The sequence below is a fragment of the Streptomyces sp. A1136 genome, from assembly GCF_004795055.1.
Taxonomy (GTDB): Bacteria; Actinomycetota; Actinomycetes; order Streptomycetales; family Streptomycetaceae; genus Streptomyces.
This window is the reverse complement of the sequence record NZ_SSBJ01000017.1, coordinates 1-115,343: the sequence shown is the minus strand read 5'-3', so window position 1 is coordinate 115,343 and position 115,343 is coordinate 1. Positions and strand designations below refer to the sequence as shown.

At 71.7% G+C, this 115,343-nt stretch carries 93 protein-coding genes and 2 riboswitches (1 of these 95 running past the window's edge); of the genes, 41 read left to right on the top strand and 52 right to left on the bottom strand.

Annotated elements, in window-relative coordinates; translation table 11 throughout:
- From E6R62_RS18445 to E6R62_RS18435, 3 genes are all read right to left on the bottom strand, one after another.
- A protein-coding gene (locus tag E6R62_RS18445; protein WP_136214555.1) for an acetolactate synthase large subunit crosses the window boundary here: on the bottom strand, positions 1–161 show its 5' end (the start). 1,726 nt of this gene lie to the left of the window's left edge; the window shows 161 of its 1,887 coding nt (coding positions 1–161); its start codon is at positions 159–161; its stop codon lies beyond the left edge, outside the window.
- Between the two features lie 230 nt (positions 162–391).
- Positions 392–3,322, bottom strand: coding sequence for a bifunctional diguanylate cyclase/phosphodiesterase (locus E6R62_RS18440; protein ID WP_136214554.1), 2,931 nt, complete (start codon positions 3,320–3,322; stop codon positions 392–394).
- A 274-nt stretch (positions 3,323–3,596) separates the two neighbouring features.
- Positions 3,597–4,544 carry a 2-hydroxyacid dehydrogenase gene (locus E6R62_RS18435; RefSeq protein WP_136214553.1) on the bottom strand — a complete coding sequence of 316 codons (948 nt, stop codon included), beginning with the start codon at positions 4,542–4,544 and terminating at the stop codon, positions 3,597–3,599.
- A 73-nt stretch (positions 4,545–4,617) separates the two neighbouring features.
- Here E6R62_RS18435 and E6R62_RS18430 point away from each other — a divergent pair, with 73 nt between their 5' ends.
- The gene (locus E6R62_RS18430) at positions 4,618–5,625 is read left to right on the top strand and encodes an aldo/keto reductase (protein ID WP_136214552.1); all 1,008 of its coding nucleotides are present in this window, start codon (positions 4,618–4,620) and stop codon (positions 5,623–5,625) included.
- A 269-nt stretch (positions 5,626–5,894) separates the two neighbouring features.
- The gene (locus E6R62_RS18425; protein ID WP_240801750.1) at positions 5,895–7,064 is read left to right on the top strand and encodes a sorbosone dehydrogenase family protein; all 1,170 of its coding nucleotides are present in this window, start codon (positions 5,895–5,897) and stop codon (positions 7,062–7,064) included.
- Between the two features lie 45 nt (positions 7,065–7,109).
- On the opposite strand, the gene E6R62_RS18420 is transcribed toward E6R62_RS18425, so the two are convergent.
- The 5 genes from E6R62_RS18420 to E6R62_RS18405 form a co-directional block, all read right to left on the bottom strand.
- Positions 7,110–10,172, bottom strand: a complete 3,063-nt coding sequence (locus tag E6R62_RS18420) for a helix-turn-helix transcriptional regulator (protein WP_136214550.1) — start codon at positions 10,170–10,172, stop codon at positions 7,110–7,112.
- A gap of 80 nt (positions 10,173–10,252) precedes the next feature.
- A complete protein-coding gene (locus tag E6R62_RS39585) occupies positions 10,253–10,426 on the bottom strand; it encodes a hypothetical protein (protein ID WP_168714094.1) in 174 nt (57 codons plus the stop codon).
- A gap of 206 nt (positions 10,427–10,632) precedes the next feature.
- Positions 10,633–11,340: a hypothetical protein gene (locus E6R62_RS39580; protein ID WP_168714093.1), complete on the bottom strand. Its 708-nt coding sequence runs from the start codon at positions 11,338–11,340 to the stop codon at positions 10,633–10,635.
- Between the two features lie 215 nt (positions 11,341–11,555).
- Positions 11,556–13,847 carry an MMPL family transporter gene (locus tag E6R62_RS18410; RefSeq protein ID WP_136214549.1) on the bottom strand — a complete coding sequence of 764 codons (2,292 nt, stop codon included), beginning with the start codon at positions 13,845–13,847 and terminating at the stop codon, positions 11,556–11,558.
- Positions 13,848–14,022: 175 nt separating this feature from the next.
- Positions 14,023–14,379, bottom strand: coding sequence for a signal peptidase I (locus tag E6R62_RS18405; RefSeq protein ID WP_136214602.1), 357 nt, complete (start codon positions 14,377–14,379; stop codon positions 14,023–14,025).
- A 195-nt stretch (positions 14,380–14,574) separates the two neighbouring features.
- Here E6R62_RS18405 and E6R62_RS18400 point away from each other — a divergent pair, with 195 nt between their 5' ends.
- From E6R62_RS18400 to E6R62_RS18370, 7 genes are all read left to right on the top strand, one after another.
- Positions 14,575–15,396 carry a GNAT family N-acetyltransferase gene (locus E6R62_RS18400; RefSeq protein ID WP_240801742.1) on the top strand — a complete coding sequence of 274 codons (822 nt, stop codon included), beginning with the start codon at positions 14,575–14,577 and terminating at the stop codon, positions 15,394–15,396.
- Between the two features lie 57 nt (positions 15,397–15,453).
- Positions 15,454–15,954 carry a DinB family protein gene (locus tag E6R62_RS18395; RefSeq protein WP_136214548.1) on the top strand — a complete coding sequence of 167 codons (501 nt, stop codon included), beginning with the start codon at positions 15,454–15,456 and terminating at the stop codon, positions 15,952–15,954.
- A gap of 104 nt (positions 15,955–16,058) precedes the next feature.
- A complete protein-coding gene (locus E6R62_RS18390) occupies positions 16,059–18,236 on the top strand; it encodes a penicillin acylase family protein (protein ID WP_136214547.1) in 2,178 nt (725 codons plus the stop codon).
- Positions 18,233–18,850 (top strand): GNAT family N-acetyltransferase, encoded by a 618-nt coding sequence (locus E6R62_RS18385; RefSeq protein WP_136214546.1) that lies wholly within the window; start codon positions 18,233–18,235, stop codon positions 18,848–18,850. Before E6R62_RS18390 ends, E6R62_RS18385 begins: the two co-directional genes overlap by 4 nt.
- A gap of 775 nt (positions 18,851–19,625) precedes the next feature.
- A complete protein-coding gene (locus tag E6R62_RS18380) occupies positions 19,626–20,450 on the top strand; it encodes a helix-turn-helix transcriptional regulator (RefSeq protein WP_136214545.1) in 825 nt (274 codons plus the stop codon).
- Positions 20,447–20,683, top strand: coding sequence for a DUF397 domain-containing protein (locus E6R62_RS18375; RefSeq protein WP_136214544.1), 237 nt, complete (start codon positions 20,447–20,449; stop codon positions 20,681–20,683). The genes E6R62_RS18380 and E6R62_RS18375 overlap by 4 nt, the downstream gene beginning before the upstream one ends.
- A gap of 127 nt (positions 20,684–20,810) precedes the next feature.
- Complete coding sequence (locus E6R62_RS18370; RefSeq protein WP_136214543.1) at positions 20,811–22,550, top strand: protein kinase; 1,740 nt, start codon at positions 20,811–20,813, stop codon at positions 22,548–22,550.
- A gap of 102 nt (positions 22,551–22,652) precedes the next feature.
- Here the strand turns inward: E6R62_RS18370 and gatB are convergent, their stop codons facing one another.
- The 10 genes from gatB to E6R62_RS18320 form a co-directional block, all read right to left on the bottom strand.
- Complete coding sequence (gatB, locus tag E6R62_RS18365; RefSeq protein WP_136214542.1) at positions 22,653–24,161, bottom strand: Asp-tRNA(Asn)/Glu-tRNA(Gln) amidotransferase subunit GatB; 1,509 nt, start codon at positions 24,159–24,161, stop codon at positions 22,653–22,655.
- Between the two features lie 15 nt (positions 24,162–24,176).
- Positions 24,177–24,422 carry a hypothetical protein gene (locus E6R62_RS18360; protein ID WP_136214541.1) on the bottom strand — a complete coding sequence of 82 codons (246 nt, stop codon included), beginning with the start codon at positions 24,420–24,422 and terminating at the stop codon, positions 24,177–24,179.
- Positions 24,419–25,918 (bottom strand): Asp-tRNA(Asn)/Glu-tRNA(Gln) amidotransferase subunit GatA, encoded by a 1,500-nt coding sequence (gene gatA, locus E6R62_RS18355; RefSeq protein WP_136214540.1) that lies wholly within the window; start codon positions 25,916–25,918, stop codon positions 24,419–24,421. Before gatA ends, E6R62_RS18360 begins: the two co-directional genes overlap by 4 nt.
- A 5-nt stretch (positions 25,919–25,923) precedes the next feature.
- Positions 25,924–26,220 carry an Asp-tRNA(Asn)/Glu-tRNA(Gln) amidotransferase subunit GatC gene (gatC, locus tag E6R62_RS18350; protein ID WP_010984178.1) on the bottom strand — a complete coding sequence of 99 codons (297 nt, stop codon included), beginning with the start codon at positions 26,218–26,220 and terminating at the stop codon, positions 25,924–25,926.
- A 439-nt stretch (positions 26,221–26,659) separates the two neighbouring features.
- Positions 26,660–28,858, bottom strand: coding sequence for a bifunctional diguanylate cyclase/phosphodiesterase (locus E6R62_RS18345; protein ID WP_306432440.1), 2,199 nt, complete (start codon positions 28,856–28,858; stop codon positions 26,660–26,662).
- Positions 28,859–29,244: 386 nt separating this feature from the next.
- Positions 29,245–31,455 carry an NAD-dependent DNA ligase LigA gene (gene ligA / locus E6R62_RS18340; protein ID WP_136214538.1) on the bottom strand — a complete coding sequence of 737 codons (2,211 nt, stop codon included), beginning with the start codon at positions 31,453–31,455 and terminating at the stop codon, positions 29,245–29,247.
- Between the two features lie 30 nt (positions 31,456–31,485).
- Complete coding sequence (locus tag E6R62_RS18335; protein ID WP_136214537.1) at positions 31,486–32,478, bottom strand: methionine synthase; 993 nt, start codon at positions 32,476–32,478, stop codon at positions 31,486–31,488.
- Complete coding sequence (locus E6R62_RS18330; protein ID WP_136214536.1) at positions 32,475–33,164, bottom strand: SDR family oxidoreductase; 690 nt, start codon at positions 33,162–33,164, stop codon at positions 32,475–32,477. Before E6R62_RS18330 ends, E6R62_RS18335 begins: the two co-directional genes overlap by 4 nt.
- 115 nt (positions 33,165–33,279) lie before the next feature.
- Positions 33,280–33,624, bottom strand: coding sequence for a DUF1330 domain-containing protein (locus E6R62_RS18325; RefSeq protein ID WP_136214535.1), 345 nt, complete (start codon positions 33,622–33,624; stop codon positions 33,280–33,282).
- An 88-nt stretch (positions 33,625–33,712) separates the two neighbouring features.
- On the bottom strand, positions 33,713–34,693 hold the full coding sequence (locus E6R62_RS18320) for a GlxA family transcriptional regulator (RefSeq protein ID WP_136214534.1): 981 nt from the start codon (positions 34,691–34,693) through the stop codon (positions 33,713–33,715).
- 134 nt (positions 34,694–34,827) lie between these two features.
- Between E6R62_RS18320 and E6R62_RS18315 the strand changes: the two genes are divergently transcribed.
- Positions 34,828–35,751 carry an NADP-dependent oxidoreductase gene (locus tag E6R62_RS18315; RefSeq protein WP_136214533.1) on the top strand — a complete coding sequence of 308 codons (924 nt, stop codon included), beginning with the start codon at positions 34,828–34,830 and terminating at the stop codon, positions 35,749–35,751.
- Positions 35,752–35,793: 42 nt separating this feature from the next.
- Here E6R62_RS18315 and mnmA read toward each other — a convergent pair whose 3' ends face one another.
- A complete protein-coding gene (gene mnmA, locus E6R62_RS18310; protein ID WP_136214532.1) occupies positions 35,794–36,930 on the bottom strand; it encodes a tRNA 2-thiouridine(34) synthase MnmA in 1,137 nt (378 codons plus the stop codon).
- 69 nt (positions 36,931–36,999) lie between these two features.
- On the opposite strand from mnmA, the gene E6R62_RS18305 reads away from it, so the two are divergent.
- Positions 37,000–37,656 carry an N-acetylmuramoyl-L-alanine amidase gene (locus E6R62_RS18305; protein WP_136214531.1) on the top strand — a complete coding sequence of 219 codons (657 nt, stop codon included), beginning with the start codon at positions 37,000–37,002 and terminating at the stop codon, positions 37,654–37,656.
- 86 nt (positions 37,657–37,742) lie between these two features.
- Here the strand turns inward: E6R62_RS18305 and E6R62_RS18300 are convergent, their stop codons facing one another.
- The 11 genes from E6R62_RS18300 to E6R62_RS18250 all read right to left on the bottom strand — a co-directional run bounded on the left by E6R62_RS18300 (position 37,743) and on the right by E6R62_RS18250 (position 50,102).
- Complete coding sequence (locus E6R62_RS18300) at positions 37,743–38,906, bottom strand: cysteine desulfurase family protein (protein WP_136214530.1); 1,164 nt, start codon at positions 38,904–38,906, stop codon at positions 37,743–37,745.
- Positions 38,907–39,112: 206 nt separating this feature from the next.
- Entirely contained in the window at positions 39,113–39,970 is an 858-nt protein-coding gene (locus E6R62_RS18295; protein ID WP_136214529.1) for a thioesterase family protein, read from the bottom strand.
- A 58-nt stretch (positions 39,971–40,028) separates the two neighbouring features.
- Positions 40,029–40,685 carry a trimeric intracellular cation channel family protein gene (locus tag E6R62_RS18290; RefSeq protein ID WP_136214528.1) on the bottom strand — a complete coding sequence of 219 codons (657 nt, stop codon included), beginning with the start codon at positions 40,683–40,685 and terminating at the stop codon, positions 40,029–40,031.
- 349 nt (positions 40,686–41,034) lie between these two features.
- Complete coding sequence (locus tag E6R62_RS18285; RefSeq protein WP_240801741.1) at positions 41,035–42,129, bottom strand: dipeptide ABC transporter ATP-binding protein; 1,095 nt, start codon at positions 42,127–42,129, stop codon at positions 41,035–41,037.
- 5 nt (positions 42,130–42,134) lie between these two features.
- Positions 42,135–43,211 (bottom strand): ABC transporter ATP-binding protein, encoded by a 1,077-nt coding sequence (locus tag E6R62_RS18280; RefSeq protein WP_240801748.1) that lies wholly within the window; start codon positions 43,209–43,211, stop codon positions 42,135–42,137.
- A gap of 29 nt (positions 43,212–43,240) precedes the next feature.
- Positions 43,241–44,242 (bottom strand): ABC transporter permease, encoded by a 1,002-nt coding sequence (locus E6R62_RS18275; protein WP_136214526.1) that lies wholly within the window; start codon positions 44,240–44,242, stop codon positions 43,241–43,243.
- 210 nt (positions 44,243–44,452) lie between these two features.
- Positions 44,453–46,210: an ABC transporter substrate-binding protein gene (locus E6R62_RS18270; protein ID WP_136214525.1), complete on the bottom strand. Its 1,758-nt coding sequence runs from the start codon at positions 46,208–46,210 to the stop codon at positions 44,453–44,455.
- A 41-nt stretch (positions 46,211–46,251) separates the two neighbouring features.
- On the bottom strand, positions 46,252–47,244 hold the full coding sequence (locus E6R62_RS18265; protein ID WP_136214524.1) for an ABC transporter permease: 993 nt from the start codon (positions 47,242–47,244) through the stop codon (positions 46,252–46,254).
- A 553-nt stretch (positions 47,245–47,797) separates the two neighbouring features.
- Entirely contained in the window at positions 47,798–48,538 is a 741-nt protein-coding gene (locus E6R62_RS18260) for an enhanced serine sensitivity protein SseB C-terminal domain-containing protein (RefSeq protein WP_136214523.1), read from the bottom strand.
- Positions 48,539–48,597: 59 nt separating this feature from the next.
- On the bottom strand, positions 48,598–49,332 hold the full coding sequence (locus E6R62_RS18255; RefSeq protein WP_136214522.1) for an enhanced serine sensitivity protein SseB: 735 nt from the start codon (positions 49,330–49,332) through the stop codon (positions 48,598–48,600).
- A 146-nt stretch (positions 49,333–49,478) separates the two neighbouring features.
- A complete protein-coding gene (locus tag E6R62_RS18250; protein WP_240801747.1) occupies positions 49,479–50,102 on the bottom strand; it encodes an ATP-binding protein in 624 nt (207 codons plus the stop codon).
- 213 nt (positions 50,103–50,315) lie between these two features.
- Positions 50,316–50,419, top strand: a riboswitch (glycine riboswitch).
- Between the two features lie 161 nt (positions 50,420–50,580).
- On the opposite strand from E6R62_RS18250, the gene gcvT reads away from it, so the two are divergent.
- The 4 genes from gcvT (at position 50,581) to E6R62_RS18230 (ending at position 55,125) form a co-directional block, all read left to right on the top strand.
- A complete protein-coding gene (gene gcvT, locus E6R62_RS18245) occupies positions 50,581–51,696 on the top strand; it encodes a glycine cleavage system aminomethyltransferase GcvT (protein WP_136214521.1) in 1,116 nt (371 codons plus the stop codon).
- A 112-nt stretch (positions 51,697–51,808) separates the two neighbouring features.
- On the top strand, positions 51,809–52,189 hold the full coding sequence (gene gcvH / locus E6R62_RS18240; RefSeq protein ID WP_136214520.1) for a glycine cleavage system protein GcvH: 381 nt from the start codon (positions 51,809–51,811) through the stop codon (positions 52,187–52,189).
- A gap of 15 nt (positions 52,190–52,204) precedes the next feature.
- Complete coding sequence (gene glyA / locus E6R62_RS18235; RefSeq protein ID WP_136214519.1) at positions 52,205–53,461, top strand: serine hydroxymethyltransferase; 1,257 nt, start codon at positions 52,205–52,207, stop codon at positions 53,459–53,461.
- 281 nt (positions 53,462–53,742) lie between these two features.
- Positions 53,743–55,125: an L-serine ammonia-lyase gene (locus E6R62_RS18230; protein ID WP_136214518.1), complete on the top strand. Its 1,383-nt coding sequence runs from the start codon at positions 53,743–53,745 to the stop codon at positions 55,123–55,125.
- 87 nt (positions 55,126–55,212) lie between these two features.
- Here E6R62_RS18230 and E6R62_RS18225 read toward each other — a convergent pair whose 3' ends face one another.
- Positions 55,213–55,800: a hypothetical protein gene (locus tag E6R62_RS18225; RefSeq protein ID WP_136214517.1), complete on the bottom strand. Its 588-nt coding sequence runs from the start codon at positions 55,798–55,800 to the stop codon at positions 55,213–55,215.
- A gap of 194 nt (positions 55,801–55,994) precedes the next feature.
- Here E6R62_RS18225 and E6R62_RS18220 point away from each other — a divergent pair, with 194 nt between their 5' ends.
- Positions 55,995–56,486, top strand: coding sequence for a hypothetical protein (locus E6R62_RS18220; protein ID WP_136214516.1), 492 nt, complete (start codon positions 55,995–55,997; stop codon positions 56,484–56,486).
- Positions 56,487–56,504: 18 nt separating this feature from the next.
- Here E6R62_RS18220 and E6R62_RS18215 read toward each other — a convergent pair whose 3' ends face one another.
- The gene (locus tag E6R62_RS18215; RefSeq protein WP_136214515.1) at positions 56,505–57,236 is read right to left on the bottom strand and encodes a flavodoxin family protein; all 732 of its coding nucleotides are present in this window, start codon (positions 57,234–57,236) and stop codon (positions 56,505–56,507) included.
- 82 nt (positions 57,237–57,318) lie between these two features.
- A riboswitch (cobalamin riboswitch) is annotated at positions 57,319–57,545 on the top strand.
- A gap of 28 nt (positions 57,546–57,573) precedes the next feature.
- Between E6R62_RS18215 and E6R62_RS18210 the strand changes: the two genes are divergently transcribed.
- Genes E6R62_RS18210 through E6R62_RS18190 form a run of 5 tightly spaced genes read left to right on the top strand, consistent with a single transcriptional unit; the run spans position 57,574 to position 60,827 of the window.
- Positions 57,574–58,272, top strand: coding sequence for an energy-coupling factor ABC transporter permease (locus E6R62_RS18210; protein WP_136214514.1), 699 nt, complete (start codon positions 57,574–57,576; stop codon positions 58,270–58,272).
- Entirely contained in the window at positions 58,272–58,655 is a 384-nt protein-coding gene (locus E6R62_RS18205; protein WP_136214513.1) for an energy-coupling factor ABC transporter substrate-binding protein, read from the top strand. Before E6R62_RS18210 ends, E6R62_RS18205 begins: the two co-directional genes overlap by 1 nt.
- Before the next feature lie 3 nt (positions 58,656–58,658).
- Complete coding sequence (gene cbiQ / locus E6R62_RS18200; protein ID WP_136214512.1) at positions 58,659–59,408, top strand: cobalt ECF transporter T component CbiQ; 750 nt, start codon at positions 58,659–58,661, stop codon at positions 59,406–59,408.
- Positions 59,405–60,235 carry an ATP-binding cassette domain-containing protein gene (locus tag E6R62_RS18195; RefSeq protein WP_136214511.1) on the top strand — a complete coding sequence of 277 codons (831 nt, stop codon included), beginning with the start codon at positions 59,405–59,407 and terminating at the stop codon, positions 60,233–60,235. The genes cbiQ and E6R62_RS18195 overlap by 4 nt, the downstream gene beginning before the upstream one ends.
- A 43-nt stretch (positions 60,236–60,278) precedes the next feature.
- On the top strand, positions 60,279–60,827 hold the full coding sequence (locus E6R62_RS18190) for a PadR family transcriptional regulator (protein ID WP_136214510.1): 549 nt from the start codon (positions 60,279–60,281) through the stop codon (positions 60,825–60,827).
- Positions 60,828–60,848: 21 nt separating this feature from the next.
- Here the strand turns inward: E6R62_RS18190 and E6R62_RS18185 are convergent, their stop codons facing one another.
- Positions 60,849–61,061: an EF-hand domain-containing protein gene (locus tag E6R62_RS18185; RefSeq protein WP_136214509.1), complete on the bottom strand. Its 213-nt coding sequence runs from the start codon at positions 61,059–61,061 to the stop codon at positions 60,849–60,851.
- Between the two features lie 251 nt (positions 61,062–61,312).
- Between E6R62_RS18185 and E6R62_RS18180 the strand changes: the two genes are divergently transcribed.
- Together E6R62_RS18180 and E6R62_RS18175 are read left to right on the top strand one after the other, a co-directional pair.
- Positions 61,313–62,116, top strand: coding sequence for a tRNA-dependent cyclodipeptide synthase (locus E6R62_RS18180; protein WP_136214508.1), 804 nt, complete (start codon positions 61,313–61,315; stop codon positions 62,114–62,116).
- Complete coding sequence (locus E6R62_RS18175) at positions 62,097–63,350, top strand: cytochrome P450 (protein ID WP_136214507.1); 1,254 nt, start codon at positions 62,097–62,099, stop codon at positions 63,348–63,350. The genes E6R62_RS18180 and E6R62_RS18175 overlap by 20 nt, the downstream gene beginning before the upstream one ends.
- Positions 63,351–63,433: 83 nt before the next feature.
- On the opposite strand, the gene E6R62_RS18170 is transcribed toward E6R62_RS18175, so the two are convergent.
- The 6 genes from E6R62_RS18170 to E6R62_RS18145 form a co-directional block, all read right to left on the bottom strand.
- Positions 63,434–64,621, bottom strand: a complete 1,188-nt coding sequence (locus tag E6R62_RS18170; protein WP_136214506.1) for a YncE family protein — start codon at positions 64,619–64,621, stop codon at positions 63,434–63,436.
- Positions 64,618–65,439 (bottom strand): polysaccharide deacetylase family protein, encoded by an 822-nt coding sequence (locus tag E6R62_RS18165; protein WP_206308762.1) that lies wholly within the window; start codon positions 65,437–65,439, stop codon positions 64,618–64,620. The genes E6R62_RS18170 and E6R62_RS18165 overlap by 4 nt, the downstream gene beginning before the upstream one ends.
- 340 nt (positions 65,440–65,779) lie before the next feature.
- On the bottom strand, positions 65,780–66,283 hold the full coding sequence (locus tag E6R62_RS18160) for an ATP-binding protein (RefSeq protein ID WP_136214505.1): 504 nt from the start codon (positions 66,281–66,283) through the stop codon (positions 65,780–65,782).
- A gap of 271 nt (positions 66,284–66,554) precedes the next feature.
- Positions 66,555–67,322 carry an enoyl-CoA hydratase/isomerase family protein gene (locus tag E6R62_RS18155; RefSeq protein ID WP_136214504.1) on the bottom strand — a complete coding sequence of 256 codons (768 nt, stop codon included), beginning with the start codon at positions 67,320–67,322 and terminating at the stop codon, positions 66,555–66,557.
- Between the two features lie 85 nt (positions 67,323–67,407).
- Positions 67,408–68,568 carry an Ig-like domain-containing protein gene (locus E6R62_RS18150; RefSeq protein ID WP_240801746.1) on the bottom strand — a complete coding sequence of 387 codons (1,161 nt, stop codon included), beginning with the start codon at positions 68,566–68,568 and terminating at the stop codon, positions 67,408–67,410.
- A gap of 221 nt (positions 68,569–68,789) precedes the next feature.
- Positions 68,790–69,986, bottom strand: a complete 1,197-nt coding sequence (locus E6R62_RS18145) for an Ig-like domain-containing protein (RefSeq protein ID WP_306432439.1) — start codon at positions 69,984–69,986, stop codon at positions 68,790–68,792.
- 204 nt (positions 69,987–70,190) lie between these two features.
- Here E6R62_RS18145 and glgX point away from each other — a divergent pair, with 204 nt between their 5' ends.
- Both glgX and E6R62_RS18135 read left to right on the top strand, forming a co-directional pair.
- Positions 70,191–72,542 carry a glycogen debranching protein GlgX gene (glgX, locus tag E6R62_RS18140; protein ID WP_136214502.1) on the top strand — a complete coding sequence of 784 codons (2,352 nt, stop codon included), beginning with the start codon at positions 70,191–70,193 and terminating at the stop codon, positions 72,540–72,542.
- A 119-nt stretch (positions 72,543–72,661) separates the two neighbouring features.
- Positions 72,662–73,384: a CDP-alcohol phosphatidyltransferase family protein gene (locus E6R62_RS18135; RefSeq protein ID WP_136214501.1), complete on the top strand. Its 723-nt coding sequence runs from the start codon at positions 72,662–72,664 to the stop codon at positions 73,382–73,384.
- Here the strand turns inward: E6R62_RS18135 and E6R62_RS18130 are convergent.
- On the bottom strand, positions 73,365–73,850 hold the full coding sequence (locus tag E6R62_RS18130; protein ID WP_136214500.1) for an adenylyltransferase/cytidyltransferase family protein: 486 nt from the start codon (positions 73,848–73,850) through the stop codon (positions 73,365–73,367). The two genes, E6R62_RS18135 and E6R62_RS18130, sit on opposite strands and share 20 nt — an antisense overlap.
- Positions 73,851–74,022: 172 nt before the next feature.
- On the opposite strand from E6R62_RS18130, the gene E6R62_RS18125 reads away from it, so the two are divergent.
- Genes E6R62_RS18125 through E6R62_RS18115 form a run of 3 tightly spaced genes read left to right on the top strand, consistent with a single transcriptional unit; the run spans position 74,023 to position 78,205 of the window.
- The gene (locus E6R62_RS18125) at positions 74,023–75,228 is read left to right on the top strand and encodes a glycosyltransferase (RefSeq protein ID WP_136214596.1); all 1,206 of its coding nucleotides are present in this window, start codon (positions 74,023–74,025) and stop codon (positions 75,226–75,228) included.
- Entirely contained in the window at positions 75,225–76,991 is a 1,767-nt protein-coding gene (locus E6R62_RS18120; RefSeq protein ID WP_136214499.1) for a lipopolysaccharide biosynthesis protein, read from the top strand. The genes E6R62_RS18125 and E6R62_RS18120 overlap by 4 nt, the downstream gene beginning before the upstream one ends.
- Positions 76,988–78,205 carry a hypothetical protein gene (locus E6R62_RS18115; protein WP_136214498.1) on the top strand — a complete coding sequence of 406 codons (1,218 nt, stop codon included), beginning with the start codon at positions 76,988–76,990 and terminating at the stop codon, positions 78,203–78,205. The genes E6R62_RS18120 and E6R62_RS18115 overlap by 4 nt, the downstream gene beginning before the upstream one ends.
- A gap of 78 nt (positions 78,206–78,283) precedes the next feature.
- Here the strand turns inward: E6R62_RS18115 and E6R62_RS18110 are convergent, their stop codons facing one another.
- Positions 78,284–79,762 (bottom strand): hypothetical protein, encoded by a 1,479-nt coding sequence (locus E6R62_RS18110; RefSeq protein ID WP_206308771.1) that lies wholly within the window; start codon positions 79,760–79,762, stop codon positions 78,284–78,286.
- Positions 79,763–79,906: 144 nt separating this feature from the next.
- On the opposite strand from E6R62_RS18110, the gene E6R62_RS18105 reads away from it, so the two are divergent.
- Positions 79,907–80,446: a WcaF family extracellular polysaccharide biosynthesis acetyltransferase gene (locus tag E6R62_RS18105; RefSeq protein ID WP_136214497.1), complete on the top strand. Its 540-nt coding sequence runs from the start codon at positions 79,907–79,909 to the stop codon at positions 80,444–80,446.
- Positions 80,447–80,454: 8 nt separating this feature from the next.
- The gene (locus tag E6R62_RS18100) at positions 80,455–81,582 is read left to right on the top strand and encodes a glycosyltransferase (RefSeq protein ID WP_136214594.1); all 1,128 of its coding nucleotides are present in this window, start codon (positions 80,455–80,457) and stop codon (positions 81,580–81,582) included.
- Between the two features lie 37 nt (positions 81,583–81,619).
- Here E6R62_RS18100 and E6R62_RS18095 read toward each other — a convergent pair whose 3' ends face one another.
- From E6R62_RS18095 to gmd, 4 genes are all read right to left on the bottom strand, one after another.
- Positions 81,620–81,838, bottom strand: a complete 219-nt coding sequence (locus E6R62_RS18095; RefSeq protein WP_136214496.1) for a hypothetical protein — start codon at positions 81,836–81,838, stop codon at positions 81,620–81,622.
- A gap of 129 nt (positions 81,839–81,967) precedes the next feature.
- Positions 81,968–82,645 carry a hypothetical protein gene (locus E6R62_RS18090; RefSeq protein WP_136214495.1) on the bottom strand — a complete coding sequence of 226 codons (678 nt, stop codon included), beginning with the start codon at positions 82,643–82,645 and terminating at the stop codon, positions 81,968–81,970.
- Positions 82,646–82,742: 97 nt separating this feature from the next.
- Positions 82,743–85,526, bottom strand: a complete 2,784-nt coding sequence (locus tag E6R62_RS18085; protein ID WP_136214494.1) for a LamG-like jellyroll fold domain-containing protein — start codon at positions 85,524–85,526, stop codon at positions 82,743–82,745.
- Between the two features lie 248 nt (positions 85,527–85,774).
- Entirely contained in the window at positions 85,775–86,788 is a 1,014-nt protein-coding gene (gmd, locus tag E6R62_RS18080) for a GDP-mannose 4,6-dehydratase (protein ID WP_136214493.1), read from the bottom strand.
- A gap of 404 nt (positions 86,789–87,192) precedes the next feature.
- Here gmd and E6R62_RS18075 point away from each other — a divergent pair, with 404 nt between their 5' ends.
- The gene (locus E6R62_RS18075; RefSeq protein ID WP_136214492.1) at positions 87,193–88,146 is read left to right on the top strand and encodes a GDP-L-fucose synthase; all 954 of its coding nucleotides are present in this window, start codon (positions 87,193–87,195) and stop codon (positions 88,144–88,146) included.
- Positions 88,147–88,162: 16 nt separating this feature from the next.
- Here E6R62_RS18075 and E6R62_RS18070 read toward each other — a convergent pair whose 3' ends face one another.
- The gene (locus E6R62_RS18070; protein ID WP_136214491.1) at positions 88,163–89,647 is read right to left on the bottom strand and encodes a sugar transferase; all 1,485 of its coding nucleotides are present in this window, start codon (positions 89,645–89,647) and stop codon (positions 88,163–88,165) included.
- A 380-nt stretch (positions 89,648–90,027) separates the two neighbouring features.
- Here E6R62_RS18070 and E6R62_RS18065 point away from each other — a divergent pair, with 380 nt between their 5' ends.
- Positions 90,028–92,295 (top strand): M4 family metallopeptidase, encoded by a 2,268-nt coding sequence (locus E6R62_RS18065; protein ID WP_136214490.1) that lies wholly within the window; start codon positions 90,028–90,030, stop codon positions 92,293–92,295.
- A gap of 156 nt (positions 92,296–92,451) precedes the next feature.
- On the opposite strand, the gene E6R62_RS18060 is transcribed toward E6R62_RS18065, so the two are convergent.
- Positions 92,452–93,411, bottom strand: coding sequence for a hypothetical protein (locus E6R62_RS18060; protein ID WP_136214489.1), 960 nt, complete (start codon positions 93,409–93,411; stop codon positions 92,452–92,454).
- A 223-nt stretch (positions 93,412–93,634) separates the two neighbouring features.
- Positions 93,635–95,155, bottom strand: coding sequence for an MFS transporter (locus E6R62_RS18055; RefSeq protein ID WP_136214488.1), 1,521 nt, complete (start codon positions 95,153–95,155; stop codon positions 93,635–93,637).
- A 125-nt stretch (positions 95,156–95,280) separates the two neighbouring features.
- Between E6R62_RS18055 and E6R62_RS18050 the strand changes: the two genes are divergently transcribed.
- On the top strand, positions 95,281–96,282 hold the full coding sequence (locus E6R62_RS18050; RefSeq protein WP_240801739.1) for an Lrp/AsnC family transcriptional regulator: 1,002 nt from the start codon (positions 95,281–95,283) through the stop codon (positions 96,280–96,282).
- Between the two features lie 69 nt (positions 96,283–96,351).
- On the opposite strand, the gene glgP is transcribed toward E6R62_RS18050, so the two are convergent.
- The gene (glgP, locus tag E6R62_RS18045; protein ID WP_136214486.1) at positions 96,352–99,000 is read right to left on the bottom strand and encodes an alpha-glucan family phosphorylase; all 2,649 of its coding nucleotides are present in this window, start codon (positions 98,998–99,000) and stop codon (positions 96,352–96,354) included.
- Positions 99,001–99,496: 496 nt separating this feature from the next.
- On the opposite strand from glgP, the gene E6R62_RS18040 reads away from it, so the two are divergent.
- The 4 genes from E6R62_RS18040 (at position 99,497) to glgB (ending at position 107,088) form a co-directional block, all read left to right on the top strand.
- Entirely contained in the window at positions 99,497–101,491 is a 1,995-nt protein-coding gene (locus E6R62_RS18040; RefSeq protein WP_136214485.1) for an alpha-1,4-glucan--maltose-1-phosphate maltosyltransferase, read from the top strand.
- Positions 101,488–103,182, top strand: coding sequence for a maltose alpha-D-glucosyltransferase (gene treS / locus E6R62_RS18035; RefSeq protein WP_136214484.1), 1,695 nt, complete (start codon positions 101,488–101,490; stop codon positions 103,180–103,182). Before E6R62_RS18040 ends, treS begins: the two co-directional genes overlap by 4 nt.
- Positions 103,183–103,354: 172 nt before the next feature.
- Complete coding sequence (locus E6R62_RS18030) at positions 103,355–104,806, top strand: phosphotransferase (RefSeq protein ID WP_136214483.1); 1,452 nt, start codon at positions 103,355–103,357, stop codon at positions 104,804–104,806.
- A complete protein-coding gene (glgB, locus tag E6R62_RS18025) occupies positions 104,803–107,088 on the top strand; it encodes a 1,4-alpha-glucan branching enzyme (protein WP_136214482.1) in 2,286 nt (761 codons plus the stop codon). The genes E6R62_RS18030 and glgB overlap by 4 nt, the downstream gene beginning before the upstream one ends.
- Here glgB and E6R62_RS18020 read toward each other — a convergent pair.
- Complete coding sequence (locus tag E6R62_RS18020) at positions 107,078–107,422, bottom strand: co-chaperone YbbN (RefSeq protein WP_136214481.1); 345 nt, start codon at positions 107,420–107,422, stop codon at positions 107,078–107,080. The genes glgB and E6R62_RS18020 overlap by 11 nt on opposite strands.
- Before the next feature lie 30 nt (positions 107,423–107,452).
- The gene (locus E6R62_RS18015; RefSeq protein WP_136214480.1) at positions 107,453–107,845 is read right to left on the bottom strand and encodes a MerR family transcriptional regulator; all 393 of its coding nucleotides are present in this window, start codon (positions 107,843–107,845) and stop codon (positions 107,453–107,455) included.
- 314 nt (positions 107,846–108,159) lie between these two features.
- On the opposite strand from E6R62_RS18015, the gene E6R62_RS18010 reads away from it, so the two are divergent.
- Positions 108,160–108,888: an XRE family transcriptional regulator gene (locus E6R62_RS18010; RefSeq protein ID WP_136214479.1), complete on the top strand. Its 729-nt coding sequence runs from the start codon at positions 108,160–108,162 to the stop codon at positions 108,886–108,888.
- A gap of 55 nt (positions 108,889–108,943) precedes the next feature.
- On the opposite strand, the gene E6R62_RS18005 is transcribed toward E6R62_RS18010, so the two are convergent.
- Positions 108,944–109,969, bottom strand: a complete 1,026-nt coding sequence (locus tag E6R62_RS18005) for an ATP-dependent 6-phosphofructokinase (protein ID WP_136214478.1) — start codon at positions 109,967–109,969, stop codon at positions 108,944–108,946.
- Positions 109,970–110,274: 305 nt separating this feature from the next.
- On the opposite strand from E6R62_RS18005, the gene pta reads away from it, so the two are divergent.
- The 3 genes from pta (at position 110,275) to pyk (ending at position 115,152) form a co-directional block, all read left to right on the top strand.
- Positions 110,275–112,365, top strand: a complete 2,091-nt coding sequence (pta, locus tag E6R62_RS18000) for a phosphate acetyltransferase (protein WP_136214477.1) — start codon at positions 110,275–110,277, stop codon at positions 112,363–112,365.
- A gap of 76 nt (positions 112,366–112,441) precedes the next feature.
- Positions 112,442–113,656 carry an acetate kinase gene (locus E6R62_RS17995; RefSeq protein WP_136214476.1) on the top strand — a complete coding sequence of 405 codons (1,215 nt, stop codon included), beginning with the start codon at positions 112,442–112,444 and terminating at the stop codon, positions 113,654–113,656.
- A 62-nt stretch (positions 113,657–113,718) separates the two neighbouring features.
- On the top strand, positions 113,719–115,152 hold the full coding sequence (gene pyk / locus E6R62_RS17990; RefSeq protein ID WP_136214475.1) for a pyruvate kinase: 1,434 nt from the start codon (positions 113,719–113,721) through the stop codon (positions 115,150–115,152).
- Positions 115,153–115,343: the final 191 nt, after the last annotated feature.

Here is a 115,343-nt window from a genome sequence, read left to right as displayed (position 1 = left end):
CCGCCCGGGATGCCGAACACGGTGTCGCACCCCACCTCTTCGAGAGAGCGGATGAGGGACTGCGCACCCGTGACGTGCTCAACTGCGGCGGACTGCTGTCCGCCCGTACGGGGCCGCGGCTGCGGATGGTGGGCCCCGGTGGCCTGGTCGGTCATCGGCATTCTCTTCTCGAAGCTGAGGGTTTTACGAGGAGCGGGGGTCTCCCCCGGACCGTGTCCGGGGGCATGTGCCAGTGCAACAAAAAACCCCTCGTGCCGGGAGGCAAGCGAGGGGAGCGCGTCGGGCGTTGTGGAGCGGGGACATACCGACCCCGGCTTCAGCCGACGCGCTTTCCAAGTACGAGAATTCGGGTGCGCATGGCATTGACCCTCCCTCCGCCGGGAGGTCGATGTCAAGTAGGTGGGACGGGCGTCTCATTATGTGAGCCCCTATGGGTGACCATCGAGCCACCGGGCGAGCCGCCGGCCAAGGCGGGCTGGGGTGATACGCCCGGTACCGGGAACGTACCCCGCACGAGCGAGCGCCGCAGCCTGTATTCGTCGAGTGGCCCGGAGAAGGCCATGCCCTGTCCGTGGGTGCACCCCATCGAGCGCAGCGCCGTGACCTGCTCGGGCAGGTCCACCCCGTCGGCCACGGACTGCATGCCGAGATCGTTCGCGATCCGCAAGAGCCCTGCCGTGATCTTGCGCAGGCGGGTGGACTCGACCAGGCCCTCGACCAGGCCCCGGTCCAGCTTGAGCATGTCCACCGGGAGGCGACGCAGGGCGCTGATGGCCGCGTAGCCGCTGCCGAAGCCGTCCAGCGCGATCAGGACGCCGAGCCTGCGCAGGGCCGCCAGGCGCCGCTCCAGCTCGTCGAAGGGGACCCTGGGGTCGTTGTCCGCGAGCTCGATCACCAGCGCCCCGGACGGCAGCCCGTGCCGGGTCAGCAGGGCCTCCACCGAGGGCTCCGGCGCGGCTCCCCCGGTTCCGGCCGGGGGTGCTCCCCACTCCAGCAGGCGCTCGGCGGTCATCCGGACCGCCACCGGGACGTCGTGCCCGACCCGGTGCCGCTCCGCGGCCTGCTCCACGGCCTGCTCCAGCAGCCGCCGCGCCAGCTCGGCGGCGCGCAGGGCCGCGACCCCGGTCCGGGCGCCGGGGGCCCCCGGGGAGGCGGCGTGCGCCCCCTCACCGGACTCGGCGACGCGCAGGAACTCGGCGGGGGTGAACAAGATCCCCTGGGCGGATCGCCAGCGGGCCTGCGCGGCCACCGCCGTCACCTCCCCCGTGGCCAGCGACACCACGGGCTGGTGCAGCAGGGCGAACTCGCCCTCCTGGAGCGCGGCGCGCGGCCGGCCGACCGGCTCCGCCTTCCGGGCGGCGGCGGTCTGCATCTGTGGCGCGTACAACTCGACGCGGTCCTTGCCGGCCGCCTTGGCCCGGTACATCGCCAGGTCGGCGTTGCGCATCAGGTCCGAGGGCGTGATCCCGGGGTCCGCGAAGGCCACCCCGATGCTGGCGGCGACGCGGACCTCGTTCCCGGAGATCCGGTAGGGCTGGGAGAGCGTGGCCCGCAGCCGGTCGGCGATCTCACGCACCAGGTACTCGCGGGCACTGCGGTCGCGGCTGCCGTCACCCACGATCAGCGCGGCGAACTCGTCGCCTCCGAGGCGGGCGGCCGTGTCCCCCGCCCGGACGGAGTCCTGGAGCCGGCGCGCGGCCTCCACGAGCAGTTCGTCACCGGCCTGGTGCCCGATGGTGTCGTTGACCGCCTTGAAGCCGTCGAGGTCGATGAAGAGCACCGCGGTGCTCCGGTCGCCGGCCCGACGGCCGGTGAGTGCCTGGCGGACCCGGCGGGTGAACAGGGCCCGGTTGGGCAGGTCCGTCAGGGCGTCGTGCTCGGCGCTGTGCTGGAGCTGGGCCTGGAGGCGGACCCGCTCGGTGACGTCCCGGCTGTTGAGGATCAGACCGCCCTGGTGGCGGTTGACGGTGGACTCCACATTGAGCCATTCGCCGCCGCCCGACTTGAACCGGCACTCGATACGGGTGGTGGGCTCCTCGGTGGGCGGAGCGGCGAGGAAGCGGCGCACCTCGTGCACCACCCGGCCCAGGTCGTCGGGGTGGATCAACGTGGCCAGTTCGCTCCCGACGAGCTCCTCCGCCTCCCGGCCGTACACCCCGGCGGCGGCGGGGCTGACGTAGCGCAGGGTCCCCGTGGGCGCGGCGATCATGATGACGTCGCTCGAACCCTGGACCAGGGACCGGAAGTGGTTCTCCTTCTGGGCCAGTTCCTGGGTGAGGGCGATGTTGTCGAGGAGCATGATGCCCTGCCGGATGACGAGGGCGAGGACGACCGTGCAGCCGGTGAAGACGACCACGCGGTCGACCTTTCGGCCGTCCACGACGTTGTACAGGATGCCCAGCGTGCAGACGGCGGCCGCGAGGTACGGGGTGAGGGCGGTCAGCGACCCGGTGATGGGACGGCTGACCGGGCGGTCGCCGCGGGGATGCCGGGGGACGGGGCCCGGCTGGCTGCGCCGGGCGCCCCAGGGCGCGTAGGCGAGGAGCAGCGAGCCGGCGAACCAGCCGGCGTCCAGCAACTGACCCGACTTGTAGGCGGCGCTGAGCAGCGGCGAGGTGAACAGGGCGTCGCTGAGCACGGTCAGGGCCAACGCCGCGATGGCGGTGTTGACGGCGGACCGGTTGGTCTCGGAGCGCCGGAAGTGCAGGACCAGGACTATCGAGACGAGCGCGATGTCCAGGATCGGGTAGGCGAGGGTGAGCGCCGCGCTCAGCACGCTGCTGGGCGTCCCGGACTGGGCGGTCCGCGCGGCGTTCGCGAGGGCCAGGCTCCAGGACAGCGTCAGCAGGGAGCCGCCGATGAGCCAGGAGTCCAGCCCCAGGCAGACCCAACCGGCGCGGGTGACGGGGCGTTTGGCGAGGACGAGCAGGCCCACGATCGCGGGCGGCGCGAAGCAGAGGAAGGCGAAGTCGGCGAGCGAGTGCTTGGGCACCTCCGCGCCGAGGACGACCTCGTACCAGCCCCAGACGGCGTTCCCGCAGGCGCCCATGAGGGAGGAGAACGCGAACAGCAACCAGGCGGGGCGTTCGCGCGGGTCGATGCTGCGCGCGTAGCCGTAGCAGGAGACGGCGGCCAGCAACGCGGCCCCGCTCAGTCCGAAGTCGCCCATGAAGTCGGCGACGAACTTGGAACCCCATCCGAGGGCCGATCCGACGGCGTACCCGGCGCACGCGGCGGCGAGAAGCAGCTGCATCATCAGGCCCCTGCCCCCGGCCCGGCTCGGCGGCCGGGTCAGGAGGGCCCCCGCCCCCGGGGCGCTCACCGGTCCACCTCGCCGGCCGGTTCGGGGGCACCCCATCGTCGCTTCCGGCGGCTGTGCCGCACCCGGTCCTTCGTCCATTGGCCGTACATCGCCCGTCGCCCCCCAAATGGTCCGATCACTCCCCAGCGCCAGACGTTCGTGGCGCAGCCCCTTCTTCCGGACGATACACCACTTTCGTCACTCAGGGACATAGCACGTCTACGCTGCGTGACCGTGGAGGCAGGCTCCGACACCGATCGCACTCGGCCGAATGCGCATGGTCACCATCCTGCCCTCACTCCGTGATCAACACGGTGTTCTCCATCGGTTCCCCGGCGGCGAACCGGGTGAGTTGGCGGGCGACCAGGCGCTTCGCCCGTGGCTCAAACGCGCTGCTGCTGCCGCCCACATGAGGCGTGATCAAGGTGTTCGGCGCGTGCCACAGCGGATGCCCGGCGGGCAGCGGTTCCGGGTCGGTGACGTCCAGCGCGGCCCGCAACCGCCCCGTCCGCAGCTCCGCCAGCAGGGCGTCGGTGTCGACGACGGGTCCGCGGGCGACGTTCACCAGGAGGGAGCCGTCCTTCATGCGGCCCAGGAAGCCGGCGCCCGCCAGGCCCCGGCTCTCGTCGGTCAACGGCGTGGTGAGGACCACCACGTCCGCGTCCGGCAGCAGCCGGGGCAGCTCTGCCAGGGAGTGCACCGGGCCGCGCGGCGCGGAGCGGGCCGACCGGGCGACGCGAGTGATCAGCCGGCATTCGAACGGCGCCAGCCGGTCCTCGACGGCCGAGCCGATCGACCCGTAGCCGACGATCAGGACGGACTTGTCGGCGAGCGCCCCGTAGAAGCCCGAGCGCCACTCCTCGCGGTCCTGACCGCGCACCATGCCGGGGATGCCGCGCAGGGAGGCGAGGATCAGGGTCAGGGCCAGTTCGGCGGTGCTCGCCTCGTGGACACCGCGCGCGTTGCACAGCCGTACGCCCGGCGGCAGGTCGTCGAGGCCGGGCAGGACGTGGTCGATGCCGGCCGTCAGGGTCTGGACGACCCGGATCGCCGGCATGGCGGCCAAGGGGCGCAGGGTCACCGCCGAGGACTTCATGTAGGGCGTCACGTAGAAGACGCAGGCCTCCGGGTCCGCGGGGAACCGCTCCTCACCGTCCCACAGACGGTAGCGGAAGGCGTCGGGGAGGCCGTCGACCTCTTCGGCGGGGAAGGGGAGCCACACGTCCCCGGTCGTTGCAGTCATGATCGCGAGGCTATGCGAAGGCATCGCGATCAAGCCGTTAGTTTGAGGGCCGGACCGGGAGGGGGACTCAGGGGTGGAGCGCAGGTCGATCGGGGCGGGCTCGCTGACGGTGGGCGCCATCGGGCTCGGCTGCATGCCGATGAGCTGGGGGTACGCGCCCTCGCGCCGCCGGGGCGAGGAGTCGCTGCGGACCCTGCACACGGCGCTGGACCTGGGGGCGAACCTGCTGGACACGGCCGATGTCTACGGGCCCTACACCAATGAGCTCGTCCTGGGGCGCGTGCTGCGGGAGCGGCGCTCGGACGCCTTCGTCTCCGCCAAGGTGGGGCTGCGGGCGGGCGAGCAGCACGTGGTGGCCGACGGGCGGCCGGGATACGTGCGGCGGGCCTGCGACGCGTCGCTGCGACGGCTGCGGACCGACGTCATAGACCTGTACCAACTGCACCGGGTCGATCCGGACGTCCCGGTGGAGGAGACGTGGGGCGCCATGGCGGAGCTGGTGGCGGCGGGGAAGGTACGGGCGCTGGGCTTCTGCGCGTTGGGGGCCGCGGCCGGTCCGGGGGCGGGGCGGATCGGGGACCGCGGGTACCGGTCGACGGTGCGGCACCTGGAGCGGGCGCAGCAGGTGTTCCCGGTGAGCGCGGTCCAGGCGGAGCTGTCGGTGTGGTCGCCGGAGGCGGCCTGGCAGCTGCTGCCGTGGTGCGCCGCGAGGGGGGTGGGGCTGTTGGCGGCGATGCCGTTGGGCAGCGGCTTCCTGACGGGGACGCTGCGGCCGGGGGCGGGGTTCGAGCCGGAGGACGCGCGGGCCCGACACCCCAGGTTCACGGCGGAGGCGATGGCCGCGAACCAGGTGCTGGTGGCGGGGCTGCGGCGGGTCGCCTCGCGGCACGGGCCACAGGTGACCGCGGCGCAGGTGGCGCTGGCGTGGGTGCTGGCGCAGGGGCCGCACGTGGTGCCGGTGCCGGGCGCGGACCGGGCGCACTGGGCGGCGGAGAACGCGCGGGCGGCGGAGGTCCGGCTGACGGCCGCCGATCTGGCGGAGATAGCGGGACTGCCGGCGGCGGTGGGGGCCTGGGACTGAGCGAGCCCGTGCGCGGGCCGCTCGCACATGCACTCGATCGGGTGTACGCGGGGTGGAACTTCGGGTAGGGCCGTGGCGGTTGAGTCAGGTGGAAGGGCACAGTCGCAGGACCGGAGGGGAGCAGGGCGATGCGATACGGACAGGGGTCGGCGGGCGCGGCGCGGGGTCGGACGCGGGGGCAGGGGCAGGGACGGGACCGCGTGCGGGAATTCAGGGCCCCTGCGCAGGCACGCGTGTCGTACGAGGATCCGCGCGCCCGGCCCCGCGGAGTGCTGGCGGCTCTCGCCCTGGCGGGATGTGGGGCCTTGCTGGCGGCGGGATGTTCACCACCTGGCGGGGCGCCCCCCGGGCCGGGCGGCTCACCACCGGACCCGGCGTCCGCCGCGACGGCGAAGGCCGGCTCGGGCGGCCCGTCCCGGTCCCCAAACGCTTCGGCCCCGCCCGCCAAGGGGTCGGTGACCGTGACGGGTGAGATCGCCAAGGACCTGGAGTCGCCGTGGGGTGTGGCACCGCTGCCGGAGGGCGACCTGCTGGTGGGCTCGCGCGACAAGGGCACCATCAGCCGGGTGGACGTGGGCAAGGGCACGGTGACGCAGATCGGGAAGGTTTCGGGGGTGGCCCCGGGAGGCGAGGGGGGGCTGCTGGGCCTTGCCCTGTCCCCCGCCTTCGCTTCGGACCACCTGGTGTACGCCTACTTCACCACCGAGTCGGACAACCGCATCGCCCGGATGCGTTACGACCCCGAGCGGGCGGCGGGGCAGCAGCTCGGGGCTCCCGACACCATCTTGCGGGGCATCCCCAAGGGCTTGATACACAACGGCGGCCGGATCGCCTTCGGCCCGGACAAGATGCTCTATGCCGGGACCGGGGAGACGGGTGACACGGGGCTGGCGCAGGACAAGAAGTCGCTCGGCGGCAAGATCCTGCGGATGACCCCGGACGGGCAGCCGGTACACGGCAATCCGGAGCCCGATTCCGTCGTCTACTCCTACGGCCACCGCAATGTGCAGGGCCTGGCCTGGGACCAGGACAAACGGCTGTGGGCGTCCGAGTTCGGGCAGCACACCTGGGACGAACTCAATCTCATCGAGCCGGGCGGGAACTACGGCTGGCCCGAGGCCGAGGGAAAGGCGGGCAAGCCCGGTCTGCGGGACCCGGTGGCGGTGTGGAAGACGGACGAGGCCTCGCCGAGCGGGATCGCGTGGGCGCAGGGCTCCATCTGGATGGCGGGCTTGAAGGGCGAGCGGCTCTGGCGGATTCCGCTGGCGGGGGCGACCCCGGTGGCGCAGCCGGAAGCGTTCCTCCAGGGCGCCTACGGCCGGCTGCGGACGGTGGTGGCACTGGGCGGGGACAGATTGCTGCTCGTCACGAGCGAGACGGACGGCCGCGGGTCGCCGAGCGCCGGTGACGACAGGATCCTGACCCTGACGGTGCGGTGACCGGCGGGTCCCCGGGCGGGGCAAGCGGGGCAGCGCCCTGGGGGCCTACCGGTGGTGGGCCGCCCTGGCGGGCGAGGGGACGTGGACGACCGGGCCGAACAGCCGCAGCCGGTGGGCGAGGGCCGCGGCTTCGCCGCGACCCGAGACGCCCAGCTTGGCGAGGATGTTCGAGACGTGCACGCTCGCCGTCTTCGGGGAGATGAACAGCTCCTCGGCGATCTGCCGGTTGGTGCTGCCCGTCGCGACCAGGCGGAGCACGTCCCGCTCGCGGCTGGTCAGGCCGAGCGCCTCGGCCGGGTCCTCCTCCGGCGGGGCCGCCCGTCGCGCCGGCTCGTCGTCGGTGAGGGGGAGCCGGGCCCGCTGCGCCAGCAGGGCCAGGTCCTCGCGGAGTCGGCGCGCGCCCAGCCGGTCGGCGGTGGTGTAGGCGTCGCGGAGCAGGGCCGCGGCCCGATCGCGGTCGCGGCCGGAGGCCAGCAGGGTCTCGGCGAGCCGGTGCCGGGCGCGGGCCAGCAGGTAGGGGCGTTCCAGGGGGGTGACGGCCTCCACCACCGAGTCCCAGTCGCGGACGGTGTCCCCGCCCTCGGCCCGGCGCAGCTCGGCCCGCAGGTACTCCGCGTGCGCCGCCCACACCGGCACGGGGGTGGCCAGGTTTCGCGCGGCGTCGCGCAGGACGTCCACCGCGGCGTCGCGGCCGGCGTCGGCGGCCGGGAGGCCCCGGGCGTCGGCCTCCGCGGTGGCCGCGGCGAGGAGCAACGGCCAGGCGTAGCGGTGGTGGCCCAGCGGGAAGCCGGCGGCGATCGCGTCGGCGACCTCCGTGCGGACGTCGGCGATCCGCCCCTCCCCCGCGGCCAGCCCGACGGCGAGGCGGTACAGCGGTATCCGGTGCTGGGGCTGGGTGTCGTGGGTCCCGAAGTGGGCGTGGGCGGCGGCAAGCTGCGCGGCCGTCTCGCTCAGCTCCCCTCGGGCCAGCGCGAGGTAGGCGAGGCGGGCGGCGCCGGAGCCGCGCGGGGCCGCGCTCTGACCGACCCGCAGCGTGCGCCGGGCCGCGTCGGCGGCCTCGTCCCAGCGGCCCAGGCTGTACAGGCTCTCGGCCATGTTCCCCCAGATCCAGGCCTGGATGTCCAGGAGCCGGGCCTTCCCGACGCGTTCGACTCCCTGCCGGGCCACCTCCACGGCCTCCCGGGACCTGCCGAGGCTCTCCAACTGCGAGCTGAGGTTGATGTCGGCCCGACCCGCCAGCATGACGTGGCCGAGGGCGGTGGCCCGGTCCTTGACCTCGGTCATCACCGCCAGACCCCGCTCCCGCTCCCCGGAGTCGGCGAGCAGGGAGCCCATGGTGATGCGGGCGTTGAGTTCGATCTCCTCGGCGTCGACCATGTGCGCGTACTCGACGGCCCGTTCGGCGGCCTCCAGGTTGCCCGGGCCGGGGTTGTGCAACATGCCCCACCCGGCGGCCCGGACCAGGACCTGGGCGTGCACGTGCGACGGGGGGAGCCCCTGGACGAGTTCCTGTGCCTTGGCGAGTTCCTCCCAGCCGTCACCCCGTCCGAGCCCGGCGATCAGGAAGGAGCGCTCGGTCCAGAACCAGGCGGCGCGCAAGGGGTCCTGGTCCTCTTCGAGGAACCTCAGGGCCAACTTGGTGTGCTTGAGGGCGCGTTCGCGTTCGCCGCCGAAACGCGCCGCGACGGTCGCCTCGGCCAGCAGGTCGAGGCGGGCGAGCGGGGTGGTGGCCGGGTCACAGCCGCACGGCGGGTACACGTCGGTGTAGTCCACGGGGCGCAGCGCCTCGCGGACCTCGGCGGGGGCGCTGTCCCACAGGTCCAGTGCCCTTTCCAGCAGCCTCAGTTGCTCGGAGTAGGCGTGCCGGCGGCGGGCGGCCACCGAGGCGGCGAGCACCGCCGGAAGCGCCTTCGCCGGGTCGTTGGCGTGGTACCAGTAGGTGGCCATCCGGATGACCCGCTCCTCCGCGCGGACCAGCGAGTCGTCGCCTTCCATGGCCTCGGCGTAGCGGCGGTTCACGCGGGCCCGCTCCCCGGGCAGCAGGTCGTCGCTGACGGCCTCGCGCACCAGCGAGTGGCGGAAGCGGTAGCCGTCGCCGTCGGCCGTGGCGAGGAGGATGTTGGCTCCGACCGCGGCCCGCAGGGCCTCGATCAGCTCGTCCTCGGTGAGTCCGGCGACCGCCCTCAGCAGCGGGTACTCGACGGTGGAGCCGCCCTCGGCCACGATGCGCACCACGCGCTGGGCCGCCTCGGGCAGGACCTCGACCCGTACCAGCAGCAGGTCGCGCAGCGATTCCGTGAGCCCGGTGCGACAGCCGCTGGCCCGGGAGGCGACGAGTTCCTCGACGAAGAAGGCGTTGCCGTCCGAGCGCTCGAATACGGAGTCGACGAAGTCCTCGTCGGGCCGGGCCGCGAGGATGCCGGCGAGCTGGCGGCGTACTTCCGCCCGGTTGAAGCGGGGCAGTTCGATCCGTCGGACGGTGCGCAGGCGGTCGAGTTCGGCGAGGAGGGGCCGCAGCGGGTGGCGGCGGTGGACGTCGTCCGCCCGGTAGGTGGCGACGACGACGAGCCGGCCGCTGCCCAGGGTCCGGAAGAGGTAGGCGAGGAGATGACGGGTGGAGGTGTCGGCCCAGTGCAGGTCCTCCAGGACGAGCACGATCGTGCGGTCCGCGGCGAGCCGCTCCAGCATCCGGGCGGTCAGTTCGAACAGCCGGGCGGTGCTCTCCTCGTCGTGCGGCCCCCGGGGGGTCTCGCCGAGTTCGGGGAGGATGCGCGCCAGCTCGTCCTCCTGGCCGGCGGCCGCGGCGGCCAGCTCGCCGGGAAGCCGGCGGTGCAGACTGCGCAGGGCGGTCGAGAAGGGGGCGAAGGGCAAACCCTCCGCCCCGATCTCGACGCAGCCTCCGACGGCCACCACGGCGCCCCGGCGGTCGGCGACCTCCAGGAACTCCTCGGTGAGCCGGGTCTTGCCGACACCCGCCTCTCCCCCGATGAGGAGGGCTTGCGGCTCCTGTTCGGCGGCGCGCGTCAAGGCGTCCACGAGTACGGCCAGTTCGTCGGCTCGGCCGACGAACACCGGGCTGACAGATCTGGTCTCCACGGCGTCGAGCATCGCACAGGGGCCCTGCCCGGCGGCACTCGTTATCGGTGCGCTCCTCATCACGGGTCAGTGGGGCCGGGACGCGGGGCGGTTCACGCAGCCGGGCTGAAGCGGCTGCGTTGGACCCTCACCGGTGCCCCTTCGGGTTCCTGGCTCCGTGCCGAGGCGGCGCGGCGCGCGTTCTTGGCCTCCCGGACCAGCCGGTACCGGTCGGCCTGGCGGACGAGTTCGGCGTGGCGGGCGGTGGCGATCTCGTAGGCGAACATCTCGTACTCCCTGGTCGTGTTTCTCGGGCACCTCGTTCGGTGTGATCCAAGATTCGCGTCCCAGGGGGTACCGCCACATCGGGAGCATGCCGCATCTGTGCGGACCGGGATGCCTTAGGCGAGGCTCGCGGACGCCTGAGGCGGGCGGCGGGGAGGTAAGCGGGTGCCTAGGCCGCCCCCCACGGCCCGGGCAACGTGCCTAATGACTAGGCGGGCTGGGCGGGAGCCGTCGGGACGGGGAGGAGGACGTCGAAGTACATGAGCCCGAAGATCAGGATGCCCAGGACGCCGAGGGCGACGGCCGCCCAGGCGACGGACCGGATCCAGGTGGGGAGGGTACGGCCGGGCGTGCCGAAGGCCGGACGGGCCAGGACGAAGACGGCGAGCAGGAGCGCGAGGGTGGCGAGGACGCCGTTGACGAGGGCGGTCGCGTGCCAGGGCGCGCTGTAGAGCGCCGCGATCTTCGCGTTGTTGTCGGCCGTGGCGCTCAGGTCGAGCTGGTTGACCAGGTTCTCGCGCTCGGCGGCGACGCGGGAGACCCAGCTTCCGCTGAGGGCCACGGTCCCCAGCGCGGCGGCGACGATGGCGCAGGCGGCGGCTCCGACGCCACCGGAGCGCTCGTCGGTGTCGTCCCCTTCGCCGGTCAGGCCGGTCTCGTCCGCGTCCGCGTCGTCGGTCTCGACCTCGGTCTCGGTCTCGTCCGCCTCTTCCGTCTCGGCGGCGGGGACTTCGATGGCCGCGGCTTCCGCCGCGGAGGCCTCGGCGGCGTGGTCCGCGTCGGCTTCGGGGCGCCGGTCCGCGGGCTGCCCGGCCGTCTCGCCCTTCGCCGCACCGGTCGCGGTGTCGGCCGCCGTCACGTCCTCGGGGTTCTCGACGTCGGCGGGGGTGGGGGCGGTGGTCTTGGTGGTCTCCATGCGGGGCACCGTAGGCGGCGTTTCTGAGAGGTTCCTGAGAGGTCCCTGAGAAGCCCCCGGGGCATCGCCCCAGGTGGGCCCCGGGTCGAGGCGGCCACCGACCCCGGGTCGACTGTCGGGCGACGGGATTCGGCCACCGACCGGCCGGCGTCGCCCGGGCCCCCGGCCGGACGGGCGTAGCCGGGGGGAAGGCGCTCGGTGCGGCGGGCGTCGGATCAGCGCGACGCCGTGGTGGGCTCGGCGCCGTCCTCGCACGCCGCGGTGTCGGTACCGGCCCTCCGCGCGGGCAGTGTGACACGGTCGCGGCGCTCGGGCGGCTCGATGCTGATCCGCGGCAGCCGGCGGTCCAGCCAGGCGGGGAGCCACCAGTTGGCGCCGCCCAGCATGTGCATCAGCGCCGGGACCAGCAGCGTGCGCAGGACGAAGGCGTCGAGCGCGACGGCGGAGGCGAGGGCGATGCCGAACATCGCGATGAGCCGGTCACCGCTGAGGACGAACGCGAGGAAGACGGAGATCATGATGACGGCGGCCGAGTTGATCACCCGGCTGGTCTCGGCGAGTCCCACGCGTACGGCCCGGCGGTTGTCGCCGGTCTCCAACCACTCCTCGTACATCCGGCTCACCAGGAAGACCTGGTAGTCCATGGAGAGCCCGAAGAGCACCGACACCATGATCACGGGGAGGAACGGCTCGATCGGGCCGGCGCGTCCCAGGCCCAGCAGTTCGCTGCCCCAGCCCCACTGGAACATGCCGACGACGACGCCGAAGGACGAGGCGACGGCCGCCACGTTCATGGCGGCGGCCTTGACCGGGATGCCGACGGACCGGAAGGCCAGCAGCAGGAGGACACAGCCGAGCGCGATGACCACCCCGACGAAGAGCGGCAGTTTTCCGATGATCACATCGGCGAAGTCGTCGAAGGAGGCGGTCACCCCGCCGACGTGGGCCTCCATCGAGGTCCCGCGCGCGGAGCGCGGGATGACGTCCCGGCGCAGCGTGTCGACCAGCTCGCTCGTGGCGCGGGACTGGGGGGCGTAGTCCGGTACGACGGTCAGGACGGCGGTGTCAGCGCTGCGGTTGAAGACGGGCGGGGCGGTGGAGGCCACTCCCTTGGTCCTGCGCAGGGCGTCGGCCAGCCGGTCCACGGCGATCCGGTCTCCGGCGCCGTCGAGCCGGACGACGACGGTGAGCGGACCGTTGGTCCCTGGGCCGAAGCCATCCGCCGGGGCCGCCCCGCGTTCCCGGGCCGGGGAGGGGCTCCCGGCCAGCAGGTCGTAGGCCTTGCGGGTGGTGGAGCCGGCCGGGTCGTTGCCCTGGTCGGAGGTGCCGAGGTGCATGGAGAGGGTGGGGAGCGCCAGCACCACCATCACGGCGGCGGCGAGCAGTCCGAGCGCTTTGGGGTGCCGTTCGACGAAGGCGGACCACCGGGCGGCGAAACCGGCGGCGGCCTCGGGCCGGGGCCCCTGCTCCGCCAGCCTGCGGCGCTCGCGGCGCGAGAGGGCGCGCGGGCCGATGACCGAGAGGAGGGCGGGGAGCAGGGTGATCGACGCGGCCACGGTGAGGACCACGGTGAGGGAGGCCGCGATGGCGACGCCGTCGAGGAAGTCGAGCCGCAATATGAGCATGCCGAGCAGCGCGATGCAGACGGTGGCCCCGGCGAAGACCACGGCCCTGCCCGTGGTGGCCACCGCGTCCGCGGCCGCCTCGTCGACGGGGAGACCCCGGCCGAGGCCCTTGCGGTGCCGGGTGACGATGAACAGCGCGTAGTCGATGCCGACTCCGAGCCCCACGAGCGTGCCGAGCATCGGGGCGAAGTCGGCGACGGGCATGGCGTGCCCGAGGAGGGTGGTCCCGAAGTAGGCGGTGCCCACGCCGACCAGGGCGGTGGCGATGGGCAGCAGGCAAGCGGCGAGGGAGCCGAAGGCGAGGAAGAGGACCACCGCCGCGATGGCCACGCCGACGACCTCGGCGTAGTGGGCACTGGGCGCCTCGGTCAGACCGATCGCCCGGCCGCCGAGTTCCACTTGGAGACCGTCCGTCTCGGTGGCCGGGTTCTCGGCCGTCTTGACGACCGCCTCGGCCTGGGCCTTGGGGACGGAGTCGGCCTGCCGGTCGAAGGTGACGACGGCGTAGGCGGTGCGCCCGTCGGGGCTGATCTGCTCGGCCTGCCCGGGTTGGGGACCATAGGGGCCGGCGACCGACGCGACGCCGGGGAGACGGGACACCGCCTCCAACGCCGCCGTCATCCGCCGCTCGACGGAGGGGGTGCGGGCCGTCTGGTGGTCGGGGGTCCGCCACACGATGGTGTCGGTGTCGCCGCCCTGGCCGTGGAAGCCCGCGCGGAGGAGGGCGGTGGCCCGGCCGGACTCGGTCCCGGGTACCTCGTAGTCGTCGGAGAACGCCGATCCGGCGGCGCCGGCGGCGCCCGCCGTCCCCGCGAGGGCGAGCAGCCAGATCAGGACGGTGGCCAGGCGGTGCCGCAGGCACCACCGTGCGATTGCTGCCAACGGACGTGCTCCCTGTTGTTCGGATCTTCACGGGAGACGGCCCGTCGCAAAGAACGCCTGAACGTGTGAAGGCCCGGCGGAACCAGGGCCTCTACTGCCCACCCTTGAGGATCGCAGCGTTTCGTGATCGTCGGTCCCTTTCGTGCGCACCGTCACAGGGAACCGGGCCCTCGGCTCAGCAGGCCGCCACAGGGGGCTCGAACGGCGCCGGGGACGACGCCCCGCCGGGTGCTTCCGCGCGGTAGCCGGGGACCGAGGGCCAACGGACCGTGAGGACCACCGTGTCCTCTTCCGCGTACCAGGAGTGGTCCACCCCGCGGCCCCAGACCACGTAGTCGCCTTGTTCGGCGAGGACGACGGTGCGGCCGGGGAACTCCAGTCGGAAACGCCCGCTGATGAGCACCTGGAGCGCGGTGCGCTCCTCTCCGGTGACCCAGCGCGCCCGCTCGTCGCCCTTGGGGTGCACGCCCCACTTGATCTCCACGTCCTCGCTGTGGCGGGGATCGCCGGCGGCCTTGAAGTGCCCGAGCAGCCAACCGCGGTCGGCGGCGGCGTCGGGGGCGGCCTTGCCGGTGTAGACGGCGGGGGCCGTCGTGGCGGTCGTCGTGGCCGTCGTGGTCGGGGGCGTCGTGGCGGTCGTCGTGGTCGGGGGCGTCGTCGAGTGGTCGTTCACGGGCCGAGGTTAATGCAGTTGTGCGGAGCGGATGCCGGGTGCTGGGCTGGGCCGATGACGACGGCAGCGATGGACCGTGACGAAGTGACGCGGGTACGGGCCCTGTACGACGCGCAGACGCGCCGAGACGCCCGGCCCGACTCGGCAGCGGCCCGGACGGAGCGGGTGGGTGCGGTCGTGCGGCAGACGGTGCCCGGGCTTCTGGGGTGGAACGGCGTGCTCTGGTCGGAGCTGGACGAGGAGAACGCGGACGCGGAGATCGCGGCGCAGATCGCGCACTTCGCGAAGCACGCGGGCGCGGACCGGCCGACGGAATTCGAGTGGAAGCTCTACGACCACGACCACCCGGCGGACTTGGGGGAGCGGCTGCGGGCGGCGGGCTTCGTGCCGGAGCCGCCGGAGACCGTGCTGGTGGCCCGGACGGCCGATATCGCCGCGCTGCCGGTGGACCCGCCGGAGGGGATCACCCTGCGGGTGGTGCGGGACGCGGCGGGCGTGGACCTGATGATGCGGGCCCACTCCCGCGCCTTCGGTACCGAACGGCCACGCGTCCGTGAGCAGATCCTCGGCCTGTTGCGGGAGCGGCCGCGGACGATCGAGGCGGTACTCGCCATGGCGGGCGACACCCCCGTCAGCGCGGCCCGGATGGAGATGCCCCCTGGCTCCTCGTTCGCGGGCCTGTGGGGTGGTGGCACGGCCCCGGAGTGGCGCGGCCGCGGCATCTACCGCCTCCTGGTCGCGCACCGCGCCCGCGTGGCGCGGCAACGCGGCATCCCCTACCTCCAGGTCGACGCGTCGGCCGACAGCCGCCCGATCCTGGAGCGGCTGGGCTTCCAGGTCCTCGGCGTGACGGTGCCGTACGTGTGGAGGGGCTGAGGGGCACCGCCCGAAAAACCCTTCCGCCGACGACGCCGCACGCTGCAAGATCCCTGCATGGAACCCGTTGACCCCTCCTTCACCGCCGACGAGCGCGAAAGCCTCCGCGGTTACCTCGACTACCACCGCTCCATCCTCGTCAGGAAGTGCCGGGACCTCTCCGACGAAGACCTGCGCCGGCAGGCGTCGCCGCCCTCGACCTTGTCCCTGCTGGGGCTCGTGCGACACATGGCCGAGGTCGAACGGCACTGGTTCCGTCGCACGATCGGCGCCACCGACGTCCCGCACGTGTGGTCCGACCGGCACGACTTCCAGGCCGCCTACGACGTCTCCTCCGCCACCCGGGCCGAGGCCTTCGCGGCCTGGGAGGCGGAGGTCGAGCACTCCCGCGCCGTGGAGGCCGCGGCCGAGTCCCTCGACGTCAGGGGCTACGTCGCGAAGTGGAAGGAGGAGGTCTCCCTCAGGTTCGTGATGCTGCACATGATCCACGAGTACGCCCGCCACAACGGCCACGCCGACTTCCTCCGCGAAGCGATCGACGGCACCGTCGGCGATTGATCGCGACCGCTGCCGCTGTCCCTGCCGGCCCTGCCCCTATAGTGGGCATCGACAGTTAGGAAAGCCTTACCTAAGCGGCCGGTCACCATCGGGGGAGCCCCAGCATGAGCAGCAGGACCACCACGGACGGCTCCACTCCCGGCGACCCCGCCCCCGACGGCGTCTACCGCGACGCCTGGGGCATCCCGCATCTCCGCGCCCGCGACCACCTCCGCCTGGCCCACGCGCAGGGCCGCGTCACCGCCCTGGACCGGGCCTGGCAGGTGGAGGTGGAGCGGCACCGCGCCCGGGGTACGAGCGCCGCGTTCCTCGGACCCGAGGCCGTCTCGTGGGACCGGTTCGCACGCCAGGCCCGGCTCGACGACACCGCGCGCCGCTGCCACGAGGCCCTCGACCCGCAGACCGCCGCCTGGGTACGGGCGTACGTCGACGGCGTCAACGACGGCCTCGCCGAAGGCGCCGCCCGCGACGAACGGTTCGCGCGCACCGGACACAGCCCCACTCCCTGGGAGCCGTGGGTACCGCTGGCCGTCTGGATCGCCACCCACGTCCTCTTCGCCGGCTTCGCCACCAAGCTCTGGCGCGAGCGCGTGGCCCGGGCCCTCGGCGACGACGCCGTCACCCTCTTCGCCACCGACGGCCCCGGCACCGCCGGCAGCAACGGATGGCTCGTCCCCGGGGAGCGCACCGCCACCGGCGCGGCGATCATCGCGGGCGACCCCCACCGGTTCATCGAAGACCCGGGCGTCTACCAACAGATACGCCTCTCCTGCCCCGAGTACGACGTGATCGGCCTCGCCGTCCCCGGCGTCCCCGGCCTCGCCCACTTCGGCCACACGGGCAGCGCCGCCTGGGCCATCACCAACGCCATGGCCGACTACCAGGACCTGTACGTCGAGCGGGTGCGCCCCGCGGCCGTCACCGGCGGCGCCGACCGTCCCACCGGCGACCGTCCCGCCGAGGACCGGCACACCGACGGCGTTCACGCCTACGACGGACACGACGACGGTCACGACGTCGAGGCGCTCGGACCGGACGGCACGTGGGAGCCCGTCCACCGGCACACCGAGACCATCACGGTCGCCGGCGCCGACCCGGTCACCGTCGAGGTGCTCGAAACCGCCCGCGGCCCCGTCGTCGTCCACGACACCGACACCACCCTCTCGCTGCGCTACCCGCCCCGCGTCCGCCGCGACCTCGGCTTCGCCGCCCTCCCCGCGCTGCTGCGCGCCCGCACGGTCGCCGACATCGACCGCGCCCTCGACCGCTGGGCCGAGCCGGTCAACGTCGTCCACGCCGCCGACACCCAGGGCGGCCTGTTGCACCGCGTCGCCGGCGCGGTCCCCCGCCGCGATCCCGCCAACCGGCTGCGCCCCGTGCCCGCCTGGGACGGCCGGTACGCGTGGCGGGGCTGGGCCGACACCCCCGCCGAGCCGGTCCAGGGCTTCGCCGTCATGGCGAACGCGCGCGGCATCGCCTCCCCGCTCGGCGTGGAGTTCGCGCCCCCGCACCGCGCGAACCGCATCCGTGAACTGCTCTCCGGCTCGGCCGACTGGTCCCCGAAGGCGATGGCCGACATCCACCGGGACACCCACCTCGCCTCGGCGCAACCGCTCCTGGCCCTGCTGCCGGGGCTCGACGGCCTCTCCCCCGCCGCGGCGCGGCTGCGCGAACGCCTCCTCGCCTGGGACCGGCACATGGACCCCGACTCCACCGACGCCACCGTCTTCTCGGCCTTCCGGGCCGCGATCGTACGCCGCTTCGCCGCCGACCCCGTCTTCGCCGGCCTGGCCGACACCCCCACCGCCCCCGAGGTGTTCCACCCCTGGCTGTACCTGGTCCCCCGCGTCGGTTACGCCTTGGAGGGCCTGCTGACCACGAGCCTCCTCCCCGGTGTGGACCGCGCAGCGCACGTCCGCGCCGCCCTGGAGGAGACCGCGACCGCGCGCACCGCCGACGCGCCCTGGTCACAGGTGCACCGGCTGACCCCGTGGTCGGCGTTCCCGGACCCGGACGCCGAGTGGCCCGGACTCGGCGGCGACCACGACTGCGTGAACGCCACCTCCTCCGTCCCCGGCCTCACCGACCTCGCCGCCCGCGCGTCGGCGGCCCGTTACGTCTGGGACCTGGCCCGGCGCGAGGACAGCCTCTGGGTGGTCCCGCTGGGCGCCGACGGGGTCACCGGGTCCCCCCACCACCGCGACCAACTCCCCCTCTGGGCGCGCTGCGAACTCGTCCCCGTCGTCACCGACTGGGCCCGCCTCACCAAGGAATCCGCATGACCACCCCCGCAACGCCCACCCCCACCGCCACCCGTCAGCCGGTGTTCACCCGCCTCGTAGAGGGCTTCGGCGCCGTCACCCTCACCCCCCTCGACCCGGCCGCCGACTCGGCCCTGATCCACGGTTGGGTCACCGAGGAACGAGCCCGCTTCTGGGGCATGGCCGAGGCGAGCCGCGAGCTGGTCCGAGAGATCTACGAGGACGTCGACCGCCGCACCACCCACCACGCCTTCCTCGTCCGCCGCGACGGCCGACCCGTCGCGCTGTTCCAGACGTACGACTGCGCCGAGGACCGGATCAGCGAGTGCTACGAGGTGCGGCCGGGCGACGTCGGCATCCACCTGCTGCTCGCGCCGGCCCAGGGCGCACCGGAGCACGGGTTCAGCGCCGCCCTGGTGGGCGTGTTCACGGCGTACCTGTTCTCCGACGGCGGTGCCCGCCGGGTGGTCGGCGAGCCGGACGTCCGCAACACCAAGGTCATCGCCTTCCTCCGGCGCTCCGGCTTCACCCTCGGTCCCGAGATCGAGCTGCCCGAGATCGACCTGCCGGAGGTCTACCTCCCGGTGAAGAAGGCCCGTCTCGTCTTCCTCAACGCGACGCCGGGAAGCCGGTGATCAAGACCGCCCACTCGGCCGGCCGTTCGGCGAAAGGGAGGCGGCTGGTGGGGAGTTCCGCGTACCTTGCGCCCGGGAGGGAGTCGGCCGGTTCCCGCTGGAGGCCGAGCGGTACGAGGCCGTCCTCGGTCGTCGCGATGACGAGTCGGGTACGTCGAGCCGGGCGAGGTCGGCGCGCAGATCGGCGCCCTTGATCAGCTCGACCTGATCCCCGCTGCCGGGCGGGACCGAGGACGCGGTGGTCCGGATCAGCTCTTCGGGCTGCTCAGGGCGAGGGGGTGAGGAGGCGTGCGAGCAACTCGTCTCGCCCCGCGCTGCCAATGCCGACCAGAGATCGGCGACGAGCCCCAGCCGGTTCCCGGCACGCGGGGAAGGTGGCGGTGAGCATCAGGGCGGTGACCCGCTCCGGATACCGGGCGGCGAGCCGGCCGGCGACGCTCCCGCCGAGCGAATAGGCGAGCCTGGCGAACCGCTCCGACCTTTCGGCGTCCGCCGCCGCCAACTTGGCTGCGAACAGGCCCGGTCGAGCGGTCCGGCGCCACGCGGCGTCCCGCCGGAACCGGGGTAGTCGACCCCGACGACGCTGTACGCGGCGGCCAGGTCGTCCAGTCGGATTCGACGGACCCACCACCGCCGCGAGCAGCAGCCCGAGGCCGCCGCTCTCCTTGCGGACGGTATGGGCGTAGGGGCCCGGGGTGCTCGTACACGCCTTTTGTACGGGTGACGTAGGGGTGATACGTGGGTCGGCGCGGGGCCGGTGGGGGATGTGACCGGCATGCCCAAAAGCAACAGGCCTCAGAAGAACGCCTCTTGGAAGGTCGTCGGCGTCCTCCTGGCCCACCACCGCAGGCGCGCCCTGCTCACCCAGCAGCAGCTGGCCGACCTGGTCTTCTGCGACGTCGAATCCATCGCCTCGATCGAACAGGGCCGCCGCCCGCTGTCCCTGAAGCTGGCCATCGCCCTCGACGCGGCCCTCGACGCGAAGGGAGCCCTGCGCGAGGCGGCGGAGGCGATCCCCAGGCGGGAGCGATATCCGGCGTTCGTACGCGAGTACATCGAGCTGGAGGCGGAGGCACTCAGCCTGCTTTCGTATGAAAACGCGGCCATCCCCGGACTACTCCAGACCTCCCAATGCGCTGCGGCCGTCTTCGCCAATTTCTACCCGCCGCTCCCGGCCGACCAGATCGCCCAGCAGACCGACGACCGGATGGCCCGCCAGTCCCTCTTCCACCGCGTGCCGCAGCCCCCGGTGATGCACTTCGTCATCGAGCAGTACCTGCTCCAGCGGCCCATCGGGGGTCGGGACGTCTTGCGGGGGCAGCTCCGCCATCTCCGGGAGGTGTCCGAACTGCCCTTCATCGACCTCCAGATCGTGCCGCTCGACCGGGAGACCCACGCCGGACTCAACGGCCCGATGGTGCTACTGGAGACTCCGGATCACGAACAGCTCGCCTACCTCGAAGGCCAGCACGTCAGCTTCCTCCAAGACGACCCCGACGAGGTCCACCTCCTCCATCTCAAATATGGGATGCTGCGTTCGCAGGCACTGTCGATCGAGGACAGCAAGCGCCTGCTGGACGAGATGCTGGGAGAGTCATGACGCGCCAACTTGCCTGGTTCAAGTCGAGTTACAGCGGCGACGCCGGCGGCGACTGCCTCGAAGTCGCCTACCACTGGCACAAGTCGAGCTACAGCGGTGACGCCGGCGGCAACTGCGTCGAGGTCGCCGCGCACCCCGCCGCCGTGCACGTCCGGGACTCCAAGGTGATCGACGGGCCCGTCCTGACCGTCTCCCCCGGCACCTGGGCCGCCTTCGTCTCGGTGGCAAACTGACCGTTCCGATTGACCGTGTGATTCAGGCCACGCCAGACTGATCCCCACTCAAACCAGTTCCGCTGGGGGGAAATTGACCAGCCAGAATCTGCATATCGGACCGGATTCCGCACCCGACCGCTATCGGTTGCTCCGGTCCATCGGGCGCGGCGGGGAGGCCGTGCTCTACCTCGCCGAGATCCAGCTCGCGGGTGGCAGTGAACCGGTGGTCGTCAAGGTGCTCGACTCCAAGACGACCATCACGCCCGAGATCTTCGACCGGATGAGCCAGAAGTGGAACGAGCAGGCCGAGCTGCTCCGGTTCGTCCACCGCCCCGGCGTCGTCGGCGTCCGGGAGCATTTCGAGGGGCCGCCGATCCACCGGCCCGGGGAGTCCGGGACGCTGACCGGGCGGGCGCTCGTACTCGTCATGAACCACGTCGACGGGCTCGACCTGCGCGACTGGCGTGCCGAGCGCACCCTCACCACCCCCACCGAGCGGCGCGAGGTCATGCGTACGCTGGACCAACTGGCCGACGTGCTGGACTGGCTGCACTCGGGGAAGGCGACCCCGTCCGGCCGGCAGGTGATCCACGGTGACCTCTCCCCCGGCAACGTCATGGTCGACGCCCACGGGCAGGCGACTCTCGTGGACTTCGGCCTGAGCAAGCTCACGGCCGACCACCAGACGGCCGAGGTCTGGTTCACCCCGGGCTACGCGGCCCCCGAGGTCTTCGACGGCAAGCGGACCCCGGGGACGGACCGGTACGCCTTCGGGGCCATCGCGTACTTCCTGCTGAGCGGGGAATCCCCGCCCTCCTCCCCGGAGCAACTGGCCAGGGCCATGCAGGCCTTGCCGCAGTTCGCGGTCCTGGACGTCGAGCAGCGCGGCCGGATCGCCGCGATCCACGCCTACGACCCCGGCGAGCGGCCGGTGAGCCTGACCGGCTGGATGAAGGACGTACGGCACGCGGTGGTGTCCACGACCAGCTCCGCTTCCCAGCGCGCCACCGCCCCGCAGGACGCGGTACCCGGCGCGGTCCCGCCCAGGCCGGTGGCGGCTCCCGTGGTCCCGCCGCAGCCCGCCGGCCCGCCCACCACACAACCCGCCCAACAGCCCGGCCAACAGCCGGCGCAACAACCCACCGAACCGACCCCCGCCGCGCACGCGCCCACGTACGCCCTGCACGAGTCCCCGCCCCCGGAGCCGACGGGCAGGAAGGGGGAGAAGGAGAAGAAGCGGACCGGGCTCGTCCTCGGCTCGGTGGCCGCCGTGCTGGTCATCGGCGCCCTCGCGGTGATCGGCGTACAGCTGCTCCAGCACGACGACGACAAGGGGCGGCAGCAGACCGCCTCGGACGGCAAGGCGGCCGGCGCCGCCTCCGACGAGGCCACCCCGGAGGAGACGGCGACGTCGAGCCCGTCGGAGAGCGGGAGCAAGGAGGCCACGGCCGAGCCCACCGCCTCGGGTACCAAGCCGGCGGGCGTCGCGCCGAACATCAAAGCTGCCGATCTGACGGTCATGACGCCGGTGGACTCGCTGGGCGACTTCACGGTCGGGGCCGCGAAGATCAACACGCAGCAGTACGGGGCGGCCTTCATCGCGGACCTGGGGTGCAACGGCGACGCGATCGCCGAGTTCGACCTCAACCGCGAGTGGAAGTACCTGGACTTCACAGCCGGGATCGACGACGGGTCCACCCACGAGAAGGGCCGGGTCAGCGTCTCCCTCGACGGACAGCCGGCCGCGTTCTCCGAACTCGTCGAGCTCGGCAAGCCGATCACCAAGAGGGTGGACGTCAACGGCGCCCTGCGGCTGCGCCTCAAGGTGGACGCGGGCTGCGACATGGGCAAGGTGGTCATCGCCGCCCCGCAACTCACCCGCTGACCGGGACACGACCCGGGACCCGACCCGGGACCCGACCGGGGACACGCCCGCGGCCCCGCACCGGAGGTTCCGGTGCGGGGCCGCGGGCGCGCGTGGCGGGGGCTACTCCGAGACGCCCAGCCGCTCCAGGATGAGCTCCTTGACGCGGGCCGCGTCCGCCTGGCCGCGGGTGGTCTTCATGACCGCGCCGACCAGGGCGCCCACGGCGGCGATCTTGCCGCCGCGGATCTTGTCCGCGATGGCGGCGTTGCCCGCGATGGCCTCGTCCACGGCCGCGCCCAGCGCGCCCTCGTCCGAGACGACCTTGAGGCCGCGCTTCTCGACGACCTCGTCGGGGGTGCCCTCGCCGGCGAGGACGCCCTCGATGACCTGGCGGGCCAGCTTGTCGTTGAGCGAGCCGTCGGCCACCAGGGCCGCGACCCGGGCGACCTGCGCCGGGGTGATGGGCAGCTCGTCGACCGAGACGCCCTGCTCGTTGGCGTTGCGGGCCAGCTCGCCCATCCACCACTTGCGCGCGGCGGCCGAGTCGGCGCCCGCCTCGATGGTGGCGACGATGGAGTCCACCGCGCCGGCGTTGAGGATCGACTGCATGTCGTGCTCGCTCACGCCCCACTCCTCGCGGAGCCGGTTGCGACGCACGCGCGGCATCTCGGGCAGACCGCCCCGCAGTTCCTCGACCCAGTCGCGGGCCGGGGCGACGGGGACCAGGTCGGGCTCCGGGAAGTACCGGTAGTCCTCGGCGTTGTCCTTGATGCGGCCGGCCGTGGTGGAGCCGTCCTCCTCGTGGAAGTGCCGGGTCTCCTGGATGATGGTGCCGCCGGAGGAGAGCACCGCCGCGTGGCGCTGGATCTCGAAGCGCGCCGCGCGCTCCACGGAGCGGAGCGAGTTGACGTTCTTCGTCTCCGAGCGGGTGCCGAACTTCTCGGTGCCGTTCGGGCGCAGCGACAGGTTCACGTCGCAGCGCATCTGGCCCTTGTCCATCCGGGCCTCGGAGACTCCGAGAGCCTTGATGACCTCGCGCAGCTCGGCGACGTACGCCTTCGCGACCTCGGGGGCCCGCTCGCCGGCGCCCTCGATGGGCTTGGTGACGATCTCGATCAGCGGGATGCCGGCCCGGTTGTAGTCCAGCAGGGAGTGGGACGCGCCGTGGATGCGGCCGGTGGCGCCGCCGACGTGCAGCGACTTGCCGGTGTCCTCCTCCATGTGGGCGCGCTCGATCTCCACGCGGAAGATCTCGCCGTCCTCCAGCTGGACGTCCAGGAAGCCGTTGAAGGCGATCGGCTCGTCGTACTGGGAGGTCTGGAAGTTCTTCGGCATGTCCGGATAGAAGTAGTTCTTCCGGGCGAAGCGGCACCACTCGGCGATCTCGCAGTTCAGCGCGAGGCCGATCTTGATGGCGGACTCGACGCCGATCGCGTTGACGACCGGGAGCGCGCCGGGCATGCCGAGGCAGACGGGGCAGGTCTGCGCGTTGGGCTCCGCGCCCAGCTCGGTCGAGCAGCCGCAGAACATCTTGGTCTTGGTGCCGAGCTCGACATGGACCTCCAGGCCCATGACGGGGTCGTACGACGCGAGGGCGTCCTCGTACGACAGCAGTTCGGTGACGGTCACAGTGAAACTTCCCTCTCAGCCCAGCAGGACGTCGTCGTCGCCGAGACGCTTCAGCTCGCGGTACAGGATCGCGAGGCCGGTGACGATGGCGGCGGCGGACACAACGGCGTCGACCAGCTTCAGCGTGTCGTTCTCGGTGCGGGCCTTCTTGGCCTGCTTGATCACGCTGATGGCACCGAAGGCGGTGGTGCCGATCGACAGGTACGTACCGGACTTGGACTTCTTGAAGCCCTTGGCCTTGGACAGTGCGCTACCACTCACAGCGACGGAGCCTCCTCAAGCAGCGGGTGACCCCAGCGCTCCATGAAGGCGGCCTCGACGGCGGCACCGACCTTGTACAGCCGGTCGTCCTTCATGGCGGGGGCGATGATCTGCAGTCCGACCGGCAGGCCGTCCTCCGGTGCCAGGCCGCAGGGGAGCGACATGGCGGAGTTGCCGGCCAGGTTGGTCGGGATGGTGCACAGGTCGGCGAGGTACATCGCCAGGGGGTCGTCGGTGCGCTCGCCGATCGGGAAGGCGGTGGTCGGGGTCGTCGGGGAGACGATCACGTCGACCTGCTCGAAGGACTTCTCGAAGTCCTTCGAGATCAGCGTGCGGACCTTCTGGGCGGAGCCGTAGTACGCGTCGTAGTAGCCGGAGCTGAGCGCGTACGTGCCGAGGATGATGCGGCGCTTGACCTCGTCGCCGAAGCCGGCTTCGCGGGTCAGGGCGGTGACGTCCTCGGCGGACAGGGTGCCGTCGTCGCCGACGCGCAGGCCGTAGCGCAGACCGTCGAAGCGGGCCAGGTTAGAGGAGGCCTCGGACGGGGCGATCAGGTAGTACGCGGCCATGGCCAGGTCGAAGGACGGGCAGTCCAGCTCGACGATCTCGGCGCCGAGTTCCTTGAGGAGCTCGACCGACTCGTTGAAACGCTGGACGACACCGGCCTGGTAGCCCTCGCCCGCGAACTGCTTGACCACGCCGACGCGCATGCCGGCGACGGAGCCGCTCCGCGCCGCCTCGACGACCGGCGGGACCGGGGCGTCGATGGAGGTGGAGTCCATCGGGTCGTGGCCGGCGATCACCTCGTGGAGGAGCGCGGCGTCCAGGACCGTACGGGCGCAGGGGCCGCCCTGGTCGAGGGAGGAGGAGAAGGCGACCATGCCGTAGCGGGAGACCGAGCCGTACGTGGGCTTCACGCCGACGGTGGCCGTGACGGCGGCGGGCTGGCGGATGGAACCGCCGGTGTCCGTGCCGATCGCGAGGGGCGCCTGGAACGCGGCGAGGGCCGCGGCGGAGCCGCCGCCGGAGCCGCCGGGGATGCGGGTCAGGTCCCAGGGGTTGCCGGTGGGGCCGTACGCGCTGTTCTCGGTGGAGGACCCCATGGCGAACTCGTCCATGTTGGTCTTGCCGAGGATGACGACGTCGGCTTCCTTGAGCCTGCGCGTCAGGGTGGCGTCGTAGGGCGGGATCCACCCTTCGAGCATCTTCGAGCCGACGGTGGTCGGGACGCCGATCGTCGTGAAGATGTCCTTGAGGGCGAGCGGTACGCCGGCCAGCGGGCCGAGCTTCTCGCCGCGCTCCCGCTTGGCGTCGACGGCGCGGGCCTGGGCCAGGGCGCCTTCGCGGTCGACGTGCAGGAAGGCGTGGACCTTCTCGTCGGTCGCCTCGATGCGGGCCAGGTGGGCCTCGGTGACCTCGACGGCCGTGAGCTCGCCGGAGGCGATCTTCTCGGCGGTCTCGGCGGCGGTGAGCTTGATGATGATGGTGTCAGCCATGGTTGTTAGTCCTCCCCCAGGATCTGCGGCACCTTGAAACGCTGCTGCTCCTGGGCGGGAGCGCCGGAAAGCGCCTGCTCGGGGGTGAGCGACGGACGGACCTCGTCCGCGCGCATGACGTTGGTCAGCGGCAGCGGGTGGGAGGTCGGCGGGACGTCTTGGTCGGCGACCTCGGATACGCGGGCGACCGCGCCGATGATGTCGTCGAGCTGTCCGGCGAAGTGGTCCAGCTCTTCGGCCTTGAGCTCCAGACGTGCCAGCCGAGCGAGGTGGGCGACCTCCTCGCGCGTGATGCCAGGCATGCAGCGATCCTCTGGGGGTGGTGAGTGTGTAGGTTTCGCTGCCAATCCTATGGGGCGGGGGGGCGCAGCCACTAAACGGTTTGCCGCGTCGGCCGCCGGGAGCGCCGGGCGGGCCGCCGCGCGGCGCCTCGCCGGCCGCCGCCCGGACCCGCGCCTCGATCGCCGGCGGGGCCCCAAGATCCGGCTCGGCCCCGGCGCCGGGCGCGGCTCCGGTCCTCGACGGGGCCGCCGCCCGCCGGTGCGGGCTCGGCCAGCCCGAGGGCCACGCTCCGAACGCACACGGGGCTGATCCCGGCCGTCCGGCTCGGTGCGCCGCGGCCGGGTGTGCCGCCGCGCCGCGCCCGGGCGCTGCCGAATCAGCGCCGACCCCTCCCCGAGTGGGCGCGGGGTCCGGCCGTCCCGGCCAGGTGCGCCCCGGGCCGCTCGCGCGGGCGGGGGCTCAGGAGGCGGCCTGGGATTCCTTGGCCGCCGCGGCCGCGAGTTCGGCCGTGATGTCCGCCGGGCGGCGCCAGCCGCGTTCACCGCGGGCCAGGAGCCAGGCCGTGGCCTCCTGCGGGGGCATGGCGGCGGCGATCAGCCAGCCCTGGACGGCGTCGCAGCCCAGGTCCCGCAGCCGCTCCCAGGTCTCGTCGTCCTCGACGCCCTCGGCGACGACCAGCAGGCCCAGCGAGTGCGCGAGGTCCACGGTGCAGCGGACGATCTCGGCGTCCTGGGCGTCCACGGCCAACCGCGCCACGAACGAGCGGTCGATCTTGAGTTCGCTGACCGGGAGCCGCCGCAGGTGTACCAGCGAGGAGTAGCCGGTGCCGAAGTCGTCCAGGGACATCTTCACCCCGTGGCCGGTCAGCCCGGCCATGGTGTCCGCCGCCCGCTGGGGGTCCTCCAGCAGCACGTGTTCCGTTATCTCCAGTTGGAGGCCGCTCGCCGGGACCCCGTGCCGGGCCAGCCTGGCGGCCACGGCTCCGGCGAAGCCGGGGGTGTGGACGTCGCGCGGCGAGACGTTCACGGCGACCGGCACCTTGAGGCCCTGGGCGCGCCAGCGGGCCACCTGGGCCAGGGCCGTCTCCAGGACGTACTCCGTCAGGTGCGGCATGAGACCGGAGGTCTCGGCGATGGCGATGAACTCGTCCGGCGAGACCCGCCCCCTCTCGGGGTGGACCCAGCGCACGAGCGCTTCGAGGCCGGCCACCTTCCCGTCGAAGCCGACCTTCGGCTGGTAGTGGAGTTCGACCTCGCCGGCGTCGAGCGCCCTGCGGAGGTCTCCGAGGAGGCCGAGCCGGTCGGGCGTGTTGCTGTCGCGCTTGGACTCGTACACCTCGACGCCGGTGCGGTCCCTTTTGGCCTGGTACATGGCGACGTCGGCCCGCCGCAGCAGGCCTTCGGCGTCCAGGGCGTGGTCGGGGAAGACGGCGAGGCCGGCGCTGGCCTCCAGGACGAGGGTGAGGCCGTCGAGGTCGAGCGGGGAGCTGAGTTCGGAGACCAGGTTGCGGGCGACGCGCTGGGCGCTGGTGGTGGAGTCGGCGAGCGGCAGCAGGACGGCGAACTCGTCGCCGCCGAGGCGGGCCGCCTCGGCGTCCGGCGGGAGCGCCTGCCGCAGCCGTTCGGCGATCTGGAGGAGCAACCGGTCCCCGGCGAGGTGGCCGAGGGTGTCGTTGACGGCGCGGAAGCGGTCGAGGTCGATGAGGACGAGGGCGGAGCGGGTGCCCAAACGTTCAGCCTCGTCCAGCGCCGACCAGGTGCGCTCCAGCAGCCACTGCCGGTTCGGCAGGCCGGTCAGCGGGTCGCGCAGTTGTTCCTCGGCTCGGGCACGGGCGATCCACAGGGTGGAGTCCAGTGCGATGAGCGGTACGGCGAACAGCGGCAGCAGTACCGGCTGGGTGTAGGCGACGACACAGATCAGCGGGGCGATCCCGAGCAGCGCGGCGGCGACGAGCGCCTGCCGCAGCAGGGCGGTGCGGGCGACGGTGGGCAGTCCGGCACCGCGCGGGGTGAGCGCGAACCACAGGACGAGCCGGGTCACCAGCAGGTAGGCGACGGCGACGAGGACCACCTCGGGGATCGCCGCCAGGCCCCAGGTGGTGGGCAGCCAGGGGACCTCCACGGTCGGTGTCTCGCCGAAGGCAGCCAGGACGAGGGCGCCGGCGCCGATGCCGAGGATGTCGGCGGAGCCGTGCAGCAGGCCTTGCCGCCACCGGTGGCGGCGGGCGGCCCCGACGAGCGAGACCACGGCCAGGGAGACGAGCCCGGCGGAGACCCATCCGTAGAGGAGGAGCACGCCGAGGGTGAGCGCGGCTCCCGAGCCGGTACCGCCCCACCAGCGGTCGCGGCCGAGCGCCACGAGGTGGCCGACGATGACCCCGGTGAGGAGGGCGAGCGCCCAACCCACGGGGCCTCCCGGGAACAGGGCGTGACGTTCGGTCAGGGCGGAGACGGCGCCCGCCGCCAGTACGGTGACCGCCAGACCGACGACGGCGAAGGGCAACACGGTGCGCCCCTGTCCGCCGCTCGCGCCCGCCCCGGTGTCCGGCGTGCGCGTCTCCGGTGTCCTGGCACCCAGGACACCGAGCCGGCCCGTCCGTATGGACGGGGGTTCCCCGCCGAATTCAGGTGACGGGTCGGCGCTTTCGGTGGGTTTCATGCCCGTCCCTCTCACAGCCGGCGATGCCGATGTCACGCGATGGCCCCTGTGTCGTGCCGTCACGGCTGAAAGCGCATCAGGCAGCCGTGCACGACAGGCGCACCCCTCAACAGTAGGACGCGAGAGGCTCCCAAGGGCAGCGGTCGGCGGTGGTTGCCCGAATGCGCCCCAGCCATCCTCATCAGTACGGTATCCGCCGAACGGGTGAGTTTGGACCACGACTTCGAGGCCACCCCTGCGATGATCCGACAGCTCACGGCCCCGCCACCAGGCTTGTATGAGCCGTTTACCCCCAGGTCCCGCGCGGGGCGTGCGCCCGCCCGTACGGCCGCACGCCGCGCATCGGTTCACCTGAACCGCTGCCCGGAAGGGCGTTCATCCGGTGATTACTCCGCTTCGGTGGCGCCGTCCACCGGGAGGGCTACGGCGCGGGCGGCGTCGGGACCCTGCTCCAGCAGTACCGCGAAGCCCTCGTCGTCGAGGATCGGGAGCTTCAATTGAACGGCCTTGTCGTACTTGGAGCCGGGGTTGTCTCCGACGACGACGAAGGAGGTCTTCTTCGAGACGGATCCCGTGACCTTGGCGCCGCGGCTCTGCAGGGCCTCCTTGGCCCCGTCACGCGTGTGGCTCCGGAGGGTGCCGGTGACCACGACGGTCATGCCCTCCAGCGGACGCGGCCCCACGTCTTCACCGGAACCTTCCTCCTCCATCCGCACACCGGCCGCGCGCCACTTGCGCAGGATCTCCTGGTGCCACTCGACGGCGAACCACTCCTTGAGGGAGGCGGCGATGATCGCACCGACGCCGTCCGTCGCTGCCAGTTCCTCCTCGGTGGCCTGTTCGATGCGCTCGATCGACCGGAATTCGCGGGCGAGGGCCTCGGCGGCGACGGGCCCGACATGGCGGATGGACAGGCCGTTGATGACGCGGGCCAGGGGGCGCTCCTTGGCGGCTTCGATGTTCCGGAGCATCGCCAGGGCGTTCTTCTTGGGTTCGCCCTTCTGGTTGGCGAAGACGCGGACGATCTTCTCCTCGCCCGTCTTCGGGTCCCGCTTGGGCAGTCCGCTGTCCTGGTCGAGCACGTACGCCTTGATGGGCAGCAGGTCGTCGATGGTGAGGGTGAAGAGGTCGCCCTCGTCGAGCATCGGCGGGGAGGCCGGCTCCAGCGGTCTGGTCAGCGCGGCCGCGGCGACCTTGCCGAAGTTCTCGATGTCGAGGCACTGCCGGCCGACCAGGTAGAACAGCCGCTCGCGCAGTTGGGCGGGGCACGTCTGACCGTTCGGGCAGCGCAGGTCGATGTCGCCTTCCTTCATCGGCCGCAGCGGCGTCCCGCACTCGGGGCACTCGGCGGGCATCACGAACTCGCGCTCGGTGCCGTCGCGCAGGTCCACCACCGGGCCGAGGATCTCGGGGATGACGTCCCCCGCCTTGCGCAGCACGACGGTGTCCCCGATGAGCACGCCCTTGGCCTTCACGACCTCCTGGTTGTGCAGGGTAGCGAACTCGACCTCGGAGCCGGCCACGGTCACCGGCTCGACCTGCGCGTACGGGGTGACGCGCCCGGTGCGGCCGACGCCGACCTTGATGTCGATCAGCTTGGTGTTGACCTCTTCCGGGGCGTACTTCCAGGCGATGGCCCAGCGCGGGGCGCGCGCGGTGGAACCGAGCCGCCCCTGGAGCGGGATCTCGTCGAGCTTGACGACGACGCCGTCGATCTCGTGTTCCACGGAGTGCCGGTTCTCGCCGAAGTAGGCGATGAACTCGCGGACCTCTTCGAGTGAGGAGACCACCTTGTTGTGCCGGGCGGTCGGCAGTCCCCATTCGCCGAGCAGCCCGTACGCCTGGGAGAGCTTGTCGATGTCGAGGCCCTCGCGGGCACCGATGCCGTGCACGACCATGTGCAGCGGGCGGGTCGCGGTGACCTTGGGGTCCTTCTGGCGCAGCGAACCGGCGGCCGCGTTGCGCGGGTTGGCGAAGGGCTTGTCGCCCGCCTCGACGAGGCGGGCGTTGAGCTCCTCGAACTTCTCCATGGGGAAGAAGACTTCACCGCGGATCTCCACCAGCCGGGGAATCCGGTCGCCCTTCAGGCGGTCGGGGATCTCCTTGATGGTGCGGACGTTGGGCGTGATGTCCTCGCCGGTGCGGCCGTCGCCGCGGGTGGCGGCGCGGGTGAGGCGGCCGTTCTCGTAGGTCAGGTTGACGGCGAGGCCGTCCACCTTCAGCTCGCAGAGGTAGTGGTAGTCGCCCGTGTTCACGTCCCGGGCGACCCGCTCGGCCCAGGTCGCCAGTTCCTCGTCGTCGAAGGCGTTGTCGAGCGAGAGCATGCGCTCACGGTGCTGCACGGAGGCGAAGTCCGTCTCGTACGCCCCGGCCACCTTCTGGGTGGGCGAGTCCGGGGTGCGCAGCTCCGGGTACTCCTCCTCCAGTGCCTCCAGCGAGCGCAGCAGCTGGTCGAACTCGGTGTCGCTGACGACCGGCTGGTCGTTCACGTAGTACCGGAAGCGGTGCTCCTCGACCTGCTCGGCGAGCAGCGCGTGCTGTTCACGCACCGCCGCCGGTGCCGTCGTGTCGCTTGCCTGCTTCTGTTCGGCTGCCATGCCGTGTCCTCCCGTGGCCCGTCTCGACCGTCACTCAGGGTTGTCGGCGAGCGACCTCGCCGCTCTGACGCAGTGCGCCTGTGCCGCGCGGGCGTAGGCGGGCGAGGCGCCCGCCAGACCGCACGACGGGGTGACCACGACGGACTCGGCCAGAGTCCCCGGAGCCAGCCCCAGCCTGCGCCAAAGCTTCCTGACACCCATGACGCTACCGCCCGGGTCCGACAACGGGGCATCGGTGCCCGGCACCACTCCGGCGAAGAGTTTCAGGCCGTCCTCGACCGTTTCGCCGATGGCGTCGTCCTCGCGCTCGGTGAGCAAGGAGAAATCGAACGACACGCCCGAGGCACCGGCTCGCCGCAGGAGGGCGAAGGGCACCTCGGGGGCACACGAGTGGACGACCACCTCCCCGCCGACCGACTCGGTGACGTCGAAGAGGTCGCGGAGCGTGCCCTCGACCACCTGCCGGTCGATCGCCCGGTAGGTGCGGTAGCCGCTCGCGGAGCGGACCCGGCCGAGCAGGACGGCGGTCAGCGACGGCTCGTCGAATTGGAGCACGATCTCGGCTCCGGGCACGCGCCGGCGGACGTCGGCCAGGTGTTCGCGCAGCCCTTCGGCGAGGGACGCGGCCAGGTCACGGCAGGCGCCGGGGTCCTGGAGCACGGCCTCGCCGCCGTGCAGCTCCAGGGCCGCGGCCAGGGTCCACGGGCCTACGGCCTGGACCTTGAGCCTGCCGCGGTACCCCTGGGTGAACTCCTCCAGCGCGTCGAGGTCCTCCCCCAGCCAGGATCGGGAGCGCCGGGTGTCGCGGCCGGGGCGGTCACTGATGCGCCAGCCGCTGGGTTCGACGTGCGCGTACATCTCCACGAGCAGCCCCAGGGTGCGGCCGATCATGTCCGCGCCGGGCCCGCGGGCGGGCAGTTCGGGGAGGTACGGGAACTGCTCGAAGGAACCGGTGGCTGTCTTGGCCGCCTCGCGGGCGTCGCCGCCGGGCAGCGAGCCGACGCCGGTGGCGTTCGCGGTCATCGGCCGGGCCTCACGGACAGGTCGTTGACCTCGGCGTCGCGGGGCAGGTCGACGGCCATGACGATGGTGGTGGCCACCGATTCGGGGTCGATCCAGGCGGCGGGGTCGTACTCCTTGCCCTCCTGCGAGTGCACCTTGGCCTGCATGGGGCTGGCGGTGCGGCCCGGGTAGACGGAGGTGACGCGGACGCCGTGCTCCCTCTCCTCCTCGCGCAGGGAGTCGGCGAGCGCCCTGAGGCCGTGCTTGGAGGCGGCGTAGGCACTCCAGTCCGCGTGGGCGTTCAGGCCGGCGCCTGAGTTCACGAAGACGACGGTCGCGCGCGAGGCGCGCAGGGTGGGCAGCAGCAGGCGGGTGACCTCGGCGGGGGCGATGAGGTTGACGTTGAGCTGCTGGTGCCAGGTCTTGGGGCGCAGTTCCCCGACCGGTCCGAGGTCGACGATGCCGGCGATGTGCAGGAGGGAGTCGATCCGCTCGGGGACGGCCTGCTTGGAGAACGCCCAGGAGAGCCGGTCGGGGTCGGCGAGGTCGCCGACGAGCGCGCGGGCGCCCGGGTACCGGTCCGTGAGCTGCCTGGCGCGGCCGGCGTCGCGGGCGAGCAGGACGAGGTCGTCGCCGCGGGCGTGGAGGCGGGCGGCGACGGCGGCGCCGATGCCCGATCCGGCACCGGTGATCAGGTGAGTAGCCATGTGGCCATGCTCGCACCCCGGCGGGGGCCGTCGTCCTCCCCGGGGTGCGGTGGGGGCACGGTGCGGGGGGCGCGCGGTGCGGCGAGGGCCGCGCGGTGCGGTGGGCGCCGCCCGGTCAGAGGCCGGCGGCCTCGCGCAGGCCGGCGGCGGTCTGGTGGGCGTCGTAGCCCGGCGGGACCCCGTCGACCAGGATGATCTCGCCGGGGATGTGGCGGGCGCGGAGCGGGATGAGGGCCTGGTAGGCGGGGGACGCGTACCAGGCGCGGGCCCGCTCGATGTCCGGGAAGCCGATCACGACGAGCGTGCCGGGAAAGGTGCCTTCCATGACCTCCACCTCGGCCCCGTGGACGAGGAAGCGGCCTTCGAACGGGTCCATGGTGGCCTGGACCTCCTCGATGTAGCGCAGGATCTCCTCGTTCATGGTCTCGGGACGCTGGAGGCCGATGGCGTACGCGGTCATGAGTCTCTCCCCTCTCGGCTGTCCCGGTGGTCCGGGCCGTTGCCTCGATCCTTTCGCGCCGTGGCGTCGGTGGCGATTACCTCGCGGGTCATGCCTCGACGAGGGCCGGGCGGTAGGTGCGCCGGTAGGCGATCGGGGAGATGCCCAGGGTCGCCCGCATGTGCTGGCGCAGGGAGCTCGCGGAACCGAAGCCGGAGCGGTGGGCGACGAGGTCGACGGGCAGATCGCTGGATTCCAGCAACTGCCTTGCCAGGTCCAGCCGTTGGCCGGTGAGCCATTGGACGGGGGTCATGCCGACCTCGTCGCGGAAGCGCCGGGTGAAGGTGCGCAGGCTCATCCGCGCGTGCGCGGCCAGCTCGGCCAGGGTGAGCGGCTGGGCCAGCCGTTCCAGGGCCCAGGCCCGGGTGGCCGTGGTGGTGGCGACGGTGGGTTCGGGCACGGGCCGGTCGATGTACTGGGCCTGCCCGCCGTCGCGCCACGGCGGTACGACGCACATCCGCGCGGCGCGGTTGGCGACGGCGGTGCCGTGGTCGGCGCGCACGAGGTAGAGGCAGAGGTCGATGCCGGCGGCGACCCCGGCGGAGGTGAGGATGTCGCCGTCGTCGACGAAGAGCACGTCCTCGTCGAGCTTGACGCGCGGGAAGGCCCGCTGGAACTCCGGCGCGTGTCCCCAGTGGGTGGTGGCCGGCCGGCCGTCGAGCAGCCCGGCGGCGGCGAGCACCTCCGAGCCGGTGCAGATGGACACGACACGGGTGCCGGGACGGATGGCCGCGAGGGCGTCGGCGAGGGCGGGCGGCAGCGGTTCGCCGCGCAGCAGCCCGGGCATGGCGTGGGTCGGCGGGACGATCACGGTGTCCGCCGCGGCGAGGGCCTCGGGGCCCGCGCCGACGCCGACGGTGAAGCCCGCGTCGCTGGCCACCGGGAGGCCGTCCACGGTGCAGACGGTCACCTCGTAGAGGCTGCCGCCGTCTTCGGCGCGGGCGTTCCCGAAGACCCTGGAGGGCATGCCGAGCTCGAAGGGGGCGACGCCTTCGAGGGCGAGTACGGCGATTCGATGCAAAGCGGGCATGGCCAGATCCTGTCACATGGTGGCCGTTCGGCCAACACCATGGGGTCCCGCGAGCGGCCAAGCTGATGCCATCGGCCGGAACGACCGGCCCGGAGCACCACAGAGCGCAACAGAGCGCCACGAAGGAGACAGTCATGCGTGCGGTCGTCGTCAGCCAGTGGGGTGGACCCGAGGTCCTCGTCGAGACCGAGATCGACCGGCCCGAGCCCGGGCCGACCGAGATCCTGGTCCGGGTCCACGCCGCGGGGGTGAACCCGGTCGACTGGAAGGTCCGGGGGTCCGGCGCGCTCATCGCCTGGGACGCGGTGCCCGTGGTCGGCTGGGACGTGTCCGGCACCGTGGAGGCCGTGGGCGCGGGCGTCACGGTCTTCGAGCCCGGCGACGAGGTCTTCGGCATGCCGCGCTTCCCCAAGCAGGCGAGCGGCTACGCCGAGTACGTCACCGCGCCGGCCCGGCAGTTCGTACGCAAGCCCGCGGCCCTGGACCACGTGGCGGCGGCCGCGCTGCCGCTGGCGGCGCTCACGGCCTGGCAGAGCCTGGTGGACACCGCCGACGTGCGGCCGGGGCAGCGGGTGCTGGTGCACGCGGCGGCCGGCGGGGTGGGCCACCTCGCGGTCCAGATCGCCAAGGCGCGCGGCGCGTACGTGATCGGCACCGCCAGCGCCGCCAAGCACGAGCTGCTGCGCGAGCTGGGCGCGGACGAGCTGATCGACTACCGGAGCACCGACTTCTCCGAGGCGCTCCGGGACGTGGACGTGGTCCTGGACACCATCGGTGGGGACTACGGGCGGCGCTCGGTGAAGGTGCTGAAGCCGGGCGGCCACCTGGTCACGATCGCCGGCGTCGAGGGCGTGGACCCGGACGCCGACGGGGTGCGGGTCAGCTCGGTGCTGGTGGAGCCGGACCGGCAGGGCATGGCCGCGATCGCCGCCCTGGTCGAGGACGGTCGGCTGCGGCCGCTGATCGACACGGTGCTGCCGCTGGAGCAGGCGGCGAAGGCCCACGAGATCGGCGAGCAGGGCCGGACCACCGGCAAGATCGTCCTGACGGTGGTCTGAGCACGGCCCCGGGGCGGGGGCCCGACCGGTGGGCCGGGCCGGTCAGACGTTCGCGGCGGCGGCGCGGGTGGTGGTGGCGATGGTGGCGGAGCCGACCACGCGCGTGCCGTCGTAGAGCACGATCGCCTGGCCGGGCGCCACACCGCGCACCGGTTCGGTGAAGGAGACGCGCAGCTCGCCGTCCACCATCTCGGCGAAGACCTCGGTCTCGCCGCCGTGGGCGCGCAACTGCGCGGTGTACGTCCCCGGGGCGGCCGGGGTGGAGCCGCACCAGCGGGGGCGGATCGCGGTGAGGGCGCTGACGTCGAGCGCCTCGACGGGGCCGACGGTCACGGTGTTGTTCACCGGCGAGATGTCGAGGACGTAGCGCGGCTTGCCGTCGGGCGCGGGGTGGCCGATCCGCAGGCCCTTGCGCTGGCCGATGGTGAATCCGAAGGCGCCGTCGTGCGTGCCGACCTTCTCGCCGGTCGCCTCGTCGACGATGTCGCCCTCGGCCTTGCCCAGGCGGCTCGCGAGGAAGCCCTGGGTGTCGCCGTCGGCGATGAAGCAGATGTCGTGGCTGTCGGGCTTCTTCGCGACGGCCAGGCCGCGCTCCTCGGCCTCGGCGCGGATCTCGTCCTTGGTGGTGAGGGTGTCGCCGAGCGGGAAGAGGGCGTGGGCGAGCTGCTTCTCGTCGAGGACGCCGAGGACGTACGACTGGTCCTTGGCCATGTCGGAGGCGCGGTGCAGCTCGCGCGTCCCGTCCTCGTTCAGTACGACGGTGGCGTAGTGGCCGGTGCACACGGCGTCGAAGCCGAGGGCGAGGGCCTTGTCGAGCAGCGCCGCGAACTTGATCTTCTCGTTGCAGCGCAGGCAGGGGTTCGGGGTGCGCCCGGCCTCGTACTCGGCGACGAAGTCCTCCACGACGTCCTCGCGGAAGCGTTCGGCGAGGTCCCAGACGTAGAAGGGGATGCCGATGACGTCGGCGGCGCGCCGGGCGTCGCGCGAGTCCTCGATGGTGCAGCAGCCGCGGGCGCCGGTCCGGAAGGACTGCGGGTTCGCGGACAGCGCGAGGTGGACGCCGGTCACGTCGTGCCCGGCTTCGACCGCGCGGGCGGCGGCGACGGCGGAGTCCACACCGCCGGACATGGCGGCCAGGACGCGGAGTGGACGGGCGGTGCGCGGCAGGTTCTCAGTCATAGCACCGTCCAGAGTACGGGGGAACCGGGCCGGGTCCCAGCGCGTTCTCGGGTACGGGGGGTGGATCACATGGGCGGCAAGGGCAGGACCCGCAGGGCGGTGCTCTTCGGCGGGCTCGGGATCTTCGCGGTGGCGGCGATCGCGGGGCGGGATGAGATCGGGCGCGCGTGGTGGCTGCTGCCGGGGGTGTCCAAGCCGCGGCAGGAGGGGGCGGTGGACCACGCGGGCGCGAGCTGGACGGCGGCCTCGCCGGCGAACTGGCGCCGGGCGGACCGCCCGGATGACTACCGGGTGGACCGGATCGTCGTCCATGTCACGCAAGGCGGCTTCCGGACCTCGGTGGACGCCTTCAGGAACCCGTGGCACAAGGCGTCGGCGCACTACATAGTCCGGCAGGACGGGCATGTGGAGCAGATGGTCCGCGAGCTGGACGTGGCCTTCCACTCGGGGAACCGCTCGATGAACGAGCGCAGCGTCGGCATCGAGCACGAGGGGTTCGTCGACCGGCCGCGGGACTTCACCGACGCGATGTACGCGGCGTCGGCCCGGCTGGCAGCCGATGTGTGCCACAGGTACGGCATACCCGTCGACCGCAAGCACATCCTGGGCCACTCCGAGGTCCCGGGCTCCGACCACACCGACCCCGGTCCGCTGTGGGACTGGGGCCGGTACCTGCGCATGGTCGGCGAGGCCCTGCGCGCCGGGGCGCCGCCCGCGGCCGGCTGAGCTGCGGCCGCGGCCGGGCTGGGCGCGAGCCGCGCCGGGGGGCGCGAGCCGGGCCGGGCCGGGTGGGACTTCGACGACGACAGGGCCTAGCTGAGGCCTGCCGTGCGGGCGCGCGCCACGGCGGGGCCGATGGCGGCGGCCACGGCGGCGACGTCCTCCTTGGTGGAGGTGTGGCCGAGGGAGAACCGCAGGGTGCCGCGGGCCAGCTCGGGGTCGGTGCCGGTGGCGAGCAGGACGTGGCTGGGCTGTGCCACGCCCGCCGTGCAGGCGGAGCCGGTGGAGCACTCGATGCCCTGTGCGTCGAGGAGCAACAGCAGGGAGTCCCCTTCGCAGCCGGGGAAGCTGAAGTGGGCGTTGGCGGGGAGTCGCTCCGTGGGGTCCCCGCCCAGGACGGCGTCGGGCACTTCCCGAAGCACGGCGGTGACCAGCTCGTCGCGCAGGGCGCCGACGCGGGTGGCGAAGGCCTCGCGCCGTTCGGCGGCGAGGACGGCGGCGACCGCGAAGGCGGCGATGGCGGGCACGTCCAGGGTGCCGGAGCGCACGTGCCGCTCCTGGCCGCCGCCGTGCAGGACGGGTACGGGGCTCTGGTCGCGGCCGAGCAACAGGGCGCCGATGCCGTAGGGGCCGCCGACCTTGTGGCCGCTGACGGTCACGGCGGCCAGACCGCTGTCGCCGAAGCGGACATCGAGCTGCCCGAAGGCCTGGACGGCGTCCGAGTGCATGGGGATGCCGAACTCGCCCGCGATGGCGGCGAGTTCACGGACCGGCAGGACGGTCCCGATCTCGTTGTTGGCCCACATGACGGTGGCGAGGGCGATGTCGTCGGGGTCGCGTTCCACCGCCTCGCGGAAGGCCTCGGGGCGGACGCGCCCGTACCGGTCCACCGGCAGGTACTCGACGTGGGCGCCCTCGTGCTCGGCGAGCCAGTGGACGGCGTCGAGGACGGCGTGGTGTTCGACGGGGCTGGCGAGGACGCGGGTCCGGGCGGGGTCCTGGTCGCGGCGGGCCCAGTAGAGACCCTTGACGGCGATGTTGTCGGCCTCGGTGCCGCCGGCGGTGAAGACCACCTCGCTCGGGCGCGCGCCGAGGGCTTCGGCGAGTGCCTCGCGCGCCTCCTCGACGGTGCGGCGGGCCCGGCGGCCGGCGGCGTGGAGGGAGGACGCGTTACCCGTGGCGGCGAACTGCGCGGTCATCGCCGCAGCCGCCTCCGGCAGCATCGGCGTGGTTGCGGCGTGATCGAGGTAGGCCATGATCCCCCGATTCTACGAGTCCCTGCGGGGACGGTCCGTCGCCCTCCCGTTCCGGGTGGGGTCGGGCCCCGGTCGGCCGTGCCCTGCCGGGCCTGCCACCGTCCCCCGGGGCGCTGCCCCGGCCCGGCCGAGACGGCACGGGCGAGTGAGGCGCAGGGGCGCGCCCGGGGAACCGGTCCTACAGCGCCCCGGAACCGAACCGAGCCCTAGGAAGCGCGCGGCGCGCGGGCCAGCTGGCGGGATTGGGCCACGAGGCGGCCCGCGGAGTCCCAGACCTCGGCGTCCTCCTCCAGGAAGCCGCCGGCCAGGTTGCGCGTGGTGATGGCGACCCGCAGCGGGCCCGGGGCCGGCCGGTGGCGGACGTGGGTGGTGAGTTCGACGGTCGGGGTCCAGCCCATCAGGCCGAGGTCGAAGGAGGTCGGCGGCAGCGCGTCCACCGCCAGCAGCAGGGACAGCGGGTCCGCGTCCCGCCCGTCGGCCAGCTCGAACCAGGCGCGCATCTCGCCCTTGCCGGACGGCGCGCCGACGGCCCAGCCGGCCGTCGCGGGGTCCAGCCGCAGCCGCAACCGGTCCACGATCGCGGAGCTGCCCGGGATCGGCGCCGGGCCCGCTTCCGGGCCCAGGCAGTCCTCGTACGCCGGGATGGCCGGGGGCCGCGCCGTGGTGTGGACGGAGTCGGGCAGCGCGTCGAGGTCGCCGTAGGAGGCGAGGACGCGGATGCGTTCGATCTCCGCGCCGTTCTCGTCGTACTGGAAGAGCGAGGCCTGGCCGGTGGAGAGGGTGCGCCCGGTGCGGACGACCTGCGTGCGGATCACGGCGGGGCCGGGCACGGAGGAGGTCAGGTAGTGGGCGGAGACGGTGAACGGGTCCGGGTGCGGCAGGGTCGCCGACAGTGCCCGGCCGACCAGGGCCAGCAGGTATCCGCCGTTGACGGCGGTGATGATGGTCCAACCCGCCGAGAGTTCGGTGTCGTACGTCCCGGGCTCGCCCGCGCGGGGGGCGATGGCGGTGTCGCGGTCGAACTCGCTGTCTCCGATGGCCGCCTGGGCCGCTGTGTCTGCCATGGGGCCGACGGTACACCGGCATGCTACTAAGCGGTAGCTTTGGTCGGCTACGGCGATGTTACGGCTCCTCGGCCACCGCGGAGCGGCGGTTCCAGGCCAGGGGCGCCCGCCAGTGGTAGCGGATCGCGAGCAGCCGGAGCACGAAGGCGGTGACGATGGCGACGCCCGTGGTGAAACCGTTCAGCTTGTCGAAGGCGATGAACAGGGCCACCATCGAGGCCCCGACCACGGCCGGGACCGCGTACATCTCGCGGTCGCGCAGCAGCGAGGGCACCCCGCCCGCCAGGACGTCGCGCATGACGCCGCCGCCGACCGCCGTCGCCACTCCCAGCGCGGCGCACGCGGTGAGCCCCAGTCCGTACTCGTAGGCCTTGGTGGTGCCGGAGACGCAGAAGAGCCCGAGCCCCGCCGCGTCGAAGACGTTGATGGCGCGGTTGATCCGCTGGACCTCGGGGTGCAGGAAGAAGACGATCGCGGCGGCGACCAGCGGGGTCAGGAAGAAGCTGAGCTCGCCGAACGCGGCCGGCGGGACGGCCCCGATCACCAGGTCGCGCAGGAGTCCTCCGCCGAGGGCGGTGACGAGCGCGAGCACGCAGATGCCGAAGACGTCGAAGTTCTTGCGTACGGCGAGCAGCGCGCCGGCGGTGGCGAAGACGAAGATGCCCGCGAGGTCCAGGGCGTGCTGGATCTCGGGCGGGAAGAGATCGTGGGACACGCCCCCATTGTGCGGGGTGCGGGCGGCGCCCCGGACAAGGCCCGGCGGCCGACCAGGCCGGACCGGCACGCACGGCCCGAGGAGGCATCGCATGCCGGGGCCGGCGATGGCAGGGCCGGCAACGGCGGGCCGGAGCCGAAGTCAGGCCCGGCAAGGGCAGGACCGCGGCCGACCGGCGCGCACGGCGCGAGAAGACGTCGGATACCCGGGCCGGCAACGGCCGGCCGGCGCCCGAGGGCCCCGCCCGGCAATGGCAGGGCCGGGGCCCCCGGGCGTGGCCGCCCCGGGACCCCGGCACCGTCCGCCCCCGGCCACTGCTCCCGGGGGAGGGACAGGGGGACGCCTCGCGCTACACGGTGGGCGTCTCCACCGCTTCCGCCGCGCCCGGCAGCGCCTTGTCGCCCGGCGCCTGGTCGGGGGCGTTCTCCGGGTGGTGGCAGGCGACCTGGTGCCCGGTCTTGAGGGCGACCAGCGGCGGCTCCTGCGTGGTGCACAGCTCCGTCGCCTTCCAGCAGCGGGTGTGGAACCGGCAACCGCTCGGCGGCGAGATGGGGGAGGGCACGTCGCCCTTGAGCAGGATGCGGCCGCTCTTGGCGCCGCGCCGCCTCGGGTCCGGCACCGGTACGGCCGACATCAGCGCGTTCGTGTACGGGTGCATCGGCGCCTGGTAGAGCGAGTTGCGGTCCGCCAGCTCCACGATCTTGCCGAGGTACATCACCGCGATCCGGTCGGAGACGTGCCGGATGACGGACAGGTCGTGCGCGATGATCACGTAGGTCAGGCCGAGCTCCTCCTGGAGGTCGTCCAGCAGGTTCACCACCTGGGCCTGGATCGACACGTCCAGCGCCGACACCGGCTCGTCCGCGACGACCAGCTTCGGCTTGAGGGCCAGCGCCCGGGCGATGCCGATGCGCTGGCGCTGGCCGCCGGAGAACTCGTGCGGGTAGCGGTTGTAGTGCTCGGGGTTGAGACCCACCAGCGACAGCAGCCGCTGCACCTCCGCCTTGACCCCGCCCTCGGGGGTGACCTTCTGGAGCTTGAACGGCGCTCCGACGATCGTGCCGACCGTGTGGCGGGGGTTCAGCGAGCCGTACGGGTCCTGGAAGATCATCTGGACGTCGCGGCGCAGCGGCCGCATGCCGACCACACCGAGGTGGGTGATGTCCTTGCCCTCGAACTCGACCTTTCCGCTGCTCGGTTCGAGCAGCCGCGTGATCAGCCGACCCATCGTGGACTTGCCGCAGCCGGACTCGCCGACGATGCCGAGGGTCTCACCGCGGCGGACGTCGAAGTCGATCCCGTCGACGGCCTTGACCGCGCCGGTCTGGCGGCGCAGCAACCCCTTGCTGATGGGGAAGTGCTTGACCAGCCCCGTCACCTTGAGCAGCGGCTCCTCGGTTTCGGGGGCCTGCGGCGCATCCGTACCCGCGCCCGTCTTGTTCATGTCGGTCACAGCTTCGGCGCAATCTCTTCGGTCCAGATCCGGGTCCGCTCCTCCTGCGACATGTGGCAGGCGGACCAGTGCCGGGTGTCGTCCTGGGTCAGCTCGGGGCGCCGGGTGCGGGTGATGCCGCCCTTGGGCACGTCGGCGTAGGGGCACCGGGGGTTGAAGGCGCAACCGCTCGGGACGTTGATGAGGCTGGGCGGCGAGCCCTTGACCGGGATGAGGCGCTCGGTCTGGTCGCGGTCGATGCGCGGCATCGAGCCGAGCAGGCCCCAGGTGTAGGGGTGGCGGGGCTCGTAGAACACCTTCTCGGCGGTGCCGCGCTCGACGCACCGGCCGCCGTACATCACGAGGATGTCGTCGGCCATCTCGGCGACGACGCCGAGGTCGTGCGTGATCATGATGACGGCGGAGCCGAACTCCTTCTGGAGGTCGCGGATCAGGTCCAGGATCTGCGCCTGGACGGTGACGTCCAAGGCGGTCGTGGGCTCGTCCGCGATGAGCAACTCGGGGTTGTTGACCAGTGCCATCGCGATCATCGCGCGCTGACGCATGCCGCCGGAGAACTCGTGGGGGTACGCGTCCACGCGCCGGTGGGGCTCCGGGATGCCGACGCGGTCGAGCATCTCCACGGCCCGGGTGCGGGCCGTCTTCTTGTCGACGTCGTTGTGGGTCCGGTACGCCTCGACGATCTGCTTGCCGACGGAGTAGTACGGGTGCATCGCGGACAGCGGGTCCTGGAAGACCATCGCCATCTTGCGACCGCGCAGTTTGCGCACGTGGTCGGCGTCGGCCCGGACGAGGTCCTCGCCGTCGAGGACGACCTCGCCGGAGATGTGCGGGCGGCTGCGGGCCTGGCCGGTGCGGTGCAGGCCCATGATGGCCAGCGAGGTGACCGACTTGCCGGAGCCGGACTCGCCGACGATGCCGAGCGTCTTGCCGCGTTCGAGGTCGAAGGAGAGCCCGTCGACGGACTTGACCAGCCCGTCGTCGGTCGGGAAGTGGACCTGGAGGTCGCGTACGGACAGGAAGGACGTCGCCGAGGCCCGGGATGCGGGCGTCGCCTGCTCGGGCACGAACACGGGTCCGGCGGAGCTGGAGGGGTTGTCGGTCACGTCAGCCTCACGCGCGGGTCGATGACGGCGTACAGCAGGTCCACGATCAGGTTGGCCAGGACCACGAACAGCGCGGCGAGCATGGTGACGCCCATGATGACGGGGAGGTCACCTTGGCTGATGGCGGCGACGGCCGCCGTTCCCAGGCCCTGGAAGTTGAAGGTCGTCTCCGTGAGCACCGCGCCGCCGAGCAGGCCGCCGAGGTCGAGGCCGAACATGGTGACGATCGGGGTGAGCGTGGAGCGCAGGGCGTGCTTGCGGATGACCACGCCCTCCTTGAGGCCCTTGGCGCGGGCCGTGCGGATGTAGTCCTCGCCGAGGACCTCCAGCATGGTGGCGCGGGTGATGCGGGCGTAGGTGGCGGCGAAGAGGAAGGCCAGGGTGACCCAGGGCAGGATCAGGCTGTTGAGCCAGGCCAATGGATCCTCGGTCAGGGGTTTGTAGTTGGACACGTCCAACCAGCCCAGGCCGTAGACGAAGATCGCGGGCGCCACCATGCCGGTGAAGAAGATCGGCAGGGATACGCCGGCGAGCGCTCCGATCATCACGGTCCGGTCGATGGCGGTCCTGCGTTTGAGCGCGGAGACCACTCCGGTGGCCACACCGGCGATCACCCAGATCACGGCCGCGCCGAGGGCGAGCGAGAGGGTGACCGGCATGCGGTCGAGCATGGTCTCCCAGACGGGGGCCTCGCTCTTGAAGGAGTAGCCGAAGCACGGTGCCGCGCAGTGCGTGACCTCGGTGCCGGCGTCGTAGTCGCGGCCGACGAAGATGCCCTTGAGGAACACCCAGTACTGCTCGGAGATGGGCTTGTCGAAGCCCATCTTCACGCGGATGCCGGCCAGGGCGGTCGGGTTGGTCTCGCGGCCGGCGTACATGAGCGCGGGATCGCTGCCGGTCAGTTTCGGGACCGCGAAGAAGATGCCGAAGGTGACCACGGAGACCACCAGCAGCGTGGCGGCGACGTTGAACAGCCGCCGTATGAGGTAGACGAGCACTGCAGTCGGCCGCCCGGGGCGGGCGGTCGCCGCCCCTCGTGGGGACGACGACCGCCGCCTGCGGCCTTCACCTGCCCTTCGGACTAGCGCATGTGCGGTGAAGGCACTTACTTACGTACTTGCTGACCTTCTGGTGTCCGGCGGCCGCCTCGCGGGGCCGCCGGACGGTCGGACGACTGGGCGCCGACTACTGGCTGCCGTGCCCGCGGGCTACTTGGCGACGCCGAGGACCGCGAGGTCGATCTTGCCCATGGAGTCGTTGAAGTAGACGTTCGTCAGGCGCGGGTTGTGGTAGACGAGCGCCTTGTCGAAGTTGATCGGCAGGTAGAGCGCCTTCTCCATGATCTTCTTGTTGATGTCGGTGTAGAACGGCGCTGCGGCGTCCGGCGTGGCGGCCGCGGCGGCCTTGTCGAACAGCCCGTTGACCTCCGGGTCGTCGAGCATCGTGTAGTTGTTGTTGCCGGTCTGCGCGATGAACGAACCGTCGACCAGCGGCTGGAGGAAGCCCGCGCCGGAGTTGTAGTCGGCGCCCCAGCCCATGACGATGATTCCGTAGTTCTTCTTCTTCACGTTGTCGGGCGAGCCGATGGTGGAGGAGGAGAGCTTGCCGTCGTACTGGTCGATCGTGGCCTTGATGCCGACCTTGGCGAGCGAGGCCTGGAGGGACTCGGCCGACTTGACCTCGGGGGCCTTGTTGTTGCGGACCGCGATGGTGGTCTCGAAGCCGTCCGGCTTGCCGCACGCCTTGAGGGCGGCCTTCGCCTTGTCCTCCTGCGGCTTGCCCGCGGTCAGGTTCCACGGGTCGTAGGACTTGTCGGCGCCGGGGACACCGGGCGGCAGCATGTTCGCGCCGAGGTCACCGCTCGTCGGGCCGCCGCGGGCGTTCTGCAGCGACTTCGGGTCGGCCGCGTAGATGACGGCCTTGCGGCACTCGACGTTGTCGAACGGCGCGACCGTCTGCGGGAAGGCGAAGTAGCGGATGTAGCCCGTGAACGGGTTGTCCGCGTTCTTCTTGAGGTTCGCGTCCTTGAGGATCTTGTTCTTCGCGGCCTGCTGGACACCGGTGCCGTCGACGGCGAGGTCGATGTCGCCGGAGAGCAGGCGCTGGTCCATGTCGTCCGGGTTGGTGGTGACCGTGAAGGTGACCTTGTCCGGCAGACCCTTGCGGATCGTGTCGGTCTTCGGGTCCCAGTTCTCGTTGCGGACGAAGGTCGCGCCCTTGCCGGAGGCGAAACTCTCGACCTTGTACGGGCCCGTGGAGACCGGCTTGTTGGTGTAGGTGGCACCCGTGTCCTTGCCCGCCGGGACGGGCGAGGAGGACGGCATGGCCAGCAGGTACTTGAAGTCGGAGTTCGCGTTCGCCAGGTTGAAGACGACCGTGTGGTCGTCCGGCGTCTGGACGGACTTCAGACCCATCTTGTCCGGGTCGGTGTCCTTGTAGGGACCCTGGTACTTCTGGCCCTGGTCGAGCTGGTCGATCAGGTAGGTCGGGCCGCCGGCCAGCACGTCCTGCGCGAAGACGCGCTCGATGCCGTACTTGAAGTCCTTCGAGGTGATCGGCGTGCCGTCCTCGAACTTCACGCCGTCCTTGATCTTGACGGTGTACGTCTTGCCGTCGTTGCTCAGGACGGGCTCGCCCTCGGCGAGGTCCGGGACCAGCTTGGTGCCCGCGGCGCCCGGCTTGCTGTCGTACGCGTAGAGCTGGCGTATGAACAGGCGCTGCATGTTCCACACGAAGCCGTAGTAGGCACGCGCCGGGTCGAGGAAGTCGACGTCCTGGGGGGACCAGAGCTTGAGCTCACCGCCCTTGGCGTCGGAGGCGTTCACGACGCCGGTGGCGGCACCGCTGTAGCCCTTGTCGCCCTTGTCGCCCTCCGCCTTCTTGGTGTCGTCGCCACCGCACGCGGCGGTCAGCGACAGGGCGGCGATCACGGCGGTGATCGCGAGTGCCTGCTTTCTGCGGATCACGGTTGTCCAACCTCCAGAAGTGGGTGAATCGAAAGAGCGGTTCAGCTGCCCTTGGGGTCGAGTGCGTCGCGCAGCCCGTCCCCGAAGAGGTTGAACGCCAGGACGGTGATGAAGATCGTGATACCGGGAACCACCATGTACATGGGGTCGTCCTGGTAGATGGGGATGGCGTCGGACAGCATCTTTCCCCAGGAGGCGGTGGGCGGCTTGACGCCTGCGCCGAGGAAGCTGAGGGCCGCTTCCGTCAGGATGTTGGTCGGGATGATCAGCGTCGAGTAGACGAGGATCGGCGCGACCAGGTTCGGCAGGAGTTCCTTGATCAGGATGTACCCGCGGCCCGCGCCGAGGCTGCGTGCCGCCTCCACGTACTCCCGCTCCCGCAGCGACATCGTCTGGCCGCGGACGATGCGGCCGATGTACGGCCAGCCGAAGAAGCCGATGACGACGATCAGCACCGCCATGCGGACACTGGAACCCTCCAGCCCCAGAAGGCTGTTGGGGACCACCGAGACGAGCGCGATGGTGAACAGCAACTGCGGGAAGGCCAGCAGCAGGTCCATCAGGCGGCTGATGATGCCGTCGACCCAGCCGCCGAGGAAGCCGGCCAGCGCGCCCAGCAGGCTGCCGATGACGACCGAGACGAAGGCCGCGAGGAAGGCGACGATCAGGGAGATGCGGGCGCCGTAGACGATCCGGCTGAAAACGTCGCGTCCGTTGGTGGGTTCGACGCCCAGCAGGAAGTCTGAGCTCACGCCGCCGAACGAGCCGATCGGCGTGCCGAGGTCGGGATCGATCATGTCCTCGTGGAACTCGTTGGGCGGGTGGCCCAGCAGGCTCACGATCTGCGGCGCGAAGACCGCCACCAGGATCAGGAAGATCACGACCACGCCGCCGGTCAACGCGACCTTGTCGCGCTTGAGCCGCATCCAGGCGATGCGGCCGGGCGAGCGGCCTTCGATGGCCTTGGCAGGGACGTCGGCTACGGACACGGGTGCGGGCGTCTCCGCGCTCGTGTCGTGCAGTGGTGCCGTCATCGTGGTGGGGACCCCTCTCGGCCGACGGATGTGCCGGCCCATGCCCGCCGCTGTGGCGGCGTTGGTGCGGAGTGGCGCTCGGAGTGCGTGGGACACGCTGAACGCGTGTGAAGTGCAGGAAGTGCGGGAAGTTCTGCGGAAACCGCGGTGCGGGACCACGGGTACGGATCACGTCTCGAACCGCGTCCTGGAGGACTGAGCGGCTCTTGGGTGGGGAGTCTTCATCGGGCGCTCGACCAGCCGCCAGACCCGCAGTTGAATGGATGCGCAACCGTGATCTGACGCTCCGATTCCCGTTATCCGGACTGCGCTCACACCTCAGCGGAGCAAGACCGTCCGTTCGGTACGCAACCGGACATCTGCCCCAACTCGCATGAGGGGAGTGCTTTTCAGGCTCACAACGGCGGCGATATCCGGACAAGCCAGAGGCCGCCGGGGACCGTGGGTCCCGGCGGCCTCGCGTTGGCTCGTTACCGCTGTCTCAAAACATGGGCGCGCTTGCGGAGGGAAAGATTCCGGTGCGTGCGACTCGGGTGGGGCGTCCCGTTTCGGCCTAGTACGAGGGAGCCTGGCCCTCGCGGTCGTAGAACGGGCGGGTCTGCGAACGCAGCCACATCGCCACCGGATCGTGCTCGTCCGCGAGCGCGACGGTGCACACCGGGACGCCCTCGGGTACCGCCCCGACCGACTGCCGCATCATCTCCCGTACGGATTCCAGCGCGGGCGCGGAGGCGTCGTACAGGTCCAGCCCCACCGCCAGGTACGCCGACCCCAGCGACGGCTGCACCCAGGCGCGGCGGAGCGAGCGCACGGCGGGCGTGCGGTGCGCGTGCTGGGTCAACAACCCGTAGAACTGGGGCAGCTCCAGCGCCGGCTCGGACAGCCGCAGCGGACCGGCCGGCATCCGGTCGAGGCCGGTGGCGATCCGGCGCAGGTCCGCCCAGGGAAGGCCGAGGCCGCCGCCCTGGGCGTGGGGGTTGAGCCACAGGCCCCAGCGGTCCGGGTACAGGGCCCGGGCGATGTCCCGGCCGGTGACGACCTCGTAGCCGCGGTTCCACCCGCTGGCGGCCAGCTCCTGCGGGGAGGTCACGCAGGGCGCGTAGCCCAGGCCGTCGACCTCCATGCCGCCGTACTGGGCGTCCGGTGACCCCGGCCTGCCCTGCCAGAGCAGCATCCACAGGCGGCCCTCGGCGAGGGCGTGCAGGAGCGACTCGTAGCTCTCATAGCGCCCGGGAGTCACCTGGCGCAGCATGTGCTCGACCTGCCCGGCCGCGGCCGTGCCTGACGCACTCACCCGGTACCCCTCTTCGTCCGCCCGTCATCCACGCGTATCGGCCCCCAGCTTAAGCGGCCCTAGGGGAGGTAGAAGGGGCGTACGCGCTCACGGATGTGGTCGACCACCGGGTCCTGGGCGGCGTCGAGGAGGATCAACTGCACCGGCCAGGGCGGAGGTACGCGGGTCAGGGCGCGGCCGAGGGCCTCCAGCGGGGCGTTCCGCGACTCGGTGTCCCATCCCACCAGTCGGACACCGATGTACAACTGCGGCGCTCCGCCCTCGACGCTGGCGAGGCAGCGGTGGGCGGCGGCGACCACGCCGATGGCGCGGAACTCCTCGGCGGCGGCGGCGAGGAAGTCCACCGGGTCGTCCTGCCAGTCGGGCTCGAAGAGCCGGACACGGCCGCCGGTGGCGGGGCCGTCGAGGGGGGTGCGGCCGGTGCGGCAGAGCTCCGCGACGGCGGGCGGCGGGAGCGGGACGCCGACGGCGCCCTCGGGGTTGAGGGCGATGCCGAGCTGCGGGGGCAGGCCGCGGGCGAACTCGACGGCGGGGGCGACGGCGAAGTCCATGGCGGTGCCGACGCAGACGCGGAACTGGGTCTCGGAGCTGTAGACGGGGACGTAGGCCTCGCCGCCGATGAGCATGGTGGGGAGGTTGAGGGCGGTGTGCTCGGGGCTGCCGCCGGCGGGCAGGGGCACCCAGACCCGGCTGCGGCCGAGCACCTCCAGGATGCGGGCCCCGGCGTCCGCCTGCCCCAGGGCCGCGCCGAGCACGTGTTCCAACTCGTTGTCGGGCCACCCGCCGCCGTGCATGTGCCGCCTCCGCCTGTCGCTCCGCGTTGTCCCGCTGACCCTAATCCGTCCACCCCGCCCCGCGAGCGCCGGGTCACACCGCCGTCCCGCCGGTGCCGGCGGGCCCCCTCCCGGGGCGGGGTCTCGGGATGGAGAGGGGGGTTCCGTTAGTGGAACGTGATACGGGTGACCGCGGCGGCGGAGGGGCGGTCCAGGAGGGTCACCGAGGCGCAGCCCGCCGGGGGGCGGCCCGCTTCCGCGGCGCGGATCAGGCGTGCCGCCGCCGCCCGGTGGCGGGCGAACGCGTACGCCGACACCCGCCGCCCCCGCTCCGCCTGCCCGGCCAGCGCCTCCCCCGCGGTGGCGTCCAGCAGCAGCAGGTGCAGCGCCCGGCCACGCCTGCGCGCCGCCCCCGCCAGGAGCCGGCGCACCCAGGTCTGGCTCCCGCAGTCGTGCACCACGACCGACGCCCCCGAGCGCACCACCCGCCACAGCCCCCAGTAGTGCGCCGCCCGCACCACCGGCCGGTACAGGGCGTAGGGAAGGACCCCCCGCGTCCGCCGCTCCCACCGCTCCCGCGTGTCCTGCGAGTCGATCGCGCCGCCCCCCGCGGCCCGTTTGATCAGCGTGCTCTTGCCGCCGCCGGGCAGGCCGGAGACGACCACGATGTCCCCCGCCGCGAAGCCCAGCCGTCTCGGCCCCGCCGCCCGCGACCCGCGCAGGTCGCGTACCCGCCCCGGCCGCGCCGGCGCCGGCCGCTGCGCCGGGACCCCGTCGAGGGTCCCCGTCAAAGCCGGCACTCCGAACCTCCGCACAGTGATCGCCTCCCCCGGACCGTGAATGTAAAGAGACGGCAATCCGGCCCACCCGGTTCCGGGCCGTCCGGTCCCGCCGCCGCCCAAGCCCCGCCGGCGTCCGCACGGACTTTCGGGGCCGCCCGCCCACGCCCGCCCACCTCGTGCAATGATGTGCGCCATCTGGACACCAACTGCATACCGGCCGCTTGAATCCGCGCGGGAGAGTCCCGGCACGCCGTGAGGCCGTGCCCGGGCGCCGAAGGAGCAAGTTCCTCCCTTGAATCTCTCAGGCCCCGTACCGCGTGGATGAGGCAGATCTGAAAAGCGGGCTGTTCGACAGCTCCACCCAAGGTGCAAGCCGAAGACGCGTTCCGCCCGGTGCGGGAACTCTCGGCGAACCTCTCAGGTTCCGATGACAGATGGGGAGGATCGTCCTCGTCATGTCATGCCCTGGGACCCGGGAGCCACACCCATGAGCACTGCCCCCCGCCTGACCGCGCTCGACGCGCTGCACCGCTCGCTCGGTGCGACCATGACCGACTTCGCGGGCTGGGACATGCCGCTGCGCTACGCCAGTGAGCGCGACGAGCACAACGCCGTGCGCACGAAGGCCGGTCTCTTCGACCTGTCCCACATGGGCGAGATCACCCTGACCGGCCCCGAGGCCGTCAAGGCCCTCGACTACGCGCTGGTCGGCAACATCTCCACCGTCGGCGTCGGCCGCGCCCGCTACACGCACATCTGCCGGGAGGACGGCGGAATCCTCGACGACCTGATCGTCTACCGCCTCGGCGAGACCGAGTTCATGGTCGTCGCGAACGCCTCCAACGCCCAGGTCGTCCTGGACGCCCTGACCGAGCGCGCCGCCGGCTTCGACACCGAGGTCCGCGACGACCGTGACGCCTACGCGCTGATCGCCGTCCAGGGCCCCGAGTCCCCCGGCATCCTGGCCTCCCTCACCGACGCCGACCTGGACGGACTCAAGTACTACGCGGGCCTGCCCGGCACGGTCGCCGGCGTCCCCGCGCTGATCGCGCGTACGGGCTACACCGGCGAGGACGGCTTCGAGTTGTTCGTCGCCCCGGAGCACGCCGTGGAGCTGTGGCAGGCGCTGACGAAGGCGGGCGAGGGCGTCGGGCTGGTCCCGGCCGGCCTGTCCTGCCGTGACACGCTGCGCCTGGAGGCGGGCATGCCGCTGTACGGGCACGAGCTGACCACCTCCCTCACCCCGTTCGACGCGGGTCTGGGCCGCGTGGTGAAGTTCGAGAAGGAGGGCGACTTCGTCGGCCGTTCCGCGCTGGAGGCCGCCGCCGAGCGCGCCACCACGAACCCGCCGCGCAAGCTGGTCGGGCTGATCGCCGAGGGGCGCCGGGTCCCGCGCGCCGGCTTCCCGGTGGTCGCCGACGGCAAGGTCATCGGCGAGGTCACCTCCGGCGCCCCGTCGCCGACGCTGGGCAAGCCGATCGCGATGGCGTACGTGGACGCGGCGCACGCCGCGCCCGGCACCTCCGGCGTCGGCGTGGACATTCGCGGTACGCATGAGCCGTACGAGGTCGTGGCCCTGCCGTTCTACAAGCGGCAGAAGTAGCCCGGCCGCGACCCGTACCGCGTCACCGCCGCACGCCAGGGCCGCGCGGCGGCGTCCCAGTACCCGAGACCACCGTTCGTATCCACTCCCCCGCATCCAGGAGAATCAGGTCATGAGCAACCCCCAGCAGCTGCGTTACAGCAAGGAGCACGAGTGGCTGTCGAACGCCGAGGACGGCGTCTCGACGGTCGGCATCACGGAGTTCGCGGCCAACGCGCTCGGTGACGTCGTCTACGCACAGCTCCCCGAGGTCGGCGACACGGTGACCGCGGGCGAGACCTGTGGCGAGCTGGAGTCGACCAAGTCGGTCAGCGACCTGTACTCCCCCGTCACCGGTGAGGTCGTCGAGGCCAACCAGGACGTCGTGGACGACCCGTCGCTGGTGAACTCGGCCCCGTTCGAGGGTGGCTGGCTCTTCAAGGTACGCGTCACGGAGGAGCCGGCCGACCTGCTCTCCGACGACGAGTACGCCAAGCTCACCGCCGGTAACTGACCCCAGGGGATCCTGATGTCCGTACTGAACACCCCTCTCCACGAACTCGACCCCGACGTCGCCGCCGCCGTCGACGCCGAGCTCGTGCGCCAGCAGTCGACCCTGGAAATGATCGCGTCGGAGAACTTCGCTCCGGTCGCCGTCATGGAGGCCCAGGGCTCGGTCCTGACCAACAAGTACGCCGAGGGCTACCCCGGCCGCCGCTACTACGGCGGCTGCGAGCACGTCGACGTGGTCGAGCAGATCGCCATCGACCGGATCAAGGCGCTCTTCGGCGCCGAGGCCGCGAACGTGCAGCCGCACTCGGGCGCGCAGGCGAACGCCGCCGCCATGTTCGCGCTGCTCAAGCCGGGCGACACGATCATGGGCCTGAACCTGGCCCACGGCGGTCACCTGACCCACGGCATGAAGATCAACTTCTCCGGCAAGCTCTACAACGTGGTCCCGTACCACGTCGACGAGACCGGCCAGGTCGACATGGCCGAGGTCGAGCGCCTCGCCAAGGAGTCCAAGCCGCAGCTGATCGTCGCCGGCTGGTCCGCCTACCCCCGTCAGCTGGACTTCGCCGCCTTCCGCCGCATCGCGGACGAGGTCGGCGCGTACCTGATGGTCGACATGGCGCACTTCGCCGGTCTGGTCGCCGCGGGCCTGCACCCGAACCCGGTCCCGCACGCCCACGTCGTCACCACCACCACGCACAAGACCCTCGGCGGTCCCCGCGGCGGTGTCATCCTGTCGACGCAGGAGCTCGCGAAGAAGATCAACTCCGCGGTCTTCCCCGGTCAGCAGGGTGGCCCGCTGGAGCACGTGATCGCCGCCAAGGCCGTCTCGTTCAAGGTCGCCGCGTCGCCCGAGTTCAAGGAGCGCCAGGAGCGCACCCTGGAGGGTGCGAAGATCCTCGCCGCGCGCCTGGTCCAGGACGACGTCAAGGCCGTGGGCGTGGACGTCCTGACCGGCGGCACCGACGTGCACCTGGTCCTGGTCGACCTGCGCAACTCGGAGCTGGACGGTCAGCAGGCCGAGGACCGACTCCACGAGGTCGGCATCACGGTCAACCGCAACGCCATCCCGAACGACCCGCGGCCCCCGATGGTCACCTCGGGTCTGCGGATCGGTACGCCGGCCCTGGCCACCCGCGGTTTCGACGCCGAGGCCTTCACTGAGGTCGCCGAGATCATCGCGCAGGCGCTCAAGCCGGCGTACGACAGCGACGCCCTCAAGGCGCGCGTCTCCGCGCTCGCGGCGAAGTTCCCGCTGTACCCGACGCTCTGACGCGACCGGGCGGGGCCCGGTGCCTGTTCCCACAGGCCCGGGCCCCTTTTTCACGCCTGGTTTCACGCCTTGTCGACCCCCGGTCGCAGCCCGGGATGTGAGCCGACGCACACCCGTGCTTCCCCTTGTGGCCCTTCCGGACAGGGGGGTCGTTCACCTCGCCGCGTTAAGCTCGACCGTCGGACAAAATCCGACCAAACCTCCCTGATCACCTCCGCTGATCGACCCGCTCTCCTGTGCCCCTCTCCCACCCCACGAGCAGACAAGGGAGTCTCGCCACCGTGGCCATCTCCGTCTTCGACCTCTTCTCCATCGGCATCGGTCCCTCCTCCTCCCACACCGTCGGCCCGATGCGGGCGGCGCGCATGTTCGTGACCCGCCTGAAGAAGGAGGGTGCCCTCGCCCAGACGGCCTCCGTCCGCGCGGAGCTGTTCGGCTCCCTGGGCGCGACCGGCCACGGCCACGGCACCCCCAAGGCGGTCCTGCTGGGCCTGGAGGGTCACTCCCCCCGCACGGTCGACGTCGAGAACGCCGACGCCGAGGTCGAGCGCATCCGCCGGAGCGGCCGGCTGCGCCTGATGGGCGCCGAGATAGGCGAAGCCCATGAGATCGACTTCGACGAGCCGAGCCAGCTCATCCTGCACCGCCGCCGGTCGCTGCCCTACCACGCGAACGGCATGACGCTCTTCGCGTACGACGCCGCCGGCGCGCCGCTGCTGGAGAAGACGTACTACTCGGTCGGCGGCGGCTTCGTCGTCGACGAGGACGCGGTCGGCGAGGACCGGATCAAGCTCGACGACACCGTCTTGAAGTACCCGTTCCGCAGCGGTGACGAGATGCTGCGCCTCACCCGCGAGACGGGCCTGTCGATCTCCGCGCTGATGCTGGAGAACGAGAAGGCCTGGCGTACCGAGGAGGAGATCCGCGAGGGCCTCCTGGAGATCTGGCGCGTCATGCAGGCCTGCGTGGCGCGCGGCATGTCCCGCGAGGGCATCCTCCCGGGCGGTCTGCGGGTCAAGCGCCGCGCCGCGACCACGGCCCGAAAGCTGCGCTCCGAGGGCGACCCGCAGGCGCTGTCGATGGAGTGGATCACCCTCTACGCGATGGCCGTGAACGAGGAGAACGCGGCAGGCGGCCGGGTGGTCACCGCCCCGACGAACGGCGCCGCCGGCATCATCCCGGCCGTGCTGCACTACTACATGAACTTCGTGCCGGGCGCCGACGAGGACGGCGTGGTGCGCTTCCTCCTCGCGGCCAGTGCGATCGGCATGCTCTTCAAGGAGAACGCCTCGATCTCCGGCGCCGAGGTCGGCTGCCAGGGCGAGGTCGGCTCGGCCTGCTCGATGGCGGCCGGCGCGCTCGCGGAGGTCCTGGGCGGCAGCCCGGAGCAGGTCGAGAACGCGGCCGAGATCGGCATGGAACACAACCTCGGTCTCACCTGCGACCCGGTCGGCGGACTGGTCCAGATCCCGTGCATCGAGCGCAACGGCATGGCGGCGGTCAAGGCCGTCACCGCGGCCAGGATGGCGATGCGCGGCGACGGCTCGCACAAGGTCTCCCTGGACAAGGTCATCAAGACCATGAAGGAGACCGGCGCCGACATGAAGGTCAAGTACAAGGAGACCGCCCGCGGCGGCCTCGCGGTCAACGTCATCGAGTGCTGACCCGACGCCGGAGCCGCTGACGGCGGCCGGCGGGTACCGACGGGAGGGCCGGGCGGGTGTGCGCCCGGCCCTTTCGTCGTCCTCGCGCTACTTCCTGCGGATCGAGGTCAGACAGCCCTTGGCGAAGGCGTTCACGGCGTCGTCCAGCGCCTTGAGGCTCTCGGGGGTGGGCGGCTTGTCCGCCTCCCCGGTGACCGTGATGTCCAGCATGAGGTTGCTGTCCCGCACCCGTAGCTGCCTGACCTGGTGCGGATCGTCCGGCTTGGAGTAGAGGAGACGGTACGCCTCCCTGCCCACGCCCTTGACGTCGACCGGGGCGCCGCCCGGCGAGTCCTTGCCCGCGTCGCCCCGCACCTTGGCGAAGACCGCCTTCGCGTCGTCGACGCTCGGGACGTAGGCGAAATCCAGCTCGACCTTGACTCCGCCGTAGGTCGCGGGGCCGCTCCGGACGAGCCTTTGGACGCACTCGGCGCCCGGGTAGCCCCCGGTGGTCCGGCGGGTGCGGTCGGCCACGTCCTCGCGGGTTCCGAGCGGGTCGGCCAGTTCGCCGTACGGCAGCGCGTTGCATATCTCGTCCGTGGCGACCCAGGGGTAGCCGCCCTTGCCCTCCTGGGAGACCTCCTCGTCGCCGCTTCCGCAGGCGGTGGCCGCGAGGACGAGGGCCGCGGTGATCACGGCATGACGGTGAAGGCGGGTGTGAAGGCGGTGACGGCGCATCCGGTGCTCCCCTGTCGCACGGTCCATGTCCAGGCCGCCACCCTGCCAGGAAAGGCACGCCGCCACGGCGTGATCCGTGCAACCGCTGCGGCCCCCCGGGCGTCTTCGGCAGTGTCACCCTTGTCCCCGTCTCCCAGAATCGAGGGGACGTCATGCAGCACGTACGTCGCCGCCAGGTCACCGCACTGCTCGCGGGCGCTCTGCTCACCGCCGGGGTCGCGCTCGCCGCGCCGGCCTCGGCCGCCTCGACCACGCTGGTCACCAATGCCCGCTGGGGCGGCCACTGCACCTACGACCGGCTCGTCGTCGACCTCCAGGGAGCCGCCCCGCCGGTCACCGTCACGCCCGTATCCCAACTCGTCTACGACGGGTCCGGCAAGCCCGTCCCGCTGCCGGGGAAGTACTTCCTGGAGATCAGACTGCACCCCGCCGCCGCGCACGACGACGCCGGTCACAACGTCTACGTGGGGCCGAAGCTCCAGCAGATCGCCCTGAGCAAGCTCAAGGGCATCGCCCTGACCGGCGACTTCGAGGGGTACGTGACCTTCGGCGCGGCCTTCGACACCCCGCCCACCTACAACACGAGCGTGCTGCACTCCCCGGAGCGGTTCGTCCTGGACTTCCCGCACCCGGCCACTTGCTGAGGCCGCCGCGAGCCGCGGCTACCGGTGCTCGGGGTTCGGGAAGTCGAAGCGGCACCCGGCGTCCCACTCCGAGCGCTGGTTGCCGTGCGCGGGAATGCCGCCGGCCCTCTTGAGGAGGGCGGCCAGGTGCATGAGGTTCCAGCTCATGAAGGTCGTGTTCCGGTTGGTGAAGTCGTTCTCGGGACCGCCCGAGCCGGGGTCCAGGTACGAGGGCCCCGGCCCGGCCTCGCCGATCCACCCCGCGTCGGCCTGCGGCGGGATCGCGTAGCCGAGGTGCTGGAGGCTGTAGAGGACGTTCATCGCGCAGTGCTTGACCCCGTCCTCGTTGCCGGTGATGAGCGCCCCGCCGACCCGGCCGTAGTAGGCGTACTGGCCCCGGTCGTTCAGGAGCGAGGAGCAGGCGTACAGCCGCTCGATGACCTGCTTCATGACCGAGCTGTTGTCCCCGAGCCAGATCGGGCCGCACAGCACCAGGATGTCGGCGTCCATGATCCGGCTGTACAGGACGGGCCACTCGTCGCTCTCCCAGCCGTGCTCGGTCATGTCGGGCCAGACACCGGTGGCGATGTCGTGGTCGACGGCGCGGACGAGCGAGGTCCGGGCCCCGGCGGCCTCCATGACCGCGCGGCTGCGTGCGATCAGGCCCTCGGTGTTGCTGGTCTCGGGGGACCGTTTGAGGGTGCAGTTCACGTAGAGGGCGCTCAGGTCCCCGTAGTGGGGAGTCTGCCGGGATGCGGAGTCGTCGGTCATCCCACCACCCTGCGTCGCACCGGACGCGGTCGCCGGCGGGCGCGCGCGGACGGGTCGGGTTGTGACCCGTCCGGACGGCCGACTAGGGTCAAGAGGCCTTGGTGTTCGGGAAACCGGTGGGAAACCGGTGCGGCCCTCGCCACTGTGATCGGGAAGTCCGGCTCCACTCTCCCCCAGACGCTCAGTCCGGGAGGTGCCCCCAGCGGGAAGCCACTGGGCCCGCGCGGGAGACCGCACGGCCCCGGGAAGGCGGAGTCAGGGCGTCAGCACCCGTGAGCCAGGAGACCGGCCGGGGCGCGTTGTCCATCCACGAGGTGCTGGAGAGGTCTCCCCACTCATGCATATCGCCGAGGGCTTCTTGCCCCCGTTGCACGCGGCCGCCTGGGGCGTCGCGGCCGCCCCCTTCGTCGTACACGGTGTCCGCGCCCTGACCCGCGAGGTCAAGGCGAACCCGGAGAGCACACTGCTGCTCGGCGCGTCGGGGGCGTTCACGTTCGTCCTGTCGGCGCTCAAGATCCCGTCGGTGACCGGCAGTTGTTCCCATCCCACCGGGACGGGGCTCGGCGCGATCCTGTTCCGGCCCCCGGTCATGACCGTGCTCGGGACCATCACCCTGCTGTTCCAGGCCCTGTTGCTCGCGCATGGCGGCCTGACCACGCTGGGCGCGAACGCCTTCTCGATGGCGATCGCCGGGCCCTGGGCGGGATACGGCGTCTACCGGCTGCTCAAGCGGTTCGACGTGCCGCTGATGGTGACCGTCTTCTTCGGCGCGTTCTTCGCCGACCTCGTCACCTACTGCGTGACCAGCGTGCAACTGGCGCTGGCCTTCCCGGACCCGGCGAGCGGATTCGCCGGCGCCCTCGCGAAGTTCGGCGGCATCTTCGCGGTCACGCAGATCCCGTTGGCCGTCAGCGAGGGGCTGCTGACCGTGCTCGTCATGCGACTGCTGATGCAGTCCAGCACCTCGGACCTGGTCCGGCTGGGCGTCGCCAAGCTGACGGTCCGCACCCGCGACGAGCGGGAGGCGGCGGCCTGATGGGCGGCACGAGCAAGAACACGAAGATCAACGTCCTGCTGCTGCTCCTGGTGGCCGCGCTCGCCGTCCTGCCCGTCGCGTTGGGCATGGGCGAGGGCAAGGAGGAGCCGTTCAGCGGCGCCGACAGCCAGGCAGAATCGGCGATCACCGAGATCCGGCCGGACTACAAGCCGTGGTTCTCCCCGCTGTACGAACCCCCCTCCGCCGAGGTCGAGTCGGCGCTGTTCGCCCTCCAGGCGGCCCTCGGCGCGGGTGTGCTCGCCTACTACTTCGGACTGCGCAGGGGCCGCCGCCAGGGCTTGGCGCAGAGCCGGGGCGGGCACGGCCCGGGCGGGCACGACGGGGGCGCGGAGGTCCGTCCGGCGCCCTCCGAGGAGTCCTAGCCGGTGCTTCCCATCGACGTGGCGGCGCACGGCAGCCGCTGGCGCCGACGCCATCCGCTGGAGAAGGCGCTGCTCGGGCTCGGGCTCACCCTCACCGCCGTCGCGCTGCCGCCCTGGCCCGGCGGCCCCTTGGTCGCGGCGGCGACCCTGGGCCTGTTGCTCGGTCCGGCCGGGGTCGCCGGACGGCAGCTGTGGCGGGCCTTCCGCGTCCCGCTGAGCTTCTGCCTCACCGGGGCGCTCCCGCTGCTGGTCGCGGTGGGTGGCCCGGCGGGGCCGCTCTCGCCGGCCCCGGACGGCCCCCGGCACGCGGTGGACCTGCTGCTGCGCACCTCGGCGGCCTCGCTCGGAGTGCTGCTGTTCGCCTTCACCACCCCGGTGTCGGACGTGTTGCCCCGGCTCGTCCGGGCCGGGGTGCCGGCCCCCGTCGTGGACGTGGCCTTGGTCATGTACCGGATCGGCTTCCTGCTCCTCGACTCGACCGCCCAGGTGCACCGGGCGCAGGCGGCCCGGCTGGGGCACACGGGCCGGGCGGCGCTGTGGCGTTCCCTGGCCGGGCTCGCCGCTACCTCGTTCGTACGGGCCTTCGACCGCGCGGCGCGGCTCCAGGAGGGGCTGGCCGGGCGGGGCTACGACGGGGCGCTGCGGGTGCTGGTGCCGGGGGCGGCGCTGTCGTGGCGGTTCCTCGCGGCGTCGGCGGCCCTGCTGGGCGCGCTGGTCGCCCTCACCCTGACCCTGAAAGGGATGTACCTGTGAACCCGTTGGTGGAACTGGTGGGCGCGGGCTACGCGTACGAGGACGGGCCGGCGGTGCTGTCCGGCGTGGACTTCGCCATCGCGGAGGGCCGGGCGCTGGTCCTGCTGGGCCGCAACGGCAGCGGCAAGACCACGCTGATGCGGCTGCTGAGCGGGGGCCTTCGGCCGGGCTCCGGCGAACTGCGGCTGGACGGCGCGCCGGTGGCGTACGACCGGGCGGGGCTGACCCGGTTGCGCAAGCAGGTGCAGTTGGTCGTGCAGGACCCGGACGACCAACTGTTCGCCGCCTCGGTCGAGCAGGACGTGTCCTTCGGCCCCATGAACATGGGTCTGGCCCTGACGGAGGTACGGGCGCGGGTGGACTCGGCGCTGGCCGCGCTGGACATCACCGCCCTGCGGGACCGGCCGACGCACCTGCTCTCGTACGGGCAGCGCAAGCGGGCGGCGATCGCGGGCGCGGTCGCGATGGCGCCACGGGTGCTGATCCTGGACGAGCCGACGGCCGGACTCGACCCGGACGGGCAGGAGCGGCTGTTGGACGCGCTGGCGGCCCTGCGCGCGGACGGCACGACGGTGGTGATGGCCACCCACGACGTCGACCTCGCGGTGCGCTGGGCCGACGACGCGGCGGTCCTCACCCCGGCGGGCGTGCGTTTCGGCCCGGCCGCGGCCCTGCTGGCGGACCCGGAGTTGCCGGCGTCGGCGGGGCTGCGCCAGGCGTGGTCCCCGGCCGTGACGGCCTTCCTCAGGGCCAGGGGCCTGCTGGAGGGGGACGCGCCGGGTCCCGGGACGCCGGAGGCACTGACCGCCTGGGCCCAGGCCCGCTGAACGGGACGCGTCCGCCGCCCCGCCGCGAACCTAGGATGTGCGCATGTCGCTCCCGCACGCCATCTTGACCGCCCTGTTGGAGAAGCCCTCGTCGGGGCTGGAGCTGACCCGGCGGTTCGACAAGTCGATCGGGTACTTCTGGTCCGCGACGCACCAGCAGATTTACCGCGAGCTCGGCCGGCTGGAGGAGGCCGGGCTGATCCGGGCGCTGCCCAGCGAGGTGCCCGTACGGGGACAGAAGAAGGAGTACGAGGTGCTGCCCGCCGGCAGCGCGGAGCTGGCCCGGTGGGTCGGCGGGAGCCAGGACCCGAAGGCCATCCGGGACCCGTTGCTGCTGCGGGTGCGGGCGGCCGGTGTCGTCGGCCCGCAGGGGCTGGCCGGGGAGCTGCGGCGCCACCTCGAACTGCATCGGGGGCAGCTGGCCGAGTACGAGGCCATCGAGGCCAGGGACTTCCCGCCGGGGCGGGACTCCGACGAGGATCGGCTGCGCCGGCTCGTGCTGCGCGGCGGCATCGGCCTGGAGACGTTCTGGCTGCGCTGGCTGGAGGAGGCGCTGGCCGAGGTCGACGACATGACGGGGCCGCCCGCGTGACGCGGCCCCGCCCGGCGTCCGCTACTTGTTCAGGGCGTTCCAGAACTCGTCGAAGCTCAGCAGGCCGTCGCCGTTCGTGTCCTTGGCGGCGATGACGGCGTCCGCGACGGCGCCGGTGACGTACGCGTCACCCATGGCCTTCATGGCCGCGCTGTACTCGTCGGCCGTGACGAAGCCGTCGCCGTCCGCGTCGAACTTGCCGAACGTCGCCCGCGCGCTCTCGATGTCCGCCACTGGGTCCACCCCTTCTCGGTGCTTGTTGACGGCTCAGGGTAGCGCCCCGGGCGGGTCGCGCTCACCCCGGGTCCCGTTCGGCCGGCAGAAAGAAATTCAATTCCTCCGCGGCCACCCGGAAGCGATAATTCCAGCCAAGAAATCCGGCCCCCACTTGTCACGCTACGGGATCACGGCATAACGTACCGACATTGCCGCCACACCAGGAGCGCAGGGCTCCCAGGGACAAGCGGCAACAAGGGCGATCAAAGGTGACGATCAAAACTGACGCATCATTCGAAGTTCTGCCCTTCACCCGCACTTGCCGCCATATCTGGGAAGACGGCGACCATGTGCTCATCGGAGTGAGTCCCGGCAACAGCTACTTCAGCTCCGAGCGCATCGGCAGTCTTGCCCGATGGGCGACGACCCGCTTCGCGCAGGTCGACTTCGTCTACGCGGATCTCCACGTGGACCGGATGTTCGCCGCCTTCGGCTACACCCGGGAGCATGCGGAGAAACGCGCGGCCAAGGAAATCAAGGCAGTGCGGAGAAGGATTCTCAAAGGTGTCGAGGAGTCCGGATCGACGCACGCCGAGATACGAGTGAGGGCACTTTCGGAGTTCGAGTCGAATCCCGTGTACCAACTACTGCACCGGCGGGTTCTTCATTTCCTGGAGACCGATGACGAGTTCCGCAAGGGCTGCGAGAGGATGGCTCTCCAGTTTGTCGGTTCGAAGTTGCCGGAAGGTGAATCCATCACCGACAGCCAGTTGCAGGTCTGTTTCGATTACATGGCGGCGGAGCTGCCGTTCTTCGTGGACACCCCGAGCATTCTGGACGTGCCGTCCTCCGTGGCGGCCTATCACGTCAAGATGCCGATGACGGATGTCCTCTTCGCGCGCGGTGGGGGACTGCGCGCGACCCGCAACCAGGCGTACGCCGTCGTACGCCCGGAGGCCGCGGAGGGCGCCCCGCACCCTTCGGCCGACCACCACGCGAGCGGCGAGCACCACGCGCGACCCACGAACCACGCACCGACCGAAGGGACCGTCGATGAGCGTCGAGCAGCTTGAGGGCCCGGAGACCGGGCGGGGTGCCGAGCCCGACGAGGTCCTCCTCGACTTCCCGCTCTCGCGGCGCGGTGACGTGCTCCCCGAGGAGTGCGCCTGGCTGCGGGAGAAGGCGCCGGTCGCCAAGGTCCGCACCCTGACCGGGGACCCGGCGTGGCTGGTGAGCAGTTACGCGCTGGCCAAGCAGGTGCTGGAGGACGAGCGGTTCAGCCTCAAGGACACCGCGAACGCGGGCGTGCCCCGCCAGTACGCGCTGACGATACCGCCCGAGGTCGTCAACAACATGGGCAACATCAACAGCGCCGGGCTGCGCAACGCGGTGATGAAGGCGCTCAACCCGCGCCAGAAGGGCCTCCGGGACCGGCTCCGCGCCATCGCGGGGTCGCTCCTCGACGCGATCGTGGCAGAGGGCGCTCCGGCAGACCTCCGGGCGGGGTTCGCCGACCCCTTCTCGGCGGCGCTGCACTGTCAGGTGCTGGGAGTCCCCTACGAGGACCGACGTCGGTTGATGTCGGGGCTGGACGTCGCGTTCATGACCGCTCGCGAACCGTTCGCCGACTCCGCGCTGAACTGGTACAAGGACGTCGGCTATTTCGTCGAACAGCTGAAGGTCCAGCTCGCGCTGCCGACCGAGGAGCGTACGGGGCTCCTCGGCACGTTCGCCGAGCTGAAGGAGGCCGACCCCGAGTCGGCGCACCTGACCGACGACATGTTCGCGACGGTCGCCGTCTCGCTCTTCGGGGCGGGCGCGGTGTCCACGTCGGCGTTCCTGGTGCTCGCCGTCCTCGCGCTGTTCCAGCGTCCGGAGCTCATCGGGTACCTGCGGGCGCACCCCGAGCGGATGGGCAAGGCGGTGGACGAAATCCTGCGGTGGAACCTGTCCGTCGGAGACGGCCTGCCGCGCATCGCCATGGCCGACGTGCGGGTCGGGGACGTCCTGGTGAAGGAGGGCGAGCTGGTCCTCGTCCTGCTGGAGGGGGCCAACTTCGACCCGGAGGCCTTCGAGAACCCGGACGAGCTGGACCTGGAGCGGGAGAGCGCCAACGCGCACCTCGCCTTCGGGGCCGGGCGGCACTTCTGCCCGGCGTCCGCGCTGGGCCGCGCGCACGCGGAGATCGCGCTGGAGGTGCTGGTGGAACGGCTGCCCGGGCTGCGGCTGGCGGTGCCGGCGGAGAACCTCGTCTGGCGCACGGGATTCATCAAGCGGCTTCCCGAGCGGCTTCCCGTCGCCTGGTGACGCACTCGGCGTGAGGCGAGCGGACGACCGGCGGTGCCCCGGGTGCTGTACGAGCCCCCGGGGCACCGTCACGCCGTGCGGACCTACCGGAAGATGCCGGTGTGGCCAAGCGAGTAGCGGCCGGGCTGCGGGTAGACCGCGAGGCCGTGGGGCCCGGAGCCGACCGGGATCTTGGCCAGCTCCTCGCCCGTCTTCGTGTCGATGGCGTAGACCTCGGAGTTGTAGCGGCCAGAGAGCCACAAGACCTTGCCGTCGGCGGAGACCCCGCCCATGTCGGGGCTGCCGCCGTCCGGCAGCTCCCACTTCTTGGTGAGCTTGTTCGCCTTGAAGTCGAAGACGGAGATGCTGCCCTCGCCCCGGTTGGAGACGTACATCTCCTTGGAGTCGCGGCTCACGTACAGGCCGTGGCAGCCCTTTCCGGTGGGCAGGAGCTTCGGCGTCCCGAATTTGTCGCCGCTGAGCACCCACATGCCGTGCGCCATCATGTCCGCGACGTAGAAGGTCTTCCCGTCCGGGGAGACCTTGACGTCCTGCGGCATGGCGCCCTCGAAGGGCAGCTTCTGCTGCCCGACGATCTCCATCTTCTCGGTGTCGACCTTGAGCAGTTCGCCGGAGAACTCACAGCTCACGATGAAGTAACGGCCGTCGAGGGAGAAGTCGGCGTGGTTGACGCCGTAGCAGGTGACCGGGACGGTCTTCACCCGGTTCATGGTGTGCGGGTCACGGAAGACGAGCTCGCGGTCCATGGAGGCCATCACGATCGCGTACTTGCCGTTGGGCGTGAAGTACAGGTTGTACGGGTCGTGCACCTCGACGGGGTCGCCCGCCTCGCCCGTGGCCGGGTTGATGGGGGTCAGCGTGTGACCGCGGTTGTTGTTGACCCACAGCGTCTTCATGTCCCAGGACGGCACCACGTGCTGGGGCTGGATGCCGACCGGGATGGTGTCGATGACCTTGTACGTCTTGGGATCGATGACGGACACGGTGTTGGAGCCGGTGTTCGGCACGTAGACGCGGGACGGGAAGTTCTTGACGACCGGGGACAACTGGTTCGGCCGGTCGGCCGCGTAGACGTCGTGGGGGTCGAGCACGGGCGGCATGCCGGCCAGTCCGGGCGGCCCCGCGGGTTCGGCCTTGACCTGTCGGGCGGGCCCCTTGGTGCCGAGCGCCTCGGTCGCGCCCTTTCCCCCGGCCCCGCACCCGGCCAGGGCCGCGAGAACCAGTCCGGCAAACAGCACGGTGGCCTTCCGTGGAAGGCGATTCGTCGTCATGGGGTCAGCAGCTCCGTGGTGGTCACCGCGCGCAGTTGGCGACGCGCGAGTTCTTCGAGGAGGGGCGGCATCGCGTCGACCGTGTCCGCGTAGCCGAAGTGCAGGCTCACCACCGATCCGGCGTGGATCGTCCCGGTGACGTTGCGGATGACGGCCGCGGCGCCGGGCGAGGTGAAGTCGAGGGAGTCCACGTCGTACGAGAGGACGTGCGGGTAGCCGGCCCTCTGGGCGAGTTTTCGGACGAGGGGGCTCGCGTACTGGGTCTGCGACGGGCGGAACCAGGTGCCGATCGAGCCGGTGAGGCGCTTGAGGCGCTGGGCGCAGCCGGTGATCTCCGCGTAGGCCTCGTCCTCCGGCATGGAGTTGATCGCGAGGTGGTGTTGGGTGTGGTTGCCGAGTTCGTGGCCGCCGTCCAGGACCCGGCGGGCCATGTCGGGGTGCTCGTCGAGCCAGGTGCCGATCGCCAGTACGGTGACCCGCGCGCCCGCGCGCTCCGCCTCGGCGAGGACCGCGCGTCCCGTCGCCGGGTCGCCGTTGCCGTGGAAGGTGAGGGCGACGCGCGGGCGGTCCCGGGAGCCGTGGCCGATCTCGACGGGTTGACCGGCGAACCGTCGCGGGCCCGGTGCGGCGGCGGCCGCCGGGGCGGGGCGGGCCGGAGTGGGGGCGGTCGTGGCGGGAGCGGGCGCCTTGGGCACCGTCGCGGTTCCACAGGCGGCGGTGAGGACACCGGCGGCGACCGCGGCACCGGCGAGGAGGGCGGATCGGCGGTCCGGGTAGCAGTACACCTGTCCATTTAAGTGCGGGATGCCCGAGTTCATGCTGATTGACCCGGTTCGGCGACCACCCCGAGCGTCACTCGAAGGGGCGCCGGTCCGCAGTGTGATCAAGGATTCACGCAGAGCGGTCGATACTTATTCATTGATTACGAGGCAAGTGGGCCAGCTCACCTAAGATTCAACTGTAAACTCTTAGGTTATACACACTTATGTCCGAGTTTGAGGTTTTGGCATTTGGTCGCTCGTCTGCCATAGTCGGAATCACGGCTTCCCTTTGACCCGAGCGAAGTCCCACGCCGAGGATCACACCCCCTTCGATCCTCGGCGCCCCCATGAAACCCCCGCGGCGCCCCACACACGGCGACAGGGGGTTTCCGGCGTTTCAGCGGTCCGCCACCCGCATCTCGAACCAGGTGATCTTGCCGCGCGGCAGCAGATCGGCGCCCCACCGGTCGGACAGCTTGTCCACCAGGAAGAGCCCCCGACCCGTGGTGTCCATCTCGTGGACCGGCATCAGACAGGGCAGCCCGCGGGAGGGGTCCCGCACCTCGACCCGGATCCAGCCGCGCCGGCGCACCAGCCGCAGGCCGAACGATCTCGCCCCGGTGTGCCGCACGGCGTTGCCCACGAGTTCCGAGACCAGCAGGACGGTGTGCTCGGCGATCTGCGGCGACAGGCCCCACAGCCGGATCACCACGGACTGGGTCAGCCGGCGCGCGGTACCGGCGGACTCGGGCATGGACGGCAGCGTCACCTCCGCCTCGGCGGGGTTGCCGTACAGCTCAAGGGCCCGCAGACCCTGTTCCTCCTCAAGCGCCGCCGCGATCCGCACCGCCGAAGCACCACCGCGCTGCCGCGGCTGTTCCACACCCTCCAGGCCCGCCATGCACCCATCATGGACGGCCGCACCGCCGCTCAGGGCCGTTCCGCGGGAAAACACCCCCCGGGGTCCCGCGATTCCCAGGGGGTGCTTCGGCATATGCGCAAGGCAATCAGGGTGCTGTGCCACCGGTCTGACCTGGCGTGACACGGAGCGCACCGATGATCACGGTGAGTGGATCACCATTCGGGCTTAAGGCTGCCTTAAGGCCTGGCTAATCCACTCCCAAGGAGGAGCGTCGGCGGGGAGCGCCGAAGCCGTCCGAAAGAGACAGGACCTAGAGGAACTTGGCCTTGCCCGGGCCCTCCTCGACGAAGCTGCGCATGCCGCGCTCGCGGTCCTCGGTCGCGAACAGCCCGGCGAACCAGTTGCGTTCGATGGTCAGTCCGGTGTCGATGTCCGCTTCCAGCCCGGCGTCCACGCACTCCTTGGCCGCGCGCAGCGCGAGGGCCGGCCCCTGGGCGAGCTTCGCCGCCCAGGCGTGCGCCTGCTCGTACACCTCGGCGGCCGGTACGACACGGTCCACCAACCCGAGGGCGAGTGCCTCGTCGGCCTTGACCATGCGGCCGGTGAAGATGAGGTCCTTCGCCTTGGAGGGGCCGATCAGCCGGGACAGCCGCTGGGTGCCGCCGGCGCCCGGGATCAGGCCGAGCAGGATCTCGGGCTGGCCGAGCTTGGCGTTGTCCGCGGCGATCCGGTAGTCGGCGCACAGCGCGAGTTCGCAACCGCCGCCCAAGGCGTAGCCGGTGACCGCCGCGACGACCGGCTTGGGAATCCGCGCGACGGCGGTGAAGGCGTCCTGGAGCCCGCGCGAGCGGGCGACCATGGCCGCGTGGTCCATCGTCTGCATCTCCTTGATGTCCGCGCCGGCCGCGAACACCTTCTCGCCGCCGTAGAGGATCACCGCTCGGACGTCGGCGCGGTCGGTGGCCTCCGCCGCGAGCTCGCGCAACCGGTCCTGGGTGGCGATGTCCAGGGCGTTCATGGGCGGCCGGTCCAGGCGGAGGGTGCCGACGCCTTCGGAGACTTCGAGAGAGAGGGTCATACGGGAAGGTTAGCCGCGGTTAACGGCGAGTGGCCCGGTGCTGTGGGTCACAGCACCGGGCCACCGGGTCACGTGCGGGAGGGGACTACTTGATCCACTCCGACCAGTCCATGTTCCAGCCGTTGAGGCCGTTGTCCGGGGCGATCTGCTTGTCCTTGGAGTTCTTCACGACGACCACGTCGCCGATGATGGACTCGTTGAAGAACCAGGCGGCGGGCTGGTCGTCGTCGCCCGCGCCCCGCGCGTCCTTCAGGCCGACGCAGCCGTGGCTGACGTTCTCCGAGCCGAACGTGCTGCCGGAGGCCCAGTAGTTGCCGTGCACGAAGGTGCCGGAGTTCGACAGGCGCATGGCGTGCGGGACGTCGGAGATGTCGTACTCCCCGCCGAAGCCGACGGTCGCGCCGTTCATCCGGGTCACCTTGTACTTCTCGCTGATGACCATCTGACCGTTGTACGTGGTGGTCGACGGGGCGCCCGCGGTGATCGGCAGGTTCCTGAGCACCTGGTTGTCGCGGACGACTTCCATCGTGTGGGCGCTCGCGTCGACGGTGGAGACCTGGGAGCGGCCGATGGTGAAGTGGACGGTACGGGTCTGCTTGCCGTAGACGCCCGGGCGGCCTTCGACGCCGTCCAGCGCGATCTTCACGGTGACCTTGGTGCCCGCCGCCCAGTACTTCTCGGGGCGGAAGTCGAGGCGGTCGTTGCCGAACCAGTGGCCCTCGACGGGTACGTTCGGCTCCGCCGTGACGGTGATGGCCTTCTCGACGGCCTCGGTGTTGGTGATGCCCCGGGTGAAGTTGATCGACACGGGCATGCCCACGCCGACGGTCTCCCCGTCCTCGGGCGTGTAGTGGCCGACGAAGGTGTTCGTCGGCGTGAGGGTCGTGAAGGTGGTGTCCTTGGCGGACTCCCGCCCGGCCTCGTCCTTGGCGACCACGTGCACCTTGTACTCGGTGGCCGCGGCCAGGTTGCGCGACGGCTCCCAGCTGGCCCCGTCGGCGGCGGTCTTGCCCTCCACCGCGTTGCCCTTGGTGTCGGCCACCGTCACCGCGGTGAGCTTGCCGCCGGTGCTGGATATCTTCAGGACGCCGCTCGTGGCGACTTCCTTGGAGCCGTCGTCCGGCTTGACGTTGACCACGGCCTTGGACGCCTCGGTGCCGGTCTTGCCGCCATTCTTGCCGGCGGCGCCGCCGGCGGCGCCGCCCCCGCTGTCTGCACCGCCGCTGCACGCGCTGGTGAACAGCATGGCCGCTCCCAGCAGAAGGGCCGGCAGGCCGGTGCGGACGCGGCCGCGGATCGGCTGCAGGTTCACTCGTGTTCTCCCCATGTCCCCCGCGCGGACAGTCGCGCGCTTGTCGCCAGGAAATCACATGGGGAGATCACGTGAAGGCACGGTCTTGTCACCGTTCCGTCCCAACTGGTGCGCGGGCCGTGTCCCGGGCCCGCGCACCCGGCCCGCGGGTGCCGTCAGCCGATCGCGGAACCGGCGACCCAGTCGGCCCAGGAGAGGTTCCAGCCGCCCAGGCCGTTGTCCGCCGCCACGGTCTTGTCCTGCGAGTTCACCACCTCGACCACGTCCCCGACGAGGGAGCGGTCGAAGAACCAGCCGGCGGGGGTGTCCGAGCCGCCGCCCTTGTCGTCGCGCAGTCCCACGCAGCCGTGACTGGTGTTGAGGGAGCCGAAGGTGTCGGGACTGGCCCAGTAGTTGCCGTGCAGGAAGGTGCCCGAGGTGGTGAGCCGCATGGCGTGCGGGACGTCGGGGATGTCGTACTCGCCGCCGAAGCCGACGGTCTGACCGTTCATGCGGGTGACGTCGAACATCTCCATCACCACCATCTTGCCGTTGTAGGTGGTGTTCTTGGGAGCCCCGGCGGTGATGGGCAGGGTGGACAGCAGTTGGCCCTCGCGGCGGACTTCCATGGTGTGCGCGGCGGCGTCCACGGTGGAGATCTGGGAACGACCGACCTTGAAGGTGACCGTCTTGTCCTGGATGCCGTAGGCGCCGGGCGACCCCTCGACGTCGCGGAGGTTCATCCGGATGGTGACCTCGGTACCGGGCTTCCAGTACTCCTTGGGCCGGAAGTCGAGCCGGTCGGCGCCGAACCAGTGGCCGACGACCTTCACGGCGGGGACGGAGGTGACGGTGATGGCCCGTTCCACGGCGGCGCGCTGCTTGATGGAGCGGTTGAACCGGAAGGAGACGATCATGCCGGTCCCCACGGTCGAGCGGTTCTCGGGCCGGAAGTAGCCGATGAACCGCTCCTCGGGCACGTAGGTGGTGAAGGTGGTGTGCCGGGCCTGACGGCGGTCGTGTCCGTCGACGGCGACCGCGTCGACGGTGTACTTGGCCGCGAGCGCGAGCCGTCCGGCCGCCGGGTCGGGGCTCCAGCTCAGCCCATCGGCGGCGATGGCGCCCGGCACCCGCTCCTCCTGGGCGTCCTCGACCTTGGTGACCACCACCCGCTCCAGCCGGCCCTCGGCGACCTTGACGGTCAACGGGCCGTCGGCGGGCACCCCCTTGGCGTTGTCCTCGGGGGTGATCCGGATGGCCTCGTCCGGCGACCGGGGTTTCCCGGGCAGCTGGATCTCGACCGGTGAGCGGCCGTCGTCGGTGCAGCCGCCCAAGGCGCCCAGCAGGGCCGCCCATACCGCGACGGCCGCCAAGCCCGCCCCTGCCCGCCTCGTCAGATGAGTCACGACCTGTCCAACGACCGGCCCCCTCGGGGGGAAACGTCGGCGCGCCCGACGTTCCGGGCGGGGCGGTGCGGGCAGAACAGTGGGAAGGACCAGACGGGGGCGGGCCCGGGCCGGGACGCCGGGGCCGCACTCCCCTGCCCTCGCAGGTACCGAGAGCCGTGGAGGCGGGCAGTGTCGAGCGCAGCCGAGCAAGAGGCGGTGGAAACCGTCGCCGGAGAGGTACGGGTCAACGGGAGCGCGCCCGCGCCGCCCGTCGACGGGCAGCCGGGCGGTCAGCCGCGGGGGCGACCGAACGGCCAGGTCACCGGCCCGGTCACCGGCCGGCCGACCGGCCGGACCGCACGGGTGCCGGCGCCTCCGGGCCCGCCGGTTTGGCCCGGGTCCTCGCATCCGCTGGGTGCCCGCTACCGGTCGGGACCGGACGGCGTGGCGGGCACCAACTTCGCGCTGTGGGCGCCGGGCGCGGAGGGGGTGGAGCTCTGCCTGTTCGACGGGCAGGGGGCCGAGACGCGCTGTTCGCTGACCGAGCTCACCCACGAGATCTGGCACGGATTCGTCCCCGGCGTGCGGCCCGGGCAGCGGTACGGGTTCCGGGTGCACGGCCGCTGGGACCCCTGGACGGGGGCCCGCCACAATCCCGCGAAGCTGCTCCTGGACCCGTACGCCCGGGCCGTGGACGCACGACCGGGCAACGACTTCGGCGCGCTGCCGCCCGAGGTGTACGGGCACGTGCGGGACTGGCCGCAGCAGTACATCGCCGACACCGTGCGCGACGACCGGGACTCGGCACCGTACGTCCCCAAGGGGGTCGTGGTCCACGATGACGACGACTGGGCGGACGACGTCCGGCCGAAGACCCCGTGGGCCGATTCGGTCATCTACGAACTGCACGTGCGCGGGTTCACGATGCGCCATCCGGGTATTCCCGAGCGGCTGCGCGGCACCTACGCGGGTCTCGCCCATCCGGCGGCGATCGAGCACCTGGCCCGGCTCGGCGTGACGGCGGTGGAACTGCTGCCGGTGCACCAGTTCGCGCACGAGGACCACCTGCTGCGCCGGGGGATGCGCAACTACTGGGGGTACAACTCGATCGGCTACTTCGCCCCGCACGCCGCGTACTCGTCGAGCGGTACGGCCGGTCAGCAGGTCGGCGAGTTCAAGCGGATGGTGCGGGCGCTGCACGCCGCCGGGATCGAGGTCATCCTCGACGTGGTCTACAACCACACGGCGGAGGCGGGCGAGCTGGGCCCGACGCTGTCCCTGCGGGGCATCGACAACCGGGGCTACTACCGGCTGCAGAACGACCAGCGCCGCTACGCGGACTACACGGGCTGCGGGAACACCCTGCACGCGGGGCGGCCGAACGTGCTGCGGCTGATCACCGACTCGCTGCGGTACTGGGTGACGGAGATGGGGGTCGACGGCTTCCGATTCGACCTGGCGGCCGCCCTGGCCCGCTCCATGCACGACGTGGACATGCTGTCGCCGTTCCTCGCGGTGATCGCCCAGGACCCGGTGCTGCGGCGGGTGAAACTGATCGCGGAGCCGTGGGACGTGGGCTCGGGCGGCTACCAGGTGGGCGCCTTCCCGCCCCTGTGGACGGAGTGGAACGACCGCTACCGTGACGCCGTCCGGGACTTCTGGCGGGGCGCGCTGCCCGACGTACGGGACCTGGGGTACCGGCTGTCGGGGTCGAGCGACCTGTACGCGTGGGGCGGGCGGCGCCCGTACGCCTCGGTGAACTTCGTGACCGCGCACGACGGCTTCACGCTGCGGGACCTGGTGTCGTACGAGCGCAAGCACAACGAGGCCAACGGGGAGGACGGCCGGGACGGCACCGACGACAACCGGTCGTGGAACTGCGGGGCGGAGGGCGAGACGGACGACCCGCGCGTCGGGGCGCTGCGCCGGCGGCAGTTGCGCAACCTGCTCACCACGCTGCTGCTGTCGACCGGGGTGCCGATGCTGGTGGCGGGGGACGAGTTCGGGCGGACACAGGGCGGCAACAACAACGCCTACTGCCAGGACAACGAGACGAGCTGGCTGGACTGGTCGCTGCCGCAGGACCCGGCCTGGGCGGAGCTGCTCGCGCTGACCACCCGGCTGACGGCGCTGCGCCGTCGGCACCCCGTGTTGCGCAGGCGGGCGTTCTTCTCCGGGCGCGCCCAGGACGCGGACGGACTGCGCGACCTGGCGTGGTTCACCCCGGCGGGTGCGGAGATGACGGAGCGGGACTGGTACGCGCCCGCCGCGGCGCTGGGCCTGTACCTGTCGGGGCGCGACATCCCCGGCCGGGACGAGCGGGGGCGGCAGGTCACCGACGACAGTTTCCTGGCGTTGCTGCACGCCGGGGACCGGCCGGTGGAGTGGATGCTGCCGGGGGCGCCGTGGGCGGCGTCGTACGAACTCGTGCTCGACACCTCCCGGGAGGAGCAGACCTCGGCGCCCGGCACGCGCCACCGGGGCGGCGAGCCCCTGACGGTCCCGGCGCGGGCGGTGTTGCTGCTGCGGGTGGCGAGCTGAGACGGCTTCCGGACGTATGCGCCCGTCCGGGGCCGGAGGGCGGGCGCGCCCTGCGATGATGTGGCCTTCGTACGTACACACGACGTACACACAGTCGCACCAGAGGGGGGCTTGCGCAGATGGCGAGAGTCGAGACCGCGCTGCGGGAGCTGCGCGGGGCGCAGAAGTCGGCGAAGGGGGTCTCGCTCTACTCCCGGTTCGTCAACCGGCCCGCCGGGCGGTACCTGGCCGCCGGCTCGTACGCGCTCGGTCTCACCCCGAACCAGGTGACGCTGGTCAGCGCCGCGTTCAGCTTCGCCGCCGTGGCGGCGGTGGCGCTGGCGGCGCCCTCGTGGGGGCTGGGGATCGCGGTGTGGGCGGCGCTCGCGGTCGGCTTCGCCTTCGACTCGGCGGACGGACAGTTGGCCCGGCTGCGCGGGGGCGGCAGCGCCTCGGGCGAGTGGCTCGACCACGTCGTGGACTGCGCCAAGCTGACCGCCCTGCACACCTGTGTGCTGATCGCCTTCTACCGCTTCCCCGACATGTACGGGACGGGTTCGGACGGCTGGCTGCTGGCACCGTTGGTCTTCCAGTTCGCCTCGGTCGTCACCTTCTTCGGCGGGTTGCTCACCGAGAAGCTCAAGCCCAAGCCGGCGCCGGGCAGCCCCGCCGCCGCGCCGTCGAACCTGCGCGCGGTGGCGTTGCTGCCCGTGGACTACGGGGTGTTCTGCCTGGTGTTCCTGCTGCTCGGCGGCGGGGAGCTGTTCCGCTGGGCGTACGCGGGATTGGGCGCCGTCGCCGTGCTGTTCCTGCTGGCGTTCCTCGCGAAGTGGTTCCGGGAGCTCAGCGCAGTTCCGCGGTGAGGGCTTCCGGGGCGGCGGGCCGCGCCAACGCGTCCAGCGCGCGGCGCAGCTGGGTGCTGGAGGTGTGGACCGTATAGGGGAAGTAGACGACGTCGACCCCGTGGGCGGCGAAGTCCCGCTCCAGCCGCTCGCCCTTGGGGGTGCCGCGCCAGTCGTCGCCTTTGAAGATGACGTCGAAGCGGACCTGCTTCCAGGTCTCCACCTTGTCCGGGACCGTCTCGACGAAGGCGGCGTCGACGTACTTGACGCTGCGGACGATCTCCAGGCGCTCCACCAGCGGGATCATCGGGCGGCGGCCCTTGGCCAGTTCGGCCATCTCGTCGGAGACCACCCCGGCCACCAGGTAGTCGCACTGGCTGCGGGCGTGCCGAAGGATGTTCAGATGTCCGATGTGGAACAGGTCGTAGGCGCCCGGCGCGTAGCCGACGCGATACGGCCTGCGCGCGGGCGCGCCAAGGTCGGACATGTCCTGCTCCGTCATCTCTAACCCCCCAGAAGCCACACCCCCCGGTGTGGCGGATTAGCAGACAATAGCGTGCACGTTCCGCGCCACGCCGGTGAACGAATAGGGTGACGTGCGCATCATTCAGGGGGGAAGGGGACGTCCAGTGTCCAGATCCGGTCATCGGCGACTGCTGCTGGTTTCCACCAATTACGCTCCCGAGCACGCGGGAATCGGGCCGTACGCCACTCAGATCGCGGAGCACTGGGCGGAACTCGGCCACGAGACGCACGTCCTCGCGGGCATGCCGCACTACCCGGCCTGGTCGCTGGAGCCGGAGTACAAGGGGGCGCTCCGGCGCACGGAACGGCGCGCGGGAGTCACCGTGCACCGGCGTGCGCACACGGTGCCGCCGCGCCAGACCGCCGTGCGACGGGCCCTGTTCGAAGGATCGATCCTGCTGCACGGCGCCGTGGCCCCGCCCCGGATGCCGAGGCCGGACGCGGTCCTCGCCCAGATGCCCAGCCTGGCCGGCGGGGTGCTCGCCGCACGCCTGGCCGCGAAGTGGAAGGTCCCCTACGTCCCGGTCGTCCAGGACCTGATGGGCGCCGCGGCCGCGCAGAGCGGGATCAGCGGCGGCGACAAGGCCGCCGCGCTGGCCGGGCGCGCCGAGGCGTACGCGCTGAAGCGCGCCACCCTGGTCGGTGTCATCCACGAGACCTTCGTGGACCGGGTCGTCGGGATGGGCGTACCCGAGGAGAAGATCCGCCTGGTGCCCAACTGGTCGCACGTGGCCGCGCCGACCAAGCCGCGCGACGAGACCCGCCGCCACCTCGGTTGGGCGCCGGGACAGACCGTGGTCCTGCACTCCGGGAACATGGGCCTCAAGCAGGGCCTCGAAGTCCTGGTCGGCGCCGCCCGGCTCGACCCGGACGTCCGCTTCGTCCTCATGGGGGACGGCAGTCAGCGCGCGGCCCTCGCCGACCTCGCGGCGGACGTACCGAACCTTGACATCATCCCCCCTGCCGCCGACGGGCAGTTCCCCGATATCCTCGCGGCGGCGGACGTGCTCGCGGTCACCCAGCACGCTGCGGTGCTGGACATGAGCGTGCCCTCGAAGCTGACCTCGTACTTCCGGGCCGGCCGGCCCGTCGTCGCGTCCGTCGCGGCGCAGGGCGGGACCGCGCAGGAGGTGGAACGTTCCGGCGCGGGGGTGCTCGTACCTCCGGAGGACCCGGGCGCCCTGCTCAAGGCCGTGCGGGCGCTGGCCGAGGACCCGCGGGCCGCGGACGCCCTGGGCGCCGCCGGGCCCGTCCACGTGGCGGCCCACCTGAGCCGCGAGGCGGGACTGGCCCGCATCGACGCACTGATGGACGAAGCACTTGGGGGTTCCCGGCCGTGATCGAGACGAACCGGCCGGCAGCGGCCCCCGCGGAGGACGAACCGGACCTCCTGCGGGACCAGTTCCGACAGCTCCTGCGCTACCGCCGGCTCCTCGGCGCCGGCGTCGGCATCGGGCTGCTGGGCGGCGTCTACCTCGGCATATCGACCGCGGACACCTATGTCGCGACCGCCGACGTCGTGCTCCGCGCACCCACCGACGACCCCTTCAACCCGAGCCTGGCGCCGGACAAGGCGATCAACATCGGCTCCGAGCGCCAGGTCGCGCTCAGCTCCTCGATAGCCGACGAGGCGGCGAAGAAGCTCGGCGTGCCCGAGTCCGGCGTCGCCGGCCTGCGCGCCGGCCTCCAGGTCACCAACCCGCCGCAGACCATGGTGCTCCGCTTCACGTACACCGCGTCCTCCCCCAGGGAGGCCGCGAAGCGCGCCAACGCGATGACCGCGGCGTACCTGCTCAAGCGGCAGGAGGCCTTGGACGTCACCCGCGACAAAATGGTCAAGGGCTACCAGGACCAGCGCGATCCGGTCGCCAAGCAGTTGGACGAGCTCGTCAGGCAGATCAACGCCATGCCCTCGGGACCCGGGCGCGACGCGGCGTACTCCTCCAAGACCGACCTCCAGAGCAAGGTCAACACCCTCAACAGCAACATCGCCAAGCTCCAGGCGCTGGACATGGCCCCGGGCCGGGTGACCAGCCCCGCGACGCCGCCCGGCGATTCCGACGGGCCGGGCCTGCCGATGTCCCTCGCCCTCGGCGCGGCCGTGGGTCTGGCGCTCGGCCTGCTCGCCGCCTGGGTCCGGCTCGTGTTCGACCCGGCGCCGCGCTCCGACGGCGACGTGGCGCGGGCCCTGCGGGCGCCCGTGCTGGGCTCCCTGCCGCGCGACAAGACCGGTGGCGGGCCGCTGCTCGCCGCCGGTGAGGAAGACCCGCGCCTCGCGGAGGAGTTCCGGTCGGTGGCGTTCCGGCTCGCCTACGACTCCCGCTTCGCCGACCGGCGCCGACTCCTGGTCGTCGCGCCGCGCGGCAGCAGCGAGACCGCCGCCGCCGTCGCCGTGAACCTGGCCGCCTCCTTCGCGGAGACCGGCAAGGACGTCCTGCTCATCGAGGCCGACCTGCGCACCCCGGTGCTGGCCAGCCAACTGCCGACCGACGCCGGCGGCCGCCCGCGCTGGAGCCAGATGCCGGGCGGCCCGGGCGCGGGCGGACCGCCCGGGCAGCAGGGTGACTCCGACTGGCCCGACGGACGTCAGCTCGTCGTGGACGCCGGGGAGTCGGGTGCCTTCGACCTGATCCCCGGTGAGCGGGTCCGCAACGTCGCCCGCGCCCTGACCTCGCCGCGCGCCACCCGGCTGATCTCCGAGGCCGACTCCCCCAACTCCACCGTCGTGGTGCTCGCGCCGCCCGTGCTCTCGTACGCCGACGCGCTCGCGCTCGTCGACCGCGTCGACGGCGTCCTGGTGGTCTGCGACCCGCGCGCGGTGCACCGCAGCGACCTGTCCCGCATCCGCGAGCTCATCAGCGGCGCCGGTGGGACCGTGCTCGGCGCGGTGCTGCACACTCCGCTGCCCGGCGAGAAGCGCGGCGGCCGGGGCAAGGGGAAGGGCGGGTCCGCCCCGGCGGCTCCGACGGCCCCGGCCCCCGCGCCGGCCGGCAAGTCGGCGCCACAGCCGATCCCGTACGAGGTCGCCGAGGCCGAGCAGCACATCCCCGGTGACGGCACCGACACCGTCGCGCTGCGTACGGTCCGCACGGGCCGGCGGTGAGGCGCGGGGGTCTCGCCGCGATCGCCTCGGTCCTGGACCAGGCCGCTTCCAGCGCCACCAACATCGGGGTGCTGGTGCTGGCCGCCCGGCTGTCGTCGGCGTCCGGCTTCGCCGACTTCTCGATGGTGTACGTGACCTTCACGGTGCTCCTCGGGCTGAACATGGCGTACGTCGGCCAGACGGTGGTGCTGGAGAAGGACGGGGAACGCCTCGGCTCGGTGTGCCGTTCGGGCCTGACCTTCACCGCGGTCGCCTCGGCCGTGGCCGGGCTCGTCCCGGCGCTGGTGGGGCTGGTACTGCCCGGGGCCGCGGGGTGGGCGTTCCTCGCGCTGGGGCTCGTACTGCCGCTGGTGCTCGTGCAGGACGGACTGCGGTACTGCTTCTCGGCGCTGCGGGTGCCGGAGCGGGCACTGGCCGCCGACGTGGTGCGGCTGGTGGGTGTGGTCGGCGCGCTCCTCGCGCAGCCCGAGGGGGCGTCGGCGGGGCGGCTGGTGCTGGTCTGGGGGGTCTCGGCGCTGCCGGCCCTCGGGCTGGGACTGTGGCTGCTGCGGCCGTACGTGCGCGGGGCGCGGGTGGACCTGCGGCCCTACGTGCGGCGGGGGCACCTGGGGCAGCGGTTCGTGGTCGAGTTCGCGGTGGGCAACGGCTCCAGCCAGCTCGCGGTGCTCGGACTCGGGTTGTTCGCGACGCCGCTGGCGGTCGGTGCGCTGCGGGGCGCGACCACGCTGTTCGGTCCGCTGAACGTGCTGTTCAACTCGGCGAACGCGTTCGGGCCGCCGGTGGTGGGACGGGCGTCGGGCAAGCGGGGCGTGGTCCGGCTGACGCTGCTGATGGGCGGGGTGCTGGCGGCGCTCGGGGCGGGGTGGGGCGCGGTGCTGTACGCGCTGCCGGAGACGGTGGGGCGCCGGCTGCTCGGCGACACGTGGGGGGCGGCGGCGGCGCTGCTTCCGGCGACGGGGGCGCAGTACGCCGTGATGGGGTTGGGCACGTGCGCGCTGCTGACGTTGCGGGTGTTGAACCCGAAGGCGACGCTGTCGTTGCAGGTGGTGTTCTCGCTGCTGTCGGTGGCCCTGTTGTTGGGGGGCTACGCGGTGTGGGGGGTGGCGGGCGCCGCGTGGGGCCTGGCTGCCGGTTCCGCGGCGAAGGCGGCGGCGGCCTGGGCCCGTGTCTCACGCCTCCCGGACCCGTCCGCGCGGGTCCCGGAACCGGCCTGACCACCCAACGGGCGCGGGGCGCCGATCCGGCCCCGCCGGCGTCGAGGCGCGGGCACCGGGGTGGGGCCCCGTGGGTCGTCAGCGGAGGCGGGCCGTCTTGTCCTCGCGGAACGTGGCGACCAGCGCCAGGCAGAGGCCCGCGATCGCGATACGCCCCGACGCCTGGAGCAGCGGCCCCCGCAGCAGGATGAAGGAGTACCCCGCGACCAGCGGGACCACCACCGAGATCAGGCTTCCCGGCGGCGACCTTCTGGTGGCCCGCTTCGCGTACCGGCGGTCCACCCGGGCGGCCGCGTAGCCCATCCCCAGCAGTCCCGCGCCCATCCCCAGCGGGCCGAAGTCCACCCACAGCTCCGCCCAGATCGGCGACGACAGGTTGGTGTTGACCGTCCCCATCCACTCGCCGATCATCACGCCGGTGTCCTTCGGCTTCCCCGGCCACACCGAACGCGGCACCGCGAAGAACACCGACCCCGCGAGCTGACGCCCGTACAGGTGCCCCGGGCCCGAGTTCGAGTAGGTGATGGTGTTCGCGAACATGCCGATCTGGTCGTAGTCCTTGAGGGCCATCGGCTCCAGGAAGGACGTCGTCTCGACCGGCTTGTAGTTCTTCTCGTCGTAGCGGAAGCGGTCAGCGAACGGGAAGACGAGGAGCGCGATCACCACGGCCATCGACAGTGCCACCCGGTACATCGCCGCGCTGACCGGGAAGACGGTGAACAGCAGCGCGAACATGACCGTCAGGAACCAGTACCGGGGGTTGGAGATCGGGTTGTTGACCACCAGGTTCAACAGCGCGAGCGCGCCCCACGTCACGATGACGGAGACCTTGCGGCGGGCGTACTTCGAGGTGATCAGCCAGCGCGTGTAGAGCAGCAGCGCCAACAGCGCCGGCACCGTGCCGAAGCCGCGCAACAGGGCTTGGCCCGCCTGGCCGTCGCCGTTGGAGACACCCGCCTCCTCGATGCCCGCGATGATCTCCTGGCGGCTGGAGAAGAAGACCGCCGGGCCGCCCAGCTTCACGATGAACGCCGCGCTGCACAGGAAGGCGAGCGCGGTCAGCAGGTGCAGGCGCCGCCGGTGCGCCATGACCGGCCGTTTCTCCTGCCGCGAGCCGCCCGCGCGACCCGACGGCCGGTGCCTTGCCAGCAGCACGCCGACGTCGAAGGCGGTACAGCCCAGCAAGACGAGGGCGATGGCGGTCGTGAGGTCGTAGCGGGGGCCGACCACGGGGGTCGGGACCCGCCCGAGGACGGCTTGGGCGAGCGGGGCCACACCCATCGCCATGTAGACGAAGAGCCAGAACGAGCCCTGGAGCAGTTTGCGCCGACTCGTGAGGACCATCGCGGACAGGCGGGCGCCCGCGTACATGGTGAGCAGCAGTTGCAGCCAGAAGGCGGCGTCGTGTTGGCCGTCGCCGGCCTGGACGGCGACGAAGAGCGGGAGGAAGACGGTGAAGCCGAGGATCAGCGGGACGGACAGCGCGCGGGAGAGCAGCGTGCGGGGGGTGGTGACGCGGCCCCACTGGGCCTCGTCGCGCGGCGGCGGCGCCGACACGCCGACGGGGGGCCTGCGTATGTCCGTTGCCACTGCCGCCGCCCCCACCCCATGTGCCTGGTCCGCGCGCAGTCTAGTCTGAGCGGACCGCGCCCGGGGAGGCGCGGCGGGGTGGTTGTCGGGGGCGGACGATGGGGACGACTGTTGCGTGATCTTCCTTCCTTCACGCTGGCCGGGTACGACAAGGGGCGCGGGCGGCTGACACAGGCGCTCTGGTTCGCCGTGATGAACACGCTCTTCATGGCGTGGTTCTGTCCGGCCCGGCTCCGGGTGGCCCTGCTGCGCGCGTTCGGCGCGCGGATCGGCGAGGGCGTGCTCATCCGGCACAAGGTACGGGTGCTGTGGCCGTGGAAGCTCACGGTCGGGGACCACGCCTGGATCGGCGAGGGCGCCTGGCTGCTGAACCTGGAGCCGGTGACCATCGGTGCGCACGCGTGCGTCTCGCAGGAGGCGATGCTCTGCACCGGATCGCACGACCACCGGGCGGCGGACTTCCGCTACCGCAACGCGCCCATCGTCGTGGAGGACGGTGCCTGGGTGGCGGTACGGGCCACCGTGTTGGCGGGCGTGACGATCGGGCGGTGCGCCGTGGCGGGCGCGGGCGCCGTGGTCCACAAGGACCTGCCCGCGCTGACCTTGCAGACCCAGGACGGGCGGCGCCGCCCGGTGGAGGAGCCCAAGTGAGTGCCGCTTTGAGAGTCCTGCACGCCGTGACGCTGCACTCCCCCTCGCACGCCTTCGGGGGACCGGTGCGGGTCGCGCTGAACCTGTCCAAGGGGCTGCGGGCGCGGGGTCACGAGGCGCGGTTGCTGGCCCTCGGAGAGGGGTTCCCCGACCCGTGGCCGACTTCCGTGGAGGGGGTGCCCGCGAAGCTGTTCCCGGCCCGGAGGCTGCTCCCGCTGGGCTTCAGCGGTATGACCTCCCCGGCGCTGCTCGCCTCGGCGGGACGGCTGGTGCGGGACGCGGACGTGGTCCACGTCCACCTGGCGCGGGACTTGGTGACGCTGCCGGTGGCGCTGGCCGCGCTGCGCGCCCGCAAGCCGCTGGTGCTCCAGACCCACGGGATGGTGGACCCCAGCGGGAAGCTGCTGGCCAAGGTGCTGGACGCGGTGGCGGTACGCCGGCTGCTGCGCGGCGCGGACGCGGTGCTGTACCTGACCCCCCACGAGCGGGAGGGCCTGGACGCGGTGGTGGGGCCGCCCGCGCTGGACACGGCGGTACGGCTGGTCAACGGCACCCCGGCGCAGGAGGAGCGCCCGGCGCCGACCGGGGCGCCGCGCATCCTCTACTCCGCGCGACTGCAGGCCCGTAAACGGCCGGTGGACTTCGTGGATGCGGCGCCGGCGGTGCTGGCGGCGCATCCGGACGCGCGGTTCGTGGTGGCGGGGCCGGACGAGGGCGAACTGGCGGCGGTCCGGGCGCGGATCGCGGAGCTGGGGCTGGACGCCCGCTTCACGGTGCCCGGGGCCCTGTCGAGCGCGGAGGTCCTGGCGGAGTTGCGCCGCGCCCATGTGTACGTGCTGCCGTCGGTGGACGAGCCGTTCCCGATGTCGGTGTTGGAGGCGCTTGCGGTGGGCGTGCCCGCGGTGGTGACCCACTCCAACGGTCTGGCCCGGGACATCGCAGCGGCGGGGGCCGGACGCGCGGTGGAACCGGGTCCGGCGGGGGTCGCGGAGGCGGTCCTCGCCCTCCTGGACCCGGACGCCAACCGCTCGGCGTCGTTGGCCGCCCGGAAGCTGGCGGCGCGGTCGTTCTCGATGGACGCCGTGCTGGACACCCTCCTGCCGGTGTACGCGTCGGCCCGCGGCGCGGGGGCGTAACCGCTCCCCCGGCCGGCGGGTCGGGGCGTGCGGCGGGTCAGATGATGTCCCGGCCGCGTTCCTCGACCACCGGGAGCACCCCGGCGGCCCGGCGACGGCGCAGGACGCTGGAGTACACGGCCAGGCCGATCGCGCCCGCCGCCATCATGATCAGGCCGACGAGAGGGAGGTTGACGCCCTCCATCCGCCAGTCGCTGGCGAAGGTGATGATGGCCCCCACCACGATCAGGGCAATGCAGCCGCCGATGCCTCGCATGTCAACTCGCCTCCACATTAGTGGTCTTGTGACGGCGCGAGTACCCCGGGCCGGGACATGGAAACGCCCCCGCCGGCAGTGGCGCCGCCGGCGGGGGCGTTCCCCGGGTCATCCGGGTCGGGCGCCGTCCTACGCGGGGACCCAGGCGTAGCAGGCCGTCGAGGTGAACTCGGCGGTGCCCGCCGGGATCGTCGCGGTGATCTTCTCGCCGGCCTTCGGCGGGGTCGCGGGTCCCGAGGCGAGGACGGAGCCGTCCTTGCCCTTGGCCTCCCAGGCACAGGTGGTGCTCTGGGTCAGCGCCCGGTAGGTGCCGGGGGCGGGCGACTGCCGGCGGCCGTCACCGAAGCCCTTCTCGGCGGCGTCCAGGATCGGCTTCTGCTCCGGGCACAGGAAGGGGATGGCGTCCTTCGCCCCGGGGATCTCCCCGGCGACGATGGCGCCGACGGCCGCGTCCTTGTCGTGCTTCGCCGTGCGCTCCACCCGCTGGCAGGACTCCTGCCCCGTCTGGAGGACGGCCGCGGGGTCCATCTTCTCCGGGACGCGACCGCTCAGGTACTTCTTCTCCGTCTCGGTGAAAGTGCCGGTCTTGGGGACGAGCTTCGCGTCGGGCAGGACCGGGCCGGACGGCTTCCCCCCGGAGGGGGACGGCGCGGCCGGACTGTCGGCCGGGTCCGGCACCGAGGAGGAGGCCGGCGGCTTCGGCTTGCCGGTCGCGGCGTCGGCCTTGCCGTCGCCGCCCGAACCGCAGGCGGTCAGGGTCAGGGTGGCGGCCAGCAGAACAGCAGCCGCTGCGGAGCGTCGGTACATCAGGGGGCTCCCGTACTTGCCGGTGGTGGACAAAGGAGTACGGGGCCTGCCGCCCGGGCAGGCCCCGTACTCCGTCAGGCGGGTGGTGCCTCGGCCGTTACTTGGGGCCGAAGGTGAGGATCAGCTGCGGCGCGGCGTCCGCGGCCGTCGCCTCCGAGGACCAGAGCCACAGCGGGTCGGTGCCCGTGCTCGTCAGGGCCACGCTGTAGCCGTTGGTGCCCAGCACCGACGAGACCGCGGTGGTGTCGAGTTCGACGTTCTGGACGGCCGAACCGTCCGGCACGCCCGCGATGGAGCCGAGCGGGTTGGTGCCGAGGGTCGGCTTGGTGTTGAACGTCGTGCCCGCCGCGCTCCAGGTGCCGGTGACCGGCACCACGGAGACGGTGTCGGCCGTGCCGGCACCGGTCTGCGTCGTGGTCTTGACCTGGAGCGACGCCGCCTTGAGGACCGTCCCGGTCGGGGCGGCCGGGAGGTTGAAGCGCAGGTACGTCTCGTACGCCGAGGTGCCGCGCACCGCGAGCGAGGTGGACGTGCCGTAGGCCTGGCCGGGGGCGCCCTGGTTGATGTAGGTGTCCTCGGTCGCGACGACCTTGGAGACCGTGTCGGTGGGGGCGTTGGCCAGGTCGTAGTGGTTCTTGACCTGGGCCTGGGTCAGCGCCGTCGGGTAGACGGCCGTCTCGTCGATCTGTCCGGCGAAGAAGTTGCTCGTCGGACGGTTCGGCCAACTGCTGAGGTTGTCGCCGCCCACGTGCCAGAAACCGGCGTACTGCTGGAAGCCGGTGACGTTGAGCGTGCCCTTGTTCTGGCCGTCGACGTACAGCGCCATGCCCGAGGGGCCCTGGGTGCCGACGACGTGGTGCCACTTGTTGTCGTTGTACGTCTCGAACAGGCCGGTGGAGATGGTCCGGGTCGAGCCGTTGTACACGCCGAAGACCAGGCGCCCCGCGTTGGTCATGTACAGCTGCTTGTCGTACGAGCCGCTGTTGCGGTCGGTGTTGTTGCCGAAGCCGATCAGCTTGCCGCCGCGCGTGGTGTTCGTCTTGAACCAGGTCTCGATGGTGTAGCTGCTGCCGACCGTCTGGCGGTGGTCGCTGTAGACCTGCTGGCTGGTGCCGTTGAAGCCCATGGCGGTACTGGCACCGGACACGGCGCCGGGGGTCTGGCGCAGCGCCGGGGCGTTCAGCTGGATGCCGCTCGTGTCGCCGCCCGTGGAGGAGTCGGCGACGTAGGGGCTGACGGTGTCGTCGTAGCGCCAGTACAGGTTGGCGCCGTCGGCGCGGACCTGGTTGGGGTACGACTGGGCCGAGGCGGGGACCGTCACCGAGGCGGCGGCCGACAGCGCGCTGGTGTTGCCGGCGGCGTCGGTCGCGGTCACGCGGTAGGTGTAGGACTGGCCGGCCTTGACGGTGGTGTCGGTCCAGGAGGCCTGCCGGCGCTCGAACTCCAGGGAGTCGGCGGTCATGGTGTGGGCCGGGGTGGACGAGCCGTTCCGGTAGATCCGGTACGTCAGCTTGCTGTCGTCCTCGTCGTAGCTGGTGCGCCAGCGGACCTGGACCTCACCGGGCTTGACGCTCGCGGCGCTCGCGACCGGGGTGGTCGGCGCGCCGACGTCACCGCTGGAGGCGAAGCGGGTCAGACCCTGCTGGGCCACGCCGTTGACGGTGGTGAACTCGCCGCCGACCCACATGTACTTGGTGTCGCCCTTGTCCGCGACCGCCATGACGCGCGGGCCGATGCCCTCGCCGAGGCCGTCGTTGGTGTCGGGGAACCAACCGAGCTTGCGGGGGCTGGCCACGAAACCGTCCACCGGCGCGGGGGGCGTGCCCTGGTAGTCGGTGGGCTCGGCCAGCAGGTGGTGCCGGCGACCGTCGGGGTACTCGCCGTTCAGGGAGCAGTCGTGCGCGTGCGAGGAGCTGTAGAGGACCCCGTCGTACGGCAGGACGAACTGGGTCGCGCCGAGGCAGCGGTCGCGCCACTTCTCGCTGAAGTCGTTGAGGTTGAGGCCGATGCGACCGTCGAAGACACCGCCGCCGGAGCCCTCGTTTCCGGTGTAGAAGCCGGTCGCGTCGGTGGCGATCGACTTGACGACCGAGTTGGAGGGGATGGTGCTGTAGGTCTTGGCGACGGCGCCGGTGGCGGAGTTCACGACCGCGAGCGCGTGCGTGTTCTGGCCGTTGACGGTGAAGAAGTCACCGCCCAGGAGGACGTTCTTCCCGTCGGGGGTGACCGCGACCGCCCGGCCGGGCTCGTCGGCGTTGGCGACGAAGGGCTTGAGCGCACCGGTGCCGGCGTCGACCGCGGCGAACCGCTCGCGGGTCTGGCCCTCGACGGTGGTGAAGTCGCCGGCCGCGTACAGCGTGTCGTCGGTGACGGCGAACGCGCGCACGGTGGCGGGGAAGCTGGGGTGGAACGAGGCCTTGGGGGTGCAGGTGTCGATGTCGATCGCCGCGACGCTGGAGACCGGCGTGCCGTTGACGGCGCCGAAGTAACCGCCTGCGTACAGGGTCTTCTTGTCCTTCGAGACGGCCAGGGCGCGCACGGTCGCGCTGCCGTCGCCGACGGTGAAGGCGAGCTTGCAGGAGGTCGGGGCGCCCGTCGCGGCGTCGAGCGCCACGAAGTTCACCGCTTCCTGCTCGGTGCCGCTGCCACTGCCGTCGGGCGGGCGGACCGCCGAGAAGGTGCCGCCGGCGAAGACCGTGCCGTTGGCCTGGGCCATCGCCCAGACGATGCCGTTGGGCTGCCAGGTGGGCAGTTCGTCGGCGGTGAATGCCACGGGCGGCGTGATGGCGGACGCCTCGGGCATCAACACCAGGCCTATACCGGTGCCGGCACCGGCCAGTGACAGGACGAGGGCAGCAGTCAGCCCTCTGGATCTACGCATGAGCCCCCCAGGGCAATCGCCCGGTTTTGATGGCTGGAACTATCCGATCAGCCATATGTACTGGCGCAGACTAGGGCTCACGCGAGGGCCCGGTCACCTCACTTGACCCATTGCATACCAACTTGGAATCAACAGGTTCTGCATAGAGGACGCACGACGGACATACGGCAGGTTTGTCCCGGTCACGCGGCAGGGACCTGCTCGGCGTGACCGGGACACGGCAAAGCAATAGGCGAAATATAAGGCCTCTAGCGGTCGATGCGGACCGTCACGCCCGCCAGTTGGTCCTCGACCTGGCGGATGTCCGCGTCGACCATGATCCGGGCGAGTTCGGCCACGAGGACCGTCGGCTTCCAGCCGAGGATCTCCTGCGCCTTGGAGGCGTCGCCGATGAGCGCGTCGACCTCGCTGGGGCGCTCGTACTTGGGGTCGTAGCGCACGTGCTCGTTCCAGTCGAGGCCGGCGTGGTCGAACGAGGCCTCCACGAACTCGCGGACGGTCGCGGCGACGCCGGTGGCGACCACGTAGTCGGTGGGCTCGTCCTGCTGGAGCATCCGCCACATCGCGTCGACGTACTCGGGCGCGTAGCCCCAGTCGCGGACCGCGTCGAGGTTGCCGAGGTAGAGGTGGTCCTGGAGACCGGCCTTGATCCGGGCGACCGCGCGGGTGATCTTCCGGGTCACGAAGGTCTCGCCGCGGCGCGGGGACTCGTGGTTGAAGAGGATGCCGTTCACCGCGTACATGTCGTACGCCTCGCGGTAGTTCACCGTGGTCCAGTACGCGAAGACCTTCGCGGCCCCGTACGGGCTGCGCGGGTGGAACGGGGTCGTCTCGTTCTGCGGCGGCGGGGTGGCGCCGAACATCTCGGAGGACGAGGCCTGGTAGATGCGGGTGTCCACGCCGCTGGCCCGGATGGCCTCCAGCAGGCGCAGCGCCCCGAGGCCGGTGACGTCCCCCGTGTAGAGGGGCGCGTCGAAGGAGACGCGGACGTGGGACTGGGCGCCGAGGTTGTAGACCTCGTCGGGGCGTATGTCGCGGAGCAGGTTCACCAGGGCGACGCCGTCGGACAGGTCCGCGTGGTGGAGCACCAGGGAGCGGTTCTCGGTCTGCGGGTCCTGGTAGATGTGGTCGATCCGCTCCGTGTTGAAGCTGGAGGACCGCCGCACGAGCCCGTGCACCGTGTATCCCTTGGAGAGCAGGAGCTCGGCGAGGTACGAGCCGTCCTGCCCGGTGACGCCGGTGATCAGTGCGGTCTTGCCCATGTGGGGTCCCCCTGGTTGTCGTGTGCTGTGTCGTCGTGAACGGGGCTCGCCCCGCGCGTCCCCCGGGCCCCGGCCCGCGGGTGTGGTCCGGGCGCCGTGTGCCGCCCGACCGGGGCGTACCCCGGGGTTCCTTCGCCGGGCGGGTCCCCGGCCGGTCCTCCGCGTGGCCGACGCCCGGGCCGTGGACGGCCGGGCGGACCGCGCCGGGCGGCCCGGGCGGCCGGCCGCGGGGCCGGGGCCGTGGGCCGGATGGGTACCGTACACGGCTGGTCCGGAACCCCTCGCGCCGCATCGGGCCCGGGTCGCCGGGCCGTCGGGCGCTCCGAGGGGCCTGGACGGGCGCGTTCCGGCCGGGCGGCCACCTCCGCGGAAAACCGCGACGGCGGACTGGCATCATCGGCGGTATGACAAGTTCGCTGCCGCTCCTGCCCCCGCACGCCCGCGTCTTCGTCGCCGGACACCGCGGCCTCGTGGGGTCCGCGGTCGCCCGACGGCTGACCGCCGACGGCCACGAGGTGCTCACCCGCAGCCGCGCCGAGCTCGACCTGCGCGACGGCGCCGCCACCGAGGCGTACCTGCGGGACGCCCGCCCGGACGCCGTGGTGCTGGCCGCCGCCAAGGTCGGCGGGATCATGGCCAACAGCACCTACCCGGTGCAGTTCCTGGAGGACAACCTCCGGATCCAGCTCAGCGTCATCTCCGGGGCCCACGCCGCCGGGGTGGGTCGGCTGCTGTTCCTCGGCTCGTCCTGCATCTACCCGAAGCTGGCGCCACAGCCGATCAGCGAGGACGCCCTGCTGACCGGCCCGCTGGAGCCGACCAACGAGGCCTACGCCCTCGCCAAGATCGCCGGCATCGTGCAGGTGCAGTCGTACCGCAAGCAGTACGGCGCCTCGTACATCTCGGCCATGCCCACGAACCTCTACGGCCCCGGGGACAACTTCGACCTGGAGTCCTCGCACGTCCTGCCCGCGCTGATCCGGCGCTTCCACGAGGCTGCGGCCGAGGGGCGCGAGGAGGTCACGCTGTGGGGATCGGGCACCCCACGACGCGAGTTCCTGCACGTCGACGACCTCGCGGCCGCCTGCGCGGTCCTGCTGGAGAGCTACGACGGCGACGAGCCCGTCAACATCGGCTGCGGCGAGGACCTCACCATCAAGGCACTGGCCGAGACGGTCGCCGAGGTGACCGGCTTCGAGGGCCGGCTCGCCTGGGACACCTCCAAGCCCGACGGGACGCCCCGCAAACTGCTGGACGTCACCCGCCTGACCTCGCTGGGTTGGAAGCCCGGCATCCCGCTGCGCGACGGGATCGCGTCCACCTACCGCTGGTGGCTCGACTCGCGGACGACTCGCTGATCGCAAGGCCGGCCCCTCAGTACGCCCCGCGGCCGTCGACGACGGCGCGGAGCGTACGGCCCATGACGTCGACGTCGCTGGTGAAGGACCAGTTGTCGACGTACTGCAGATCGAGCTGAATCGTTTCGTCCCAGGACAGGTCCGACCGACCGCTGATCTGCCACAGGCCCGTCATACCGGGACGCACGCTCAGCCGGCGCAGCTCCACCTCGTCGTACCGCGCCACCTCGTCCGGGAGCGGCGGTCGCGGGCCGACCAGCGACATGCTGCCCGTCAACACGTTGAACAGTTGCGGCAGTTCGTCCAGCGAGGTGCGGCGCAGCAGCCGTCCCACCCGGGTGACGCGCGGGTCACGGCGCATCTTGAACATCAGGCCGTCGTTCTCGTTGGCCCCTTCCAGCCCGGGCTTCAACCGGTCGGCGTCCACGACCATCGTGCGGAACTTCCACATCACGAACGGGACCCCGTCGCGCCCGATCCGGCGCTGGCTGTAGAAGGCCGGGCCGCGCGAGCCGAAACGTATCGCCAACACGAGCGCGAGGAAGAGCGGCGACAGCAACAGCAGCCCGACGGCGGCCCCCGCCCGGTCCAGGGCCGACTTGAGCAGCGTCTGCACCCCCCTGCGCACCGGCGGCGCGATCCGCAACACGGCGAGGCCGCCCGCGGTGAGCGTCTCCAGCCGTTTGACGGATATCTCCACCAGGCCCGGGAAGACGGCCAGTTCGAGGCCGGCGTCGTGCAGTGCCCAGGCGACCCGGCGCAGCCGCTCCCCGGCGATGCGCACGCCCGGGGCGACGAGCACCAGGTCGGCGTGGTGGCTGCGTACGGCGCCCAGTACGGCGGTGGCGTCGGTGTTCGGGCCCTGCGGGGTCGCGCCCAGCCGGGTCGCGACGGGTACCCCGCTGTCGAGCCGCCCCGCGCCGACCGGGACGACCCCGACGACGACGTAGGGGTGGTCGGTGCGCGAGGCGAGGTGGGCGATCACGCCTTCGGCCGCCTCGGGTTCGCCGACGACCAGGACCCGGCTGACCGCCTGGGCCTCGCGGCGGGCGGCAAAGAGGTGGCGGTAGGTGAGCTTGTGGCAGGCGACGGTGACGAGCAGGGCGGGCAACAGCGCGCCCAGCGCCGCCAGTCGCGGGGTGCTCTCACCGGTCACCACGCGGGCGACGGCGAGCACGCCGATCAATATCAGCCAGTCGTGGACGACGGGCAGTACCCCCCGGGATTCACCGAGCGTCCGGGTCGCGTACCGTCGACGCAGCGCCTGTACCGCGGTCCACGCGAGGGCCGAACCGACCGCGCAGTAGACGGGCCGGGCCTGCTGCGCCGCGTCGAAGACGAGGCCCACGGGAACCGCGGCGCCGAGGAAGTCGGCCGTGACCGCCGCGGGGAGGTACCAGCGCGCCTTGTCGCCGAGTCGACGCGGAGGCGCGGACGTCGGCTCGGCCGGATCAACGGCCGCCCCGGCCACTCTTTGCGCAGGAAAATGGACATGCCTCATGGGCCCCCCTGGCACGTGGTCTATGACAGTGGCGTGTGCCCGCGGCTTCCCCTGGCGACGAGCATCTGACGCACCGGGAAACAGTACGACAAACACCCGTACGGTAAATGCCGTTTGCGTTAACGGAGCTACTCGTTGCTCAAGTGTTAGCAACCGGTATCTGGTGTTCCGTATGTTTCGCCCTCCTCTCTCACGCAAAAGTGAATGGTTCGGATACCGGATACGTCTCTTCGGACAACGGACCGTTTCCGGCCAACCTTTTGATGTGGCCCTGACATCGACGTCCACAGGTGACACTCTTCGACCGTTCATCGCACCAACCCTGATCTGCCCGGAGGCCCACCCAGCCTTTCGGAACCCCCTTGCAGAAGGAGTTTGCGTTGAGAGCCACCCCCCAGCGGCGTGCCACCGCGGCCGGCGCCCTCGTCGCCGCCGCCGCCATGCTCGCCGTAGGCATTCAGGCCGGAACCGCCAACGCCGACGCCAACGCGTCGCAGTCTTCCAAGGCGGCTCAGCCCAACCCGGGCGCGGCCGCCCGCCTACTCAGCGCTTCGGAGCGTGCGACGCTCCTCGCCGACGCCAACTCGACCACGGTGCAGGCGGCCAAGGCCCTCGGCCTCGGCGGCAAGGAGCGCCTGGTCGTCCGCGACGTGGTCCAGGACACTGACGGCACCACCCACACCACGTACGAGCGCACCTACGACGGCATACCCGTGCTCGGCGGTGACCTGACGGTCCACGCCAAGGGCGGGGTCACCAAGAGCGTGACCAAGGCCACCAACCACGTGATCCAGGTGGCGGACACCAGCCCCTCGGTCGCCCCCTCGGCGGCCGAGAGCCAGGCCGTCTCCTCCGCCAACGCCGCGGGCGCCAAGCAGGCCAAGCCCTCGAAGAGCGCCCGCAAGGTGATCTGGGCCGCCGAAGGCGCGCCCGTCCTCGCCTTCGAGACCGTCGTCGGCGGCCTCCAGGACGACGGCACCCCGAGCGAACTGCACGTGGTCACCGACGCCAAGACCGGCGCGAAGATCACCCAGTGGCAGGCCATCGAGACCGGCACCGGCAACACCATGTACAGCGGCCAGGTCACGCTGGGCACCTCGCAGTCGGGCAGCAACTACACGCTGACCGACGCGGGCCGCGGTGGACACAAGACCTACGACCTCAACGGCGGCAGCTCCGGCACGGGGACGCTCTTCACCAACACCACCGACGTCTGGGGCAACGGCGCCGCCTCCAACCGGGCGACCGCGGCCGCGGACGCCCACTACGGCGCCCAGTTGACGTGGGACTACTACAAGAACGTGCACGGCCGCAACGGTCTGCGCAACGACGGCGTCGCCCCGTACAGCCGCGTCCACTACGGCAACGCGTACGTGAACGCGTTCTGGGACGACGGCTGCTTCTGCATGACGTACGGCGACGGCACCAGCAACACGCACCCGCTGACGTCCATCGACGTGGCCGCGCACGAGATGACGCACGGTCTGACCTCGGTCACCGGCAACATGACCTACAGCGGTGAGCCCGGCGGTCTGAACGAGGCGACCTCCGACATCATGGCGGCGAACGTCGAGTTCTACGCCAACAACCCGCAGGACGTCGGCGACTACCTGGTCGGCGAGAAGATCGACATCAACGGCGACGGCACCCCGCTGCGCTACATGGACAAGCCGAGCAAGGACGGCGGGTCGAAGGACTACTGGTCCTCCAGCCTCGGCGGACTCGACGTCCACTACTCCTCGGGCCCGGCGAACCACGTCTTCTACCTGATGTCCGAGGGCTCCGGCGCCAAGGTCATCAACGGCGTCAGCTACAACTCGCCGACCTCGGACAACCTCCCGGTCACCGCGATCGGCCGCGACGCCGCCGCGAAGATCTGGTTCCGCGCGCTGACGGTCGGCTACTTCAAGTCGAACACGAACTACGCCGCCGCCCGTACGGCGACGCTGCAGGCTGCCGCCGACCTGTACGGCCAGGGCTCGACCACGTACAACAACGTGGCCAACGCCTGGGCCGGCATCAACGTCGGGGCCCGCATCACCTCCGGCGTCTCGGTGACCCCGATCGCCAACCAGACCACCCAGGTCAACACCGCCGTGAGCCTTCAGGTCCAGGCGACCAGCACCAACGCGGGTGCGCTGAGCTACGCGGCGACCGGTCTGCCGGCCGGCCTGTCGATCAACTCCTCGACGGGTCTGATCTCGGGCACCGCCACCACCGCGGGCACGTCCAACGTGACCGTCACGGTGACCGACTCCGCGGGCAAGACGGGTACGGCGTCCTTCACCTGGACCGTCGGCACGGTCGAGCAGAGCGTGTTCGAGAACACGAACGACTACCAGATCGCGGACAACTCGACCGTCGAGTCCCCGATCACGGTGACCCGCACGGGCAACGCCCCGAGCACCCTCAAGGTGGACGTCAACATCGTCCACACCTACGTCGGTGACCTGCGGGTCGACCTGGTCGCCCCCGACGGCTCCGTCTACAACCTGCGCAACCGCACCGGCGGCAGCGCGGACAACATCGTCCAGAGCTTCACCGTGAACGCCTCCTCCGAGGTCGCGCAGGGTGTCTGGAAGCTGCGGGTGGCGGACCTCGCCGCCGCGGACACCGGCTACATCAACAGTTGGAAGCTCACGTTCTGACCCCTACCGGGGTGACGGGGGCCGGGCCGATCGCCGGCTCGACCGATTGATCGCGGGGCCGCCCGGGAGACGACCTCCCCGGGCGGCCCTGTTCCACGACGCGGGAGAGCCCGGCACCCACGGGGGTGCCGGGCTCTCCCGTCGCGCGGTGTCGGGTCAGCCGATGGAGCGGAAGATACGGTCGAACATGTCGGCACCCTGCTCGTCGGGCCGGCCCTGCTCCTCTTCCTGACGGGCCTGCTCGTCGCGCATCCGCTGCTCGTCACGCATCTGCTGTTCCTGCCGGGCCTGCTCGTCCCGCCGGGCCTCCTCCTGACGCGCCTGCTCCTCGTGCCGGGCCTGGTCCTGGCGGGCCTGCTCGTCGCGCATCTGCTGCTCGTCGCGCGCCTGCTCGTCACGGGGCTGGTCCTGGCGGGCCTGCTCGTCACGGCCCTGCTCGTCACGGGCCTGCTCGTCACGGCCCTGCTCGTCACGCATCTGCTGCTCGTCACGGGCCTGCTCGTCACGGGGCTGGTCCACGGGCGCCTGCTCCTCGCGGGCCTGCTGCGATCCGGGCTCGTCCATGCGCGGCTTCACCATGTGGTGCGCGGCCGGCTTGGCGCCGTTGTGGTGCATCGCCCCCGGCAGACCCGGCCGGGCGTCGTGACGGCCGCGGTCCTCGTCCCCGTTGCCGAAGTCGTCGTCGTCACGCCCGTCGCCCCGCCCGTCGTGACGACCCTCGTGGCGACCGTCGTTGTCGTCGTCCACCGGCTTGAAGAGCACGGAGCGGACCTGCACACCGTGCGCGCGCTCCCCCGGCTCCAGCACCCGCTCCGCGCGCTCGCCGCAGTCCCGGTCCCGGAACAGCACCGCCAGCGACTCCGTCTCGTTGCGCACGGAGATCGCCGGGTTCTCCCAGGAGGTGCCCGTCAGTCGGTAGCAGGTGTCGTTGTCCGCCGGGCGGATCTGGCGGTGCTCGTCGCCGCCGTCATCGTCGTCGTCGACGAGGTACTCCAGGCGGCCCAGCGAGCGGCGGCCGTCATCGTCGTCGTGGTCGACCGCCAGCGAGGTGCCGGCGGTGGGCAGAACGAGCGCGAGAGCACCCAGGAGTGCGGCGGCGGTGGTACGAGCACGCATGAAGAGTCCGTTCTCTGATCGGCTGGAATGCCGGTCCGGTGGCATTCAGCGGGCAGCGTAGGAGCGGACAGATCAGACGAAACGATTCAGCATGCCCAGCGCGTTCGAAGGTTCACCCTCCCGGATCGGTCCACCGCGCCCATACGGCAGTCACCGCGTCCGGTGCCGAAACCCGGTGCCCGCCCCCCGCTCGCCCCTCGTCCGGGGCACGTCGGAACGCCCCTCAGACCCGCTCCGGGGCGATGACGGCCTCGGCGGGCCGGTCACCCGGCTTCGCCCCGACCTCGCTCCGCCCCGCCGAACGGATCAGCAGGGCGACGGCGAGGGCGCCCACCAGCCCCATCACGCCCGCGGCGAGGAAGGTTTCGCGCAGCCCGTCCACGAAGGCCGCCTCCACCCACGCCTTGGCCGCCGGGGCCGTCGCCAGCAACCGCCCCGCCCCGCCCGATGCCAGCGTCTCGGCGGTGTCGCGCGCCCGACCGGAGTCGGCGAGGCCGTCCGCCAGCCCGGAGTGGAAGAGGGAACCGAGCACCGCGATGCCGAAGGCCATGCCCAACTGGCGCGCCGTGTTCAGCGCGCCCCCGGCCATGCCCGCCCGGGCCGGGGCCACCGCCCCCATCACCGCGGCCGCCAGCGCCGGGATCGCCACGCCCACCCCGGCGCCCGTCACCAACAGGCCGGGGACCAGTGCCCGCCAGCCGTCACCGGCGTCCAACATCCACGCCTGGAGCAGTGCGCCCACCCCGATCAGCGCCCCTCCACCGCCGATGGTCAGCCGCGCCGGGGCCCCGTGCAGGAGCCGCCCGGCCAGGGCCGAGACGAGGAAGGCGGCCAGGCTCATCGGTACCACCACCAGGCCCGCGCCCACGGGGCTCATCCCCTCGACGGACTGGAGCCAGAGGGAGACGTACATCAGGTACGAGAACGCGGCCCCGGACAGCAGCAACGCGGCGGCCATGACGCCGACGAAAGTCCCGCTGCGGAACAGCGAGAGGTCGAGCATGGGGTGGGGGGTGCGCAGTTCGACGAGGACGAAGACGGCGAAGGCGACCACGCCGAGGCCGAGGAGGCCCAGGGTGGCGGCGGACGTCCAGCCGTTCTCGCCGGCCCGGATCAGCCCGTACGTGACGGCACCCGCGCCGGCCGTGAAGGCCGCCATCCCGGGGAGGTCGAGGCCCTTGGCGTTCGGGTCACGGGTGTCGGTGACGGCCTTGAGGGTGACGTACACCGCGACGGCGCAGACGGGCAGGTTGATGTAGAAGATCCAGCGCCAGCCGAAGTGCTCGGTCAGCAACCCGCCGATGATCGGCCCGGCCGCGGCGGCCGCCCCGTTGACCGCGCCCCACACACCGAAGGCGATCCCCCGGTCGCGGCCCTGGTAGGCGGCGCTGAGCAGGGCCATGGTGGTGGCGAACATCGCGGCGCCGCCGAAGCCCTGCACCGCGCGGAAGGCGATCAGGGCGGCCGGTCCGGTGGCCAGGCCGCAGGCGAGCGAGGCGGCGGCGAAGACCACGAGGCCGCCGAGGTAGACCCGGCGGCGGCCGATCCGGTCGGCGAGGGAGCCGGCGCCGAGCAGCAGCGCGGCCAGCGCCAGGGCGTATATGTCCATGACCCATTGGAGGGCGGAGAACCCGGTGTGCATGTCGGCGGCCATGTCCGGCAGGGCGACGGTCACGATCGTGACGTCGACCAGGAGCATGAAGGCTCCCAGACAGACCGCCGTCAACGGCAGCCACTTGCGCATGGTTCTCTCCTCGTCGAGGTGTTGGTTCGGTGACCCCACGGTCGCCGACCGCACCCCTGACCCCCCACCCGCAACCCGTTCGCCGCCGGATTTCCGTCATCATCGGCCCTGGGATGATGGAAACCATGAACCGGACCGCACCGAACGAGGAGCTCGACCTCCTCGACCGCTCCTTGATCCAGGCACTGATGATCGACGGGCGGGTCCCTTTCAGCCGGCTCGCGGAAGTGCTGGAGGTCTCCGACCAGACGGTGGTGCGCCGATACCGGCGGCTGCGCTCCGGCGGGGTGATCCGGGTGATCGGGCTCCTCCAGGGCCGCCGCGTCGGGCTGTTCGAGTCGTGGCTGCGCGTGCAGTGCGCGCCCGACGCGGCCCTGGTGGTGGCCGGGGCGTTGGCCCGCCGGCCGGACATCTCCTGGGTGAAGCTGGGCTCCGGCGGGACGGAGATCCACTGCCTGACCAAGGCGCGCACCCGCGCGGACCGCGACGGTCTGCTGCTGGAGAAGCTCCCCCGTACCCGCAGGGTGACCGGGGTCAGCGCCCACACCCTGCTGCGGGTCTTCGTCGGCGGCCCGGAACGGTGGTGCGGACTGGACGTGCTGCGGCCCGAGCAGGTCGCGGCGCTGGCGCGGCCGCCGGTCGTGCCGGGGCCGGAGCGCCACAGCCTCGACGAGGCCGAGCTGGCGCTGCTGTCGGTGCTCGGCCGGGACGGGAGGGCCGGCTATCCCGAACTGGCGCGTGCCTCGGGCCTGTCGGAGTCCACCGCGCGCCGCCGGTTGGAGCGGCTGCGGGAGCTCGGGACGCTGTACCTGGACGTGGAGCTCGTCCCCACCCGGCTCGGCTACGAGGCGGAGGCCACCTTGATGCTGACCGCGGCGCCCGCCCGGCTGGCGGAGGCGGGCGCGGCGGTCGCCCGGCACGAGGAGGTGCCCTTCGCGGCCGCGGTGACCGGGGCGGCGAACCTGGTGGCCGTCGTGGTCTGCCGGGACACGGACGCGCTGTACACCTATCTGACGGAGCGGATCGGTGCCGTGCCGGGCATCGAGCGGGTGGAGGTGATCCCGACCCTGCGCAACATCAAGCGGGCCGGGATGCTGGTGGAGGACGGACGGCTGATCGACCTGTGAGTCCCGCCCGTGCGGCCGGGCGCCGCCGGGACTCGTCCCGGCGGCCACCCGCCGCCCGTCCCCCGGGCCTCACCTCAGCAGGACCCCGCCCACCGCGTCGGTTTCGACACCGGCGTCCGGGGGCCCGGCGACCAGACCGAGTTCGGCCGGGCTCGCCAGCAGCGGGTGCGCGGGCAGGATGCGCACGGTATAGCCGTAGGGCCCCGTACGGTCGAGGGCGAGCGGACCCTCGTACACCCAGCGGCCCTCCAGGTCCGGCCCGGAGGCCGGCTTCAGCGGGAAGGTCCGGGCGCCCTGGATCACGTCCTGGGCGTCCACCCGGCCCGCGACGGCCTGCACCTCGACGTCGTCCGGCACGAGCGCGTCCAGTGCGACCCGCACCCGGAGGGTGAGGGTCGCCCCCAGCTCGGCGGTCCCGCCGACGGGGGCGGCGGCGAGCGCCTCCACGTGCTCGACGGCGACCCGGGGCCAGGCCGCGCGGACCCGGCCCTTCCACCAGGCGAGGTCCCGCGCCGCCTCGGGGACGAGTGCACGGTGTGCGAGCGCGGCGGGCGCGTAGAGCCGCTCCACGTACTCCCGCACCATCCGTCCCGCGAGAACCTTCGGTCCCAGGGATACCAGGGTGCGCCGGACCATCTCGATCCACCGCTCGGGCAGTCCGCTGCGCCCGGCCCGGTCGTAGAAGCGGGGTGCGACCCGGCTCTCGATCAGCTCGTAGAGGGCGTTCGCCTCCAGGTCGTCACGCCGGTCCACGTCCGTGCCGGCCCCGTCGGCGGTGGGGATGGCCCAGCCGAAGTCCGGCTCGAACCACTCGTCCCACCAACCGTCCAGCACGGACAGGTTGAGGCAGCCGTTGAGCGCCGCCTTCATGCCGCTCGTGCCGCAGGCCTCCAGCGGGCGCAGCGGATTGTTCAGCCAGATGTCGCAGCCCGGGTAGAGCTTCTGCGCCATGGCCATGCCGTAGTCGGGCAGGAAGACGATCCGGTGCCGCACCCGGGGGTCGTCGGAGAACCGCACCAGTTCCTGGACGAGGCGCTTGCCCCCGTCGTCGGCGGGGTGCGCCTTGCCCGCGACCACGATCTGTACCGGCCGGTCCGGGTCCAGCAGCAGGCGGCGCAGCCGCTCCGGGTCTCGCAGCATCAGCGTGAGCCGCTTGTAGGACGGGACCCGGCGGGCGAAGCCGATGGTCAACACGTCCGGGTCGAGTACGGAGTCGACCCAGCCCAGTTCGGCGTCCGCCGCCCCGCGCTGCTTCCAGGACGCCCGCAGCCGGTCGCGCACCTCCTGGACCAGTTGTTCGCGCAGCACCCGGCGCAGGTCCCAGACCTCCTGGTCGGCGATGCCCGCCACGGCGTCCCAGCGCGGGGAGCCGCCGACGGACAGCGCGTCCTCGGTCCGCCCGGCCCCGATCTGGCGCGCGCCGAGCCGCATCACCTCGGGCGCCACCCAGGTCGGCGCGTGCACGCCGTTGGTGATGGAGGTGATCGGCACGTCGACCGGGTCGAAGCCGGGCCACAGCCCGGCGAACATGCCCCTGCTGACGGCGCCGTGGAGGGTGGAGACGCCGTTGGCGCGCTGGGCGAGGCGCAGGCCCATCACGGCCATGTTGAACACGCCGGGATCGCCACCGGGGTAGGACTCCGCGCCCAGTTCGAGGATTCGCTCGACGGGCACTCCGGGCAGCTCGCCGCCCTCCCCGAAGTGTCGGGCGACCAGGGCGCGGTCGAAGCGGTCGATGCCGGCGGGGACGGGGGTGTGCGTGGTGAACACGGTGCCGGCGCGGACCGCCTCCAGGGCGGCGTCGAAGCCGAGTCCCTGTTCTCCTTCGAGTTCCCTTATGCGTTCGAGACCGAGGAATCCGGCGTGTCCCTCATTGGTGTGGAACACCTCGGGGTCGGCATGCCCGGTCAGCCGGCAGTACGTCCGTACCGCGCGGACCCCGCCGATCCCGAGCAGCATCTCCTGGAGGAGTCGGTGGTCGCTGCCGCCTCCGTAGAGACGGTCGGTCACCTCGCGGGCGGCGGTGTCGTTGTCCTCGACGTCGGAGTCGAGGAGCAGCAGCGGGACCCGCCCGACGCGGGCTTGCCAGATGTGCGCGTGCAATGACCGCCCGCCGGGTAGGCCGAGGGCCACTCGGGCGGGCGTACCGTCGGCCTCGCGCACGAGGGCGACGGGGAGCTCGTTGGGGTCGAGGACGGGATAGTGCTCCTGCTGCCAGCCGTCGCGGGAGAGCGACTGGCGGAAGTAGCCGTGACGGTAGAGCAGTCCCACGCCGATGAGCGGGACGCCGAGGTCGCTGGCGGCCTTGAGGTGGTCGCCGGCCAGGATGCCGAGCCCGCCGGAGTACTGCGGGAGGGCTGCGGTGATGCCGAATTCCGGCGAGAAGTAGGCGATGGCGGCGGGCAGGTCCCCACCGTTCTCGTGGGTCTGGTACCACCTCCCGCCGTGGACGTAGTCATCGAGGTCGGCGGCGGCCACGGCGAGCCGTCGCAGGAACCGCCGGTCGCCGGCGAGCTCGGCCAGACGGCCGGCGGACACGGCGCCGAGCAGTCGCACGGGATCGCCGGCAGCGGCCTGCCAGCCCTCGGGATCGACGGATTGGAAGAGTTCGCGGGTTTCCGCGTGCCAAGACCAGCGCAGGTTGCGCGCGAGGTCGGCGAGTGGCAGCAGCGGCTCGGGGAGAACGGGACGCACGGTGAATCGACGGATAGCCTTCACGTGTTCCACCTTCGCAGGGGATCGCGGATCGGAGCGGGCGCACCACGCTGTGCACCCGCGCATCCGTCCACTTCGGTCCACTTCCGGAGCCACGAGGCTAGCCGGCAACCGGACCGCACCGCCACGGCGCCGACGCGCGAGCGGGCCGCGAACGCGGTATACCGGTGTAGGTCCGGGAGTCCACAGCCGACTTGACGGAGCCTCGGTGAATGTCGAGCCGGGGCTTGGTTATCGGCGTGCCACTACGTACGAGTAGTTAACCAAGCACGCGGATTGGGCGGAACGAGAGTGGGAAGGGCTCCCCGGGTACACGCACTGCGCACACCGCCCACCACCTCCCGCCACCCGAGTGAACGCGGACAGGAGCGGCCATGCCCGCAGCCCAGCCGTCTTCTGAACGGCTAGAAACAGAGCGAACAGAGCGTGCACTGCCGGCTGCCCCGTCAGCCGGACCGTTGCCACCGAGCCCCGCGAACTGCCTCCAGGTGATCCCATCATGATCGGTCGCATTCCCGTGCTGGACGTCCGCCCCGCCGTCGACTGCGGCGCCAGACCCGCCAAGGCGGTCGTGGACGAGGTCTTCCGGATCTCGGCCACCGTGTTCCGCGAGGGCCACGACGCCGTCTCGGCCCACGTCGTGCTCCGAGATCCGAGCGGACGGCTGCGACCGCCCGTGCCCATGCGCGAACTCGCTCCCGGGACCGACCGGTGGGGTGCCCGGGTATCCGCCGACACCGAGGGACGGTGGACCTACACCGTCGAGGCGTGGAGCGACCCCATCGCCACCTGGCGGGCGCACGCCGCCATCAAGATCCCGGCGGGGATCGACACGGGGCTGATGTTGCTCGAAGGCGCGGAACTGTACGCGCGGGCCGGCTCGAAGATCCCCAAGAAGGACGGACGCGCGCATGTGCTGGCCGCCGCCGAGGCGATGCGCGACGAGGACCGGGAGGTCTCGGTGCGGTACGCGGCCGCCCTCGCGGCGCCCGTGACCGAAGCCCTCGCGCGGCGCCCGTACCGGGAGCTGGTCAGCGCCGCGAAGCCGCTGCCGCTGCTCGTCGAGCGCAAGCGCGCCCTCTTCGGCTCCTGGTACGAGATGTTCCCCCGGTCCGAGGGAGCCGTGGTGGAGCCGGGCTCGGCTCCGGTGAGCGGGACCTTCCGGACCGCCGCCGAGCGGCTGCCGGCGATCGCCGCGATGGGCTTCGACGTCGTCTACCTGCCGCCGATCCACCCCATCGGCAGCACCTGGCGCAAGGGGCCGAACAACACGCTCTCGGCCGGTAGTTGGGACCCGGGCGTGCCATGGGCCATCGGGTCCACCGAGGGCGGCCACGACGCCGTCCACCCCGAGCTGGGCACCATCGAGGACTTCGACGCCTTCGTGGCACGGGCCCGGGAGCTCCGGATGGAGATCGCCCTCGACTTCGCGCTCCAGTGCTCGCCCGACCACCCGTGGGTGGAGAAGCGGCCGGAGTGGTTCCGCCACCGAGCGGACGGGACGATCGCGTACGCCGAGAACCCGCCGAAGAAGTACCAGGACATCTACCCGATCCACTTCGACACCGACATGGCCGGCATCGTCGAGGAAACGGTCCGTATCCTGCGGCACTGGATGGACCACGGCGTCCGGATCTTCCGCGTCGACAATCCGCACACCAAACCTGTCGTGTTCTGGCAGAAGGTGATCGCGGACATCAACAAGACGGACCCCGATGTGATCTTCCTGGCGGAGGCGTTCACGCGTCCCGCGATGATGCGCGCCCTGGCCTCCGTCGGCTTCCAGCAGTCCTACACCTACTTCACCTGGCGCAACTCCAAGGCGGAGCTGACCGAGTACCTGACGGAGCTCGTCGACGACCACTCCGCGGCCGTCATGCGGCCGAATTTCTTCGTCAACACGCCGGACATCCTGCACGAGTACCTTCAGCACGGCGGACGGCCGGCCTTCGAGGTGCGGGCCGTGCTCGCCGCCACCCTCTCCCCCACCTGGGGGGTCTACGCCGGATATGAGCTCTGCGAGAACGAACCGGTCAAGCCGGGCAGCGAGGAGTACCTGAACTCCGAGAAGTACGAGTTCCGGCCACGCGACTGGGCCGCCGCCGACCGCGAGGGCCGCACCATCGCCCCGCTGATCACCACCCTGAACCGGGTCCGCCGCCGCAATCCCGCCCTCCAGCAGCTGCGCGACCTGCACTTCCATTCGACCGACAACGAACAGGTGATCGCCTATTCGAAGCACGCCGGAGCCAATTCCGTACTGGTGGTCGTCAACCTCGATCCGCACCACACCCAGGAGGCGACAGTCTCGTTGGACATGCCGGTACTCGGCCTCGACTGGCACGGGTCCCTCGCGGTGCGCGACGAGCTCACCGGCGAGACCTATCACTGGGGCAGGGCGAACTACGTGCGTCTGGAGCCGGGTCGGACACCCGCGCACGTGCTGGCCGCTCTGCGACCGTCCCCGCCCACCGGAGGGTCACCCATCACATGATGATCAACGATCCCGTCCACGACACGTTCGAGGACACCCCCGCCAAGGACCGCGACCCCGACTGGTTCAAGCGGGCGGTCTTCTACGAAGTCCTCGTCCGCTCCTTCCAGGACAGCAACGGCGACGGCGTGGGCGACCTACAGGGCCTCACCTCCAAACTCGACTACCTCCAGTGGCTGGGTGTGGACTGCCTCTGGCTTCCGCCGTTCTTCGCGTCACCGCTGCGCGACGGGGGCTACGACGTCTCCGACTACACCTCCGTGCTGCCGGAGTTCGGTGACCTCGCCGACTTCGTCGAGTTCGTGGACGCCGCGCACCAGCGCGGCATGCGCGTGATCATCGACTTCGTCATGAACCACACGAGCGACCAGCACGAGTGGTTCCAGCAGTCGCGCAAGGACCCGGACGGGCCGTACGGCGACTACTACATGTGGGCCGACAACGACAAGCAGTACCAGGACGCCCGCATCATCTTCGTCGACACCGAGACCTCGAACTGGACGTACGACCCCCTGCGCAAGCAGTACTACTGGCACCGCTTCTTCTCGCACCAGCCGGACCTGAACTACGAGAACCCGGCCGTGGTCGAGGAGATCATCTCGGCGCTGCGCTTCTGGTTGGACCTCGGCATCGACGGATTCCGGCTCGACGCCGTGCCCTACCTCTACGCCGAGGAGGGCACCAACTGCGAGAACCTCCCGCGCACCCACGCGCTCCTCAAGCGGGTCCGGGCCGAGATCGACGCGCACTACCCCGACACCGTCCTGCTCGCCGAGGCCAACCAGTGGCCCGAGGACGTGGTCGACTACTTCGGCGACTTCACCAAGGGCGGGGACGAGTGCCACATGGCGTTCCACTTCCCCGTCATGCCGCGCATCTTCATGGCCGTGCGAAGAGAGTCCCGCTACCCCGTCTCCGAAATCCTGGCCAAGACCCCGGCGATCCCGGCGAACTGCCAGTGGGGCATCTTCCTGCGCAACCACGACGAGCTCACCCTCGAAATGGTCACCGACGAAGAGCGCGACTACATGTACGCCGAGTACGCCAAGGACCCGCGGATGCGGGCCAACATCGGCATCCGACGCCGGCTCGCCCCGCTCCTGGACAACGACCGCAACCAGATGGAGCTGTTCACCGCCCTGCTCCTGTCGCTGCCCGGCTCGCCGGTGCTCTACTACGGCGACGAGATCGGCATGGGCGACAACATCTGGCTCGGCGACCGCGACGGCGTGCGCACGCCCATGCAGTGGACCCCGGACCGCAACGCCGGTTTCTCCTCCTGCGATCCGGGCAGGCTGAACCTGCCGGTCATCATGGACCCCGTCTACGGGTACCAGGTCACCAGTGTCGAGGCGGCGATGGCATCACCCTCCTCGCTCCTGCACTGGACGCGCCGGCTCATCGAGGTCCGCAAGGCGAACCCCGCCTTCGGACTGGGGTCGTACACCGAACTGCCGTCGACCAACCCGGCGGTGCTCGCGTTCCTGCGCGAGTACGGGGACGACCTGGTGCTGTGCGTACACAACTTCTCGCGCTTCGCGCAGCCCACCGAGCTCGACCTGCGGTCGTTCAACGGGCGGGTGCCCGTCGAGCTCACGGGCGATGTGCGGTTCCCGCCGATCGGCGAATGGCCGTACCTGCTCACGCTCGCGGGTCATGGCTTTCTGTGGTTCCGCCTGCGCAGTGAGTAGTTCGGCACCGAAAAGCGGGTAACGGCGGTACGGGGCGGGCGCGCGAATGGGTCAATCGCCCGCCCCTGTACGGATCATCCTGACCCGACACTCGCCCACCGCCGGACAGCAACCATCGCCATCCGGGACACTCTGCGCATTCTGTGACGGCCCGGGGAAAGGACGCGACGCCATGTCGGAGGCTGCATCCGCCCGGAGCCGCCAGGGAAGCCTGGCCGGAGTACCGCTCGGACCGCTGGAGCCCATGCTGCGAGCCTGGCTGCCGAGACAGCGCTGGTTCGCCGGCAAGGGGCGCCCCATCACCCGGCTCCGGTTGGTCTCTGCCGTCGAACTGCTGCCACCCGGCGCCTCGCCCGGGTTGCTCCACCTGCTCGTCGGGGTGGACGCCGAAGGCAGCTCGGACTGCTACCAACTGCTGCTGGGGGTACGCCCCAACCTGCCCCCGGCACTCGCGCCCGCGCTCATCGGGTACGCCGAGCAAGGCCCGTACGCCGGCCACGCCGTGTACGAGGGACTCGGCGATCCGCGGCTCGCGGCGCTGTTGCTGGAACGATTGCGCTCCCCGGGCGCGCTTGGCCCACTGCGCTTCGAGCGGGACCCCCACGCGATGATCCCGCCGGCCCCCGCGCCCCGGCCGCTGTCCGGCGAACAGACCAACTCCTCGCTGGTCTACGGGGATTCGCACATCCTCAAGGTGTTCCGCCGGGTCGGCCCCGGGGTCAACCCGGATCTGGAACTGCCCCGGGCGCTGGCCGCAGTCGGCTGTGTGCGGGTGCCCGCGCCCGTCGCCTGGTACGAGGCCGAACTGCCCGGGTCGGAACCGCTGACCCTGGGCGTGCTCCAGCCCTACCTGCGCGGCTCCGTCGACGGGTGGCAGCTCGCGCTGCGCCGGCTCGCCGCCGGGGCCGACTTCACCTCCGAGGCGCACGCGCTCGGCCGCGCCACCGCCGAGGTGCACAGCGCGCTCGCCGACGCCCTGCCCACCCTGGCGCTCGATCCGGAGCAGACCGCCCGGCTCGCCGCCGGGATGACGGCCCGGCTGGCCGCCACCGCCCGGGAGGTACCCGCGCTGCTGCCCTACGAGGCGGGGCTGCGCGGGGCGTTCGACGCGCTGGCCGCCTCCCGGGGCACCGGGGTGGCCGCCCAGCGCATCCACGGGGACCTGCACCTGGGCCAGACCCTGCGGGCGTCCGACGGGAGCTGGGCCCTGATCGACTTCGAGGGCGAACCGGCCCGGCCGCTGGCCGACCGCCGCCGCCCCGAACCGGCGGTGCGCGACATCGCCGGGATACTGCGCTCCTTCGACTACGCCGCCCGCTCGCACCGGCCGTTCGCCCCCGCGTGGGCCGACGACTGCCGGGCCGCGTTCTGCGAGGGGTACGCCCGCACCACCGGGCGCGACCCGCGCGAGGACCCCGTCCTGCTGCGCGCGTACGAGACCGACAAGGCGGTGTACGAGGCCCGCTACGAGTCCCGGCACCGACCCGACTGGCTGCACGTCCCGATGGCGGCGATCCGGCGGCTCTCGGAGCCGCAGCGGCCGGCCCACCGGCTGCCGCCCGTCCCGGGCGGCGCCGCCCACCCCCAACCCCGTCCGAAGCCCCCGAGGAGGCCGCTCGCGTGAGCGCCGCACGACAGCCGTCACCGACCGTCCGCGACAAAGCGGCCACCGCGGCCGAGCCGACGCCGAAGGCCCGTACGCCACGGGCCCGGAAACCCGCCGCGCCCCAGGGCCTCGCCCCGGCGCCGGCCCTCGACGCCGGGGAGCGGGCCCGGCTGCTGGAGGGCCGTCACCACGACCCGCACGCCGTGCTGGGTGCCAGACCGGAGCTCGGCGGGGTGTCCTTCCGCGCCCTGCGCCCCTACGCGAAGTCCGTCACCGTGATCGCCGACGGCCTGCGGGCCGAGCTCCACGACGACGGCGACGGGCTGTTCTCCGGGGTGCTGCCGCTGCCGGAGGTGCCCGAGTACCGCCTGCTGGTCGGGTACGACGGCGACGAGATCGAGGTCCACGACCCCTACCGGTTCCTGCCGGCGCTGGGCGAGCTGGACCTGCACCTCATCGGCGAGGGCCGGCACGAGGAACTGTGGACGGCCCTGGGCTCCCGGGTCATGGAGCACCAGGGCGTGACCGGCACCCGCTTCACGGTGTGGGCCCCCAACGCCCAAGGCGTACGGGTGACGGGCGACTTCTCGTACTGGGACGCGGGCGCGTACCCGATGCGCTCGCTCGGCTCGACGGGCGTGTGGGAGCTCTTCCTGCCGGGCATCGGCGAGGGCACCCTTTACAAGTACGACATCACCCGCCCCGACGGCGGCCACACGGTGCGGGCCGACCCCATGGCGCGACGTGCCGAGGTCCCGCCGGCGACCGCCTCGATCGTCACCGACTCCCACCACACGTGGCAGGACGCCGAGTGGATGGCCGCGCGCGGCGCGCGTCCGGCCCACCTGGCACCGATGTCGATCTACGAGGTGCACCTGGCGTCCTGGCGGCCGGGGCTCTCCTACCGCGAGCTCGCCGAGCAGTTGCCCGCCTACGTGCGGGAACTCGGTTTCACGCACGTGGAGTTGATGCCCGTCGCCGAGCATCCCTTCGGCGGCTCCTGGGGCTACCAGGTCACCGGTTACTACGCGCCCACCTCGCGGATGGGCACCCCGGACGACTTCCGGTTCCTCGTGGACGCGCTGCACCGGGCCGGGATCGGTGTGATCGTCGACTGGGTCCCCGCGCACTTCCCGCGCGACGAGTGGGCGCTGGCCGAGTTCGACGGCCGGCCGCTGTACGAGCACCACGACCCGCGGCGGGCCGCCCACCCGGACTGGGGCACGCTGGAGTTCGACTACGGCCGCAAGGAGGTGCGCAACTTCCTCGTCGCCAACGCCGTGTACTGGTGCGAGGAGTTCCACATCGACGGGCTGCGGGTGGACGCGGTGGCCTCCATGCTCTACCTCGACTACTCGCGCGACGAGGGCCAGTGGGTGCCGAACGAGCACGGCGGCCGGGAGAACTGGGACGCGGTGGCGCTGCTCCAGGAGATGAACGCGACCGTGTACCGGCGCTGCCCGGGGGTGGTGACGATCGCCGAGGAGTCCACGGCCTGGGAGGGGGTGACCCGGCCCACCGACGCGGGCGGCCTGGGGTTCGGTCTCAAGTGGAACATGGGCTGGATGCACGACACCCTGCGCTACATGGCGAAGGAGCCGGTGCACCGCAAGTACCACCACCACGACATGACCTTCGGGATGATCTACGCGTACAGCGAGAACTACGTGTTGCCGATCTCGCACGACGAGGTGGTGCACGGCAAGCGCGCGCTGGTGTCGAAGATGCCCGGCGACTGGTGGCAGCAGCGGGCCTCGCACCGCGCGTACCTGGGCTTCATGTGGGCCCACCCGGGCAAGCAACTGCTCTTCATGGGGCAGGAGTTCGCCCAGGGAGCGGAGTGGTCGGAGGAGCGCGGGCCGGATTGGTGGCTGGTGGACCCCGGGTACTCGGCGGCCGGTGACCACCGGGGGGTGCGCGACCTGGTGCGCGACCTGAACCACACGTACACGGCGACGCCCGCGCTGTGGGAGCGGGACACCGTGCCGGAGGGCTTCGCCTGGGTGGAGGCGGACGCCACGGACGACAACGTCTTCGCGTTCCTGCGGTACGCGCAGGACGGCTCACCCCTGCTGGCGGTGTCGAACTTCTGCCCGGTGGTGCGGCACGGCTACCGGATCGGGGTGCCGGAGCAGGTGGCGCAGTGGCACGAGGTGCTCAACACGGACTCCGAGGCCTACGGCGGCAGCGGGGTGCGCCACCTCCAGCCGATGCGCCCCGAGCCGGTACCGGCCCAGGGGCGCCCGGTGAGCCTGCGCCTCACGCTGCCGCCGATGGCGACGATCTGGCTCAGGCCGTAAGCAGCTGGGGTTCCAGCTCCTGGAGGAGCTTGCGCTTCGCGCGGGCGCCGACCAGTTGCAGGACGGGCTCGCCGTCACGGAAGACGAGCATGGTCGGCATGGACAGCACCCCGTACCGGATGACGGTGGCGGGGTTGCTGTCCGCGTCGATCTGCACGACCTTGAGCCGGTCCGCCTCCTCGGCGGCGACGGCGGAGAGGACGGGGGCGAGCTGGCGGCACGGGCCGCACCAGTCGGCGGTGAACTCGACGAGCACGGGCCGGCCCTGCTCGCCGAGCACCTCGGCGTCGAAGTCCAGGTCGGTCACTTCGGCGACGCCCTTGGCGTGGATCATCTCTGTTTCTCCCTTGAGCGCGGAACGGGCTTACGGGTTCATCTCGCATGCGGGCCGGCCGGCTTCCCCGGCGGCGGCCTCGGCTTCGGTCAACTGCCGCGCGACCTGCTCGCGCACGTCGGCGAGCCGGCCGATCAGGTCGTCCAGCTCGGCGAGCTTGCGTCGGTAGACGGCGAGGGAAGCGGGACAGGAGTCGCCCGCCGGGTGACCGGCGCGCAGGCAGTCGACGAAGGGCCGGGTCTCCTCCAGCTCGAAGCCGAAGTCCTGGAGCACCCGGATCTGGCGCAACAGACGCAGGTCGTCCTCGTCGTAGGTGCGGTAGCCGTTGTCACCGCGCCGCGCCGGGAGCAGGCCGCGGGACTCGTAGTAGCGCAGGGTCCGCGTGCTCGTCCCGGCGCGCTCCGCCAGTTCGCCGATTCGCATGCCGAGACCGTAAGCCTTGACGCCGACGTCAAGGCAAAGGGGATTTCGGGGCTTGCGTCGAGGGGGAGTCCCCGGGGCCCTCGCCACCCCCGTGGGCGAGGGCCCCTGAATGGATCACGTAAGGGGCCGCCGGTCGGTTCACGACCTGTGACGGGGATCACTCGGCGGATGCTCCGATACCCCTGAAATGGAGTGGCCTGATCCGTACGCTGTGATTGGATCTTCCCTCACTCCGATTACCGGACAGTCGCCGGGAAACCCGCCCAAAGCGCCGAACTCCATAGGACATTCCTACGAGTTATGGGCTTGTTTGAATGGTCTGTAGTCGCCACCCCTTGGTGACTCCTACCGTGTGCCCTGTGCATTCCAGCCCCCCTTTCAATGCCCCCGCCGCGCGTCGTCTCCGCGCGGCCCTGGGCATGGCTCCCGGTCACGTCGCCTACGGCCTGCGTGCCCAGTACGGCCTGACGGTCGCGCCCGAGACCGTGATGGCCTGGGAGCGCGGCGAGATCTCGCCGACGTCCGCCGAACTCACGGCGCTCGCCGGCGTGCTGTGGTGCGCCCCCGGTGAACTGCTCGCCGAGCCCGTGACCCTGAGGGAGCACCGGATCGCCCGTGGCCTGGCCCCCGACGACCTGGCCCGGCGCATCGGGTTGGAGACGAACTCGTACCAGAAGATGGAGGACTCGGGCCGCTGGAAGGGCAACGAGCGCCAGTCGGCCGCCCTGGCCTCGACCCTGGGGCTGACCCTGGCCCAGTTCGTGACGGCGACCGGCAAGCAGCAGGAGCTGGCCGAGGTGCTGCGCAACGCGGTGACCACGCGCTGGCAGGCGTACGGGAAGCCGCTCGCGAAGTTGCTGCCCGTGCCCCGGGCGAACCTGGACCGGGTGCTGGAGAAGATGCACGGCGAGTACCAGTCGCTGATGGTGGCCACCTTGAGCTGGGGCGGCGGCGGGGGTGCCGGGGCGACGGGCGACGCCGGCCGGGAGTACCTCGCGGAGATCGTGGACCGCTTCTGGGCGGTGGCCGGCGGCGCGGGGTAGGACGGCGGCCCCGCACCCCGCGCCCGTGCTCCCCCGCGGCGCGCGCCGGCGCCGGTCAGAAGACCGACTCGGCCTCGTACATCCGGTGGTCCGGGACCCTCTTGAGCTCGGTGACGGCCGATGCCAAGGGGGCCATGACGATGTCCGTGCCGCGCAGGGCGGTCATGTTGCCGAAGTCGCCTCGGTGCACCGCCTCGACGGCGTGCCAGCCGAAGCGGGTCGCGAGGACGCGGTCGTACGCGGTGGGCGTGCCACCGCGCTGGACGTGTCCGAGGATGACCGGGCGGGCCTCCTTGCCCAGGCGGTGTTCCAGCTCGACGGCCAGGCGGTTGCCGATGCCGGCGAAGCGCTCGTGCCCGTAGGCGTCGATCGCGCCCTTCTCGTACGGCATGGAGCCCTCGGCCGGGTGCGCGCCCTCCGCCACGCAGACGACCGCGAACTTCTTGCCTCGGGAGAAGCGTTCCTCCACCATCTTCACCAGGGCGTCCACCTCGAACGGGCGCTCCGGCAGGCAGATCCCGTGGGCTCCGCCGGCCATGCCGGACTCCAGGGCGATCCAGCCCGCGTGCCGGCCCATGACCTCGACCACCATGACCCGCTGGTGGGATTCGGCGGTGGTCTTGAGGCGGTCGATGGCCTCGGTGGCGACCATCACCGCGGTGTCGAAACCGAAGGTGCGGTCGGTGGAGGAGATGTCGTTGTCGATGGTCTTCGGCACCCCGACGACCGGCATCCCGGCGTCCGCCAGCATCCGGGCGGCGGTCAGCGTGCCCTCGCCGCCGATCGGGATCAGCGCGTCGAGGCCGTACCGGGTGGACAATTCCTGTGCGTGTTCGGCGGCTTCGTGCAGCCGGGCGCGCTCCATGCGGGCGGAGCCGAGGATGGTGCCGCCGCGGGCCAGGATGCCGCTGACCGCGTTGATGTCCAGGGGGCGGTAGTGACCGTCGAGCAGGCCCTTGAAACCGTCCTCGAAGCCGATGACTTCGTCCCCGTGTCCGACCAGCGCGCGGTGTACGACCGAACGGATGACGGCGTTCAGCCCCGGGCAGTCGCCGCCTGCGGTGAGAACTCCGATACGCATCGTGCTGTGTCTCCTGCTCCTGGTCGTACCGGTCCGTACGCGTGCGGGCGGACGGCCGTACATGTGAAGGGCGTATTACTGGGGCCGTGTCCGATTCTTCCACGGGGCCGGGGGGAGGCGCTCATCGCGCTCCCGGCCGCCAGGGCCTTTCGGTCCTCCCCGCCGGACTTTTCCCGGCGGGCGCCTTAGCTACACACAGAGGTATTGTCAAGAGGTCAAGCCCACACTAATTGGGACAACCGACTCGGAGATCCACGGGTGGCCCCTGAGCCGCTCCGTGGGCGAAACATGGACGGAGAGCACGCGTGACGCGCAGCGTGTATGTGACCGGTATCGAGCGGGGGGACGGCCGGCAGGTCGTCGAGCTGGGGATCATGGAGCTGCTGGCCCGACAGACGGGCCGGGTGGGCGTGTACCGTCCGCTGCTGCACGACAGCCCCGACCGGCTCTTCGACCTCCTGAAGGCCCGCTACCGGATCGACCAGGACGCGGCGTCCGCGTACGGCATGGAGTACCACGAGGCATCCGCGGTCCTCGCCGAGAAGGGCACCGACGAACTGGTCTCGCGGCTCGTCGACCGCTACCACCGGGTGGCCCGGGACTACGAGGTCATGCTGGTGCTCGGCACCGACTACGCCGACACGAACCTGCCGGACGAGCTCGCGCTGAACGCCCGCCTGGCCAATGAGCTGGGGGCCGTGGTCGTGCCCGTCGTCGGCGGTACCAGGCACTCCGCCGAAGCCGTCCGCGCGGAGGCCCGCAACGCCTATCGGGCGTACGAGGGCCTGGGCTGCCACGTGGTGGCCATGGCGGTGAACCGGGTGGCCGCGGAGGACCGGGACGTCATAGCCGAGTGGCTGGCGGCCCGTCTTCCCGTGCCCTGCTACGTCCTGCCGGACGACAAGTCCCTCTCCGCCCCGACCGTCGCCGAGATCACCCGGGCGCTCGGCGGCGAGGTGCTGCTGGGGGACGACGCGGGGCTGGCGCGCGACGCCCTCGACTTCGTGTTCGGCGGGGCGATGCTGCCGAACTTCCTGGGCGCGCTGACCCCCGGCTGCCTGGTCGTCACCCCCGGGGACCGCTCCGACCTGGTGATCGGCGCGCTGGCCGCGCACACCTCCGGCACTCCGCCGATCGCCGGGGTGCTGCTCACGCTGAACGAGCGCCCGGGCCGCCACATCCTGACGCTGGCCTCGAAGCTGGCACCCGGTACGCCGGTGGTGTCGGTGGCCGGGAACAGCTTCCCCACCGCCGCGGAACTCTTCTCCCTCCAGAGCCGGTTGAACTCCGCGACCCCGCGCAAGCTGGAGACCGCGCTCGGCCTGTTCGAGCGGCACGTGGACACCACCGAGCTGCGCGACCTGCTGTCGGTGGCCCGCTCCGAGCGCGTCACGCCGATGATGTTCGAGAACGAGCTGCTGGAGCGCGCCCGCTCCGAGCGCCGCCGGGTCGTACTGCCCGAGGGCACCGAGGAGCGGGTGCTGCGCGCCGCGGACGTGCTGCTGCGGCGCGGGGTCTGCGACCTGACCCTGCTGGGCGAGGAGCCGGCGATCCTCAAGAAGGCCGCCGACCTGGGCGTCGACATCTCCGGCGCCCAGCTGATCGACCCGGCGACCTCTCCCCTACGGGAACGTTTCGCCGACTACTACGCACGGGCCCGGGCCCACAAGGGCATGACCGTCGAGCTGGCCAACGACGTGGTCACCGACGTCAACTACTTCGGCACCCTCATGGTCCAGGAAGGGCTGGCCGACGGCATGGTCTCCGGCGCCGTGCACTCCACCGCCGCGACCATCCGCCCCGCCTTCGAGATCATCAAGACCAAGCCGGAGGCGTCGATCGTCTCCTCGGTCTTCTTCATGTGCCTGGCCGACCAGGTCCTGGTCTACGGCGACTGCGCGGTCAACCCGGACCCCGGCGCCGAGCAGCTCGCCGACATCGCCGTGCAGTCCGCGGCCACCGCCGCCGCCTTCGGCGTCGATCCGCGCATCGCGATGCTCTCGTACTCGACCGGCACGTCCGGGACCGGCGCGGACGTGGAGAAGGTCCGCAAAGCCACTGAGATCGTCCGCGATCGCCGGCCCGATCTGCCGATCGAGGGTCCGATCCAGTACGACGCGGCGGTCGAGCCCTCCGTCGCCGCGACGAAACTGCCCGGGTCGGAGGTGGCCGGGCGGGCGAGCGTGCTGATCTTCCCCGACCTCAACACGGGCAACAACACGTACAAGGCCGTACAGCGCTCGGCGGGCGCCGTGGCGGTCGGCCCGGTGCTCCAGGGGTTGCGCAAGCCGGTCAACGACCTGTCGCGCGGCGCCCTGGTCCAGGACATCGTCACCACGGTGGCGATCACCGCGATCCAGGCCCAATCGTCCTCGCCAGCGCCCTCCCGGCCGTAGCCGCGAGCACCGGCTCCGGCCGATCCGTTCGCCCCGTCCCCGTTCACCCGCCCCAGCAGAGAAGGCATCCGCACCTGTGACCGCATCACGCATCCTCGTCCTCAACTCCGGCTCGTCCTCGCTCAAGTACCAGCTGCTCGACATGGCCGACTCCTCCCGCCTCGCCGTCGGCCTGGTCGAGCGCATCGGTGAGCGGACGTCCCGGCTCGTGCACGAGCCGCTGACCGGGCCCGGCGCCGAGGGCGGGAAGCGGGAACGCACCGGCGCGATAGCCGACCACCAGGCCGCGCTGAAGCTGGTCGCGGCGGAGCTGGCCGCCGACGGGACGGGGCTGGACTCCCCCGAACTGGCGGCCGTGGGACACCGGGTGGTGCACGGCGGGACCCGGTTCACCCGGCCGACGCTGATCGACGACGAGGTACTGGCGGAGATCCGCAGCCTGATCCCGCTCGCCCCGCTGCACAACCCGGCGAACGTCAGCGGCATCGAGGTGGCCCGCTCGCTGCGCGCCGACCTCCCGCAGGTCGCCGTCTTCGACACGGCCTTCCACTCGACGATGCCGGAGTACGCGGCCCGGTACGCGATCGACGCCGAGACGGCGCGGAAGTACGCCGTCCGGCGGTACGGGTTCCACGGCACCTCCCACGCCTACGTGTCGCGGGCCACGGCCGCCCTGCTGGGCAGGCCGGTGGAGGACGTCAACGTGATCGTGCTGCACCTGGGCAACGGCGCCTCGGCCTCGGCCGTCCGGGGCGGCGTCTGTGTGGAGACCTCCATGGGCATGACGCCGCTGGAGGGACTGGTCATGGGAACCCGGTCCGGTGACCTCGATCCGGCCGTGATCTTCCACCTCGCGCGGGTAGGCGGTCTCTCGGTGGATGAGATCGATTCGCTCCTGAACAAGAAGAGCGGTCTGCTGGGCATGTGCGGCGACAACGACATGCGCGAGGTGCTCCGGCGCGCGGGCGAGGGGGACGAGGCGGCGTCGATGGCGTTCGCCACGTACGTCCACAGGCTGAAGAAGTACATCGGCGCCTACTCGGCGGTGCTCGGGCGGGTGGACGCGGTGACGTTCACGGCCGGCGTCGGCGAGAACGCCCACCAGGTCCGCGAGGCTGCGGTGGACGGGCTTGCCGAACTGGGCCTGGTGCTCGACCCGGAGGCCAACGCGGTGCGCTCGGCGCGACCTCGGCTGGTATCGGCGGAGGGCTCCCGGGTCGCCGTGGCCGTGGTACCGACGGATGAGGAACTGGAGATCGCCGCTCAGGCCTACGCGCTGGTTACCCGGTAGTCACTTGGACTTTCCACCAGACGGAATATTCCGCTACGAAACAAACCGATAGGATCCGCTCCATGCGCCGTTCCAAAATCGTCTGCACGCTGGGCCCCGCCGTCGACTCGTATGAGCAGCTGAAAGCACTCATCGAGGCAGGCATGAACGTGGCCCGATTCAACTTCAGCCACGGGTCCCAGGCAGAACACCAGGAGCGGTACGACCGCGTCCGGAAGGTCTCCGAGGACACCGGGCGCGCGGTCGGCGTCCTCGCCGACCTCCAGGGACCGAAGATCCGCCTGGAGACCTTCGCCGAGGGTCCCGTCGAGCTGGTGCGCGGTGACGAGTTCACCATCACCGTCGAGGACGTCCCCGGTGACAAGTCCATCTGCGGCACGACCTACAAGGGGCTGCCGGGCGACGTCGCCAAGGGCGACCCGATCCTGATCAACGACGGCAACGTCGAGCTCCGGGTGACCGAGGTCGACGCCGTCCGCGTCAAGACCATCGTCATCGAGGGCGGTGTCATCTCGGACCACAAGGGCATCAACCTGCCCGGCGCGGCCGTGAACGTGCCGGCCCTGTCGGAGAAGGACATCGACGACCTGCGCTTCGCGCTGCGGATGGGCTGCGACATGGTCGCCCTGTCCTTCGTGCGCGACGCCAACGACGTCAAGGACGTCCACAAGGTGATGGACGAGGTCGGCCGTCGGGTCCCCGTCATCGCCAAGGTGGAGAAGCCGCAGGCCGTCGAGAACATGGCCGCCGTGGTGGACGCCTTTGACGCGGTCATGGTGGCCCGTGGCGACCTGGCCGTCGAGTACCCGCTCGAAAAGGTCCCGATGGTGCAGAAGCGCCTCATCGAGATGTGCCGCCGCAACGCCAAGCCGGTGATCGTCGCGACCCAGATGATGGAGTCGATGATCACGAACTCCCGCCCGACCCGCGCGGAGGCGTCCGACGTCGCCAACGCGATCCTGGACGGCGCGGACGCGGTCATGCTGTCGGCGGAGTCCTCGGTGGGCGCCTACCCGATCGAGACCGTCAAGACGATGTCGAAGATCGTCACGGCGGCCGAGGAGGAGCTGCTCTCCAAGGGCCTCCAGCCGCTGGTCCCGGGCAAGAAGCCCCGTACTCAGGGTGGCTCCGTCGCCCGCGCGGCCTGCGAGATCGCCGACTTCCTCGGCGGCAAGGCGCTCATCGCCTTCACGCAGTCCGGCGACACCGCCCGGCGGCTCTCGCGCTACCGCGTGCAGCAGCCGATCCTGGCCTTCACCACGGACCAGAACACCCGCAATCAGCTCACGCTGAGCTGGGGCGTCGACTCGTACATCGTCCCGCACGTGGACACCACGGACGCGATGGTGGACCTGGTGGACGGCGAGCTGCTCAAGCTCGGCCGCTACAACTCCGGCGACACCATGGTGATCACGGCCGGCTCTCCCCCCGGCGTCCCGGGCACGACCAACATGGTCCGCGTCCACCACCTCGGCGGTACCGCCCCCACCGCCTGACCCACCCCGCTCCGCCTCTGCCGCACAGAGACCGAGGGCGGTACCCCACCCCCACCGGGGGTGGGGTACCGCCCTCGGTGCGTTCGCCCCGGCCCGCGGGCCGGGGCACGACCGCGGCCCGCACCCCGGGGAAGGGGTGCGGGCCGCGGTCGTGCAGGCGGGGCGGGGCGGTCTACCGCTCCGGGGGACCC

Excerpts from the sequence above, each read along its gene's own strand:
- E6R62_RS18395 (WP_136214548.1), top strand. The coding sequence starts at position 15,454 with ATGGAACCCGTTGACCCCTCCTTCACCGCCGACGAGCGCGAAAGCCTC.
- E6R62_RS18385 (WP_136214546.1), top strand. The coding sequence starts at position 18,233 with ATGACCACCCCCGCAACGCCCACCCCCACCGCCACCCGTCAGCCGGTG.
- E6R62_RS18375 (WP_136214544.1), top strand. The coding sequence starts at position 20,447 with ATGACGCGCCAACTTGCCTGGTTCAAGTCGAGTTACAGCGGCGACGCC.
- E6R62_RS18335 (WP_136214537.1), bottom strand. The coding sequence starts at position 32,478 with ATGACCGCGAACGCCACCGGCGTCGGCTCGCTGCCCGGCGGCGACGCC.
- E6R62_RS18265 (WP_136214524.1), bottom strand. The coding sequence starts at position 47,244 with ATGACGGCACCACTGCACGACACGAGCGCGGAGACGCCCGCACCCGTG.
- E6R62_RS18060 (WP_136214489.1), bottom strand. The coding sequence starts at position 93,411 with ATGCGTGCTCGTACCACCGCCGCCGCACTCCTGGGTGCTCTCGCGCTC.
- E6R62_RS18005 (WP_136214478.1), bottom strand. The coding sequence starts at position 109,969 with ATGCGTATCGGAGTTCTCACCGCAGGCGGCGACTGCCCGGGGCTGAAC.
- E6R62_RS39580 (WP_168714093.1), bottom strand. The coding sequence starts at position 11,340 with ATGGAGACCACCAAGACCACCGCCCCCACCCCCGCCGACGTCGAGAAC.
- mnmA (WP_136214532.1), bottom strand. The coding sequence starts at position 36,930 with ATGACTGAGAACCTGCCGCGCACCGCCCGTCCACTCCGCGTCCTGGCC.
- E6R62_RS18220 (WP_136214516.1), top strand. The coding sequence starts at position 55,995 with ATGCAGCACGTACGTCGCCGCCAGGTCACCGCACTGCTCGCGGGCGCT.
- pyk (WP_136214475.1), top strand. The coding sequence starts at position 113,719 with ATGCGCCGTTCCAAAATCGTCTGCACGCTGGGCCCCGCCGTCGACTCG.
- E6R62_RS18400 (WP_240801742.1), top strand. The coding sequence starts at position 14,575 with ATGACGACGGCAGCGATGGACCGTGACGAAGTGACGCGGGTACGGGCC.
- E6R62_RS18215 (WP_136214515.1), bottom strand. The coding sequence starts at position 57,236 with ATGACCGACGACTCCGCATCCCGGCAGACTCCCCACTACGGGGACCTG.
- E6R62_RS18305 (WP_136214531.1), top strand. The coding sequence starts at position 37,000 with ATGGGCGGCAAGGGCAGGACCCGCAGGGCGGTGCTCTTCGGCGGGCTC.
- treS (WP_136214484.1), top strand. The coding sequence starts at position 101,488 with ATGATGATCAACGATCCCGTCCACGACACGTTCGAGGACACCCCCGCC.
- E6R62_RS18315 (WP_136214533.1), top strand. The coding sequence starts at position 34,828 with ATGCGTGCGGTCGTCGTCAGCCAGTGGGGTGGACCCGAGGTCCTCGTC.
- E6R62_RS18030 (WP_136214483.1), top strand. The coding sequence starts at position 103,355 with ATGTCGGAGGCTGCATCCGCCCGGAGCCGCCAGGGAAGCCTGGCCGGA.
- E6R62_RS18020 (WP_136214481.1), bottom strand. The coding sequence starts at position 107,422 with ATGATCCACGCCAAGGGCGTCGCCGAAGTGACCGACCTGGACTTCGAC.
- gcvH (WP_136214520.1), top strand. The coding sequence starts at position 51,809 with ATGAGCAACCCCCAGCAGCTGCGTTACAGCAAGGAGCACGAGTGGCTG.
- E6R62_RS18380 (WP_136214545.1), top strand. The coding sequence starts at position 19,626 with ATGCCCAAAAGCAACAGGCCTCAGAAGAACGCCTCTTGGAAGGTCGTC.
- E6R62_RS18345 (WP_306432440.1), bottom strand. The coding sequence starts at position 28,858 with ATGAAACCCACCGAAAGCGCCGACCCGTCACCTGAATTCGGCGGGGAA.
- E6R62_RS18130 (WP_136214500.1), bottom strand. The coding sequence starts at position 73,850 with ATGTCCGACCTTGGCGCGCCCGCGCGCAGGCCGTATCGCGTCGGCTAC.
- E6R62_RS18015 (WP_136214480.1), bottom strand. The coding sequence starts at position 107,845 with ATGCGAATCGGCGAACTGGCGGAGCGCGCCGGGACGAGCACGCGGACC.
- E6R62_RS39585 (WP_168714094.1), bottom strand. The coding sequence starts at position 10,426 with ATGTTCGCCTACGAGATCGCCACCGCCCGCCACGCCGAACTCGTCCGC.
- E6R62_RS18155 (WP_136214504.1), bottom strand. The coding sequence starts at position 67,322 with ATGACCCTCTCTCTCGAAGTCTCCGAAGGCGTCGGCACCCTCCGCCTG.
- E6R62_RS18285 (WP_240801741.1), bottom strand. The coding sequence starts at position 42,129 with ATGAACAAGACGGGCGCGGGTACGGATGCGCCGCAGGCCCCCGAAACC.
- glyA (WP_136214519.1), top strand. The coding sequence starts at position 52,205 with ATGTCCGTACTGAACACCCCTCTCCACGAACTCGACCCCGACGTCGCC.
- E6R62_RS18050 (WP_240801739.1), top strand. The coding sequence starts at position 95,281 with ATGAACCGGACCGCACCGAACGAGGAGCTCGACCTCCTCGACCGCTCC.
- E6R62_RS18255 (WP_136214522.1), bottom strand. The coding sequence starts at position 49,332 with ATGCACGGCGGCGGGTGGCCCGACAACGAGTTGGAACACGTGCTCGGC.
- E6R62_RS18175 (WP_136214507.1), top strand. The coding sequence starts at position 62,097 with ATGAGCGTCGAGCAGCTTGAGGGCCCGGAGACCGGGCGGGGTGCCGAG.
- E6R62_RS18295 (WP_136214529.1), bottom strand. The coding sequence starts at position 39,970 with ATGGCAGACACAGCGGCCCAGGCGGCCATCGGAGACAGCGAGTTCGAC.
- gcvT (WP_136214521.1), top strand. The coding sequence starts at position 50,581 with ATGAGCACTGCCCCCCGCCTGACCGCGCTCGACGCGCTGCACCGCTCG.
- E6R62_RS18095 (WP_136214496.1), bottom strand. The coding sequence starts at position 81,838 with ATGCGAGGCATCGGCGGCTGCATTGCCCTGATCGTGGTGGGGGCCATC.
- E6R62_RS18325 (WP_136214535.1), bottom strand. The coding sequence starts at position 33,624 with ATGACCGCGTACGCCATCGGCCTCCAGCGTCCCGAGACCATGAACGAG.
- E6R62_RS18160 (WP_136214505.1), bottom strand. The coding sequence starts at position 66,283 with ATGGCGGGCCTGGAGGGTGTGGAACAGCCGCGGCAGCGCGGTGGTGCT.
- E6R62_RS18040 (WP_136214485.1), top strand. The coding sequence starts at position 99,497 with ATGATCGGTCGCATTCCCGTGCTGGACGTCCGCCCCGCCGTCGACTGC.
- E6R62_RS18330 (WP_136214536.1), bottom strand. The coding sequence starts at position 33,164 with ATGGCTACTCACCTGATCACCGGTGCCGGATCGGGCATCGGCGCCGCC.
- gatC (WP_010984178.1), bottom strand. The coding sequence starts at position 26,220 with ATGCCTGGCATCACGCGCGAGGAGGTCGCCCACCTCGCTCGGCTGGCA.
- E6R62_RS18150 (WP_240801746.1), bottom strand. The coding sequence starts at position 68,568 with ATGCTGTTCACCAGCGCGTGCAGCGGCGGTGCAGACAGCGGGGGCGGC.
- E6R62_RS18070 (WP_136214491.1), bottom strand. The coding sequence starts at position 89,647 with ATGAGGCATGTCCATTTTCCTGCGCAAAGAGTGGCCGGGGCGGCCGTT.
- E6R62_RS18210 (WP_136214514.1), top strand. The coding sequence starts at position 57,574 with ATGCATATCGCCGAGGGCTTCTTGCCCCCGTTGCACGCGGCCGCCTGG.
- E6R62_RS18435 (WP_136214553.1), bottom strand. The coding sequence starts at position 4,544 with ATGACTGCAACGACCGGGGACGTGTGGCTCCCCTTCCCCGCCGAAGAG.
- E6R62_RS18055 (WP_136214488.1), bottom strand. The coding sequence starts at position 95,155 with ATGCGCAAGTGGCTGCCGTTGACGGCGGTCTGTCTGGGAGCCTTCATG.
- E6R62_RS18165 (WP_206308762.1), bottom strand. The coding sequence starts at position 65,439 with ATGAACTCGGGCATCCCGCACTTAAATGGACAGGTGTACTGCTACCCG.
- ligA (WP_136214538.1), bottom strand. The coding sequence starts at position 31,455 with ATGGCAGCCGAACAGAAGCAGGCAAGCGACACGACGGCACCGGCGGCG.
- E6R62_RS18190 (WP_136214510.1), top strand. The coding sequence starts at position 60,279 with ATGTCGCTCCCGCACGCCATCTTGACCGCCCTGTTGGAGAAGCCCTCG.
- E6R62_RS18205 (WP_136214513.1), top strand. The coding sequence starts at position 58,272 with ATGGGCGGCACGAGCAAGAACACGAAGATCAACGTCCTGCTGCTGCTC.
- E6R62_RS18170 (WP_136214506.1), bottom strand. The coding sequence starts at position 64,621 with ATGACGACGAATCGCCTTCCACGGAAGGCCACCGTGCTGTTTGCCGGA.
- E6R62_RS18300 (WP_136214530.1), bottom strand. The coding sequence starts at position 38,906 with ATGGCCTACCTCGATCACGCCGCAACCACGCCGATGCTGCCGGAGGCG.
- gatA (WP_136214540.1), bottom strand. The coding sequence starts at position 25,918 with ATGGCTGACACCATCATCATCAAGCTCACCGCCGCCGAGACCGCCGAG.
- E6R62_RS18420 (WP_136214550.1), bottom strand. The coding sequence starts at position 10,172 with ATGCTCGACGCCGTGGAGACCAGATCTGTCAGCCCGGTGTTCGTCGGC.
- E6R62_RS18135 (WP_136214501.1), top strand. The coding sequence starts at position 72,662 with ATGGCGAGAGTCGAGACCGCGCTGCGGGAGCTGCGCGGGGCGCAGAAG.
- gmd (WP_136214493.1), bottom strand. The coding sequence starts at position 86,788 with ATGGGCAAGACCGCACTGATCACCGGCGTCACCGGGCAGGACGGCTCG.
- E6R62_RS18390 (WP_136214547.1), top strand. The coding sequence starts at position 16,059 with ATGAGCAGCAGGACCACCACGGACGGCTCCACTCCCGGCGACCCCGCC.
- E6R62_RS18075 (WP_136214492.1), top strand. The coding sequence starts at position 87,193 with ATGACAAGTTCGCTGCCGCTCCTGCCCCCGCACGCCCGCGTCTTCGTC.
- E6R62_RS18010 (WP_136214479.1), top strand. The coding sequence starts at position 108,160 with ATGGTCTGTAGTCGCCACCCCTTGGTGACTCCTACCGTGTGCCCTGTG.
- E6R62_RS18090 (WP_136214495.1), bottom strand. The coding sequence starts at position 82,645 with ATGTACCGACGCTCCGCAGCGGCTGCTGTTCTGCTGGCCGCCACCCTG.
- E6R62_RS18320 (WP_136214534.1), bottom strand. The coding sequence starts at position 34,693 with ATGCCCGCTTTGCATCGAATCGCCGTACTCGCCCTCGAAGGCGTCGCC.
- E6R62_RS18085 (WP_136214494.1), bottom strand. The coding sequence starts at position 85,526 with ATGCGTAGATCCAGAGGGCTGACTGCTGCCCTCGTCCTGTCACTGGCC.